This is a genomic window from Sphingomonas phyllosphaerae, from assembly GCF_036946485.1.
Classification (GTDB): Bacteria; Pseudomonadota; Alphaproteobacteria; order Sphingomonadales; family Sphingomonadaceae; genus Sphingomonas; species Sphingomonas phyllosphaerae_E.
Map to the genome: position 1 here is coordinate 954,341 of NZ_JAQIJA010000001.1, position 111,776 is coordinate 1,066,116.

110 protein-coding genes and 2 pseudogenes (2 of these 112 running past the window's edge) are annotated in these 111,776 nt (G+C 67.6%); 53 read left to right on the forward strand and 59 right to left on the reverse strand.

Translation table 11 applies throughout. The features are described from left to right. The 3 genes from PGN16_RS04655 to PGN16_RS04665 all read right to left on the reverse strand — a co-directional run. Positions 1-841, reverse strand: the 5' portion of a protein-coding gene (locus tag PGN16_RS04655; protein ID WP_335308226.1) for a DUF481 domain-containing protein. Its footprint begins 50 nt before the window's first position; only the first 841 of its 891 coding nucleotides appear in the window; it begins with the start codon at positions 839-841; the stop codon falls past the left edge of the window. A gap of 181 nt (positions 842-1,022) precedes the next feature. Then, entirely contained in the window at positions 1,023-1,523 is a 501-nt protein-coding gene (locus tag PGN16_RS04660; RefSeq protein WP_335308227.1) for an RNA pyrophosphohydrolase, read from the reverse strand. Positions 1,524-1,554: 31 nt separating this feature from the next. Continuing rightward, positions 1,555-2,547 (reverse strand): alpha/beta hydrolase, encoded by a 993-nt coding sequence (locus tag PGN16_RS04665; protein ID WP_335308228.1) that lies wholly within the window; start codon positions 2,545-2,547, stop codon positions 1,555-1,557. 42 nt (positions 2,548-2,589) lie between these two features. Between PGN16_RS04665 and PGN16_RS04670 the strand changes: the two genes are divergently transcribed. From PGN16_RS04670 to PGN16_RS04680, 3 genes are read left to right on the forward strand one after another with little or no spacing between them, the layout of a single operon-like run. Further along, positions 2,590-3,510, forward strand: a complete 921-nt coding sequence (locus PGN16_RS04670) for a histone deacetylase family protein (protein ID WP_335308229.1) — start codon at positions 2,590-2,592, stop codon at positions 3,508-3,510. Between the two features lie 9 nt (positions 3,511-3,519). Further along, positions 3,520-4,860 carry a cryptochrome/photolyase family protein gene (locus PGN16_RS04675; RefSeq protein ID WP_335308230.1) on the forward strand — a complete coding sequence of 447 codons (1,341 nt, stop codon included), beginning with the start codon at positions 3,520-3,522 and terminating at the stop codon, positions 4,858-4,860. Positions 4,861-4,872: 12 nt separating this feature from the next. After that, entirely contained in the window at positions 4,873-6,087 is a 1,215-nt protein-coding gene (locus PGN16_RS04680) for a cyclopropane-fatty-acyl-phospholipid synthase family protein (RefSeq protein WP_335308231.1), read from the forward strand. 3 nt (positions 6,088-6,090) lie between these two features. Here PGN16_RS04680 and PGN16_RS04685 read toward each other — a convergent pair whose 3' ends face one another. Together PGN16_RS04685 and purF are read right to left on the reverse strand one after the other, a co-directional pair. Next, the gene (locus PGN16_RS04685) at positions 6,091-6,798 is read right to left on the reverse strand and encodes an SDR family NAD(P)-dependent oxidoreductase (RefSeq protein WP_335308232.1); all 708 of its coding nucleotides are present in this window, start codon (positions 6,796-6,798) and stop codon (positions 6,091-6,093) included. A 5-nt stretch (positions 6,799-6,803) separates the two neighbouring features. Further along, positions 6,804-8,261 (reverse strand): amidophosphoribosyltransferase, encoded by a 1,458-nt coding sequence (purF, locus tag PGN16_RS04690; protein ID WP_335308233.1) that lies wholly within the window; start codon positions 8,259-8,261, stop codon positions 6,804-6,806. 131 nt (positions 8,262-8,392) lie between these two features. Here purF and hisI point away from each other — a divergent pair, with 131 nt between their 5' ends. The 4 genes from hisI to PGN16_RS04710 are packed head-to-tail and all read left to right on the forward strand — an operon-like array spanning position 8,393 to position 11,499. Continuing rightward, positions 8,393-8,758: a phosphoribosyl-AMP cyclohydrolase gene (hisI, locus tag PGN16_RS04695; RefSeq protein WP_335308234.1), complete on the forward strand. Its 366-nt coding sequence runs from the start codon at positions 8,393-8,395 to the stop codon at positions 8,756-8,758. Beyond that, on the forward strand, positions 8,755-9,240 hold the full coding sequence (locus PGN16_RS04700; RefSeq protein WP_335308235.1) for a hypothetical protein: 486 nt from the start codon (positions 8,755-8,757) through the stop codon (positions 9,238-9,240). The genes hisI and PGN16_RS04700 overlap by 4 nt, the downstream gene beginning before the upstream one ends. A 32-nt stretch (positions 9,241-9,272) precedes the next feature. Further along, positions 9,273-9,692 (forward strand): MerR family transcriptional regulator, encoded by a 420-nt coding sequence (locus PGN16_RS04705; RefSeq protein WP_335308236.1) that lies wholly within the window; start codon positions 9,273-9,275, stop codon positions 9,690-9,692. A gap of 4 nt (positions 9,693-9,696) precedes the next feature. Next, the gene (locus PGN16_RS04710) at positions 9,697-11,499 is read left to right on the forward strand and encodes an acyl-CoA dehydrogenase C-terminal domain-containing protein (protein ID WP_335308237.1); all 1,803 of its coding nucleotides are present in this window, start codon (positions 9,697-9,699) and stop codon (positions 11,497-11,499) included. 518 nt (positions 11,500-12,017) lie between these two features. Here PGN16_RS04710 and PGN16_RS04715 read toward each other — a convergent pair. Together PGN16_RS04715 and PGN16_RS04720 are read right to left on the reverse strand one after the other, a co-directional pair. Next, positions 12,018-12,263 carry a hypothetical protein gene (locus PGN16_RS04715; RefSeq protein WP_037489251.1) on the reverse strand — a complete coding sequence of 82 codons (246 nt, stop codon included), beginning with the start codon at positions 12,261-12,263 and terminating at the stop codon, positions 12,018-12,020. Between the two features lie 75 nt (positions 12,264-12,338). Next, on the reverse strand, positions 12,339-13,097 hold the full coding sequence (locus PGN16_RS04720; protein WP_335308238.1) for a metallophosphoesterase family protein: 759 nt from the start codon (positions 13,095-13,097) through the stop codon (positions 12,339-12,341). Between the two features lie 166 nt (positions 13,098-13,263). Between PGN16_RS04720 and galU the strand changes: the two genes are divergently transcribed. After that, complete coding sequence (galU, locus tag PGN16_RS04725) at positions 13,264-14,133, forward strand: UTP--glucose-1-phosphate uridylyltransferase GalU (protein WP_028965926.1); 870 nt, start codon at positions 13,264-13,266, stop codon at positions 14,131-14,133. Positions 14,134-14,136: 3 nt separating this feature from the next. On the opposite strand, the gene PGN16_RS04730 is transcribed toward galU, so the two are convergent. From PGN16_RS04730 to PGN16_RS04760, 7 genes are read right to left on the reverse strand one after another with little or no spacing between them, the layout of a single operon-like run. After that, a complete protein-coding gene (locus PGN16_RS04730) occupies positions 14,137-14,901 on the reverse strand; it encodes a HesA/MoeB/ThiF family protein (RefSeq protein WP_335308239.1) in 765 nt (254 codons plus the stop codon). After that, the gene (locus PGN16_RS04735; RefSeq protein WP_335308240.1) at positions 14,898-15,260 is read right to left on the reverse strand and encodes a hypothetical protein; all 363 of its coding nucleotides are present in this window, start codon (positions 15,258-15,260) and stop codon (positions 14,898-14,900) included. Before PGN16_RS04735 ends, PGN16_RS04730 begins: the two co-directional genes overlap by 4 nt. Then, complete coding sequence (dut, locus tag PGN16_RS04740; protein ID WP_335308241.1) at positions 15,257-15,706, reverse strand: dUTP diphosphatase; 450 nt, start codon at positions 15,704-15,706, stop codon at positions 15,257-15,259. The genes PGN16_RS04735 and dut overlap by 4 nt, the downstream gene beginning before the upstream one ends. After that, positions 15,696-16,874 (reverse strand): bifunctional phosphopantothenoylcysteine decarboxylase/phosphopantothenate--cysteine ligase CoaBC, encoded by a 1,179-nt coding sequence (gene coaBC, locus PGN16_RS04745; RefSeq protein WP_335308242.1) that lies wholly within the window; start codon positions 16,872-16,874, stop codon positions 15,696-15,698. Before coaBC ends, dut begins: the two co-directional genes overlap by 11 nt. After that, on the reverse strand, positions 16,871-17,917 hold the full coding sequence (locus tag PGN16_RS04750; RefSeq protein WP_335308243.1) for a hypothetical protein: 1,047 nt from the start codon (positions 17,915-17,917) through the stop codon (positions 16,871-16,873). Before PGN16_RS04750 ends, coaBC begins: the two co-directional genes overlap by 4 nt. Beyond that, complete coding sequence (ubiB, locus tag PGN16_RS04755) at positions 17,911-19,449, reverse strand: 2-polyprenylphenol 6-hydroxylase (RefSeq protein WP_335308244.1); 1,539 nt, start codon at positions 19,447-19,449, stop codon at positions 17,911-17,913. Before ubiB ends, PGN16_RS04750 begins: the two co-directional genes overlap by 7 nt. Next, positions 19,446-20,177 (reverse strand): class I SAM-dependent methyltransferase, encoded by a 732-nt coding sequence (locus PGN16_RS04760; RefSeq protein WP_335308245.1) that lies wholly within the window; start codon positions 20,175-20,177, stop codon positions 19,446-19,448. The genes ubiB and PGN16_RS04760 overlap by 4 nt, the downstream gene beginning before the upstream one ends. A gap of 46 nt (positions 20,178-20,223) precedes the next feature. Here PGN16_RS04760 and mutM point away from each other — a divergent pair, with 46 nt between their 5' ends. The 3 genes from mutM to dnaA all read left to right on the forward strand — a co-directional run bounded on the left by mutM (position 20,224) and on the right by dnaA (position 23,225). Continuing rightward, positions 20,224-21,039 carry a bifunctional DNA-formamidopyrimidine glycosylase/DNA-(apurinic or apyrimidinic site) lyase gene (mutM, locus tag PGN16_RS04765; RefSeq protein ID WP_335308246.1) on the forward strand — a complete coding sequence of 272 codons (816 nt, stop codon included), beginning with the start codon at positions 20,224-20,226 and terminating at the stop codon, positions 21,037-21,039. 97 nt (positions 21,040-21,136) lie between these two features. Beyond that, positions 21,137-21,400: a 30S ribosomal protein S20 gene (gene rpsT, locus PGN16_RS04770; RefSeq protein ID WP_335308247.1), complete on the forward strand. Its 264-nt coding sequence runs from the start codon at positions 21,137-21,139 to the stop codon at positions 21,398-21,400. 424 nt (positions 21,401-21,824) lie between these two features. Next, on the forward strand, positions 21,825-23,225 hold the full coding sequence (gene dnaA, locus PGN16_RS04775) for a chromosomal replication initiator protein DnaA (RefSeq protein ID WP_335308388.1): 1,401 nt from the start codon (positions 21,825-21,827) through the stop codon (positions 23,223-23,225). A gap of 166 nt (positions 23,226-23,391) precedes the next feature. Here the strand turns inward: dnaA and PGN16_RS04780 are convergent, their stop codons facing one another. From PGN16_RS04780 to secB, 4 genes are all read right to left on the reverse strand, one after another. Continuing rightward, the gene (locus PGN16_RS04780) at positions 23,392-23,676 is read right to left on the reverse strand and encodes a PspC domain-containing protein (RefSeq protein ID WP_335308248.1); all 285 of its coding nucleotides are present in this window, start codon (positions 23,674-23,676) and stop codon (positions 23,392-23,394) included. A 150-nt stretch (positions 23,677-23,826) separates the two neighbouring features. Continuing rightward, a complete protein-coding gene (trpS, locus tag PGN16_RS04785; protein WP_335308389.1) occupies positions 23,827-24,834 on the reverse strand; it encodes a tryptophan--tRNA ligase in 1,008 nt (335 codons plus the stop codon). 8 nt (positions 24,835-24,842) lie between these two features. Further along, a complete protein-coding gene (murJ, locus tag PGN16_RS04790; RefSeq protein WP_335308249.1) occupies positions 24,843-26,429 on the reverse strand; it encodes a murein biosynthesis integral membrane protein MurJ in 1,587 nt (528 codons plus the stop codon). Between the two features lie 27 nt (positions 26,430-26,456). After that, positions 26,457-26,960 (reverse strand): protein-export chaperone SecB, encoded by a 504-nt coding sequence (gene secB / locus PGN16_RS04795; protein ID WP_335308250.1) that lies wholly within the window; start codon positions 26,958-26,960, stop codon positions 26,457-26,459. 191 nt (positions 26,961-27,151) lie between these two features. Here secB and PGN16_RS04800 point away from each other — a divergent pair. From PGN16_RS04800 to PGN16_RS04810, 3 genes and pseudogenes are all read left to right on the forward strand, one after another. Beyond that, a pseudogene (locus PGN16_RS04800) lies at positions 27,152-27,797 on the forward strand (Tim44/TimA family putative adaptor protein). Between the two features lie 68 nt (positions 27,798-27,865). Further along, positions 27,866-29,122 (forward strand): murein transglycosylase A, encoded by a 1,257-nt coding sequence (gene mltA / locus PGN16_RS04805; RefSeq protein WP_335308390.1) that lies wholly within the window; start codon positions 27,866-27,868, stop codon positions 29,120-29,122. After that, positions 29,097-29,630 carry a Smr/MutS family protein gene (locus PGN16_RS04810; RefSeq protein WP_335308251.1) on the forward strand — a complete coding sequence of 178 codons (534 nt, stop codon included), beginning with the start codon at positions 29,097-29,099 and terminating at the stop codon, positions 29,628-29,630. The genes mltA and PGN16_RS04810 overlap by 26 nt, the downstream gene beginning before the upstream one ends. Here PGN16_RS04810 and dapE read toward each other — a convergent pair. Then, a complete protein-coding gene (dapE, locus tag PGN16_RS04815; RefSeq protein WP_335308252.1) occupies positions 29,613-30,746 on the reverse strand; it encodes a succinyl-diaminopimelate desuccinylase in 1,134 nt (377 codons plus the stop codon). The two genes, PGN16_RS04810 and dapE, sit on opposite strands and share 18 nt — an antisense overlap. A gap of 14 nt (positions 30,747-30,760) precedes the next feature. Here dapE and PGN16_RS04820 point away from each other — a divergent pair, with 14 nt between their 5' ends. Next, positions 30,761-31,192 carry a cupin domain-containing protein gene (locus PGN16_RS04820; protein WP_335308253.1) on the forward strand — a complete coding sequence of 144 codons (432 nt, stop codon included), beginning with the start codon at positions 30,761-30,763 and terminating at the stop codon, positions 31,190-31,192. Positions 31,193-31,194: 2 nt separating this feature from the next. Here the strand turns inward: PGN16_RS04820 and PGN16_RS04825 are convergent, their stop codons facing one another. Further along, a complete protein-coding gene (locus PGN16_RS04825) occupies positions 31,195-31,857 on the reverse strand; it encodes a glutathione S-transferase family protein (protein WP_335308254.1) in 663 nt (220 codons plus the stop codon). Positions 31,858-32,006: 149 nt separating this feature from the next. Between PGN16_RS04825 and PGN16_RS04830 the strand changes: the two genes are divergently transcribed. Further along, positions 32,007-32,174: a hypothetical protein gene (locus PGN16_RS04830; protein WP_335308255.1), complete on the forward strand. Its 168-nt coding sequence runs from the start codon at positions 32,007-32,009 to the stop codon at positions 32,172-32,174. 111 nt (positions 32,175-32,285) lie between these two features. Here PGN16_RS04830 and yihA read toward each other — a convergent pair whose 3' ends face one another. The 6 genes from yihA to PGN16_RS04860 all read right to left on the reverse strand — a co-directional run bounded on the left by yihA (position 32,286) and on the right by PGN16_RS04860 (position 35,762). Next, positions 32,286-32,936, reverse strand: coding sequence for a ribosome biogenesis GTP-binding protein YihA/YsxC (gene yihA, locus PGN16_RS04835; RefSeq protein WP_335308256.1), 651 nt, complete (start codon positions 32,934-32,936; stop codon positions 32,286-32,288). Further along, positions 32,933-34,636 carry a membrane protein insertase YidC gene (gene yidC / locus PGN16_RS04840; protein ID WP_335308257.1) on the reverse strand — a complete coding sequence of 568 codons (1,704 nt, stop codon included), beginning with the start codon at positions 34,634-34,636 and terminating at the stop codon, positions 32,933-32,935. Before yidC ends, yihA begins: the two co-directional genes overlap by 4 nt. Before the next feature lie 18 nt (positions 34,637-34,654). Continuing rightward, positions 34,655-34,867: a membrane protein insertion efficiency factor YidD gene (gene yidD / locus PGN16_RS04845; protein WP_184032497.1), complete on the reverse strand. Its 213-nt coding sequence runs from the start codon at positions 34,865-34,867 to the stop codon at positions 34,655-34,657. Then, positions 34,864-35,217: a ribonuclease P protein component gene (gene rnpA, locus PGN16_RS04850; protein WP_335308258.1), complete on the reverse strand. Its 354-nt coding sequence runs from the start codon at positions 35,215-35,217 to the stop codon at positions 34,864-34,866. Before rnpA ends, yidD begins: the two co-directional genes overlap by 4 nt. 47 nt (positions 35,218-35,264) lie before the next feature. Then, positions 35,265-35,399, reverse strand: coding sequence for a 50S ribosomal protein L34 (gene rpmH, locus PGN16_RS04855; protein WP_028056723.1), 135 nt, complete (start codon positions 35,397-35,399; stop codon positions 35,265-35,267). 87 nt (positions 35,400-35,486) lie between these two features. Then, positions 35,487-35,762 (reverse strand): hypothetical protein, encoded by a 276-nt coding sequence (locus tag PGN16_RS04860; protein ID WP_335308259.1) that lies wholly within the window; start codon positions 35,760-35,762, stop codon positions 35,487-35,489. Between the two features lie 100 nt (positions 35,763-35,862). Between PGN16_RS04860 and PGN16_RS04865 the strand changes: the two genes are divergently transcribed. Next, a complete protein-coding gene (locus tag PGN16_RS04865) occupies positions 35,863-37,371 on the forward strand; it encodes a YifB family Mg chelatase-like AAA ATPase (protein ID WP_335308260.1) in 1,509 nt (502 codons plus the stop codon). Between the two features lie 51 nt (positions 37,372-37,422). Beyond that, the gene (locus PGN16_RS04870; RefSeq protein ID WP_335308261.1) at positions 37,423-37,854 is read left to right on the forward strand and encodes a hypothetical protein; all 432 of its coding nucleotides are present in this window, start codon (positions 37,423-37,425) and stop codon (positions 37,852-37,854) included. A gap of 373 nt (positions 37,855-38,227) precedes the next feature. Here PGN16_RS04870 and PGN16_RS04875 read toward each other — a convergent pair whose 3' ends face one another. Next, positions 38,228-39,550 (reverse strand): dicarboxylate/amino acid:cation symporter, encoded by a 1,323-nt coding sequence (locus PGN16_RS04875; RefSeq protein WP_335308262.1) that lies wholly within the window; start codon positions 39,548-39,550, stop codon positions 38,228-38,230. Positions 39,551-39,622: 72 nt separating this feature from the next. Between PGN16_RS04875 and PGN16_RS04880 the strand changes: the two genes are divergently transcribed. Beyond that, entirely contained in the window at positions 39,623-40,879 is a 1,257-nt protein-coding gene (locus PGN16_RS04880) for a M24 family metallopeptidase (RefSeq protein WP_335308263.1), read from the forward strand. Between the two features lie 3 nt (positions 40,880-40,882). On the opposite strand, the gene PGN16_RS04885 is transcribed toward PGN16_RS04880, so the two are convergent. Then, a complete protein-coding gene (locus PGN16_RS04885; protein ID WP_335308264.1) occupies positions 40,883-41,599 on the reverse strand; it encodes a choice-of-anchor E domain-containing protein in 717 nt (238 codons plus the stop codon). A gap of 140 nt (positions 41,600-41,739) precedes the next feature. On the opposite strand from PGN16_RS04885, the gene alaS reads away from it, so the two are divergent. Next, positions 41,740-44,403, forward strand: a complete 2,664-nt coding sequence (gene alaS / locus PGN16_RS04890) for an alanine--tRNA ligase (RefSeq protein WP_335308265.1) — start codon at positions 41,740-41,742, stop codon at positions 44,401-44,403. Between the two features lie 257 nt (positions 44,404-44,660). Here the strand turns inward: alaS and PGN16_RS04895 are convergent, their stop codons facing one another. After that, the gene (locus PGN16_RS04895) at positions 44,661-45,332 is read right to left on the reverse strand and encodes a hypothetical protein (RefSeq protein WP_335308266.1); all 672 of its coding nucleotides are present in this window, start codon (positions 45,330-45,332) and stop codon (positions 44,661-44,663) included. Positions 45,333-45,492: 160 nt separating this feature from the next. Between PGN16_RS04895 and radA the strand changes: the two genes are divergently transcribed. The 7 genes from radA (at position 45,493) to PGN16_RS04930 (ending at position 52,835) form a co-directional block, all read left to right on the forward strand. Continuing rightward, positions 45,493-46,860, forward strand: a complete 1,368-nt coding sequence (radA, locus tag PGN16_RS04900) for a DNA repair protein RadA (RefSeq protein ID WP_335308267.1) — start codon at positions 45,493-45,495, stop codon at positions 46,858-46,860. Between the two features lie 150 nt (positions 46,861-47,010). Further along, entirely contained in the window at positions 47,011-47,565 is a 555-nt protein-coding gene (locus tag PGN16_RS04905) for a CvpA family protein (protein WP_335308268.1), read from the forward strand. Then, entirely contained in the window at positions 47,562-47,996 is a 435-nt protein-coding gene (locus PGN16_RS04910) for an iron-sulfur cluster assembly scaffold protein (RefSeq protein WP_335308269.1), read from the forward strand. The genes PGN16_RS04905 and PGN16_RS04910 overlap by 4 nt, the downstream gene beginning before the upstream one ends. Next, entirely contained in the window at positions 47,996-49,759 is a 1,764-nt protein-coding gene (locus PGN16_RS04915; protein ID WP_335308270.1) for a cation:proton antiporter domain-containing protein, read from the forward strand. Before PGN16_RS04910 ends, PGN16_RS04915 begins: the two co-directional genes overlap by 1 nt. Further along, positions 49,735-50,088 (forward strand): DUF423 domain-containing protein, encoded by a 354-nt coding sequence (locus tag PGN16_RS04920; protein ID WP_335308271.1) that lies wholly within the window; start codon positions 49,735-49,737, stop codon positions 50,086-50,088. Before PGN16_RS04915 ends, PGN16_RS04920 begins: the two co-directional genes overlap by 25 nt. Positions 50,089-50,293: 205 nt before the next feature. Next, entirely contained in the window at positions 50,294-52,417 is a 2,124-nt protein-coding gene (locus tag PGN16_RS04925; RefSeq protein ID WP_443019578.1) for a prolyl oligopeptidase family serine peptidase, read from the forward strand. 76 nt (positions 52,418-52,493) lie between these two features. Beyond that, positions 52,494-52,835: a hypothetical protein gene (locus PGN16_RS04930; RefSeq protein ID WP_335308272.1), complete on the forward strand. Its 342-nt coding sequence runs from the start codon at positions 52,494-52,496 to the stop codon at positions 52,833-52,835. A 134-nt stretch (positions 52,836-52,969) separates the two neighbouring features. Here PGN16_RS04930 and PGN16_RS04935 read toward each other — a convergent pair whose 3' ends face one another. From PGN16_RS04935 to PGN16_RS04945, 3 genes are all read right to left on the reverse strand, one after another. Then, the gene (locus PGN16_RS04935; RefSeq protein ID WP_335308273.1) at positions 52,970-54,604 is read right to left on the reverse strand and encodes an inorganic phosphate transporter; all 1,635 of its coding nucleotides are present in this window, start codon (positions 54,602-54,604) and stop codon (positions 52,970-52,972) included. A gap of 83 nt (positions 54,605-54,687) precedes the next feature. After that, positions 54,688-55,089, reverse strand: coding sequence for a GFA family protein (locus PGN16_RS04940; protein ID WP_335308274.1), 402 nt, complete (start codon positions 55,087-55,089; stop codon positions 54,688-54,690). A 97-nt stretch (positions 55,090-55,186) separates the two neighbouring features. Continuing rightward, entirely contained in the window at positions 55,187-55,510 is a 324-nt protein-coding gene (locus PGN16_RS04945; RefSeq protein ID WP_335308275.1) for a UrcA family protein, read from the reverse strand. Between the two features lie 197 nt (positions 55,511-55,707). Between PGN16_RS04945 and PGN16_RS04950 the strand changes: the two genes are divergently transcribed. The 3 genes from PGN16_RS04950 to PGN16_RS04960 all read left to right on the forward strand — a co-directional run bounded on the left by PGN16_RS04950 (position 55,708) and on the right by PGN16_RS04960 (position 60,082). Continuing rightward, positions 55,708-58,026 carry an ATP-dependent helicase gene (locus PGN16_RS04950; RefSeq protein ID WP_443019581.1) on the forward strand — a complete coding sequence of 773 codons (2,319 nt, stop codon included), beginning with the start codon at positions 55,708-55,710 and terminating at the stop codon, positions 58,024-58,026. Positions 58,027-58,077: 51 nt separating this feature from the next. After that, positions 58,078-58,572, forward strand: a complete 495-nt coding sequence (locus tag PGN16_RS04955; RefSeq protein WP_335308277.1) for a DUF5872 domain-containing protein — start codon at positions 58,078-58,080, stop codon at positions 58,570-58,572. A 235-nt stretch (positions 58,573-58,807) separates the two neighbouring features. Continuing rightward, positions 58,808-60,082 (forward strand): MFS transporter, encoded by a 1,275-nt coding sequence (locus PGN16_RS04960; RefSeq protein WP_335308392.1) that lies wholly within the window; start codon positions 58,808-58,810, stop codon positions 60,080-60,082. A 3-nt stretch (positions 60,083-60,085) separates the two neighbouring features. Here PGN16_RS04960 and rsmD read toward each other — a convergent pair whose 3' ends face one another. Both rsmD and PGN16_RS04970 read right to left on the reverse strand, forming a co-directional pair. Next, entirely contained in the window at positions 60,086-60,625 is a 540-nt protein-coding gene (rsmD, locus tag PGN16_RS04965) for a 16S rRNA (guanine(966)-N(2))-methyltransferase RsmD (RefSeq protein ID WP_335308278.1), read from the reverse strand. Then, positions 60,622-61,704, reverse strand: a complete 1,083-nt coding sequence (locus PGN16_RS04970; protein ID WP_335308279.1) for a pseudouridine synthase — start codon at positions 61,702-61,704, stop codon at positions 60,622-60,624. The genes rsmD and PGN16_RS04970 overlap by 4 nt, the downstream gene beginning before the upstream one ends. A 136-nt stretch (positions 61,705-61,840) precedes the next feature. Here PGN16_RS04970 and PGN16_RS04975 point away from each other — a divergent pair, with 136 nt between their 5' ends. Continuing rightward, a complete protein-coding gene (locus tag PGN16_RS04975) occupies positions 61,841-62,290 on the forward strand; it encodes a response regulator (RefSeq protein ID WP_335308280.1) in 450 nt (149 codons plus the stop codon). Positions 62,291-62,339: 49 nt separating this feature from the next. Further along, positions 62,340-63,674: an AmpG family muropeptide MFS transporter gene (locus tag PGN16_RS04980; RefSeq protein WP_335308281.1), complete on the forward strand. Its 1,335-nt coding sequence runs from the start codon at positions 62,340-62,342 to the stop codon at positions 63,672-63,674. On the opposite strand, the gene PGN16_RS04985 is transcribed toward PGN16_RS04980, so the two are convergent. The 10 genes and pseudogenes from PGN16_RS04985 to phhA form a co-directional block, all read right to left on the reverse strand. Continuing rightward, positions 63,671-64,108 carry a DUF6628 family protein gene (locus PGN16_RS04985; protein ID WP_335308282.1) on the reverse strand — a complete coding sequence of 146 codons (438 nt, stop codon included), beginning with the start codon at positions 64,106-64,108 and terminating at the stop codon, positions 63,671-63,673. The genes PGN16_RS04980 and PGN16_RS04985 overlap by 4 nt on opposite strands. 69 nt (positions 64,109-64,177) lie before the next feature. Then, entirely contained in the window at positions 64,178-65,524 is a 1,347-nt protein-coding gene (locus tag PGN16_RS04990; protein WP_335308283.1) for a bifunctional folylpolyglutamate synthase/dihydrofolate synthase, read from the reverse strand. A gap of 309 nt (positions 65,525-65,833) precedes the next feature. Continuing rightward, positions 65,834-66,700, reverse strand: a complete 867-nt coding sequence (accD, locus tag PGN16_RS04995) for an acetyl-CoA carboxylase, carboxyltransferase subunit beta (RefSeq protein WP_335308284.1) — start codon at positions 66,698-66,700, stop codon at positions 65,834-65,836. Beyond that, positions 66,697-67,497, reverse strand: coding sequence for a tryptophan synthase subunit alpha (gene trpA, locus PGN16_RS05000; RefSeq protein WP_335308285.1), 801 nt, complete (start codon positions 67,495-67,497; stop codon positions 66,697-66,699). The genes accD and trpA overlap by 4 nt, the downstream gene beginning before the upstream one ends. Beyond that, the gene (gene trpB / locus PGN16_RS05005; protein WP_335308286.1) at positions 67,494-68,723 is read right to left on the reverse strand and encodes a tryptophan synthase subunit beta; all 1,230 of its coding nucleotides are present in this window, start codon (positions 68,721-68,723) and stop codon (positions 67,494-67,496) included. Before trpB ends, trpA begins: the two co-directional genes overlap by 4 nt. Continuing rightward, a complete protein-coding gene (locus tag PGN16_RS05010; RefSeq protein WP_335308287.1) occupies positions 68,720-69,358 on the reverse strand; it encodes a phosphoribosylanthranilate isomerase in 639 nt (212 codons plus the stop codon). Before PGN16_RS05010 ends, trpB begins: the two co-directional genes overlap by 4 nt. Positions 69,359-69,400: 42 nt before the next feature. Further along, positions 69,401-70,076 (reverse strand): annotated as a pseudogene (pyrF, locus tag PGN16_RS05015) (orotidine-5'-phosphate decarboxylase). A gap of 363 nt (positions 70,077-70,439) precedes the next feature. Then, positions 70,440-71,738, reverse strand: a complete 1,299-nt coding sequence (gene hmgA / locus PGN16_RS05025; RefSeq protein WP_335308288.1) for a homogentisate 1,2-dioxygenase — start codon at positions 71,736-71,738, stop codon at positions 70,440-70,442. A gap of 141 nt (positions 71,739-71,879) precedes the next feature. Then, positions 71,880-72,938, reverse strand: coding sequence for a 4-hydroxyphenylpyruvate dioxygenase (hppD, locus tag PGN16_RS05030; protein WP_335308289.1), 1,059 nt, complete (start codon positions 72,936-72,938; stop codon positions 71,880-71,882). A 24-nt stretch (positions 72,939-72,962) separates the two neighbouring features. Beyond that, positions 72,963-73,814, reverse strand: a complete 852-nt coding sequence (gene phhA, locus PGN16_RS05035; protein WP_335308290.1) for a phenylalanine 4-monooxygenase — start codon at positions 73,812-73,814, stop codon at positions 72,963-72,965. Between the two features lie 95 nt (positions 73,815-73,909). On the opposite strand from phhA, the gene PGN16_RS05040 reads away from it, so the two are divergent. Further along, positions 73,910-74,380, forward strand: a complete 471-nt coding sequence (locus tag PGN16_RS05040) for an Lrp/AsnC family transcriptional regulator (protein WP_335308291.1) — start codon at positions 73,910-73,912, stop codon at positions 74,378-74,380. Positions 74,381-74,542: 162 nt separating this feature from the next. Here PGN16_RS05040 and trmFO read toward each other — a convergent pair whose 3' ends face one another. From trmFO to PGN16_RS05055, 3 genes are all read right to left on the reverse strand, one after another. After that, positions 74,543-75,853, reverse strand: a complete 1,311-nt coding sequence (trmFO, locus tag PGN16_RS05045) for a methylenetetrahydrofolate--tRNA-(uracil(54)-C(5))-methyltransferase (FADH(2)-oxidizing) TrmFO (RefSeq protein ID WP_335308292.1) — start codon at positions 75,851-75,853, stop codon at positions 74,543-74,545. A 39-nt stretch (positions 75,854-75,892) separates the two neighbouring features. Beyond that, positions 75,893-76,255 (reverse strand): hypothetical protein, encoded by a 363-nt coding sequence (locus PGN16_RS05050; protein WP_335308293.1) that lies wholly within the window; start codon positions 76,253-76,255, stop codon positions 75,893-75,895. A gap of 80 nt (positions 76,256-76,335) precedes the next feature. Beyond that, on the reverse strand, positions 76,336-77,919 hold the full coding sequence (locus PGN16_RS05055) for a Na+/H+ antiporter (RefSeq protein WP_335308294.1): 1,584 nt from the start codon (positions 77,917-77,919) through the stop codon (positions 76,336-76,338). Between the two features lie 159 nt (positions 77,920-78,078). Here PGN16_RS05055 and PGN16_RS05060 point away from each other — a divergent pair, with 159 nt between their 5' ends. The 4 genes from PGN16_RS05060 to PGN16_RS05075 all read left to right on the forward strand — a co-directional run bounded on the left by PGN16_RS05060 (position 78,079) and on the right by PGN16_RS05075 (position 81,226). Continuing rightward, complete coding sequence (locus PGN16_RS05060; RefSeq protein ID WP_335308295.1) at positions 78,079-79,251, forward strand: endo-1,4-beta-xylanase; 1,173 nt, start codon at positions 78,079-78,081, stop codon at positions 79,249-79,251. Positions 79,252-79,267: 16 nt separating this feature from the next. Then, entirely contained in the window at positions 79,268-79,870 is a 603-nt protein-coding gene (locus PGN16_RS05065; RefSeq protein ID WP_335308296.1) for a hypothetical protein, read from the forward strand. A 191-nt stretch (positions 79,871-80,061) separates the two neighbouring features. Next, entirely contained in the window at positions 80,062-80,370 is a 309-nt protein-coding gene (locus tag PGN16_RS05070; RefSeq protein WP_335308297.1) for a hypothetical protein, read from the forward strand. A 160-nt stretch (positions 80,371-80,530) separates the two neighbouring features. Continuing rightward, on the forward strand, positions 80,531-81,226 hold the full coding sequence (locus PGN16_RS05075) for a hypothetical protein (RefSeq protein ID WP_335308298.1): 696 nt from the start codon (positions 80,531-80,533) through the stop codon (positions 81,224-81,226). Between the two features lie 34 nt (positions 81,227-81,260). Here the strand turns inward: PGN16_RS05075 and PGN16_RS05080 are convergent, their stop codons facing one another. From PGN16_RS05080 to PGN16_RS05105, 6 genes are all read right to left on the reverse strand, one after another. After that, the gene (locus PGN16_RS05080) at positions 81,261-82,061 is read right to left on the reverse strand and encodes a phosphate/phosphite/phosphonate ABC transporter substrate-binding protein (RefSeq protein ID WP_335308299.1); all 801 of its coding nucleotides are present in this window, start codon (positions 82,059-82,061) and stop codon (positions 81,261-81,263) included. Then, complete coding sequence (locus PGN16_RS05085) at positions 82,058-82,939, reverse strand: fatty acid desaturase (protein WP_335308300.1); 882 nt, start codon at positions 82,937-82,939, stop codon at positions 82,058-82,060. The genes PGN16_RS05080 and PGN16_RS05085 overlap by 4 nt, the downstream gene beginning before the upstream one ends. Next, positions 82,936-83,568, reverse strand: a complete 633-nt coding sequence (locus PGN16_RS05090) for a peroxiredoxin (protein ID WP_335308301.1) — start codon at positions 83,566-83,568, stop codon at positions 82,936-82,938. The genes PGN16_RS05085 and PGN16_RS05090 overlap by 4 nt, the downstream gene beginning before the upstream one ends. 395 nt (positions 83,569-83,963) lie before the next feature. Next, positions 83,964-84,749, reverse strand: a complete 786-nt coding sequence (locus PGN16_RS05095; protein ID WP_335308302.1) for a MetQ/NlpA family ABC transporter substrate-binding protein — start codon at positions 84,747-84,749, stop codon at positions 83,964-83,966. A gap of 8 nt (positions 84,750-84,757) precedes the next feature. Beyond that, positions 84,758-85,423: a methionine ABC transporter permease gene (locus PGN16_RS05100; RefSeq protein WP_335308303.1), complete on the reverse strand. Its 666-nt coding sequence runs from the start codon at positions 85,421-85,423 to the stop codon at positions 84,758-84,760. Further along, positions 85,420-86,145, reverse strand: a complete 726-nt coding sequence (locus tag PGN16_RS05105) for a methionine ABC transporter ATP-binding protein (RefSeq protein ID WP_335308304.1) — start codon at positions 86,143-86,145, stop codon at positions 85,420-85,422. Before PGN16_RS05105 ends, PGN16_RS05100 begins: the two co-directional genes overlap by 4 nt. Positions 86,146-86,519: 374 nt before the next feature. Between PGN16_RS05105 and PGN16_RS05110 the strand changes: the two genes are divergently transcribed. After that, positions 86,520-87,266, forward strand: a complete 747-nt coding sequence (locus PGN16_RS05110; protein ID WP_335308305.1) for an SDR family NAD(P)-dependent oxidoreductase — start codon at positions 86,520-86,522, stop codon at positions 87,264-87,266. Between the two features lie 81 nt (positions 87,267-87,347). On the opposite strand, the gene PGN16_RS05115 is transcribed toward PGN16_RS05110, so the two are convergent. Further along, positions 87,348-89,591 carry a hypothetical protein gene (locus PGN16_RS05115; RefSeq protein WP_335308306.1) on the reverse strand — a complete coding sequence of 748 codons (2,244 nt, stop codon included), beginning with the start codon at positions 89,589-89,591 and terminating at the stop codon, positions 87,348-87,350. A gap of 532 nt (positions 89,592-90,123) precedes the next feature. Between PGN16_RS05115 and PGN16_RS05120 the strand changes: the two genes are divergently transcribed. The 10 genes from PGN16_RS05120 (at position 90,124) to PGN16_RS05165 (ending at position 99,389) form a co-directional block, all read left to right on the forward strand. Next, entirely contained in the window at positions 90,124-90,528 is a 405-nt protein-coding gene (locus PGN16_RS05120) for a hypothetical protein (protein ID WP_335308307.1), read from the forward strand. A gap of 106 nt (positions 90,529-90,634) precedes the next feature. Continuing rightward, entirely contained in the window at positions 90,635-93,271 is a 2,637-nt protein-coding gene (locus PGN16_RS05125) for a PAS domain S-box protein (protein ID WP_335308308.1), read from the forward strand. After that, positions 93,264-93,635: a response regulator gene (locus tag PGN16_RS05130; RefSeq protein ID WP_335308309.1), complete on the forward strand. Its 372-nt coding sequence runs from the start codon at positions 93,264-93,266 to the stop codon at positions 93,633-93,635. The genes PGN16_RS05125 and PGN16_RS05130 overlap by 8 nt, the downstream gene beginning before the upstream one ends. Positions 93,636-93,831: 196 nt before the next feature. Next, positions 93,832-94,302 (forward strand): hypothetical protein, encoded by a 471-nt coding sequence (locus PGN16_RS05135; protein WP_335308310.1) that lies wholly within the window; start codon positions 93,832-93,834, stop codon positions 94,300-94,302. Then, positions 94,299-95,294 carry a cytochrome c oxidase subunit II gene (locus tag PGN16_RS05140; protein WP_335308311.1) on the forward strand — a complete coding sequence of 332 codons (996 nt, stop codon included), beginning with the start codon at positions 94,299-94,301 and terminating at the stop codon, positions 95,292-95,294. The genes PGN16_RS05135 and PGN16_RS05140 overlap by 4 nt, the downstream gene beginning before the upstream one ends. After that, entirely contained in the window at positions 95,291-97,180 is a 1,890-nt protein-coding gene (locus PGN16_RS05145; RefSeq protein WP_335308312.1) for a cbb3-type cytochrome c oxidase subunit I, read from the forward strand. Before PGN16_RS05140 ends, PGN16_RS05145 begins: the two co-directional genes overlap by 4 nt. After that, the gene (locus tag PGN16_RS05150; RefSeq protein ID WP_335308313.1) at positions 97,177-97,803 is read left to right on the forward strand and encodes a cytochrome c oxidase subunit 3; all 627 of its coding nucleotides are present in this window, start codon (positions 97,177-97,179) and stop codon (positions 97,801-97,803) included. Before PGN16_RS05145 ends, PGN16_RS05150 begins: the two co-directional genes overlap by 4 nt. After that, entirely contained in the window at positions 97,800-98,111 is a 312-nt protein-coding gene (locus PGN16_RS05155; protein ID WP_335308314.1) for a hypothetical protein, read from the forward strand. Before PGN16_RS05150 ends, PGN16_RS05155 begins: the two co-directional genes overlap by 4 nt. Then, entirely contained in the window at positions 98,099-98,992 is an 894-nt protein-coding gene (locus PGN16_RS05160) for a cytochrome c oxidase assembly protein (protein ID WP_335308315.1), read from the forward strand. The genes PGN16_RS05155 and PGN16_RS05160 overlap by 13 nt, the downstream gene beginning before the upstream one ends. Further along, a complete protein-coding gene (locus PGN16_RS05165; RefSeq protein WP_335308316.1) occupies positions 98,982-99,389 on the forward strand; it encodes a c-type cytochrome in 408 nt (135 codons plus the stop codon). The genes PGN16_RS05160 and PGN16_RS05165 overlap by 11 nt, the downstream gene beginning before the upstream one ends. A gap of 41 nt (positions 99,390-99,430) precedes the next feature. On the opposite strand, the gene PGN16_RS05170 is transcribed toward PGN16_RS05165, so the two are convergent. After that, the gene (locus PGN16_RS05170; protein WP_335308317.1) at positions 99,431-100,735 is read right to left on the reverse strand and encodes an MFS transporter; all 1,305 of its coding nucleotides are present in this window, start codon (positions 100,733-100,735) and stop codon (positions 99,431-99,433) included. A gap of 64 nt (positions 100,736-100,799) precedes the next feature. On the opposite strand from PGN16_RS05170, the gene PGN16_RS05175 reads away from it, so the two are divergent. The 3 genes from PGN16_RS05175 to PGN16_RS05185 all read left to right on the forward strand — a co-directional run bounded on the left by PGN16_RS05175 (position 100,800) and on the right by PGN16_RS05185 (position 105,539). After that, entirely contained in the window at positions 100,800-101,942 is a 1,143-nt protein-coding gene (locus PGN16_RS05175; protein ID WP_335308318.1) for an ROK family protein, read from the forward strand. 90 nt (positions 101,943-102,032) lie between these two features. Then, the gene (locus tag PGN16_RS05180) at positions 102,033-104,516 is read left to right on the forward strand and encodes a TonB-dependent receptor (RefSeq protein ID WP_443019582.1); all 2,484 of its coding nucleotides are present in this window, start codon (positions 102,033-102,035) and stop codon (positions 104,514-104,516) included. A gap of 84 nt (positions 104,517-104,600) precedes the next feature. Then, on the forward strand, positions 104,601-105,539 hold the full coding sequence (locus tag PGN16_RS05185; protein ID WP_335308320.1) for a glycerophosphodiester phosphodiesterase family protein: 939 nt from the start codon (positions 104,601-104,603) through the stop codon (positions 105,537-105,539). Positions 105,540-106,093: 554 nt separating this feature from the next. Here the strand turns inward: PGN16_RS05185 and PGN16_RS05190 are convergent. Next, the gene (locus PGN16_RS05190) at positions 106,094-106,948 is read right to left on the reverse strand and encodes a manganese catalase family protein (protein WP_335308321.1); all 855 of its coding nucleotides are present in this window, start codon (positions 106,946-106,948) and stop codon (positions 106,094-106,096) included. A gap of 259 nt (positions 106,949-107,207) precedes the next feature. On the opposite strand from PGN16_RS05190, the gene PGN16_RS05195 reads away from it, so the two are divergent. After that, the gene (locus PGN16_RS05195; RefSeq protein ID WP_335308322.1) at positions 107,208-107,714 is read left to right on the forward strand and encodes a cupin domain-containing protein; all 507 of its coding nucleotides are present in this window, start codon (positions 107,208-107,210) and stop codon (positions 107,712-107,714) included. A 104-nt stretch (positions 107,715-107,818) separates the two neighbouring features. On the opposite strand, the gene PGN16_RS05200 is transcribed toward PGN16_RS05195, so the two are convergent. From PGN16_RS05200 to PGN16_RS05210, 3 genes are all read right to left on the reverse strand, one after another. Then, the gene (locus tag PGN16_RS05200) at positions 107,819-108,655 is read right to left on the reverse strand and encodes a hydroxypyruvate isomerase family protein (protein WP_335308323.1); all 837 of its coding nucleotides are present in this window, start codon (positions 108,653-108,655) and stop codon (positions 107,819-107,821) included. A gap of 70 nt (positions 108,656-108,725) precedes the next feature. Further along, complete coding sequence (locus PGN16_RS05205; protein ID WP_335308324.1) at positions 108,726-109,754, reverse strand: hypothetical protein; 1,029 nt, start codon at positions 109,752-109,754, stop codon at positions 108,726-108,728. An 87-nt stretch (positions 109,755-109,841) separates the two neighbouring features. After that, entirely contained in the window at positions 109,842-110,849 is a 1,008-nt protein-coding gene (locus tag PGN16_RS05210) for a zinc-dependent alcohol dehydrogenase family protein (RefSeq protein ID WP_335308325.1), read from the reverse strand. Between the two features lie 217 nt (positions 110,850-111,066). Here PGN16_RS05210 and PGN16_RS05215 point away from each other — a divergent pair, with 217 nt between their 5' ends. Next, positions 111,067-111,776, forward strand: the 5' portion of a protein-coding gene (locus PGN16_RS05215) for a peptidoglycan-binding protein (protein ID WP_335308326.1). Its footprint extends 112 nt past the window's final position; 710 of the gene's 822 nt are visible here — the first part of the coding sequence; the start codon lies at positions 111,067-111,069; the stop codon falls past the right edge of the window.

A 111,776-nucleotide genomic window follows, 5' to 3' on the forward strand; every position in this document is an offset into this window, starting at 1 on the left:
GTCCGACCGGCGGCTCGCTTTCATATTGCAGCGTGTACGACAGCCGCGCCGAAAGCGGGCCGAGCAGCTTCGCCTCGATCGCCGAGACGCTGCGGATCGTGCTGTTGTAGCGCTCCCAGTAACCCGACGCGCTCTGCGTCGCGATCAGCCCGCTGAACAACGTCCAGTTCAGCTCCACGCTGCCGCGCGCGGCAAGGCTGCCCTGCATCGTGCGGTCGGTGAAATCGGTTTGCCGGAACGCCGGTCCGACTTCGATGTCGAGCGTCAGGCCGTTGCGACGGATCACGCTGTAACCGGCACCGATCGATCCCGAATAACGGCTGTAATAGCCCAGGAAGCGATCCGATTCGTACTGGCCGTTGCCGTAGATGTACCCGCGGTCGTTGATCTTGTAGTTCGGCTGATAACCCAGCGCGTAGCGTTCGCGGCTGGTGACGCCACCGGTGCGCTGGAAATCGGCCTGCGCCATCACGCGGTGCCGCCAGCGCAGCCCCTCGCGCGTCAGATCGGCGACGCCGGTGAGCCCGGTGACGTCGGAATTGCCGGTCGAGACGAACCCGCCCGCCTCGACACGCCCACTCCATAGCTGAAAGGCGCTCGCCTGCCGCACCCGCTCGTTGCGTGCCCGCGCGCGCGCTTCCTTCCACTCGGTCGCGCGGCGCAGCACCAGATCGCGTGAACCCGGATCGCCGGCGCGGGCATATTTGACCAATGTATCGACGCCGCCCTCGTCGCCGGCCTGCATCGCCGCGTCGAGCATCGCGCGCATCTCCGGCGAGATTTCCGGCCCCGGTATCTTGCCGAGCGCCACGCCGACATCGTTGAGGACCGGTTCGGGCACCTCGAGCGGGGGGCGCGGTGATGAAGACGGGCTCCACCTCCAGTTCCGGGCGTTCGAGCATGGTCTGGCGACGCGCGCGGCGCGTGGCGGTCGCACGACGCCGCGCCGGCGCGATCGCCGGCTCAGGCGCGGCGGCAAGCCCCATCGTCGCGATCAGCACCGCCAGCATCGCCGGGACCGTTCAGCGTGCCGCGGCGACGCCGCCCGGCAGATGCGGGGCAAAGGCGGCGAGCACGTCGCGGTACAATTGCGCCTTGAACGGCACGATCAGGTGCGGAAGATCGACCGGCTCCGCCCAGCGCCACGCGCGGAATTCGGGGTGCGGTGTGTCGATGCGGATGTCCGCATCCTCGCCGTCGAAGCGGAACAGGAACCAGCGCTGCCGCTGCCCGCGATACTTGCCCTTCCACACCTTGCCGATCATCTCGGGCGGCAGGTCGTAGAACAATTCCTCGGGCGCCTCGGCGATCAGCGTCACCTTGTCCTCGGTCACGCCGGTCTCTTCCCACAATTCGCGGACCGCCGCTGCCTGCGCATCCTCGCCGGGATCAATCCCGCCCTGCGGCATTTGCCACGCCTCCAGCACGTTATCGAGCCGCTGTCCGACGAACACCTTGCCGTCGCGATTAAGGAGCATGACGCCCGCGCATGGGCGATAGGGCAGGGAGTCTGGCGCAGTCATGCCGGTCGCATAGGCCGCGGGCGGGGGCGCTTCAACCCGCCGACCCCGTCTTTGCGATATCGCGCGCCGCTGCCGCGACTGCGGCGGCGACAGCGGTCAGGAAGGTGGTGAGGTCGTGCTGGCTCGACGGGATCGCGCGGCGCAGCGTCGCAAAGCCATGGATGTTGCCGCGCGCCTCCTGATAGGTGACCGGCACCCCCGCGAGCGCGAGCGCCGCGGCATAGGCCCGCGCCTGATCGCGGAGCGGATCGAGCCCCGCCGCGACGATCACCGCCGGCGGCAACCCGTCGACTTGCCCGACCAGCGGCGAGAAGCGCGCATCTTCCGGGTCAGGACGATAATGGCCGCCGAACCACGCCATCGTCTCGCGCGCGAGCAGGTAACCCTCCGAGAAGGCGTCGAACGACGGATAGTGACGGGTGGCATCGGTGGCCGGGTAGATCGGGGCCTGTACGATCACCGGCACCGCGGCGGGCCGGTCGCGCAGCGCGACGCTGGTCACGATCGCCAGGTTGCCGCCTGCACTGTCACCGCTCAGCACCAGTCCGGTCACGTTGCGTTCTAGCACTGACGGGCTCTCCGCCAGCCATCGCGCCGCCGCCTCGGCATCGTCGGCGGCGGCCGGGAAGGGTGCTTCGGGAGCGAGGCGGTAATCGACCGAGATCACGGGCAGGTCGAGCTGGCGCGCCATTTCCGCGCACAGGCTTGCATGGCTGGCGACGCTGCCCACCACCCAGCCGCCGCCATGGAAGAAGACCACCGCCGGCCCCGGCGCGCGGGATGCCCGCGCGCCGAACAGCCGCGCGGGCAACGGCCCGGCCGGCCCGGGGATCGCGATGTCGCGCATGACCGCCAGTTCGCCGCGCGGCGGATCGGCGACGTCGCACATCGCCAGCATCGCGGCGCGCGCCTCCGCCACCGTCATCTGATGCGTGCGCGGACCGGGCAGATTGTTGAGATAGCCAAGGAAAGCGGCGACGTCCGGGCGAACGAACGTTGGCGAGGCGATGGTCGGTTCGGTCATCCACTACTCCTGCCCGGGCGGGCCGTTACCTATCTTAGGTCGATGATCGCCATCGTCCACCATCCCGATTACGTTACCGAGGCACCGGCGCGCAGCACCTATCGCTGGGGCAAGAACGGGGCGATCCGCGATCTGCTGCGCGCGGAGGGCGAGCGGATCGCGTGGCATGTGCCCGATCCGATGCCACGCGTCTGGCTGGAGGCGACCCACGATCCCGAATATGTCGATCAGGTGCTGTCGGCGCAGGTGCCCGCGATCAAGGAGCGCCGGATCGGCTTCCCGGTCACACCGGTGGTGGCGCGCCGTGCGGAGATGGTGCCCGTCGGCACCTATCTCGCCGCCTTGCTCGCGCTCGAACATGGCTTCGCCGCGAACACCGCGGGGGGCAGCCACCATGCGCTGTCGGACACCGGTGCGGGCTATTGCGTGTTCAACGATCTCGCCATCGCCGCGCACCGGCTGGTCGAGGAAGGGACGACCGCGCGCGTGCTGATCGTCGACGTCGACGTGCATCAGGGCGACGGGACCGCCGCGCTGACCGCCGGACATCCGCAGATCGCGACCTATTCGATCCACGCCGAGAAGAATTTTCCCGCACGCAAGGCGCGTTCGACGCTGGACGTGCCGCTGGCCGATGCGATCGGCGACGACCCCTATCTGGCGGTGCTGGAGCAGACGCTGGCGCCGATGATTGCCGAATGGCAGCCGACGCTGATCCTCTATCAGGGCGGGGTCGATCCGTTCGCGGGAGATCGGCTCGGCCGGCTGGCGCTGAGCGAGGAGGGGCTGGTGCGGCGCGACCGGCTCGTGGCGGGGCTGGCGATGGCTCACGGCGTCCCGCTCGCCTGCACCGTCGGCGGCGGTTATGGCGACGACGTGATGGCGATCGCTGCGCGCCATGTCCGGGTCATCTCGACGCTCGGCGAGGCGTTCGCCGGAACCCCGACGAGGCATCGTTCGTAGCGGGCAGCGATGACCACCTTGCTCTGGCTGCGGCAGGACCTGCGCCTTCACGATCAACCGGCGCTCGTCGCCGCCGTGCAGCAGGGCGCGGTGATCCCGATCTATGTCCTCGATGACGAGGCGCCGGGTCACTGGCGGATCGGCGGGGCGCAGCGCTGGTGGCTCCACCACAGCCTCGCCGCGCTCGACAAGGCGCTGCGGGAGCATGGCAGCCGCCTGATCCTGCGCCGCGGCGACGCCGTCGCGATCCTGAACGAACTGGCCGACGAGGTCGGAGTGGAGGCGATCCACGCGATCCGCCACTACGAACCCTGGTGGCGCAAGGCCGAGGGCGCGCTCGGCGAGCGTCTGAGACTTCACGACGGCAATCATCTCGCCCCGCCCGAGCAGGTGACGACCGGGTCGGGCGGGCAGTTCCGCATCTATTCGGCGTTCTGGAGGGGCTTGCAGGAGCATCTGCCCCCGGAGAAACCGCTGGCAGCGCCGGACGAGATCCCCGCCCCCAAACGCTGGCCGAAGAGCGATACGCTCGCCGACTGGCAGCTGCTGCCGACCAAGCCCGACTGGTCGGGCGGGTTCGACTGGACGCCGGGCGAGGACGAGGCGCGTCGCAAGATCGCCGACCTCGACCTCGATGGCTATGACGATCGTCGCAACCTGCCGGCGGAGGAAGGCACGTCGCGGCTGTCGCCGCACCTGCATTTCGGCGAAGTGTCGCCGCGCGCCGTCTGGCACGCCAGCGACGCACACGACGTCACCTTCCGCAAGGAACTGGCATGGCGCGACTTCACCGATGGCGTCGTGCTCGCCTCGCCCGATTATGGCGACAAGAACGGCCGCGACGCCTTCGACCGACTGCCGTGGCGCACCGGCAAGGCGGCCCTGGCCGACCTGCGCGCATGGCAGCGCGGGCGCACCGGCTATCCGATCGTCGATGCCGGGATGCGGCAGCTTTGGCAGAGCGGCTGGATGCACAATCGCGTGCGGATGATCACGGCCTCGTTCCTCATCAAGCATCTGCTGATCGACTGGCGCGAGGGCGAACGCTGGTTCTGGGATTGTCTGGTCGATGCCGACTACGGCAACAATGCCGTCAACTGGCAATGGGTCGCCGGCACCGGGATCGACGCCAATATGTTCGGCCGGATCATGGCCCCGCTGACCCAGTCCGAGAAGTTCGACGCCGGCGACTATATCCGCGAATGGGTGCCCGAGCTGAAGGACGTGCCCGATGCCGCGATCCACGATCCCGACGCGGCCGGCTGTCGACCGGACGCCTATCCGGCGAAGCTGATCGGCCATCGCGAGGCACGCGAACGCGCGCTGGCGGCCGGCAAGAAGGTGCGATAGGGCGCGTCCGCCATGGACGCGGCCACCTCTCATCTTTCACCTGCCCGAGGCCGTGCGCGGCTGTTCGCGCCGCTGTGGCATCGTGTCCTCGATCGGATCGACCGCGGATTGCTAGCCGGCGCGATCGAGGCGCACTTGCCCGATGGGACGCAGCGTCTGCTCGGCGGCCATGCCCCGGGGCCGGTCGCGGTGGTGCGGCTGGTGCGCTGGCGGGCGCTGCGCCGACTCGTCACGGCCGGGTCGATCGGCTGGTACGAGGGCTGGGCGGCCGGCGACTGGAGCAGCTCCGATCCGGTGCCGGTCTTCGATCTGTTCGTCCGCAACCGCGCCGCGCTCGGCAATGTCGCTCGCGCGAAGCATGTCGCGCGGCTGGCGGTGTGGCTGGGGCATCGGTTGCGGCGCAACGATCGCGGCGGCGCGCGCCGCAACATCGCTGCGCACTACGATCTGGGGAATGATTTCTACCGCGAATGGCTCGACGCGACGCTCACCTATTCGAGCGCGCTGGGCGTCGTGGAGGGCGCGCCGCTGGAGACGGCGCAGCAGCGCAAGCTCGACGCGATCCTCGCGCGCACGGAGACGGTCGCGGGACAGCGCATCCTGGAGATCGGCTGCGGCTGGGGCTCGTTCGCGGCCACCGCGGCGCGCGCCGGTGTCGCGGTGCACGGGCTGACGCTGTCGACCGAGCAACGCGATCATGTACTGGCGCAGCGGCTGCCGGGCGTCACGGTCGGTCTGACCGACTATCGCGACGTGTCGGGCACCTATGATGCGGTCGCCAGCATCGAGATGGTCGAGGCGGTCGGCCCCGAATATTGGCCCGCCTATCTGGCGACGATCGCACGCGTGCTGAAGCCGGGCGGTCGCGCGGCGCTGCAATTCATCACAATCGCCGACGACATTTGGGACGCGTACAACGGCAGCGCCGATTTCATCCAGCGCTACGTCTTCCCGGGAGGCTCGCTGCTGTCCGCCAGTCGTTTCCGCGCATTGGCCGAGGCGCACGGGCTGGCATGGCGGGACGAGCACCGTTTCGGAATCGACTACGCCGAAACCTTGCTGGACTGGCGCCGCCGCTTCGATCGCGCCGCGGTGGAGGGCCGCTTGCCGGCGCGTTTCGACGCGCGCTTCCAGCAACTGTGGCGCTATTACCTGATGTATTGCGAAGGCGGCTTCCGCGGCGCCGGGATCGACGTGATGCAGGTGACGCTGGTCAAGGCGGGGTAGATCTTACCCCACCCGCTCGCGATGGTTCGCCGGGAATCCCTCGATCGCCAGCGCCGCAATCCGCGCGGCGACCACCTCCGGCGGCTTCACCGATGCGGGATCCTCACCCGGATAGGCACGCGCGCGCATCTTCGTGCGCGTCGCACCCGGATCGAGCACCGCCACGCGGATCTTGCTCACCTCGACCGTTTCGTCGCCATAAGCCTCCAGCAGCGTCTCGAACGCCGCTTTTGATGCACCATAAGCGCCCCAATAAGCGCGCGGCGTGCGCCCAACCGACGACGTAACGCCGATTACGCGTGCCCCGGCGGAACGACGCAGCATCGGATCGAACGCCTGGATCAACGCCACCTGCGCCGAGACGTTGAGCGTCAGCACCTGCGCCAGTTCCTTGGCGTCGATCGCCGGCACCGCCGCCAACGATCCCAGCATTCCGGCGTTGAGGACCATCACGTCCAGCGCCTGCCAGCGCTCGCCGATCGCGGTCGCCAGCCGGGCGATCGAGTCGCTCTGCGCCAGATCGAGTGGTGCGATCGTCGCCGATCCGCCCGCGTCGAAGATCGTCTGCTCGAACTCCTCCAGGCCCTTCGCCGTCCGCGCGGTCAGCACGACATGCGCCCCCTCGGCGGCCAGCGCGATCGCCGTGGCCGCGCCGATCCCGCGGCTGGCGCCGGTCACCAGCGCGAGCTTGTCCTGTAGCGGCTTTGCCATGCGCGTCAGTTCACCCGCTCGTCGAGCATCGCCAACTGATCGACCGCGCTCGATTCGTCGTGATCGGTCAACGTCGTCGGATAGTCGCCGGTGAAGCAGGCGTCGCAATACCGCGGTCGCCCGCCGGCCCGCTGCGCCTCGCCGAGCGCCTTGTACAGTCCGTCGATCGAAACGAACGCCAGACTGTCGGCATGGATGAAGTCGGTCATCCCGCCCAGATCCAGCTTCGCCGCCAGCAGCTTGGCACGCTCGGGCGTGTCGACGCCGTAGAAGCAGCTGTGCCGCGTCGGCGGCGAGGCGATCCGCATGTGGACCTCCGCCGCGCCCGCCTCGCGCATCATCTGCACGATCTTGAGCGAGGTGGTGCCGCGCACGATCGAATCGTCGATCAGCACGACCTTCTTGCCCTGGATCAGCGCGCGATTGGCGTTGTGCTTCAGCTTGACGCCGAGATGCCGGACCTTGTCGCCGGGTTGGATGAAGGTGCGCCCGACATAATGCGAGCGGATGATGCCAAGCTCGAACGGGATCCCCGATTCCTGCGCGTAACCGATCGCCGCCGGGACACCCGAATCGGGCACCGGGATGACCAGATCGGCATCGACCGGTGCCTCGATCGCGAGCTGCGCACCGATATTCTTGCGCACCGAATAGATCGAATGATCGTCGACGATCGAATCAGGGCGCGAGAAATAGACCCATTCGAAGATGCACGGCCGCGCCGCGACCTGCTCGAACGGGCGGATCGAGCGCAGTTCGCCGTTCTGGACGATCACCAGCTCGCCCGGCTCGATCGAGCGTTCGAACGTCGCGCCGACGACGTCGAGCGCCACCGTCTCGCTGGCGAAAATATAGGTCTCGCCCAGCTTGCCCATCACCAGCGGCCGGATACCGAGCGGATCGCGGCACGCGATCATCCCGTCCGGGGTCATCACGATCAGCGCATAGGCGCCCTCGACCTGCTTCAGCGCGTCGATGAACTTGTCGAGCAACGTGCGATACTGGCTGGTCGCGACGAGGTGGATGATCGTCTCGGTATCGGAGGTCGACTGGAAGATCGAACCGCGCCGCACCAGCTCGCGCCGCAGCCGCATCGCATTGGAGATGTTGCCGTTATGCGCGATCGCGAACCCGCCCGATTGCAGTTCGGCGTACAGCGGCTGGACGTTGCGGAGCGCGGTCTCGCCGGTGGTCGAATAGCGGACGTGCCCGCAGGCCACGTCGCCGGCGAGCGAGCGGATGATGTCGTCACGATCGAAATTGCCGGCGACATGCCCCATCGCGCGATGGGTGTGGAAGACATGGCCGTCGAAGCTGGTGATGCCCGCGGCTTCCTGGCCGCGATGCTGGAGCGCATGGAGGCCGAGCGCGACGAGCGCGGCCGCGCCCTCCGAGCCGGAAGCACCGAAGATGCCGCATTCCTCATGCAGATGGTCGTCGTCGAACGGATGTGTGGTCAGCATAAGCGGTGGGAGGCTCGCGTTGTGCGGGGCCGCATATAGCGACCGTCGCGCAAATGTCATCAAGCGCGCGGGAGCGATCGGCGATATCGCGCGTTGTGGGCCACCCTTCGCTGTTCTACGCCTTGTCGGACATGACCGATCCACGAGAAATTGGCAGCGATTTCCTGCCCAAGTTCGATGCCGCCGGGCTGCTGACCGCGGTGGTGACCGACCGCGCGACCGGCGGGGTGCTGATGGTGGCGCACATGAACGCCGCGGCGATCGAGGCGACGCGCGCGAGCGGGGAGGCGACCTTCTTCTCGCGTAGCCGCGGGCGCCTCTGGAAAAAGGGCGAAACCTCCGGCAACGTGTTGCGGGTGGTCGAGATGCGGGTCGATTGCGATCAGGACGCGTTGTGGATCGTCGCCGACCCGGCCGGGCCGGCGTGCCACACCGGGGCGCCGAGCTGCTTCTATCGCCGGCTGACCGATTCGGGGCTGGAGCCCGTGGGCGGATGATTCGCGGCGCGGCGGCGTTGGCGTTGCTGTTGGCCGCCTGTTCGCCGACGCCCGATGCGCGCGAGGATGATACCGCCGGACGCGCGCTGGAGGCGGCGGCCCGGAGCGCCGGGATCGTCAGCGACGTTGCGGACGCCACCGGCGTCTATGCCGCGGGCGAGGACCGGCTGTGCCTGACCGGCGCGGCGCCGCGTCATCGGATCGGCGTGAGCGTCGACTTCGGCGAGGGGCAGCGTTGCATTGCGCATGGCACCGCGCAGGGGCGCGGGGACCTCACGGTCGATCTGGGGCAGGGCTGTAACTTTCTCGCCAGGCGGGACGGTGACCGACTGCTCTTCCCCGTCCGCACCCCGGCTGCGTGCGCGCGATCGTGTCAGGGCCGCGCGACGCTCGACGCGCTCGCGCTGGACCGGTTGAGCGAAGCGAGCGGCGAGGCGACGCGGTTGCGCGGGGCGGACGGTAAGTTGCTTTGCGCCGATTGACGTTCACGTAAAGGGAAGGTATGTCCAGCTCTATGAGCGCTTCTGCTGCCTATGCCGTTGTTTCCCCGCGGCCTGACCGCGAGAGCTTCACGATCACCGATCTGTCGGCGGAGTTCGGGGTTACCCCGCGCGCGCTGCGTTTCTACGAGGACGAAGGGCTGATCGCGCCCGAGCGGCGTGGACTGGTCCGCATCTACTCGCACCGCGATCGGGCGCGGCTGGCGTGGATCCTGCGCGGCAAGCGCGTCGGGTTCAGCCTCGCCGACATCCGCGAGATGATCGACCTCTACGATCTGGGTGACGGTCGTCAGACGCAGCGTGCGGTGGCGATCCAGCGCTGTCGCGACCGGATCGCGGCGCTGGAGCAGCAGAAGCACGATCTCGACGCGGCCATCAACGAGCTGACCGAATTCGTCGGCGTGCTCGACGGTGGCCCAAAAAAGAAAGAGTGAGACGATGCCGCAGTATACGCCGCCGATCCGCGACACCCGCTTCGTGCTCGAACATGTCGTCGGGCTCGATCGCTATGCCAACGTGCCCGGCTTCGCCGCCGCCACCCCCGACACGGTGGACGCGGTGCTGGAGGAAGGCGGGCGGTTCGTCGCCGAGGTGCTGTTCCCGCTCAACCAGTCGGGCGATCAGGAAGGCTGCACGCGGCACGAGGACGGCAGCGTGACGACGCCGAAGGGCTTCAAGGAAGCCTATGCGCGGTTCGTCGAATCGGGCTGGGGCACGCTCAGCGCGCCGGAGGCGTTCGGCGGGCAGGGGATGCCGCATGTCGTCTCGACCGCGTTTCAGGAATATATGATCTCCGCCAACATGGCCTTCGCCATGTATCCCGGCCTCGCGCACGGCGCGATCGCAGCGCTGGTCGTGAAGGGCAGCCCCGAGCAGCAGCAGAAGTATCTGCCGCGCATGGTGTCGGGCGAATGGGGCGGGACGATGAACCTGACCGAGCCGCAATGCGGCACCGATCTGGGGCTGATCCGCACCCGTGCGGAGCCGCAGGCCGATGGCAGCTACAGCATCACCGGCACCAAGATCTTCATCTCGGCGGGTGAGCACGACCTGACCGACAACATCATCCACCTCGTGCTCGCCAAGACGCCGGGCGCGCCGGACAGTTCGAAGGGCATTTCGCTGTTCGTGGTGCCCAAGGTGCTGGTCAACGATGACGGATCGCTGGGCGAGCGCAACGCGGTGTCGTGCGGTTCGATCGAGCACAAGATGGGCATCCATGGCAATTCGACCTGCGTCATGAACTATGACGGGGCGACCGGCTGGCTGGTCGGCGAGGAGATGAAGGGTCTCGCCGCGATGTTCATCATGATGAACGCGGCGCGGCTCGGTGTCGGCTTGCAGGGCCTCGGCGTCGCCGAGACCGCTTACCAGAACGCGGTGCAATATGCGCAGGATCGCCGTCAGGGCCGCGCGCTCACCGGTCCGGCCGAGCCGGGCGAGAAGGCCGACACCCTGTTCGTTCACCCCGATGTCCGCCGGATGCTGATGGACGCCAAGGCGTGGACGGAGGGGCTGCGCGCGCTGTGCCTGTGGGGCGCGCTCCAGGCCGATCTCGAGCATAATGCCGATGCCGAGGAGGATCGTCAGCTGGCGGGCGATTTGCTCGGCCTGCTCACCCCGGTCATCAAGGGCGTCGGCACCGATCGCGGCTATCAGATCGCGACCAACGCGCAGCAGGTCTATGGCGGGCACGGCTACATCCGCGAATGGGGGATGGAGCAATACGTCCGCGATGCGCGGATCGCGATGATCTACGAAGGCACCAACGGCGTGCAGGCGATGGACCTCGTCGGGCGCAAGCTCGCCCAGAACGGCGGCCGGGCGGTGCAGGCGTTCGGGCGGCTGGTGATGGAGGAGATCGCCGCGGGCAAGAACAACCCCGCGGTTGCCGATCTCGCACAGCGGCTGGAGAAGGCGGCGGGCGAGTTGCAGGCGGCGACGATGTGGTTCCTCGCCAATGGCATGAAGGACCCGAACAACGTTGGCGCGGGCGCGGTGCCGTACATGCACCTGGTCGGCGCGGTCGCGACCGGGCTGATGTGGCTGCGCATGGCGACCGCGGCGGCGAAGCTGAAGGAAGAGGGGCAGGGCGATGCCGCGTTCCTCGACGCCAAGCTGGTCACCGCGCGCTACTTCGCCGAGCGGGTGCTGCCCGAGGCGGGCGCGTTGCGCCGTCAGATCGAGGGCGGTGCCGAGGCGATCATGGCGCTGCCGCCGGAGATGTTCGCGGCGGCGTGATCGATTGCGGCGGGCTTTGCGCGAGAGGCGCGGCCCGCGCTTCCGTCATTGCCAGCGCGGCGACGCAATTCAGGGCGTCCTGATGCGTCACTGGGTTGCGTCGCTGCGCTCGCAACGACGTAAAGCCGATAGCGCCCAGAAGCACCCGCGCCCGCCCGGCTCGACACTCTACGACCACCGCCCAATTCGTCATCCCGGACTTGATCCGGGATCCCGCTTCTTCCTTCTTCGCTGCCGCTGAAAAGAAGCGGGGCCCCGGATCAAGGCTCTCCTGAGCCTGTCGAAGGGTCCGGGGCGACGATGAGGGGGGCGGAACCGTACAAGGGCGATCTGTCGTTCTGTAGCCCTTGGAGGGCGCATTTAACTGACACGTCTGCGGACTTGATCCGGGCCGGCTGCGTCTCTCGGGCCATCGGGCAGCCCGCAGGCTGAGCCCAAGACGACACCCACCAAGCCACAGACAAAAAAATAGCGGCCCGAAGGCCGCTATTCCTTACCCCCGAAGGAGGTAGGTCAGCTTAGTTGCTGTCCGAGCTGTCGTCTTCGTCAGCGACGACGACGATGCCGGCCACAACGGCCGCAGCCGCCAGAACCGCAACGATCACGCCACCACCGGCCAGCTCGTTCTTCTTGGCCGACGGGGCCGAAGCGCGAACCGACTTGGCGACCGACAGGCTCGCCGCCGAGTTGGCGGGCGCAGCCATCGCCGGAGCGACCGCCATCGTGGCGGCAGCAGCAGCGAGCATGTACTTCGCAATACGCATGATGAACTCCCTTTGCGTGCAGGGCATCTCATAGCTGCGCGGTTGGAAATTGCAAGCGCGGATTGCCGCGGTGCATCATGTGTTCAGGATCCATGTTTCACGATCCTCGATGCCCAGCGCGGTCAGCTTGCCCGACGCATAGGCGCCCGTATCCACGCCGATGCGGTTGGCGCGACGATCGACTTCCGGGGTGATGGTGTGCCCGTGGACGATCATCTTCGGATAAGCGCCGCGATATTCGAGGAAACTGTCGCGAATCCAACGCAGGTCGCTCGGCTTCTGCTCGTCGAGCGGGACGTCGGGCCGCACGCCGGCATGGACGAAGGCATAATCGCCCGAGACGATCATATCCTCGAAGCTTTCCAGAAAGGCACGGTGCGCGGGCGGGACCAGTTCCTCCATCCGCCCGGCGAGCTGCGGATAGTCGAGCGAATCATATTCCGCGCGCCCGACCCCATAGCTGAGCACCGTCTCCTTGCCGCCGACGCGGCAGAACATGCGCAACGCGTCCTTCGCGCCGCCCAGTGCGTGCAGGAACAACTCCTCGTGATTGCCTTTCAGGAAGCGTACCCGCGGCCGCTCCTGCGCCAAGGCCATCAAACGCGCGACCACGCCCGCCGAATCGGGACCACGATCGACCAGGTCGCCCAAGAAGATCAACGTCGTCTCGGCGGTTCCTCGCGCCGCATCGTCGGCGTCGATCATTACCAGCAACCGCTCCAGCTCGTCGCGGCACCCATGGATGTCGCCGATGGCATAGATGCGGCTGCCCGGCGCCGGCGCGAAGGCGGGTGTGGCGGCGACACGGGACGAACGAAGCAGCTTCTTGAGCATGGAGAACGCAAAGACCAGCGATGTCGGAATGGAGCGGGTGCTTAGGCCGATCGACCCGTCATCGCAAGCATGGCCCCACCTGCCGCGCGGGACGCGAACCGTTACGCTAACGAATTGCGATCCCGCCCGCCCCCCGGTAGAGAGCCGGCGCCAACAGGAGGACCGAATGACCATCAAGCCGGTACGCAAGGCGATTTTCCCCGTGGCGGGGCTCGGCACCCGTTTCCTGCCCGCCACCAAGGCGATGCCGAAGGAAATGCTGACGGTCGTCGACAAGCCGCTGATCCAATACGCGGTCGAGGAAGCGCTGGAGGCGGGGATCGAGCAGATCATCTTCGTCACCGGCCGTGGCAAGGGCGCGCTGGAGGATCATTTCGACATCTCGTTCGAACTCGAAACGACGATGCGGGCGCGCGGCAAGAGCCTGTCGGTGATCGAGAACATCCGTCAGCAGCCCGGCTCGCCGGTCTATGTCCGCCAGCAGGAGCCGCTCGGACTCGGCCACGCGGTATGGTGTGCGCGCGACATCGTCGGCGACGAGCCGTTCGCGGTGCTGCTCCCCGACGAGCTGATGGTCGGCACGCCGAACTTCATGGCGCAGATGGTGCAGGCCTATGACAAGGTCGGCGGCAACGTGATCGGCGCGCTTGAGGTCGCTCCCGAAGAGACCGACAAATACGGCATCATCTCGCCGGGCGCGCGCGACGGTGCGCTGACCGAGGTGACCGCCCTGGTCGAGAAGCCCGCCAAGGGCAGCGCCCCGTCGAACCTGATGATCCCGGGCCGCTACATCCTCCAGCCCGAGGTGATGAAGATTCTCGACGCGAAGGAAAAGGGCGCCGGCGGCGAAATCCAGCTGACCGACGCGATGGCCAAGCTGATCGGGCAGCAGCCGTTCCACGGATTCACGTTCAACGGCGAGCGGTTCGACTGCGGCGACAAGACCGGCTTCGTCACCGCCAATCTCGCGCTAGCGATGGCGCGTGGCGACATCGGTCCGGCGGTGCGCGCCTTCGCGGAAGCGCGGCTCGGCTGATCCTTACCCGCGTGTCGCGCCGCACGCGCGGCACGCGGGATCGGGCGGCAGCGCCAGCGTGCGGAAACGCAGCGACAGAAAGTCGAGCAGCATCAGTCGCCCGGCGCTGTCGTCGCCGAACGGCGCGATCTGGCGGATCGCCTCCAGTGCGGCCATGCTGCCGACGATCCCGGTCACCGGGCCGAGCACGCCTTCCTCGGCGCAGGTCAGCGCATCGCGCGCCGGTGCGTCGCCGACGAAGCATCGGTAGCAGGGCTTGTCCGCCTCCCAGCCGCGATAGACGCCGAGCTGCCCCTCGAATCGCCCCACGGCCGCCGACACCAGCGGAATGCGCCGCGCCAGCGCCGCGTCGGCCACCAGCAACCTTGTGTCGAAATTGTCGCAGCCGTCGACGATCACCGAAGGTGACTCTTCCAGCAACGCGCCGACGTTCGCCGCATCGACCCGGGCAACGACTGCGCGCGCGCTGACGTGCGGATTGAGCCGCGCGACCGCTTCCGCCGCCAGTTCGGCTTTCGGACGGCCGACATCGGCGGTCGTGAACAAGGTCTGGCGCTGAAGATTGCTGAGATCGACCCGATCGTCGTCGACGATCGTCAGCCGACCGATACCCGCCGCCGCGAGATACTGGATCACCGGCGACCCGATCCCACCCGCGCCGATCACCAGCACATGCGCGCGCGCAAGGCGCAGCTGCCCGCTGCCCCCGATCTCCTGCAGCACGATATGCCGCGCGTAACGGGTGAGTTCGTCGGGGCCGAGCGTCACGGCGGCGTCAGCGCGACGGTCGTGACGTACCAGGTGTCGGTAGCGATCGGCCGCGTCTTGTCGCGCGCGGCGCGCAGCACGATCCCGGCGGCGAACTGCTCGACCGAGGGGCACCCGATCGCGCGCGGAACGATCCGCCGCACCTGCCCGGCCTGGGTGACGAGCACGACCAGATCGAGCATCCGTTCTTCGGACGAAAGCACGCAACGCTCCGCCGCCACCTCGCGACGGACGAAGTCCGTAAGCTGCGCTGGCGGCGCGGCGGCGAGGCCGAGCTGCAAGCGCGGCAGCGGTGCCCAATCGGTCGGCGGATTGAGCGACGGCGCCTGTCCGAGCAGCAGGAGCGCGGCGAGTATCATCGTCCGGTCGACCCGAACCCGCCGCTTCCGCGATCGGTTTCGTCGAGCGTTTCGACCTCGATCATCGCAGCCGCGGTGACCACGGCCGGAACGAGTTGCGCGATTCGTTCGCCGCGTCGCACTTCGAAAGGTTCGGTGCCAAGATTGGCAAGGATCACCTTGATTTCGCCGCGATAATCCGCGTCGATCGTGCCCGGTGTGTTGAGACAGGTGACGCCGTGTCTCAGCGCGAGCCCCGACCGCGGTCGCACCTGCACCTCGAAACCCGTCGGGATCGCGATCGCAAACCCGGTCGCGACCGCAGCCCTCGCGCCGGGGTCCAGCGTCACATCCTCCGCCGCGACCACGTCCATGCCTGCCGCACCGGTCGTGGCGTAGGCGGGAAGCGGCAACCCCTCGCCATGCGGCAAGCGGCGCAGCGCCATCCTGATCGGTTCAGAGCGCATCGGCAATCCTGTCGGCAAGTCGTTCAGCTACGGCGATTTTTGGAAGGTGCTCCCAACTTTCGATGCCGTCGGCGGTGACGAGGTGGACGGTGTTGGACTCGCCACCCATGACATCGCCGGATACGTCGTTGGCGACGATCCAGTCGGCACCCTTGCGCCGCCGCTTGGCCTGCGCATGGTCGAGCACCTGCTCGGTTTCGGCCGCGAACCCGATCAGCAATCGCGGCCGACGCGGATCATGCGCCAGCGTGGCGAGAATGTCCACGTTGCGCGCGAGCCGCAGCGGGGCGGGCGCGTCGTCGCCTTTCTTGAGCTTCTGCGCGGCAACGTCCTCCGCGCGCCAGTCGGCGACCGCGGCCACCATCACCGCCGCGTCGGCGGGAAGCGCTTCCTCCACCGCCCTTGCCATTTCCGACGCTGTTTCAACATCAAAGCGCGCGACGTTCGCAGGCGTAGGCAGGTCGACGGGGCCGGCGATCAGCGTGACGCGCGCACCGCGCCGCGCCAAGGCCGCCGCAATCGCAAAGCCCTGTTTGCCTGACGAGCGGTTGGCGATGTAGCGCACCGGGTCGATCGGCTCATGCGTCGGCCCGGCGGTGACGACGACATGGCGTCCCTCGAGCGAGCGTAGCGCCGGGGCGAGCGCCGCGGTGATTCTCGCGACGATCGCCGGTATTTCCGGCAGACGGCCCGGGCCGAACTCGCCGCACGCCATCGCGCCCTCGTCGGGGTCGATCACCGTCACGCCGTCGCTGCGCAGTTGCGCGACGTTGCGCTGCGTCGCCGGATGCAGCCACATGCGGACGTTCATCGCCGGTGCGACCAGCACCGGCTTGTCGGTGGCGAGCAGCAACGTGGTCGCGAGATCGTCGGCGAGCCCCGCGGCCATCCGTGCGATCAGATCGGCGGTCGCGGGACAGACGACGACCAGATCGGCCTCGCGGCTCAACCGGATGTGGCCCATCTCGGCCTCGTCCTTCAGGTCCCACAACGTGGTGTGAATCTTGTTCTCGCTGAGCGCCGCCAGCGTCATCGCGGTGACGAAATGCGCGCCGCCATCGGTCAACACGCAGCGCACCTCATGGCCCGCGCCGCGCAGTGCCCTGATCAGCTCGCACGCCTTGTAAGCGGCGATCCCGCCACCGACGATCAACAGGATTCGGCTCATCGCGTTACTCTCGTCACCGTTATGCGTCGCCGGTCGAGCGCGGCCCGCCCCAGCGTGGCGAGCGCGGCGGGGGCGAGCGCCAGACCGGGGGCGACCAGCGCGATCGCCAGTGTCGCCGACCGCCACCCTAGCACGCCATCGAGGGCGACGCCCGTGATCAACAGGGCGAGCACGCGCAGCCCGAGTGGATCGGCCACGGTCGCCCAGCCGAAGCCGGCGAGCACCAGCAACGGCGCCGCGATCGCCGCCGGCACATCGGGGAAGGCCGCGCCGATCAGCCGCGCCAGCGCGCCACCGGGCACCAGCGGCACCGCCGGTGGCGGTGTCGTGCCGAGCGTATGAAGATGCAGCACGAAGGCGAGCGCCGCAACGCCGAACCCGCCTAGCCACAGCAGCGGTTCGCGCCGATCGCCGTCGAGCAGCGCGATCGCGCCCATGGCGGCGAGCGTCACCAGCGCCGCCGGGTCGATCAGCGCCGCCGCGCTCGCCACCGCCACCGCGCTGGTCACCCGTCCGCGCGCCCGCGTCACCAACGCGATCGCGGAGAGCAACGCCGCCGCAGCAGCATGCGGCGCGGCCAGCCACAAGGCGGCCGTCGCGACGATCCCGAAGCCGAGCAGGCTGACAATCAACAGCGCCCCCGCGCTGCGCGCCAGCAACGCGCCCAGCCGCAACCCGCCGATCCACAGCAACATCGTCAGCCCAGAAGCGGCCAGTACCGTCAGCATCCAGACCGGTTGTGCCGCCGCCACCACCGCGAGCGTCGACGGCAGCGCGCGTGCCGCGCGGGCATCGGGCTCGGTGCGGAGCAGATCGCGCGCCGCATCATAATAGTCACCGCCGTGCCGCAGCGTGGCGACGATCGCATCATGCAGGAATTCAGGCGGCGTGCCCGCGCTGGGAAGGAACAGTGCCGCAGCGAGCACCGTCACCAGCAGCCCCGCCAGCGTCGCGCGCGCCGGGACGCGCCCGATCCCGACCAGCCGGTCGGGGGTCACCAGCCAGCGCGCGGCCGATCCGGGTCGCCCCGGCGCGGCTACCATCCGCCCGCCAGCATCATGCCCACGACACCCGCCAGCACGCCCAGTGTACCGACCAGCGCGTAGCGCCACCCGCCACCGACGCGGACGCGCTCGATCTCGCGCAATGGCGGGCGCGGCGGGGCGCCGCCGGGGGCGGGGAAGCGCGCCTCGATCCGCCGCACCAGCTCGGGCAGCCGCGCGAGCGTCCGCACATCCGCGACCAACCGGTCGGCGATCGCCGCCTCCGGCCCCAGCTCGGTGCGGATCCAGTCCTCGACCAGCGGCGCGGCGGTCACCCAGAGGTTGATGTCGGGGTCGAGCCCGGTGGCGACCCCCTCGACCATCACCATCGTCTTCTGAAGCAGCAACAGGTGCGGCTGCGTCACCATGTCGAAGTCGCGGGTGATCCCGAACAGCCCGTCGAGCATCATCCCGATCGACATGTCCTTGACCGGCAGCCCGCGCATCGGCTCGCCGACCGCGCGCAAGGCGGTCGCGAATTCCTCGACGCTGTGGTGCGAGGGGACATATTGCGCCTCGAAATGAATCTCGGCGACGCGTCGGTAATTGCCCGTGATCAGGCCATAAAGGATCTCGGCGAGCCAGACGCGCGCGCGCCGATCGATCCGCCCCATGATCCCGAAGTCGATCGCGGCGACGCAATTGCCCTGCAGTGCGAACAGATTGCCCTGGTGCATGTCGGCATGGAAGAAACCGTCGGCGATCGCCTGCCGCAGAAAAGCGTGGACTAGCACGCGTGCCAGCTCGGGCAGGTCATAGCCCGCCTCGACCAGCGCCTTGCGGTTCGACAGCTTGATGCCGTCGATCCACTCGATCGTTAGCACCTTGCCGGTGGTGCGCGCCCAGTCGACCGCGGGAACGAAGAAGTTGGGCTCCGAGGTCATCGTCTCGGCCAGCTCCGACGCCGACGCCGCCTCGCGCGTGAAATTCAGCTCGCGCGCGGTCCAGCGTTTGAACGTCTCGATGACGAGGCGTGGCTGGAGCCGGGCGATCTCGCCGCCCATCGGTTCGATCTGCGCCGCGGCCCATTCGTAGGTCTCGATCGCGCGCGCGAAATCTTCCTCGACGCCGGGGCGCAGCACCTTGACCGCGACGCGCCGCCCGTCGGTGGTGACCGCACGGTGCACCTGCGCGATCGACGCCGCGCCGACCGGCACTTCCTCGATCTCGCTGAACAGCGACTCCAGCGGCCGCCCGAAGCTGCCGCGCATCGTCTGCGCGATCGTCGCGAACGGGACCGGCGGCACCGCGTCCTGCAACCGCAGCAGATCGGCGGCCGCCGCCTCGCCGACCAGATCGGGGCGGGTGGCGAGCGTCTGGCCGAACTTGATCGCGGCCGGCCCCAGCGCCTCGAACGCATCGGCGTAGCGCGGCACCTCGGGTACGCGCGCGCCAAGCCGCGCCACGCGCAGCAGCCGGCGCAGCCGCGGCGGCGTGTTGAGATCGCGCTCCAGCCCGCGCAGCGCGCCATGGCGCGCCAACGTCCGGCCCCATTTCAGGAGCCGCCAGGTGTGGACGAGCGAGGAGGTCAAATCTTCCAGCCGCTATGGATCGCGACCAGCCCACCCATGATCGGCTCGACCTTCGTCTGGACGAATCCGGCGTCGCCCACCATCCGCTCGAACGTCGGCATGTCCGGGAAGCGGCGGATCGACTCGATCAGATAGCGATAGCTGTCGGCGTCGTTGGCCAGCAGCTGCCCCAGCTTCGGCACCAGATGATGCGAATAGGCGTCGTAGACCTCGGCAAAGCCCGGCCAGACGTTGGTCGAGAATTCGAGGCAGAAGAACCGCCCGCCGCGTCGCAGCACGCGATGCGCCTCGCGCAATGCCTTCGGGATGTCGGTCACGTTCCGAATGCCGAATGCGATCGTGTAGGCGTCGAAGAACCGGTCCGGAAAGGTCAGCGTCTCGGCATTGGCCTCGGTCCACACCAGCCCGTCGATCCCGCGTTGCTGCGCGCGGCCGATCCCGACCTCCAGCATCTCCGGGTTGATGTCCGCGACCGTCACCGACGCGCCGCTTTCGGCCAGCCGGAAGGCGATGTCGCCGGTGCCGCCGGCCATGTCGAGGATCTGCTCGCCCGCACGCGGCTTCACGCGCCGCACGAAGCGGTCCTTCCACAGCCGGTGCATACCGCCGGACATGGCGTCGTTCATCAGGTCGTAGCGGCTGGCGACATTGGAGAAGACCCCGCGCACGCGGGCGGTCTTTTCGGTCGGGGTGACGTCTTCGTAGCCGAAGGAGACGGTTTCGCTCATGCGCGCCGCTCTAGCCGCCATGACAGCGAGCGGCTAGAGGGCAGACATGCCGGAATTGCCAGAGGTTGAAACCACCGTGCGGGGCCTGCGCCCGGTGCTGGACGGGCAGGTGCTGAGCCGTGTCGAGCCGCGTCGCGACAATCTGCGCCGCGCCTTTCCCGCCGATCTGCGTCAGCGGCTGACCGGCGCGCGGGTCACCGGGCTGCGACGGCGCGCCAAATATGGCGTGATCGACACCGATCGCGACGACTCGCTGATCTTCCATCTCGGCATGTCGGGACGGTGGCGCGTCGATCCGACCGAGTTGTTGCCGCACGACCATCTCGTGCTCGCGACCGAGGCGGGGCGCGTGCTGGCGCTCAACGATCCGCGGCGCTTCGGCTCGGTCGATCTGGTGCCGACCGCCGAGGTCGCGGACTTTCCGGCGTTCCGCCTGCTCGGCCCGGAGCCGCTTGGCGCGGATTTCACGCCCGAGCATCTGCGGCTTGCGCTGGCCGGGCGGCGCCTGTCGATCAAGCTCGCGCTGCTCGACCAGCGGATCGTCGCCGGGCTCGGCAACATCTATGTCTGCGAGGCGTTGTACGACGCGCGCATCGATCCGCATACGCCCGCTGGGTCGCTCGACGCGCCGGCGCTCGCGCGATTGGTCCCCGCCGTGCAACTGGTGCTGGAGGCGGCGATCGACGCGGGCGGATCGACGCTGCGCGACTATGCGCGGCCGGACGGCGAGCTTGGCTATTTCTCGAAGCAATTCGCGGTGTACGGTCGGGCCGGCGCGCCGTGCGCGTGTGGCGGTACGGTGGAGCGTTACGCCGAGGGCGGACGCTCCACCTTCTGGTGTCCGCGCTGCCAGCGGAGTTGACGCTGACGCGAGCGCGGGCTATGGGCCGCGCCTTACGAGGGTGCAGGGCTTACCCAGCGCCTTTTTCCATCGATTCGAAACTTATCAGAGGACGTTCATGGCGAACACGCCGCAAGCCAAGAAGCGCATCCGCCGCAACCAGCGCCGGGCCGAAATCAACGGTGCCCGTGTCGGTCGCATCCGTACCTTCGTGAAGAAGGTCGAGGCCGCGCTGGCAGCGGGTGACAAGGCCGCGGCGACCACCGCTCTGGCAGCGGCGCAGCCGGAGATGCAGCGCGGCGTGGCGAAGGGCGTCCTTCACCGCAACACCGCGTCGCGCAAGTTCTCGCGCCTGACCAAGCGGGTTGCCGCGCTGGCGTAACGCCTGCGTTTCATCGCGTATCGGAACGCCCGTCGGGACCATCCCGGCGGGCGTTTTTGCGTGTGCGCTCATCCGGCGTTGGAACAAACAGGCACTGTCTGGAAACGCTTGGAATCCCCGCGATTCGCGGACGTTGCACAAAGATGATCAGCCAGAAAACCGCGCGAGATCATGTACTTATGAGAAATATGACGCATTTGTGCCGCTGACGGCGAGTCAATCCGCTTTATTTCGGAATCGTACCCGTTCGCGGGCTTGATCGACTCACCCGCCTGTTCCTAATCCTCTCGAACCGCGCCGCCGTCCGTGCAGCGTGGCACAAGGACAATGTTCGGATGCCAACGCGCTAGGGGCCGCGGGCAGGGGGACGTTTGACTTTTTGGACGATGGCTCCGCGAAACCGGTGTTCGCGGCGACGGGAGAGATGTGCGTGACGCAGTCGGGTGGGATGGACGAAGGGTTGAGCGAGCTGGCGCGGGCATGGGCCCGGGTCCGCGCCAACCTGCGTCGTTCCGCCGGCGCGCGCGTGTTCGACCAGTGGCTCGCACCGATCGCGCTGGCTGAGGACGAGGACACGGTCGACGTTCGTCTGACGCTGCCGTCGGCATTTGCGACCAACTGGGTGAAGAGCCACTACGCCGATCGCCTGCTCCATGAATTCCGGGCGGTGTTGCCGGGCGTGCGCAGCGTCATGATCGACACGGTGGCGCGTGCGGCAGCGCCCGTGGTGCTGGCGGCACCGGCGGTCGTCGCGACCCCGGCCCCCGCCGCTGCTCCGGTAGCGGGCGCGGCGGCGGTCGAGCGGCCGGCGCTCGATCCGCGGCTGACCTTCGATCGTTTCGTGGTCGACGCGTCGAACATGGTCGCGCTCAACGCCGCACAGGCGCTGGCAGCGCCCGGTGAGGTGCGCTTCAGCCCACTGTTCCTTCATGGCGGCACCGGCCAGGGCAAGACCCACCTGATGAACGCGATCGCGCATCGCTTCCTCGCGGATCATCCGCAGGCGCGCGTGATGCTGATGTCGGCCGAGCGCTTCATGTTCGAATTCGTCGCGGCGATGCGCGCGCGCGATACGTTCGCGTTCAAGGCGAAGCTGCGCGGCTGCGACCTGCTGTTGATCGACGATCTGCAGTTCATCGCCGGCAAGGACGTGACGCAGGACGAATTCTTCCACACCGTCAACGAGATCATGGCGGCGGGCAAGCGGTTGGTAATCGCCGCCGACCGTGCGCCGCAGGCGCTCGACGGGATCGAGCCCCGCATCCTCGGCCGTCTTGGTTCGGGGCTGGTCGTCGACATCCGCCCGTCGTCCGCCGAGCTGCGCCGCGCCGTGCTCGCGCGGCGGGTTGCCGAGATGCCGGACGTTCGCGTCCCCGCCGAGGTGCTCGACTTGCTGGCCGAGCGGATCACGTCGAGCATCCGCGAGCTGGAGGGCGCGCTGACCCGCGTCACGGCCTATGCGATGCTGACCGGGCAGCCGATCGATCTCGCCTTCGCGACGCAGACGCTCGGCGACATGCTGCGCGGCCATCAACGCCGCGTCACGATCGACCAGATCCAGAAGCTGGTGTGCGAGCATTTCGAGTTGAAGCCGCTCGACCTGCTTTCGGCGCGCCGCGCGCGGGCGGTGGCGCGGCCGCGCCAGATCGCGATGTACCTCGCCAAGCGCCTAACGACCCGGTCGCTGCCCGAGATCGGCCGCAAGTTCGGTGGGCGCGATCACTCGACGGTGATCCATGCGGTGCGCCGGATCGAGGAACTCCGCGACAGCGATCGCGACGTCGATCAGGCGGTCCATGTGCTGCTGGGCCAGCTGGAAGCCTGACGCAGCTCGTCAGTCCGGGCTTGATCCGGAAACTTCATTCCGAGCGTAGCGAAGCAATCCAGGGCGTCTTGTTCGGGCTCTGGGTTGCTTCGCTATTCTCGCAAGGACGGAAGAACAATCCAGCGGTTGTCACCGCGTCTTCGGCGACGCCGCAGCAGCCGGGCGATCAGGCCGCCTTCCGATATTCCTCGTCCTCAACCTCGTTCGCCGCTGCCGCTGGCACCTCGGTCGCGGTCGCACGGGCGCGATTGGGGAAGAGCAACCGGCTGACCAGCACCAGCACGCCGAGCGCGGCATAGGTCAACAGCACCTTCTCGAGCGAGAAGAGCAACGCCACGGCAAAGCCGAGCCGCAACCACAGCGGGTTGAAGCCGAAATCCTCACCCAGCGCGGCGCAGATGCCGAACAAATTGTCGCGGGGGGCGGCGGGGGCAGTGATGGTATCGGTCATGTCTCGCTCCGTTGTTGCGGAACGATTTGCAAGGCCGATGCCAAATTCGAAAAGGCGCTGATTTTCGGGCTTTTCTGCCCGACCGACTATCGCGCCTTGGCGGAAAACCCCGATTGTTGGCGCGCAACATGGTGTCACGCGCCAATCGCGTCAGACCAATAGCCCCATCGCCTCCTGAGCGCGGCGCAGCGTAGGGGCGGCCAACGCCGCTGCCCGTTCCGCGCCGTTCCGCAGGATCGCGTCGATCGCACCACGATCGTTCAACAGGCGCAGCATCTCGTTACGGATCGGCCCGAGCTTGGCGACCGCCAGATCGGCGAGGTCGGGCTTGAATTGTCCGAAGCCCTTTCCGGCATAGTCCGCCAGCACCGCGTCCGGGGTACGATCCGCCAATGCCGCGAAGATCGTGAGCAAGTTGCGCGCCTCCGGCCGCCCTTCCAGCTCGGCGAGGCTCGCGGGAAGCAGGTCGGGGTCGGTCTTGGCCTTGCGGAATTTGTCGGCGATCACCTCGTCGCTGTCGACCAGCTTCACCACCGACTGTTCGGACGGGTTCGACTTGGACATCTTCGCGCCCGCATCGCGCAGCGACATGATCCGCGGCGCGGCCTTGCTGACCAGCGGTTCGGGCAGCGTGAACAGCTCGACCCCGAAGTCGGTGTTGAACTTGGTCGCGATGTCGCGGGTTAGCTCCAGATGCTGCTTCTGGTCCTCGCCGACCGGTACGTGCGTGGAGTTGTAGAGCAGCACATCGGCCGCCATCAGCACGGGATAATCGTACAGCCCGACAGAGGCGCCCTCGCGGTTCTTGCCCGCCTTGTCCTTGAACTGCGTCATGCGGTTCAGCCAGCCGACCCGCGCGACGTTGTTGAGCAGCCATGCCAGCTCGGCATGGGCGGGCACGCGCGCCTGGTTGAACACGATCGAGCGCGCCGGGTCGATCCCCGCCGCGATCAGCGTCGCGGTCATCTCGACGGTGTTGGCGGTCATCTCGGCGGGCGCGATGAACTCGGTCAGGCCGTGGAGGTCGGCGATGAAGTACATCGTCTCGCCGCCGGACGCCTGGATGTCGTCCTGCATCGCCACCCACTGCTTCACCGCGCCCAGATAATTGCCGAGGTGGAGGTTGCCGGTCGGCTTGATACCGGAAAGGACGCGCATGTTGGTCATCAGGTGGAGGCTCTGCGACGAAGAAGGGTTTTCAGATCGGCGAGGCGATACGCGCCGGTGACGACGCACGCCAGCGCATAAATGGCGACGCCCGCGCCGACGAGGACGGTGAGCGCCACGCCGCGCATGATGAAGCTGCCGGTCAGATAGGGCGCGACGAGCGGCGCCACCAGCAGCAGCGCCCCGCCCATCAGCAATGCCGCAAGCGCAAGGCGCGGAACCTTGCGCTTTACCTGCGGATCGAGCGCAAAATGCCCGCGGCGCACCAACACCACATAGAGCGACACGACGTTGATCGTGGAGGCGAGCGCGGTGGCGAGCGGCGGCCCGATTTGCCCCAGCTCCCAATGGGCGAGGGTCGGGATGAGGATCAGATTGCCGATGAGGTTGATCGCCACCGAATACAGCGCGAGCCGCACCGGCGTCCTCGTGTCGGCGCGCGCGTAGAAGCCGGGCGTGAGGACCTTGACCAGCACATAGCTCGGCAGTCCCAAAGAAAACGCTGACAACGCCTGTCCTGCGCGCACGGCATCATCGGCACTGAACGCGCCATGCTGGAAAAGTCCGCGAATGATCGCCTCGCCGGCAAAGACGAAGGCGGCGGTCGCTGGCAGTGTGAGGAACAGCGCCAGTTCCAGTCCGCGGTTCTGCGTCTCCATCGCCTCGACGTCGCGCCCGCTGCTCAACAGGCGCGAAATCACCGGCAGCAGCACGGTGCCCAAGCCGATGCCGATCAGCCCGAGCGGGAGTTGGTTGAGCCGATCGGCATAATAGATTGCCGAGATCGACCCGGCTGACAGGAACTTGCCCGCCAGCGCCGTGGAGATCGCAAGGTTGATTTGCGCGGCGCCGGCCCCGGTCGCCGCCGGCACGATCAGGCGCAGCATCTGCCGGACGTCATCGTCGATCCGCGGCATCCGCAACCGCAGGCTGACACCGGCCTGCCGACACGCCCACCACAGCCAGGCGAGTTGCAGCGCGCCCCCGACCGTCACCGACATCGCCTGTACGCGCGCCGTTTCGTAAGGATCGTGGCCATGGAAGAACACCAGTCCCCCGACCATCGCGATGTTAAGCAGGATCGGCGCCGCCGCATTGACCCAGAAGCGGTTCAGGGAGTTCAGGATGCCGCCAAGCAACGACACCAGTGAGATCAGCATCAGGTACGGAATGGTGAAACGCGACAGCTGAACGGCGAAGGCAAACTGCTCGGCCGTGGGATGCTGGCGCTGAAATCCGCCCGACAAGGCAAACGTCAGCGGCCACGCTGCCGCAAGCAGCAGCGCCGTCATCACCAGCAAAACCGGAAAAAGCAGCGCCAGCGCGCGTTCGGCGAAGTCGATCCCCGCCGCCGTCCCACCGCCTTCCTCGACCTTGCGATTGAACAGCGGGATGAAGGCGGCGGAGAACGCACCCTCTGCGAAGAGGGCGCGGAACATATTGGGCAGTCGGAAGGCGACGAGAAACGCGTCCGACGCGAAATTGGCCCCGACATAGCCGGCTTGAAGCTGGTCGCGTCCCAGCGCCAGCACGCGGCTGACCAGCGTGAGCCCGCCGATCGAGCCCAAGGCGCGGGCGAGGTTCATCCGCCGATCCTCACCCGCTCGCGCGGCTTACGCCTGGCCTGCGTCTTCGGCACCGAACGACACGCCCTGCGCCTGCGCCTGCTGCAGGAACAAAGCGTTGAAATCGATCGGCTCCAGCAGCAGCGGCGGGAAGCCGCCGTCGCGGATCGCATCGGCGACGACGCGGCGTGCGAACGGGAACAGCAGGCGCGGACCTTCGCCCAGCAGGAACGGTTGGACATGTTCCGCCGGCACGTTGCGCAGCCCGAACAGCCCGCCATAGGACAGTTCGGCGATGAACGCGGTCTTGCCGCCGGTGGTGGCGCGCACCTCGATCTTCAGCGTCACTTCATGGACTTCGTCGGCGACCTGCGCCGCGCCGATGTCGAACTGCACGTTGATCTCGGGCGCCTGCGGCTCCTGATAGATCGCCGGGGCGTTCGGGTTTTCGAACGACAGATCCTTCACATATTGCGAGATCAGCCCCGCGGCCGGCGCCGTGTCGGCACCGTTGGCCAGCGGTTCGCCACCGGCATTGTTGAATTCGTCCATCGTCCTACCCCTATCGTCAGGCCAGGCGCGCGCCGGTGCGGCGCCGCGCGGGAAAGTGTCGGGCGGTTAGCAGCGCCCCGCGATGGTGACAATCGTGGATGCGGGTCCGGGTGGATACAATGCCGGGGTTGGGCGATTTGATGTTCGGTGCCCACGCGCCTATGTACGCACACCAGCTTACTGGAGTTGCCGTGTTCTACGTTGTCCTGCTCGCTATGGTCGCCGGCTTTCTGGCGCTGCGACTCTATTCGGTTCTGGGCAAGCGCTCCGGCCATGAACAGCCGCTGCCCAAGCCCGCCGAGGAGCGGGTGGCATCGGTGGCGGTGCCGCGCGCGATCGAGCCCGCCGCCGAAATGCGCGAGCCCGCGACGCGGCCCTTCGATGCCGTGTCCGAGCCCGGGCTGCGTGCGATCGTCTCCGCCGAGCCGCAGTTCGACGTTACGCGGTTTCTGGAAGGCGCGAAGTCGGCCTATCGCATGATCCTCGAGGCGTTCTGGCGCGGGGGACGAGGCGGCGCTGCGCGATCTGGTAAGCGACGACGTCCATGCCGCTTTCGCCGAGGCGATCGAGACCCGCAACGCACAGGGGCAGGTGCTCGACAACCGGCTGATCGCGATCGAGCGCGCGACGATCGTGTCGGCGGGCGTCGCGAACGGTGAAGCGCGCGTCGCGGTGCGCTTCGATGCCGACATCGCCGCAGTGACGCGCGATGCCGACGGCAACGTCGTCGCGGGTTCGACCAGCGATGCGGTGCAGACCCACGACGTCTGGACGTTCGTTCGCACCGTCCGCGCGTCCGACCCGAACTGGATCCTCGCCGACACCGACGAAGCCTGAGCCGAAAACGATAAGGGGGTAGGGGGTTGCGGAGCAAAGCGACGCTCGCGGTGGCGGGCGCCCTTCTGATGGCCGGCTGCGTCGGGCCGGGCGGACGTTCGGTGCCGCCATCACCGGCCGCGCGCCCGGTAGCGGCGCGGCCGGTGCCGACGACTCTGCCTTCCCGGCCGCTGCCGGTGCGCCAGCCGGTCGCATCGGTGCCGCTGCCTCCAATCGCCGCCAATGTCGTACCGGGTGCCACCAGCGCGGCGATGGCGGGGCTCACCCCGGCGATCGATCTGGTAACTGTTCCGCTCGATCCCGCACAGGCGAGCGCTGCGCTCGCCGCATTCCGCATCTCGTGCCCCAGCCTCGTGCGCCGCACCGACACGTCGGGGATGACGATCGGCAGCGACTGGCAGGCCGCCTGCACCGAAGCGGCGCGCACCGATCCGTCCGCCGCGGCGGCATTCTTCCAACGCTGGTTCGAGGCGGTGCAGGTCGGCGACGGGCGTGCCTTCGCCACCGGCTATTACATTCCCGAAATCGCCGGCTCGCGCCGGCCGCGCGCCGGCTATGCGCCGATCTACGGGCGACCCAACGACCTGATCGAGGTCGACCTCGGCGCTTTCTCGCCGACCTGGACCGGCAAGAAGATCCGCGGGCGCGTCGACGGCATGGCGCTGGTCCCGTATTTCGACCGCACCGCGATCGAGGAGGGGGCGCTCAACGGCCGTGCACCGATCCTCGGCTATGCCGCCGATCCGGTCGAGCTGTTCTTCCTGCAGGTGCAGGGCTCGGGCTTCATCCGTCTCGACGAGGGCGGCGTGTTGCGCATCGGCTATGACACGCAGAACGGGCGCGATTACACCGGCATCGGCGCGCTGATGAAAAGCCGCGGGCTGCTCGGCCCCGGCCAGTCGTCGATGCAGGGGATCGTCGCGTGGCTCCACGCGCATCCCGACGAGGGCCGCGCGATCATGCGCGAGAACAAGAGCTACGTCTTCTTCCGCGAACTGACCGGCGCCCCGCAAGGCGCGCTCGGCCTTCCGGTCAGTGGTGGTGCGACCGTTGCCGCCGACCCGAAGTTCGTGCCGCTCGGCGCGCCGGTGCTCCTGTCGATGGACCGCACCGACGCCAATGGCATCTGGATCGCGCAGGACACCGGCGGCGCGATCAAGGGCAGCAACCGCTTCGACACCTTCTGGGGCGCGGGCGAGGAAGCGCGCGCGATCGCCGGCGGGATGAGTGCGCGCGGCACCGCCTTCGTACTGCTGCCGCGCGGCAGCTATGCGCGCTGGCGGGCAGGGCAGGCGGCGAGTGGCGGCGCGACGCCTCGGCCCTGACGAGGAGGCGCTGTGGGCGCGGGTGCGCGCGACCGTGCGCGCCATGCCGGGGCGCAAGGTCGCCGCACCGTCGCCCGAGCGGCTTCCGCTGCCCGCACCGATGAAGGGGATGACGGCGCCGAGCCTTCCCACGCCTCCTCCGTCGCACGCACGCCGCGAACCCGGGCACACGCTCGACGGTGGTTGGGACCGGCGGCTCGCGGGCGGGGTCGTGGCCCCGGACCGGACGATCGACCTGCACGGCCATACGCTGGCCAGCGCTCATGCGGCCTTGGAGATGGGATTGGGGCAGGCGGTCTCGCGCGGCGACCGCGTGATCCTGCTCGTCACCGGCAAGCCGCCGCGCCCCGAAAGCCAGCGCCCGCACGCGCGCGGTGCCATCCGCGCCGCGATCCCCGACTGGCTGCGCTTGTCCGCCTATGCCGGCGCGATCGCCGCCGTGCGCGGCGCGCACCCCCGCCACGGCGGGGCAGGGGCGCTCTATGTGGTGCTACGCCGCCGGCGCTGAAAAGGCGCGCTGGATGATTCGTTCGTAGATCGTGGTCAGTTGTTCGAGGTCGGCGATCGACACGGCTTCGTCGGCCTTGTGCATCGTCGCGTTGAGCAGCCCGAACTCGACCACCGGACAGAGCGCCCGCAGGAAGCGCGCGTCGGAGGTGCCGCCGGTGGTCGACAACTCCGGCGTCCGCCCGGTCACCTCGAGCACCGCCGCCGACACCATTGCCGACAGCGTACCGGGCTCGGTCAGGAACGCCTCGCCTGAAATCCGCGGCGTGACGATCGCCTCGGGCGCATGGCGGCGCGCGATCGCCGCGACCCGCTCGGCCAGCTCCTGCCCGCGCTGGAGATCGTTGAAGCGGATACTGATCCGCGCCGTCGCGCGTGCCGGGATGACGTTGGTCGCCGGATTGCCGACCGTGACATCGGTGATCTCGAGATTCGACGGCTGGAACCAGTCGCTTCCGTCGTCCAGCACCAAGGCGTCCAGCTCGGCGAGGATCGCCACCAGCCGCGGGATCGGATTGTCGGCGAGATGCGGGTAGGCGACATGCCCCTGCCGGCCCGGCACTTCGATCCAGATGTTGATCGATCCGCGCCGCCCGATCTTCACCATGTCGCCCAGCGCCGCGACCGACGTCGGCTCTCCCACCACGCACAGGTCGGGCAGCACGCCACGCTCGCGCATCCGCTCGATCAGCGAGACGGTGCCGAAGGTCGCCGGACCTTCCTCGTCGCCGGTGATGATGAGCGTCAGCCGCCCCGCGTCGACGGGTATGCGCGCCGCCGCAGCGATGAACGCCGCGACCGCGCCCTTCATATCGACCGCACCGCGCCCGACCAGCAAACCGTCCCGCAATTGCGGCGTAAAGGCGTCAGCGCGCCATCCGTCACCCGGCGGCACGACATCGACATGGCCGGCAAAGGCGAGATGCGGACCGCTCGTGCCGCGCGTGGCGAGTAGATTTTCGACCGGTCCGTCTGGGGTCTCGCCACTGACCCGCCGCTCGACCGCGAAGCCGAGCGGCACCAGCGCTGCCTCCAGCACGTCGAACACCGGCCCCCGCGCCGGGGTGACGCTTTCGGCACCGATCAACAGGCTGGCGAGTTGAACGACATCGATCAACAGGAGGGCTCCCTATGCCGAAACTGGACATCGCCGCCGTGCCGCCGGCCGTTGGCAGCGACTATCCGCCGCCATTCGCCGCCGCGGCATCTGGCCGGCTGGTGCGCGATCTGGCGGCGGCGGGGGGACTCGAGGATTTCGTCGCCACGCATGTCACCATCCCGCCCGGCGGCTGGTCGTCGCAGCGGCATTGGCACGAGGGCGAGGACGAGATCGTCGTCGTGCTGTCCGGCACCGCGACGCTGGTCGACGACGACGGCGCGCATCCGATGCACGCCGGGGAGGTCGCGGTGTTCCGCAAGGGTGACGGCAACGCGCATCACCTTCGCAACGACGGCGATGCGCCGTGCGTGCTGTTCGCGGTCAGCCTGCCCGAACGCTCGCCCGTTCACTATCCCGATATCGCGATGCGCTGGTCGCCCGACACCGGCTACGCAAGCGACTGACATCAGGTGACGGGCTGTTCGAACTTCTCGATCACCCATTCCTCTTCCTGCGCACCCGCGATCCAGTCCTGCATGAACGGATGCTGGAGCACCGCCATCACATAGGCGGCGGCGAAGCGCGGGGTCGGAAGCGAGTAGGTCGCGATCCGCGTGCAGACCGGCGCGAACATGATGTCCGCCGCGCCGAATTCCCCGAACAGGAACTCGCCGCCGCTGCCGAAGCGCGCGCGCGCCTGCGCCCACAACTCGAAGATCCGCGTCAGGTCCGCCCGCACGTCGTCGTCGGGAGTCATCGGGGGATAGACCTGCCGGACGTTCATCGTATGCTTGCGGCGCAGCGCGGCGAAGCTGGAGTGCATCTCCGCCGCCATCGACCGCGCCATCGCGCGCGCCGCCTCGTCTGCCGGCCAGAACAGGTCGCGCCCGACCTTATCGGCGAGATAGTCGACGATCGCCAGACTGTCCCACACCACGGCGTCGCCATCCCACAGGATCGGCACCTTGCCCGACGACGGCGCGAATTCGTCACCCTCGCGACGGCGATCCCATTCGTCGTCGTAGAGCGGGACGACCACTTCCTCGAAGGTGATCCCGGATTGCCGGCACGCGAGCCAGCCGCGCAGCGACCAGGAGGAATAGGCCTTGTTGCCGATGATGAGCTTCATGCGCCCCGGAGTAGGGGGCAAAGCCGCGCAGGGCAACGCCGCACCGGATTTTGGCGACCGCCGTGTTAACCGCCCTCGTCCATCGGCTGTCAGTCACCCGTCGGTACAACGGCTTCCAAGAGAAGGATCGTCAACGAAGGAGCATTGTCATGGTCAGCTTTTCCCCGACCGACGCGGCGCTGAGCGCCACCACGCCCGCGTTCGTCCAGGCGCCGACCTTCGTGTTTGCGGCGAACGCGCCGGCCCCGACCCGCTCGGAAGTGCTCCGTCAACAGATCGAAGCCGCCCGCACCGCCCGCCGCGCCTCGATCTGGTAAGAAGCCGCCACCACCCTGTCGTCGCCCCGGACTTGATCCGGGGCGCCGCTTATCCTTGCTGGTCGCAATAGCGGGATCCCGGATCAAGTCCGGGATGACGGTAGGGAAGGCTCAGCCGATCGCCTCGACAACGGCGGCGCGCAGTTCGGCAATCCCCATGCCGCCCTCGCTGGAGGTGACGATAATCCCCGGATGCGCGGCGGCACGCTTGCGCGCCTCCGCCTCGGTCGCGGCGACGGTCATCGCCAGATCGCTGGCCTTCACCTTGTCGGCCTTGGTCATCACCAGTCGGTAACTGACGGCAGCGCGATCGAGCATCTCGAGGATCTCGCGGTCGACGTCCTTGATCCCGTGGCGGCTGTCGATCAGCACCAGTGCGCGCTTCAGCACCTGCCGCCCACGCAGATAGTCGTTCACCAGGAACCGCCACTTCTTGACGATGTCCTTGGGCGCCTTCGCGAACCCATAGCCCGGCATGTCGACCAGCCGGAACGCGAGCGGATCACCGACGTCGAAGAAGTTCAGCTCCTGCGTCCGTCCGGGCGTCACCGAAGTACGCGCCAGCGCCTTGCGCCCGGTCAGCGCGTTGAGCAGCGACGACTTGCCGACGTTCGACCGCCCCGCGAACGCCACCTCCGGCACCTCGTCCGCCGGCAGGAAGTTCAGCGCAGGCGCCGACTTCAGGAACTCGATCGGCCCGGCGAAGCGCTTGCGCGCCGCCTCGATCGCCTCCTCGTCGAAACTGGGATTGATGTCGGTCACTTGGCGGGTGCGTTCTTCAGCTGCGGATGGCGGCTGTAGAGCCACTTCTGCTGCAGGATCGAGATGCAGTTGGTGGTGATCCAGTAGATCTGCAGCCCGACCGCGAACGGCGCCATCACGAACATCAGCACCCACGGCAGGATCGCGAACACCTGCTGCTGCGCCGGGTCCATCTGCGTCGGGTTGAGGCGGAACTGGAAGAACATCGAAATGCCCAGCAGCACCGGCACCACGCCGATCGCGAGGAAGTGCGGCAGCGTGATCGGAATATAGCCGAACAGGTTCAGGATCGTGGCGGGATCGGGTGCGGACAGATCCTTGATCCACAGTGCGAAATGCTGGTGACGCATCTCGATCGTCAGCATCAGCGCCTTGTAGAGCGCATAAAAGATCGGAATTTGGATCAGCGACGGGACGCAGCCGGCGAGCGGGTTGACCTTCTCCGACTTGTACAGCGCCATGATCTCCTGCTGCTGACGCTGCTTGTCGTCCTTGAAGCGCTCCTGGATCGCCTTCATCTTCGGCTGGAGCGCGCGCATCGCCGCCATGCTCGCGAACTGGCGCTGCGCGATCGGGAAGACCAGCAGGCGGATCGTCAGCGTCAGGATGATGATCGCGACGCCGAAATTGCCGACGATGTGGAACAGCCAGTCGAGATAATAGAAGATCGGCTTCTCGACCAAGCGGAACCAGCCCCAGTCGATCGCATAGTCGAGCTTCGTCACCGCGCCGGTGTCGGTGTAGCGGTCGAGCAGCTTCACTTCCTTGGCGCCCGCGAACAGCTTGGCGGTCTGCGTCAGCTGGCGACCCGGCGGCAGCAGCTGCGGCGCGGTGGTGAAATCAGCCTGATAGGCGTGGTTCGCCCCGGCACGGAACTGCCCGTCGAACGCGCGGCCCTGATCGGGGACGAGCGCCGCCAGCCAATATTTGTCGGTGAAGCCCAGCCAGCCGCCGGTCGTCGTGAAGCGCGTCGGCTCCTTGTCGACGTCCTTGAAGTTCGGATTGTAATGCGCCGCGCCGTTGTTGACCGACATCGGCCCGGTGTGGATCGTCCAGCTGTCCGGGTCCTTGGAGACGCCGACGCGGCTGACGAGGCCGTAGGCGGCGACCGGCACCGCCGCGCCGCCGCCATTGGCGACGGTCTGCTTGACGGTGAACAGATAATCGTTGTCGACCGCGATCTCGATCGCGAAGCGCTGCCCCTGCGGGTTGCTGGCGGTCAGCGTCACCGGCTTGCCCGGGGTCAGCACCGGGGACGAGGCGGTCCACACCGCGTCAGACGCGGGCGGGGTCAGCCCGTCGGCGCGCCAGCCGAAGCCGGCGAAATAGGCATCCTGCGTGCCCGCGGGCGAGAACAGCCGGATAGGCGGCGAATCCTTCGCGACCGATACCTTGTAGCGGGTCAGCACCAGATCATCGATCCGCGCGCCCTTCAGGTTGATCGAGCCCTTCAGCGCGGGCGTGTCGATCCGGACGCGCGGGCTTTCCGCCAGCACCACCTGGCGATCGCGGATCGCGACGGGCGAATCGGCGGTCGGGTCCGCGGCGGGATTGGGCAGCGGCTTGTTCTTGCCATCGACCATCTTGGTGGCGGGCGGGTTCGCCGTCGGGAAGACGCGGCTCTGGATCAGCGGCCATCCGAACAGGATCAGCGCCGCGATCACCGCGAACAGCACGAAGTTCTTGCTCTCGTCCTTCACCAGCGTCCCACGCTTTCCTTATGGCACCGGATCGTGCCCGTGCCCGCCCCAGGGATGGCACCGCGCAATCCGGCGTATTGCCAGCCAACTACCTTTGCCCGCGCCATAGCGGCGAAGCGCCTCGATTGCATAGGCTGAACATGACGGCTGAAACCGGCACGAGGGCGGCAGCAGGACCGACGGCCCCAGCTGCCACCCGCGCGCGAGCAGGATCAGCACGCGTGCGATCACCGCTTTGGCCGAGACCGGTTGCCGCCCGGCGAGACGCTGCGGCTCTTCGCCAGCGCCTTGGCCAGATGCGCGCGCAAGTCCGCATAGTCGGAAGTGAGCGCCGCCTCGCGCCCGATCAGCACGTGATCGGCGCCGGGCCAGCCATGTTCGGGCAGGATCTCGCGCGCCAGCGCGCGGAAGCGCCGCTTGATGCGATTGCGCACCACCGCATTGCCGACCTTCTTGGTGACGGTGATGCCGATCCGCATCGACCCGTCCTCGTCGCCACGCGGGTGCACCAGAAGCACGAAGCCGGGCATCGGCACCCGACGCCCGGCGTTCGCGGCCAGATAATCCGGCCGTCTGGTCATCCGCCCGACCGCGGCCGAAGCCACGGGCGGGCGGGGATCGGTCGTGCTTACGCCGACAGCTTCTTGCGACCGCGCGCGCGACGCGCCCGGATCACCGCCCGGCCGCCGACCGTGGCCATCCGCGCGCGGAAGCCGTGACGGCGGGCGCGCACCAGATTGCTCGGCTGAAAGGTCCGCTTCATCGTTCATGTCCCGAAATCGAATGTCGAAGGGCCGCCCAAGCGGACGGCCCGAAAGAAGGACGCCGTTAGGGGAGGCTGCCGCCAAAGTCAACGCGCCGCCGCACGATCGCGCGCGCGCCGCCGCAAGGCGCTGCGCCGACGAAGCGCCACATCCACCATCGCGCCGATTCGCGGCCAGCGGCGCTTGGCGCGGGCGAACCACAGCCGGCTGCGCGGCGAGTTGCGCAGGATCAGCACCAGCCCGGCCGCCATCGGGAACACGCCGCCCGGCCCCGGCAACGGCGCGATCACCGCCGCGAGTAACAGCAACAGCCCGCCGAGCAGCAATTGCGCATATCGCAGGGCCGGATGGCGGCGGGTCATGATGGGGCATGTGGCGCGGGTGTGTTGTAGTTGCAAGGCACTGCGGGGCCATTTCGCCGCGCCGCAAAGCCGCTATGAGGCGCGCGGGGACGGGGGGAACATGGTCGCGATCGTATCGACGGTAGCCTATCTGGGGCTGGAGGCGCGCAGCGTCGAGGTGCAGGTGCAGCTCATCCCCGGGCTGCCCGCCTTCAACGTCGTGGGGCTGGCCGACAAGGCGGTCGGCGAAAGCCGCGAGCGGGTGCGCGGCGCGATCGCGGCGATGGGCTTGTCGTTGCCTCCCAAACGGATCGCGGTGAACCTGTCGCCCGCCGATCTGCCCAAGGAAGGCTCGCATTTCGACCTGCCGATCGCGCTCGGGCTGCTCGCCGCGATGGGCGTGGTCGATGCCGAGGCGTTGGCCGACTATGTGGTCGTCGGCGAACTGGGTCTCGACGGGCGGCTTGCGCCGTCGCCGGGCGTCCTGCTCGCCGCGCTCCACGCCGCCGAGACGGGCAGGGGGCTGATCTGCCCCGCCGCGCAGGGCAGCGAGGCCGCATGGAGCGGCGGCATCGAGGTGATTGCCGCCCCCGATCTGCTCGCGCTGCTCAACCATCTGAAAGGTCACGGCCTGCTCGCCCTGCCGCAGCCCGGCGACGTGCAGGAGACGCGCACCGGCCCCGACCTGCGCCAAGTGAAGGGGCAGGAGGTCGCCAAGCGCGCCTTGGAAATCGCCGCGGCCGGCGCACACAATTTGCTGTTCGTCGGGCCGCCGGGCGCGGGCAAGTCGCTGATGGCGGCGTGCCTGCCCGGCATCCTGCCCCCGCTCGACCCGGCCGAGGCGCTGGAAGTGTCGATGGTCCAGTCGGTCGCCGGCACGCTGCCGGGCGGCACGCTGACCCGCACCCGCCCGTTCCGCGCGCCGCATCACTCCGCCAGCATGGCGGCGCTGACCGGCGGCGGGCTGAAGGTGAAGCCCGGCGAGGTCAGCCTCGCACACCACGGCGTGCTGTTCCTCGACGAGCTGCCCGAGTTCCAGCGCGCGGTCCTCGACTCACTCCGCCAGCCGCTGGAAAGCGGCACCGTCAGCGTCGCGCGCGCCAATGCCCACGTCACCTATCCGGCGCGCGTCCAGTTGATCGCGGCGATGAACCCGTGCCGCTGCGGTCACCTCGGCGACGCGTCGCTGGCGTGCGCGCGCGCCCCGAAATGCGCGGCCGACTATCAGGCGAAGGTCTCCGGCCCGCTGCTCGACCGGATCGACCTGCACGTCGAGGTCGCCGCGGTCAGCGCGGTCGACCTGACCCTGCCGCCGCCCACCGAGGGCTCGGCGGAAGTCGCGGCCCGCGTGGCGACGGCGCGCGCGCTACAGGTTGCGCGACTGGCGGAGAGTGGCCTGCGCACGAACGCCGAGCTTGATGGCGAAAGCCTCGAACGCTTCGCCGCACCCGACGCCGCGGGGCGCGAATTATTGGCGCAGGCGGCGGTGGCCATGAAGCTGTCGGCGCGCGGCTACACGCGCATCCTGCGGGTCAGCCGGACGATCGCAGATCTGGCCGGTTCCGAGCTGGTTACGCGAACTCATGTCGCAGAGGCTCTGAGCTATCGACGCCGACCTCCAGCGAACTGAAGGTGGCTTCCGCTCACTTGCAGACCATAATGGTAAGGCGCACGTTTCATCATGCATTTTAGCTATGATCCCGAAAGCGCTGTCGGCGCCTCCTCTGATGGTCGCTACACGATCTCCCGGCGAGGAGATCGCTACGGCACTTTCCTCGACATCGACTTCGGCGGCGAGCCCGTTCAGACGGTATGGGTGCGCGAGAACCAGCGTGACATTCTCCCCATCGATGGGCCACCATCGCAGGGAGAAAAGACGGTATTGGAGTGGGTGGTTGACAATAATGCGGGGACTGGGGCCGATAGACTGCTGACTCTCGCGGATCCAATTGGCGACGCGACGCTCGGCGAACTTCTACAGTCCTTCTTCGAAGCGTTTGAGGCGTGGCGCGTCAATGCCATGAGCAAGCCCGAGAGAAGGTGGCCGCGAAGGCTTGTGCGAATCGGCTGTCGCGGAAACCAGCGCATGTTGATGGAAAGGCAGTTCGGTTAACGATCGAAAATCCGCTATCACCGGTCGCCGCCGTTGCTCACCTGTGTAAACATGCTGCACGTGGCGCGTACGATCGCCGATCTTGCTGGGGCGACACGGTCGGTCGGATTCATCTCGCGGAGGCGCTGAGGTACCGGCGGTAACCGCCACGGAATTGAGTGGGGCTAGGATGGAGAAATGAGGAAGGATTGTTCGCGCGGAGGCGCGGAGGCGCAGAGAGGTTGTGGTTGTACGACGCGAAGCGTCAATCTCGACCCTTGCAATGCGGGAGCCGCCGATGGTGACCCGGACGACGGCCTGCCGCGCGGCCTCTCTGCGCCTCCGCGCCTCTGCGTGAACAACCCTTCTTCTTCTTCGCGGCCGCGCTCGACCCTCAAACTTCGCGGAAACTCTCCACCTCCCGCGTCGGCCCATCGCCCGAAGGCGCCGTTGCCCCGGCGATCACCGGTGACTCGCGCGGGTCGAGCCCGCCCTCCCATTTCGCGATCACCGCGCTCGCCACGGCATTGCCGATCACGTTGGTCGCGGTGCGCCCCATGTCGAGGAAATGGTCGATCGCCAGCACCAGCAACAGCCCCGCCTCGGGCAGGTTGAACATCGGCAGCGTCGCCGCGATCACGACGAGGCTGGCGCGCGGCACGCCCGCGATCCCCTTCGACGTCACCATCAGCACCAGCAGCATCGTCACCATCTGCCCCAGCGACATGTCGATGCCGTAGGCCTGCGCGATGAAGATCGACGCGAAGGTCATGTAGATCATCGACCCGTCGAGGTTGAACGAATAGCCGAGCGGCAGCACGAAGCTGGCGATCCGCGGCGGCACCCCGAACCGGTCGAGCGCCTCCAGCATCCGCGGGTACGCCGCTTCCGACGACGCGGTCGAGAAGGCCACCAGCAACGGCTCGCGCACATAGCGGATCAGCTCGCGGATGCGCGAACCGATGAACAGGAAGCCGATCCCCAGCAGCACCGCCCACAGCACCAGCAGCGTCAGGTAGAAGCTGCCCATGAAGTAGGCGAGCTGCCCGATCACCGCCGGCCCGCGTTCGGTCAGTGTCCCCGCCACCGCCGCGAACACCGCGACCGGCGCCACGCGCATCACGTAGTCGGTGACCTGCAACATGACGTGCACCAGCGCGTCGATCGCCTTGACCAGCGGCGCGGCCTTCTCACCGACCGCGGTGATCGCGACGCCGACGAACACCGACATGACCACGATCTGCAGGATCTCGTTCTTCGCCATCGCATCGACCATCGAGGCGGGGACGATATGCGTGAAGAAGTCCTTCAGGTTGAACGCGGCGGTCTCCAGCCCGCTCGACTGGCCGGCGGGCGGCAGCGCCAGCCCGATCCCGACGCCGGGCTGGAGCAGATTGACCATCACCAGCCCCAGCGTCAGCGACAACAGGCTGGCGGTGATGAACCACGCGAGGCTGCGCGCGCCGATCCGGCCGAGCGCGGCGGTATCGCCCATCTGCGCGATCCCCGACACCAAGGTCGCAAAGACGAGCGGCGCGATGATCATCTTGATCAGCCGCAGGAAGATGCTGGTCAGGATCGAGAAATAGCCCGCGATCTCGGTCGTGCGCGCCTGTGCGGCAGCGCTGCCGTCGTCGAGCCAGGTGTTGAGCGCCAGCCCGACGATCAGCCCGAGTACCAGCCCGGCAAGAATATAAAGGGTCAGCCGCTTGGCCATTCATCGCTCCCGTATGTGCGTATAGGGAAGGGGATTGCGGTCGCGCGGTCAAGCACCGTATCGTTCGCAACCATGTTCCCCACCTCCTTCCGCCCCTCCCGCCGGACGCTGCTCGGCGGCGGCGCCGCGTTGCTCGCCACGTCGATCGTTCGCGCCGCCGAGCCCGATCTCGCCGGCCTTTCGGACATGACCGGGCGCGCCGTGCCGATCGGGGTGGCGGAGCGCCGCGCGCGGCTGGCGCGCGCGCAGGCCTTGATGCGGGCCTCCGGGATCGGCGCGGTGCTGATCGAGCCGGGATCGAGCCTGATCTATTTCACCGGCGTCGTCTGGCACCGCAGCGAGCGGCTGACCGCGGCGGTGATCCCGGTCGAGGGCGATCCTTGCATCGTCACCCCCTTTTTCGAGGAGCCGTCGGTCCGACAGACGCTGGCGATCCCCGCCGAGGTGCGCGTCTGGCAGGAGGATGAGGACCCGCTGAAGGTCGTCGCCGGCTTCGTGCGCGACCGCAAGCTGACGGGCCGGACGATCGGGATCGAGGAAAGCGCGCGCTTCTTCGCCTTCGACGGCCTCGCCCGGGCGCTGCCCGACGCGAAGCTGGTCAGCGCCAATCCGGTCGTGCGCGGCTCCCGGATGATCAAGACGCCCGCCGAGATCGCGCTGATGCAACTCGCCACCGACGTGACGATCGCCGCTTATCGCTGGACCCACCCGCGCGTCGAGGCGGGGATGACGGGCGCGCAGATCGGTGCGCTGATGAACGCGGCGACCAGGAAGCTCGGCGGCGATCCCGAATTCGCGCTGGCGCTGATCGGCCCCGCCGCGGCGCTCCCGCACGGCAGCCGCGACGTGATCCGCGTCGCCGACGGACAGGTCGTGCTGATGGACTGCGGCTGCACCGTACAGGGCTATCAGTCCGACGTGTCGCGCACCTGGGTGCACGGCACGGCGACCGCCGAGCAGCGCACGGTGTGGGAGCAGGTGAAGGCGGCGCAGGCGCTCGCCTTCCGCAGCGCGCGGATTGGCGCGGCGGCGGGATCGATCGACGACATCGTGCGCGGCTATTACCAGAAGCTCGGCTACGGCCCCGGCTATCGCCTGCCCGGGCTGTCGCATCGCACCGGCCATGGCATCGGCCTGGACGGGCACGAACCGGTCAACCTCGTCCATGGCGAGATGACGCCGCTGGCCGCCGGCATGTGCTTCTCGGACGAGCCGGGCCTTTATCTGCCCGGCAAGTTCGGCGTCCGTCTCGAGGATTGCTTTCACATGACGGCAGGCGGTCCGGCGTGGTTCAGCACCCCGCCGGCCTCGCTCGACCACCCGGTCTGAGCGTCAGGCGGGCGCCAGCGTCCGGCGGCGACGGCGCAGCGCCGCCCCCGTGGTCGCGAAACCGGCGATCATCAGCGCCCACGTCCCCGGCTCCGGCACCGCGGGCGTGTAATCATAGGTCAGCGTGTAGTTCGCCTGACCGCAGAAATCCTCGCCGGGCGCGCTGGGGGCACCGCCGACGACGACACACCCGCCCGGCAGTTGATTGACGGTCCCGCCCATCGGCACGCCGGTGAAGCTGGTATCGCCTGAGCCGACGTTCTGGCCCAGGTCGTACCCGTTGAACGTCACGCGCCGGTTCACGAACTGCGCCGGATCGAACAGATAGGTCGCGGTGCCGAAAGCGGTGACCTGAAAGAAGCCGAAATCGTTGGTGCCGTCGCTCCGGTCGAGCGGCACGACGCTGCTGCCCGATCCGGTAAGCGCGATCAGCGGATTGCCCAGCGCGGCATTGTCCGATCCCAGCCGCCAATTACCCGCGATCGTCCACGACAGGGGTGCCGCGGAGGCAGAGCCCGCCGGCGCGCTCACCACCCAGCCGCGCGTCTTGGCGAGGTCGACCGTCAGCGTCACCGTATTCAGCGTGCCCGTCCGGCTGTCGAAGCCGTCGAAGCCGCGCAACGCGCCCTGTTCGCTATCGGTCTGGATCAGCGTCGCCGCCGATGCGCCGTTCGCGATGGTGGCCGCGCAGATCGCGGCAAGCTTCAGTAAATGCTTCATTCAGCTTACCCCCGATTCGTCGGCGGGCGGCTTTGCATACATAGGTAAAGGTGACAATCGCGCCGGCGGTCGCACGCGACGAACCGTTGCGCGCACCGGGGGCCTAGGCAGCGCGGCCTTGGCGGATTAAGTCGAGCGCCATGACCGCTACCAACGACATTCGCCGCTCGTTCCTCGACTATTTCGGCTCGGCCGGGCACCAGATCGTGCCTTCGGCGCCGCTGGTGCCGCAGAACGATCCGACGCTGATGTTCGTCAATGCCGGGATGGTGCCGTTCAAGAACGTCTTCACCGGGCTCGAAACTCGCCCGTACAGCACCGCCACCTCGTCGCAGAAATGCGTCCGCGCCGGCGGCAAGCACAACGATCTCGACAATGTCGGTTACACCGCGCGTCACCACACGTTCTTCGAGATGCTGGGCAATTTCAGCTTCGGCGACTATTTTAAGGAACAGGCGATCACCCACGCCTGGACGCTGTTGACCAAGGAATGGGGGCTGCCCGCCGACAAGCTGACCGCCACCGTCTTCCACACCGACGATCAGGCGTTCGATCTGTGGAAGAAGATCGCCGGGCTTCCCGACCATCGCATCATCCGTATCCCCACCAAGGACAATTTCTGGGCAATGGGTTCGGACGGGCCGTGCGGACCGTGTTCGGAAATCTTCTACGACCACGGCGAGCATATCCCCGGCGGTCCCCCGGGCAGCCCGGACGAGGACGGCGACCGCTTCGTCGAGATATGGAACCTCGTGTTCATGCAGCATGTGCAGGAGGCCGATGCGATCGTCGGTGACCTGCCGCGTCCGTCGATCGACACCGGCATGGGGCTGGAGCGGATCGCCGCGGTGCTGCAGGGCGTGCACGACAATTACGATACCGACACGTTCAAGGCGCTGATCGCCGCCTCGGGCGCGCTGACCCACACCCACACCATCGGCGACAATCAGGCGAGCCACCGCGTCATCGCCGATCACCTGCGCTGCTCGGGCTTCCTCGTCGCCGACGGCGTGCTGCCCGCCAACGAAGGGCGCGGCTACGTCCTGCGCCGGATCATGCGTCGCGCGATGCGGCATGCGCATCTGCTGGGTGCGAAGGAGCCGTTGATGCACCGGCTTGTCCCGGCGCTGGTCGCCGAGATGGGCGCGGCCTATCCCGAGCTGGTCCGTGCGCAGCCGCTGATCGAGGCGACGTTGCGGCAGGAGGAAACGCGCTTCCGCCAGACGCTCGACAAGGGGCTGCGGCTGCTCGACGATGCGGCCGCGGGGATGAAGCCGGGCGATACGCTGTCGGGCGACACCGCCTTCCGCCTCTACGACACCTACGGCTTCCCCTACGACCTGACCGAAGATGCCTTGCGCGCGCAGGACTTCAAGGTCGACCGTGCCGGTTTCGACGCCGCGATGGCCGAACAGAAGCGCGCCGCGCGCGCCGCGTGGAAGGGCTCGGGCGCGAAGGCGTCGGACGATCTGTGGTTCGATCTGGTCGAGGAAGTCGGCGCGACCGAATTCACCGGCTACAGCAGTGACGTCGGCGAAGGCGTGGTGCTCGCGTTGGTCAAGGATGGCGCACGCGTCGATCATGCCGGCGTCGGCGACAGGGTCGACGTGATCGTCAACCAAACGCCCTTCTACGGTGAAAGCGGCGGTCAGGTCGGCGATGCCGGGATCATCAGCAGCGACAGTGGCTTGCGCGCCGATGTTGCGGAGACGTCGAAGCAACTCGGCAAGCTGTTCGTCCACCATGCGACGATCGCCTCGGGCGAACTGAAGGTCGGCGACACCGTCAAGCTGGCGATCGACGTCGCACGCCGCGCCGCGATCCGCGCCAACCACTCGGCGACGCACCTGCTGCACGAGGCGCTGCGCCAGAAGATCGGCACGCATGTCGCGCAAAAGGGCTCGCTGGTCGCGCCCGAGCGGCTGCGCTTCGACGTCTCGCACAATAGCGCGATGACCGCCGAGGAACTCGCCGAGGCCGAGCGCGCGGTCAACGCGCAGATCCGCCGCAACGGCACCGTCGAGACGCGGTTGATGACTCCCGACGAGGCGATCGCCGAGGGCGCGATGGCGCTGTTCGGTGAAAAGTACGGCGATGAGGTGCGCGTCGTGTCGATGGGCAGCGAGGACGACGGCAAGACCTATTCGATCGAATTGTGCGGCGGCACCCACGTCCGCGCGCTCGGCGACATCGGCGTGTTCAAGATCGTCGGTGAGAGCGCGGTGTCGTCGGGCGTGCGCCGCGTCGAGGCGCTGACCGGCGAGGCGGCGCGGCAATGGCTGAACGCCCGCGACGAGAAGCTGCGCGAAGCCGCGGCGACGCTCAAGGCCTCGCCCGACGAAGTGCCGGCGCGCGTCGCGGCGCTGGTCGAGGATCGTCGCCGGCTGGAGCGTGAACTCGCCGAGGCGAAGAAGGCGCTGGCGCTCGGTGGCGGCAGCGGCGGTGCGCCGGCCGGGCCGGAGACGGTCGGCGGGGTCGGCTTCGTCGGTCAGGTGCTCGACGGCTTCGAGGCCAAGGGGCTGCGCGGCGCCGTCGACGATGCCAAGGCGCGCGTCGGCTCAGGCGTCGCGGCGCTGGTCGCGGTCAATGATGGCCGCGCCTCGATCGCGGTCGGCGTCACCGCCGATCTGGCCGGTGAGGTCAGCGCGGTCGATCTGCTGCGGCAGGCGGTGGCCGTGCTCGGCGGGCAGGGCGGCGGTGGTCGCCCCGACATGGCGCAGGGCGGTGGCCCCGATGGCGACAAGGCCGCCGACGCGATCGCCGCGATCCGCGCTGCACTCGAGGCACGGACGGTCGCCGCCTGAGGCTACGTCGCCGACTAAGAGGACGTCGCCCCGGACGTAATCCGGGGTCGCGCTTTCACCGTCATTGCGAGCGTAGCGAAGCAATCCAGGGCGTCCTGATCCGGCCCTGGATTGCTTCGCTACGCTCGCAATGACGCCTCAGCAACCGGCGTCATCCTTCCACCCGCACCCGAAAAACGAAACGCCGCCCGTGCCTGACCGCACGGACGGCGTTTCGCCGAGAAAGCGGCGGAGCCGAAACCCCGCCGCCTCCTAACTCACCGCGCCTTGCGCTTGGACTTGGCCGGCGCTGCGGTCTGGGTCGTCGCCGCCGCGGTATCGGCGGTCGGCGTGGTCGCATCAGCCGTGGCGCCCGTCGGCGCGCTCGCACCGGCGGCCGGCGCCGCCGCCGACATCGCCGCCTTCAGTTGCGCGGCGGTCATCCCGAGCAGGATGCCCTGCGGCCCCGGACCAAAGCCGGTGACCGGCAGCACCGCATCGCCATCGGCGGTCGTCAGCGTCACGCCGCTGGCATCGACCGACTTGATGGTGCCAAGCTGCGTGCCGCCGGTGCCATAGACGGTCGCGCCCGGCACCAGCTTCGACTTGAACTCGGCCGACGCCTGCGCCTGCTGCTGGCCGGCGGCTGCCTCGAGCTGCGCCTTGGTCATCGCCAGCACCGGGCCCTGTGCGCCCTTGCCGAGCGACGTCAGCGGGATCGCTGCCTTGACGGTGCCGGTGTTGACGACCGCATTGGTGCCATCGGTCGATTCGACGGTGCCGACCACGCCGCCGGACGTGTCGTAAACGGTCGCGCCGGTGGTGACCGCAGCGCCCGCGGCCGGCGCGGTCTGAGCGGCGGCCGGTGCCTGGGCCGGGGCCGCCTGTGCAAGGGCCGCACCGGGGATCAGCGCGGCAGAAGCCAGGGCGAGAACGGCGAAATGCTTCACGAGGAACTCCTTTACTCGTTGGCAAAAAATCTGGGTCGGGAGCAAACGGTCGTTCCCGAACAGGGTTCCGAATCTGTAACAATCCGCCTTGCCCTGCGATGAACGTCTTGTTCACCTTTGGGATGTTCCCTGATCGTTCCTGATGCGCTAGGGACAAACAATGGCGAAGGTTCAAAAGAGATTTGTCTGCCAATCCTGCGGCTCGGTCAGTCATCGCTGGCAGGGGCAATGCGCGGATTGTTCGGAATGGAACACGCTGGTGGAGGAGGCGCCGCTCAACGCCACGCCGTTTCAGGCGAAGCACAATCTGCAGGGCGGCGGGCGGATGATTGCGATGACCGCGCTCGATGCGCAGGCGGTGCTCCCCGATCGTCTGCCGTTCGGCATCGCCGAATTCGATCGCGCCCTGGGCGGCGGTCTGGTGGCTGGCTCGGCGACGCTCATCGGCGGCGATCCGGGGATCGGCAAGTCGACCTTGTTGCTGCAGGCGGCGGCGGCGCTGGCGCGCGCCGGGCATGACGTGGCCTATGTCTCGGGTGAGGAGGCGGCCGATCAGGTCCGGTTGCGTGCACAACGACTGGGGCTTGGCGACGCACCGGTAAGGCTCGCGGCGGCAACATCCACACGCGACATCCTGACCACGATCGGGCAGGGCACGCCGCCGCGATTGCTGGTGATCGACTCGATCCAGACGATGCACTCCGATCTGATCGAGGGAGCGCCCGGCACCGTCAGCCAGGTGCGCGCCACCGCGCAGGAACTGATCCGCTTCGCCAAGGAGCGCGGCACCGCGGTGGTGCTGGTCGGCCACGTCACCAAGGACGGCACGATCGCCGGCCCGCGCGTGCTCGAACATATGGTAGACACCGTGCTCAGCTTCGAGGGTGAGCGCAGCCATCAATATCGCATCCTGCGCAGTCTGAAGAACCGTTTCGGGGGCACCGACGAAATCGGGGTGTTCGCGATGGCGGGCGATGGTCTTGTAGAAGTATCAAATCCTTCCGCGCTGTTTCTCACGCAGCGTGATGAAGGCGTGACCGGCGCGACCGTGTTCCCGGCGCTGGAGGGCACGCGCCCGGTGCTGGTCGAAATTCAGGCGCTGGTCGTGCGCGTGGCCAGCGGGGCGACCCCCCGCCGCTCGGTCGTCGGGTGGGATTCGGCGCGCCTTGCGATGATCCTTGCGGTGCTGGAGGCGCGATGCGGGCTCAGCTTCTCGACCTGCGAAGTCTATCTCAACATCGCGGGCGGCTACCGCATCCAGGACCCCGCCGCCGATCTCGCCGTCGCCGCCGCGCTGGTGTCGGCGCTCAGCGAACGCCCCGTGCCCGCGGATGCGGTAGCCTTCGGGGAGATCGCCTTGTCGGGGGAGTTGCGCCCGGTTTCCCACGCACCGCTGCGGCTCAAGGAAGCTGCCAAGCTCGGCTTCGATCGCGCGCTGCTGCCGTCGGCGGTCGACAAGGCGGCGATGCGCCAGTCGGCGTTCCGCACGCTCGGGCATTTCGTCGATCATCTGCTCGGCCGCGGCTGATCGCTGTCCTACATGCTCCAACATATGCCAGGCTGGCCGTTCCGGGAGAACCGCGCAGAGCGCCCCATCGCGCATAGGGACGCGTTTTGCGGCACCTTCGCCAACATCCAGCCCTAGCCGGAGGGCGGATCGCGCCATAAGGAGGGCTGCATGAACCTCGAACCGTTCGATATCGTCGTTCTCGTGCTCGTCGCGCTGACGGCGATCGGCGGCGCGCGGCGCGGGTTCGTCGGCGAGGTGCTGGCGCTGTTCGCCTGGGTCGCGATGATCTTCGCGCTCAAGATCTTCCACCTGCCGCTGGCCAAGGCGCTGGCGGGGTCGATCGCCAGCGTGTCGGGCGCGGCGGTGCTGGCGTTCGTGCTGCTGACCGGCGGCACTTATCTCGTCAGCCGTTTGATCATTAACGCGATTTCGTCACGCACCCGCACCTCGGTGCTTGGGCCGATCGACCGCGCTTTGGGCTTCGGATTCGGCGCGCTGAAGGGATTGATCCTGGCCAGCCTCGCCTTCCTGTTCTTCATCCTGATGCTGGACCTGACCGGCGGCGGACCGTCGCACCGACCGGCGTGGCTCAAGAATGCGCGCACCTTCCCGCTGATGGTGGCGACCAGCGGTGCGGTTGCCGATTTCGTCGACCGGCGGCGCAAGGGGCAGCCGGTGTTCGGGCCGCGCACCCCCACCCGCAACAGCGACGGATCTTCATGAGCCTCGATCTTTACACCCCGGATATCAGTGCGCTGGCGATCGGCAATCCGTTCCCCGATCGCCTGCCCGACGCGCATGGCTCGGCCGAGCGGCGCTCGCCGATCTGCGGCAGCCGCGTGACGATAGACGTGCGGCTCGGCGAGGACGGGCGGGTCGCGGCGCTGGGGACGCAGGTCCGCGCCTGCCTGCTCGGTCAGGCGTCCTCGACGCTGCTCGCGCGGCACGCGATCGGTCGCTCGGTCGAGGAACTGGCCGACGCGCGCGATGCGCTGACGCACTGGCTGGCCGGCGGGGGCGAGCTTCCCGCGTGGCCGGGGCTCGATCTCTTCACGCCGGGGCTGAAACTGACCGCGCGCCATCCCTCGATCCGCCTCGCGTTCGAAGCCGCCGCCGACGCCGCGGCCCAGGCCCGCCAAGCGCGAGGGGGCTGATGGAACACGCCGATCTTTCGATGATCCGCGACGGCACGATCCTGCTCGGCGCCGGGCTGGTGTTCGTGCTGCTGTTCCGACGCCTCGGGCTGGGTGCGACCCTGGGCTTCCTCGTCGCCGGCGCGGTGGTTGGGCCGCACCTGCTCGGGCTCGTCGGCGATGCGGAGGCGAAGCTGGGGTTCGCCGAACTCGGCATCACCTTGCTGTTGTTCATCGTCGGGCTGGAATTGAGCCCGCAGCGCCTGTGGCGGTTGAAGGAGGACATCTTCGGCCTCGGGCTGATCCAGGTCGTGGCGTGCGGCGTCGCGCTGGCGGCGATCCTGGCGCTGGCGGCGCGCTTTTCGCTGGCGGCGGCGCTGGCGGTCGGGATGCCGCTGGCGCTGTCGTCGACCGCGCAGGTGCTGCCGATGCTGCAATCCTCCGGCCGGCTGCGTACGCCTTTCGGAGAGCGTGCCTTTTCGATCCTGCTGTTCCAGGATCTGTCGATCATCCCGATGATCACGATCATCGCCGCGATGAGCCGCAACCCTGCCGCGACCAGCGGGCCGGAGGGGTGGGTCCTCGGGCTCTACACGGTGCTGGCGATCGTCGGGCTGGTCGCCGCCGGCCGCTTCGTGCTGCGTCCGTTGTTCCGCCTGATCGGCCATCTGGGCGAGCGCGAGATGTTCGTTTTCGCCGCGCTGTTCACCGTGATCGCCGCTGCGGCGGTGATGGAACGGCTCGGCCTGTCGACCGCGCTCGGGGCGTTCGTCGCCGGGGTGATGCTGGCCGACAGCCCGTACCGCCACGAACTGGAGGCCGATGTCGAGCCGTTCCGCGCGATCCTGCTCGGGCTCTTCTTCCTCGCGGTCGGCATGATGCTCAACCTTGAGGCGATCGCCGATCGCCCGATCTTCGTGATCGCGATGGCCGCCGCGCTGATCGCGACCAAGGCGGGGATCATCACCGCGCTGGGGCTCGTCTTTCGCATGGGCTGGCGGCAGGCGCTGGCGCTCGGGCTGTTGCTCAGCCAGGGGGGTGAATTCGGGTTTGTGTTGCTCGCCCAGGCACAACAGGCCCTTCTGATCGCCCCGGACGCTGCGAGCCTGTTCGGCGCGATCATCACCTTGTCGATGGCGACGACGCCCTTCCTGATGATGTTCACGCGCCGCTTCCGCGAGGCGCCGATCGCCGCACAGACCGACCGCGACGGGCCGCGGGCGGATGGCGCGAACGCGATCATCGTGGGCTATGGCCGGTTCGGGCAGACCGTCGGGCAGATGCTGATGGCGCAGAACATCCCGGTCACGCTGATCGACACAGATATCGAGATGATCGACATCGCCGGGGAATTGGGATCGAAGGTCTATTATGGCGACGGTACGCGGCTCGATCTGCTGCGTCAGGCCGGCGCGAGCGAGGCCGAACTGATCCTGTTCTGCATGGACGGCGATCAACTCTCGCTCGAGCAACTCGAGGCGATCCATGAGGCGTTCCCGGACGCAGCACTGTACGTCCGCGCCTTCGATCGCCGGGCGCTCATCAGGCTCAAGAACGGTCCGGCGTGCGCCGTGGTGCGCGAGGTGCTGGAATCGGCCGTGAAGATGGCGCGGTTGGCGATGAACGGCCTCGGCATCGCGCCGGGCGAGATCGATCGTGCCGAGCAGATGTACCGCGCCAGCGACAAGGAGCGGCTACGCATCCAGATCGAGGCCGCCGATCCGCTGACGGCACGAGCGATGATTGCGGAGCATCATCCATGGGGCGGGGGAGAACGGCCGTGAACGCAATTTTGCTGTTGGCGGCGCTTTCCGGTGCGATCGCGGTCGGTGCCGGGGCGTTCGGCGCGCATGGTGCTTCGGGCGCCGCGGTCGAATGGTTGAAGACCGGCGCGCACTACCAACTCGTCCATGCAGTGGCGGCGCTGGTCGCGCTGCGCTTCGAGGCGCGCGGCCCCGCGTGGCTGTTCCTCGCCGGCGGTGCCGTATTCGCGGGGAGCTTGTATCTGATGGCGCTCGATTTTCCGCGGTGGCTCGGCGCGGTCACGCCGATCGGCGGCACGCTGCTGATCGGCGGCTGGCTGTGGCTGGCGTGGATCGGCGCACGCGGCTGAGGCATCAGCGGGCCCTGGCAGCCTGGCACAGATCAGTCCGACCGCAGCCCCCCGGTCATGCGCTCCCGAATCACGACATGCGCCAGGCGGTGGCGAACCACATCGAAATGAACGGCATGAGGGCCGGCAGCAACAGCGTGCTAGTCGACATCGACGCGCGGCCGGCGGGCTTGTTCCCGCCGGATTGGTATCGCACAATACCTTCATGACGAACGGAGCGAGCAGGATGAAGCGCGAGCGGATCGGTTGGTTGCTGGCGGGTGCGGCCTTGACGATGGCGGCGGCCGCCGCCTGGGCGCAGCGCACGACGGACGCTGATCCCTATATCTGGCTCGAGGACAAGGACGGCGCGCGTGCGCAGGCGTGGGTCGCCGCCGAGAATGCACGCACGCTCCCGCGCCTTCAGCATGACCCCCGCTATCCCGAATTCTATGCCGAAGCGCTGGCGATCGCGGCGGCCAAGGACCGCATCCCGATGCCCCAGCAGGTAATGGGACGAATCCTCAACTTCTGGCGCGATGCCGATCATCCGCAGGGCATTCTGCGCTGGACGACGAGCGAGGACTATGCGGCCCCGGCACCGGCATGGCGCACGCTGCTCGACATCGACGCACTGAGCAAGGCCGAGGGCCACAAGTGGGTCTACAAGGGCATGACCTGCCTTGCGCCCGAAGAACGGCGTTGCCTGATCGCACTATCCGAAGGCGGAGAGGATGCGATTACCTATCGCGAATTCGACCTCGCGGCCGGGCAGTTCGTGGCGAACGGCTTCGTGCTGCCGACCTCGAAGCAGGGGGCGGTATGGCTCGACAGCGATACGCTGCTGGTCAGTCGCGACTGGGGCGCGGGCACGATGACTGCGTCTAGCTACCCGTTCGTCGTGAAGAAGGTAACGCGCGGACAGCCGTTGTCGCAGGCGGTCGAAGTCTTCCGGGGCGCGCCCGACGACCAGCTTGGTACCTATGCCAGCGTAATCACCGATGGCGCGGGCAATCGCGCGGTGTTCATCGAGCGGCAGAAGACCTTCTTCGGCGCCGAGCGGCTGTTGTGGACGCCGGCCGGCGTGACGAAGCTCGATTTGCCGGCGCGCACCGCGCCCGCGGCGATGATCGATGGCCGGGTGGTCTTCACGACCAGTGAGCCGTGGGGCGCGATCCCCACCGGCGGTGTGGCCTCCGTATCGCTCAAGGAACTGGAAGCTGGCCGGATCGCGCCATCGCTGATCTTCGCGCCGACCGCCCGGCAGGCGGTGAGCGGCGTCGACGCCACCCGCCATCACCTGATCCTCGACTATACCGACAATGTTCGCGGTCGCATCAGCGTCTTCACTCCCACGGCGAGCGGCTGGCGCGCGCAGCCGATGGCGCTGCCCGACAACGCCAGCTTCGGGATCGTCGGAACCAGCGATCGCAACGACGATGCGTTTCTGGTGACGACCGGCTTCCTTACGCCGACGACGCTGGCCCGCTTCGTCGCCGGCAGCGCTGCAGCGCCTGCGCAGGTCAAGGCGTTGCCCGCGAAGTTCAACGCCGCCGGTCTGGTTGCCGATCAATATGAGGCCACGTCGCGGGATGGCACGAAGGTGCCGTATTTCATCGTCCATCGCCGCGACGCGCCGCGTAATGGCAGCACGCCGACGATCATGACGGCTTATGGCGGCTTCGAATTGCCGATGCTGCCAAGCTATTCCGCGATCACCGGCAAACTGTGGCTGGAGCGCGGCGGTGCCTATGTCCTTGCCAACATTCGCGGCGGGGGCGAATTCGGCCCAGCATGGCACGATGCGGGGCGGAAGACGAAGCGGCAGGTGATCTACGACGATTTCGCAGCGGTCGCCAGGGATCTGATCGCGCGGCGCTTCACGAGTGCGGCGAAGCTCGGCATCTACGGCGGATCGAATGGTGGGCTGCTGATGGGAGTCGAGTTCAACCAGCATCCCGACCTATGGAAAGCGGTGACGATCCAGGTCCCGCTGCTCGACATGCTGCGCTACGAAAAGATCGCCGCCGGCGCTTCCTGGGTCGACGAATACGGCTCGGTATCGGTGCCCGAGGAACGCGCGTTCCTGCGCCTTATATCACCCTATCACAACATCAAGCGCGGGGTGGCCTATCCCGAGCCGTATATCTGGACGACCACCAAGGACGATCGCGTCGGCCCGCAACATGCGCGGAAATTCGCGGCGCGGCTCAAGGAGTATGGCCTGCCCTATCTGTTTTACGAGGACACCGCCGGCGGCCATTCGGGTGACGCCGATATCGAGCAGGGCGCACGATTGCAGGCGCTGCAGATGACGTACTTCGCGCAAAAATTGCTGGATGCGCGCTGACCGTCCCGTGCAGGAACGCAGCGTTTCTCTCCGTTAATCTTGCTGCGGTGCGGCACGATCGGCTATGGGGCGCGCGATGAGTGCCGAAACCGACAGCCGGCCTGCGCCGGTGGTGCCCGATACCGTTCCCGTCGTCTTCGAGGCGATCGTCAAATTGCAGGCGATCGCCGCGATGTACAATCGTGGAAGCGTCACGCTGGCTCCGCATATCCTCTACACCAAGCATGGCGAAATTTATCTCGACGCCCTGACTTTGGAGCGAGACGGTCAGCCGCCGAAAGAGCCCAAGATCGGGGCCTTCAAATTGGCCGGGCTCACTGCGCTGCGCATCACCCCGCGTCGGTTCAAGCCCAGCGAATTGTTCGTGCCGGGTGAGGAACGATATGCCGGCGTGACACTGCTTTCGGTCGAGACCTGAGAGGCGGATCTTGCTCGCGTCGTCCCGCGGTTGATCTATGTGCCGAACCGAACTTCGGCACATAGGGATCGGCGCGCGGAGCATCAGCTGCAAGAAGTAATCCGGCTGACGTTGGTGCCCGGCACCGCCGGCGACTACAGCCCGGCGGTCCTGACGATCGTCAGCAGCAACCAGTAAAGCCCCCCTGCGAGCAGCATCGCCACCGGCAGCGTCATCAACCAGGCTGCGGCAAGCTGGATCAGGGTACGGCGTTGCAGACCATGTCCGCTTGCCACCGACGCGCCCGCGATCCCCGATGAGAGGATGTGCGTCGTCGAGACCGGCAAGCCGAACCGATCCGCGGCAAGGATCGTCCCGGCGGCGACGAGTTCGGCCGATGCGCCCATGCCATAGGTCATGTGCTGCTTGCCGATCCGCTCGCCGACGGTGACGACGATCCGCTTCCAGCCGACCATCGTGCCGAGCCCGAGCGCCAGCGCCACCGCGACCTTCACCCACAGCGGGATGAAGCGCGTGCCGCGCTCCAGCGCCGTGCGATAATCGGTGAGCACCGCCTTTTCGCCTTCGTTGAACCCGTTATCCTCCGCCGCCGCGATCATCCGGGTCGTGTCCATCACGAGGTACATGTCGTTGCGGATGTTGGGAGCCGCGCTGGCCGGAACCTGGCTGAGCGAGCCATAGCTGGCGACGCGACGGGCGAGATCGTCCGATACGGCAATCGTCGCGCCATAGGTTCGACCGTTCAGCACGTCGCGCTTCTTCAGCGACGTGCGCAACACCTCGCGCGCCTTGCCGAAATCGACCGGCGTCGCTCCATGCTGGGCCAATGTTGCGCGCGCATCGGCGGCACTCTGGACGAAAGCGGGCGTCTCGCTCGCGGGCAGCGTGCGATTCAGCGCATAGGCGGTCGGCGCGCAACCGATCAGGATGAGCATGATAAGGCCCATGCCCTTCTGACCGTCGTTCGATCCGTGGCTGAACGACACCGCCGTGCAGGTAAAGATCAGCAGCGCGCGGATGCCGCGAGGAGGAGGCGCGTCGCCCTCCGGCGGGGTCATCAACTGCGGATTGCGCGCCACGAGCCGGATCGTCAGCAGAAGCAGCGCCGCCGCGCAAAAGCCGATCAGTGGCGCCATCCACAGGCCGGTCAGCACCTTGGTCGCCTGGCTCCAATCGACGCCCGATGTCCCGCCGCTGTCGCTGGTCAGCAACTGATTGGCGAGACCCACGCCGAGTACCGAGCCGATCAGCGTGTGGCTGGAGCTGTTGGGCAAGCCCACGTACCAGGTCGCCAGATTCCACAGGACCGCCGCGAAGAGCAGCGCGAAGATCATGGCGAACCCCGCACCCGACCCGACGTTCAGGATCAGGTCGACCGGCAGCAGGGTGATGATCGAATAGGCGACCGCCCCGGACGATAGCATGACGCCCAGGAAGTTGAAGAAGCCCGACCAGATCACCGCGAAATGCGCCGGAAGCGCATTGGTGTAGATGACGGTCGCCACCGCATTGGCGGTGTCGTGGAAGCCGTTGACGAACTCGAATCCCAACGCGATCAGCAGGGCAAGGCCGAGAAAGGCGAACACGCCCAGGGCGAGTTGCTCACCCACCTGCTGCGTGTCGATCAGGATGCTGATGCCGGCATAGCCGAATCCCAGAGCGACGGCGGCCAGAAAGGCATATCGCGCAAATGGATGAACCGGACCGTCGAACGACCGCGATACTGCGGCAGGTGACGAAGGCGACGCCTCAAGGACATTGGATGCCATGACGAGTCGCGCTGTCGGCGTGAAGCGTGACAGTTTGATGACCGATGGCCAATCCCGGTCAGTCGCTCAACGAATAAAGTAGATCAGTCCACGCCGGGGTAATTCGCGAACGCTGGCAGCGCGTCGACCCGGTCAAGCCATGCCAAACGTTCCTTGCACATGATCTGCGCGCCCGGCGGGTGCTCCTGCGGATCGTTCAGCGTACCGGTCTGAATGTCGACGAGCCCGGGCAGCACTGTCGGATTGCGATAGAAGAGGCCGGTGCCACACTGCGCGCAAAATTCACGAACGCCATGTTCGGATGAGCCGTAACGCTGCACTTCGCCGCTGACGGTGACCTGATCGTCGCGAAATGCCATCCAGCCGACCATCGGCGCTCCCGACCAGCGCCGGCAATCGGTGCAATGGCAAAGCGCGTGGTGGGCTGATGCTCCATCGGCGGTATAGCGGACCGCGCCGCAATGGCATTGGCCGGTGATCGGCATGGCACCTCTCCTGCGTTGCTATTATGTTCTTGATTGCATGGCCGGGGTGCCGTGACAAGGGCCGGGCTTCGTCTTCAACGTCCGGCCCTTGTCGAAGTCAGCGAGCGGTAACGGCCGCCAGTTCGACTCCGCGTGTGCGCGTGAGTGCCGCCAGCCGAACCTGCGCGTCCTTGCGCATCTCGCTATGACAACGCAGCACGTCCAGCCGGTCACGGAGGTTCATACCGGAGCCGCAGATCATCGCAGCAGCGTAGTCGACGCGGCGCCGGAATTGTCGCTGCCCGGCGTCGGTGGTCAGGTCGAGATCGTGTACAGCGACCCGCGCGGTCAGCGCGACGCGGTTCGCATCGGCCGCAGCGACGGACGGTAAAAGGGCGAGCGTCAGCGAGGCCGCAAGCGCGGCAAAATCAAAGCGGTTCATCGACGTTACTCCTGGCGTGGGTCGGCGGCCGCTCCATGCGTCGCCTCTGCACCGAAGCGGGCGACTTGCCGGCACGGCCTGCTGGCGACGCGATCACGCCTAGGCGCCCTGCTTTACGGCGGTGCGTCTGCCCCGCGACGCTTCGATGACTGTAACGAATCGCCGTTTCGCTTGCCCGCGGCGTCTGCGTTCCCTACCTGTTCGGCGTGACCGACCTTTCCGCCGCTACGCAGGACCCGCCCTACCTGGCCGGGCTCAACCCCCCGCAACGCGAGGCGGTGCTGACGACTGACGGCCCGGTGCTGGTGCTGGCCGGCGCCGGCACCGGCAAGACCGCCGCGCTGACGGCGCGTTTGGCGCATCTGCTGTGGACGCGGCGCGCCTATCCCTCTGAAATCCTGTCGGTAACCTTCACCAACAAGGCCGCGCGCGAGATGCGCGAGCGTGTGGGGCGGCTGGTCGGCGACGCGGTCGAGGGGATGCCGTGGCTCGGCACGTTCCATGCGATCGGCGCGAAGATGTTGCGGCGTCATGCCGAACTGGTGGGATTACAGAGCAATTTCACGATCCTCGACACCGACGATCAGTTGCGGTTGCTCAAGCAACTCGTGCTGGCCGCCGATATCGACGAAAAGCGTTTCCCCGCACGTTCGCTCGCCGGGTTGATCGACGAGTGGAAGAACAAGGGCTTAGTGCCCGCGGACGTCGATGCAGGCGAGAGCGAGCGGTACGCGAACGGGCGCGGCGGCGAGCTGTACCAGCAATATCAGGACCGATTGAAGGCGGTGAACGCCTGCGACTTCGGTGACCTGTTGTTGCACGTTCTGACGATCCTGAAGCGCGATCGGAGCGTGCTGGAGCAGTATCAGCAGCGCTTCCGTTACATCATGGTCGACGAATATCAGGACACCAACTCGGTTCAGTACCTCTGGCTGCGGCTTCTGGCGCAGGAGCGGCGCAACATCTGCTGCGTCGGTGACGACGATCAGTCGATCTATTCGTGGCGTGGTGCGCAGGTCGAGAACATCCTGAAGTTCGAAAAGGACTTCCCGGGCGCCAAGGTGATCCGGCTGGAGCAGAATTATCGGTCGACCCCGCATATCCTGGGTGCCGCATCCGGGGTGATCGCCAACAACGGCGGGCGGCTCGGCAAGGAATTGTGGACCGAGCTGGACGCGGGCGAGAAGGTCCGCGTGCTCGGCGTGTGGGACGGCCCGGAGGAAGCGCGGCGGGTCGGCGACGAAATCGAGGCGGCGCAGCGATCGGGCAAGAGCCTCGACGATGTCGCGATCCTCGTCCGCGCGCAGCATCAGACCCGCGAGTTCGAGGATCGCTTCATCGCGATCGGATTGCCGTATCGGATCGTCGGCGGCTTCCGCTTCTACGAACGCGCCGAAATCCGCGATGCGCTGGCCTATCTGCGCGTCGTCAATCAGCCCGCCGACGATCTGGCCTTCGAGCGGATCGTCAACACGCCGAAGCGCGGGCTCGGCGACAAGGCGATCGCCAAGCTGCATCAGCTCGCGCGTGCCGAAGGACTGCCGCTGTCGATCGCGGCGGCGCGTATCCTCGACACCGATGAACTGACACCGCAGGCGCGCAAGGCGCTGGGTCGGTTCGTCGGTGATGTGGCGCGGTGGCGCGATATGGCGCGCGACCTGCCGCATCCCGAGCTGGCGCGGCAAATCCTCGATGAGAGCGGCTATACCGCCATGTATCAGGCGGAGAAATCGACCGAGGCGGCGGGACGGCTGGAAAATCTGACCGAGCTGGTGCGCGCGATGGAGGAATATGAAAACCTCGGCGCGTTCCTGGAGCACGTCAGCCTCGTCATGGACAATGAGGCGACGCGCGACGATCCCAAGGTGACGATCATGACGATCCACGCCGCCAAGGGGCTGGAGTTCGACACGGTCTTCCTGGCCGGCTGGGAAGAGGGATTGTTCCCGTCGCAGCGCGCGCTGGACGAAGGCGGGACGCGCTCGCTGGAGGAGGAGCGGCGGCTGGCCTATGTCGCGATCACGCGGGCACGGCGGCTGGCGACGATCCTGCACGCCGCCAACCGCCGGATCTACGGCCAGTGGACCAGCTCGATCCCGTCGCGATTCGTCGGCGAGCTGCCCCCCCAGCATGTCGAGAGCGAGACGAGCATGTCGGGGGGTGAGAGCCTGTGGCGCGCGAACTGGTCCGAGCGCGCCGATCCCTTTGCCGACGTGGCGCGGGGAACGGGGCGCGGGCCGGGGTGGCAGCGGGCGGCGGGAACGCTGGGCGCCAAGCCGGGCGGCGAATGGTCGAGCCGCACCTTCACCCGCGAGCCGGTGCGGGTGGTCGAAAGTCGTGCCTCCGCGGTGAGCCTCGGCAACAAGGGGCGGGGCGACCTTGCCGTCGGGCAGCGCGTGTTCCATCAGAAATTCGGCTATGGCGCGATCGCGGAGATCGAGGGCAACAAGCTGGAGATCGATTTCGAACAGGCCGGGCGCAAGCGGGTGATGGACAGCTTCGTCTCCGCGAGCTGAGCCTGCGTCTTTTCGACGCGAGACGGGTTTGTCGGAGAGGAGGTGCAGCCGATGTCCGAAACCGCCGAGAAGTCCGATCCCGCTTTATGGGAGAAGGTGAAGGAAGAGGTCACCGCCGGGTCGAAAGGCGGGAAGAGCGGCCAGTGGTCGGCGCGCAAGGCGCAGATGGCGGTAGCCGAATACAAGAAGCGTGGCGGCGGCTATAAGGGCGGCAAGGGCGCCGACAATTCACTCCATCAATGGACCGAGGAGGAGTGGGGCACCAAGTCGGGCAAGCAGAGCGGCAAGACCGGCGAGCGGTATCTGCCCAAGAAGGCTCGCGAAGCGCTCAGCGACGGGGAATATGCCCGGACGACCGCCAAGAAGCGCGCCGACACGCGCAAGGGACGGCAATTCTCCGCGCAGCCCGGCGACGTCGCACACAAGACCGCGGAAGCACGCGACCATCGCACCCGCGACGCGCTATATGCCGAGGCACAGCAGCGCGGCATCGCCGGCCGTTCCAAGATGAACAAGGCGCAACTGCGCGACGCGCTCGCGCATTGAAAAATCGGGGCGGCCGCCAGCGACCGCCCCGTAGTTCAGGGAATAGCCGGGCGAGGGGGGGAAGCCCGGCGATATGCGATGCGCTCCGAAGGGCGATCTCGCACATTGGTCCTGTAACCCGTCAACATTGCTGCCATGTGTCTTCGAAATCGGATTTCGTGACTGCAACGACATATTTTTGTGCGTTGACGTGAGGCGACCGGCGCGCGGAAAGGAGCGATGGCCGTTTCCCCCTTTGCCCGCCGATGCGCCGGGCGCCTCGCATCGTCGCATCCTGCTCGCCAGCCTCGTCGGCACATCGGTCGAGTTCTATGACTTCTATATCTATGCGACGGCCGCTTCATTGGTGTTCGGGCCGCTGTTCTTCCCGGCTGGCGACCCCTCGGCGCAACTGCTGGCCGCTTATGCCAGCCTTGCGGTGGCGTTCTTCGCGCGGCCGGTCGGGGCATGGGCGTTCGGTCATTACGGCGATCGGATCGGGCGAAAGTCGACGCTGGTCGTCAGCCTGATGCTGATGGGCGGGTCGACGCTCGCGATCGCTTTCCTGCCGACCTACGCGCAGGCGGGCTATCTGGCGCCGGTGCTGCTTTGCCTGTTGCGCTTCGGACAAGGTTTCGGATTGGGAGGCGAGTGGGGCGGCGCAGCGTTGCTGGCGGTCGAGAACGCACCGCCGGGATGGCGCGGACGCTATGGCATGGTGCCGCAATTGGGTGCGCCGGTCGGGTTCATCGCCGCCAACGGGCTGTTCCTGCTATTGGGGTTGGCGATGAGCGCGGAGGATTTCGCTGCCTGGGGCTGGCGCATTCCGTTCGTGCTGTCGATCGTTCTGGTCGGGCTTGGCCTGTGGGTAAGGCTGAAGATCACCGAGACGCCGGCCTTTGCGCAGGTGCTGGAGGAAGGCCCGCCGCCCGCCGTGCCGATGGGCGAACTGCTCCGCGATCACTGGCGCGCGGCGCTTGGCGGGACGGCTGGCGCGATCGCGTGCTTCGCCGTCTATTATATCGCGACCGCCTTCGCTCTTGGCTATGCCACCACCCGGCTGGGGATCGCGCGGCCGACGATCCTGTCCATGCAACTCGGGGCGATCCTGTTCATGGCCGTGGGGATCGTTCTGTCGGGCATTTGGGCCGATCGGCGCGATGCGCGGCATGTGCTGACCTGGGGTTGCGTGTTCGCGGTGGTGGCGGGCTTCGTATTGGCACCGGGGCTGGGATCGGGATCGCCGCCGTTGATCTTCGCAAGTCTGGCGGTGGCGCTGTTCGCGATGGGTTTCGTCTATGGACCGTTGGGCGCCTGGCTGCCGGGGCTGTTCCCGGCGCGGGTGCGCTACACGGGCGTCAGCCTGGCGTTCAACATGGCGGGGATCATCGGTGGCGGGCTGACCCCGGTCGCGGCCGAGACGCTCGCGCGGCACGGCGGGCTGTCGCTGGTCGGCGGCTATCTGGCGGCGATGTCGTTGGTGAGCCTGATCGCGCTCCTGGCGATGCGGCCACGCGTGGCGATCGCCTGACGATCAGCCGAGCCGCAACACCATCAAGCGCGCGCGACCGTGCGTGCGATCGGCGTCGACGACGAAGCCGGGCGGCACCTCGCCCTCGCCCTTGGCGGTTTCGATCGAAACCCAAGTCGCCGGGCCGATCCAGCCGAGCCGCGCGAGCTTGTCTGCAGCGACCGCGCCCGCGCCTGTTGCGTAAGGCGGGTCCATCATCACGATGTCGAGCGGTGCGCGCGCCGGGCCGATGGCCATGACCGATGCCGGGCGGATGTCCGCGCCGGTCGCGCCCAATTTCGCGACATTGGCACGCAATGCGTCGAGTGCGGCCTTGTCCTGCTCGATGAACAGGCAGGTGGTGGCGCCGCGCGACAGCGCCTCCAGCCCGAGTGCGCCCGATCCTGCAAAGAGATCCGCGACGGCAAGCCCGTCGAAACTACCGACCCGGCTCGTCAGCATCGAGAACAGCGCCTCCCGCGTGCGATCCGCGGTGGGACGTGTCGCATCCCCCTTCGGCGCGACGAGCGGGCGACCGCGCCACTGACCGGCGATGATCCTCACTTGCGCCCCCGCGGTCCGCCGGAGCGTGGTCGTGCACCGGGCTTGGGTTTCGGCTTGGCCCAGCCCGGCTGGCGCTTGATGCGGGCGGGGCGCTGCGGCGTGGCCGCCTGCTCTTCGATGGCGGGTGTGGCAGGCTTTGGCGTGGCGCGCGGCGCGGCGGTCGGCGCGGGTGCGGGTGCGGGTGCGGGGCGGGGCGACGGGCGCGCCGACTTCGCGGGCGAACCCGCAACAGGGCGTGGCGGAGCGGCCGGTCGCGCTGCACGGGCGGAGGTTGGCTGGCGCGGTGACGGCGACCGACGGCTACCCGGCACCGCGACATCGGCGACCGGCGGGCGCTGGCGTGCCGCGGCCTTCAAGGTCTGGCGGAAAGCGATCAGGTCAGCGACACGCACCTCGCCGATGTCGCCGACCGGAAGGTCGCCGAGGATGAACGGGCCGTAACGCGTCCGGATCAGCCGGCTGACGCGCAGCCCGAGATGTTCGAGCACGCGGCGCACCTCGCGGTTCTTGCCCTCGCTCAGCGTCATCTCGATCCAGACGTTCGCGCCGGTGCGGCGCTCGAGATTGGCGTCGATCGGGCCATAGCGGATGCCGTCGATCTCGATCCCGTGGATGAGGTCCTCGAGTTGCGCCTGGCTGATCTGGCCATAAGCGCGGGCGCGGTAGCTGCGTTCGACCCCGGTCGCGGGCAGTTCGAGCTGGCGCTTCAGCTCGCCGTCGGTGGTGAGGAGCAGCAACCCCTCGGTGTTGAGATCGAGCCGGCCGACGGGGACGAGCCGCGGCAGGTCCTTCGGCAGTCGGTCGTAGATGGTGGCGCGGCCTGCCGGATCGCGCTCCGCGGTCAGCACGCCGGTCGGCTTGTGGAACAGGAAGAGCCGGGTCGGTTCGGCCGCGGCGACCGGCTGACCATCGACGGTGACCCCGTCGAGCGACGGAAGGATCGTGGCGGGCGTATCCAGCGTGACGCCGTCCTTCGCGACGCGTCCTTCGGCGATCATCCGCTCGACCTCGCGCCGGGAGGCGACGCCGGCGCGGGCGAGCAGCTTGGCGATGCGGTGCGGGGAACGTTCGTCGGCCATCCGGGTCGCTTACGGTCTGCGCTCGCCTGCAACAAGGACCGTGATCGTTCGTCTGCGGGCACGCACGGAAAGATGCGGGACATAATTTGCGTCAGCCGTGTTGAGCGAGGAAGACGATACCGGGGCGAAACAAGCGATGTTGTTCGGGCGCAAACAGCGATCCATCGAGAAGCTGCTGGTGGTGGAGGATGAACCGCTGGTCGCGTTCGATACCGAGCGTCTGCTCAACGAACAGGGCTTCGATGTGGTCGCGACCGTCGACCGCGTCGCGGACGCGGTGCGGTTGATCGAGGGCGGCGCGGCGATCGATCTGGTGCTGGTCGATGTCAGGCTCGCCGATGGCAGCGGGCTGGATGTGGCACGCGCAGCGTCGGCGCGCGGCATTCCGGCGCTGTTCGTCACCGGGAGTTGTCCCGCCGATGCGGAGGGCGTCGCGGTCGGCTGCCTCGCCAAGCCTTATACGTCGCGCGACCTTTTGGGTTCGATCGACGCGATCGAGTCGGCGGCGGAGGGCAAGAAGCCGCCACGTGTGCCGGGCGGATTGCGGTTGTTCGGTGGTGGATCGTCGATGAGCGGGCTTACCTGACCGAGATTTCGCGCTAAGCCCGTCGCCAGGCTTAGCGAAGGCGATGTGGATGGCGGCGCGAACGGACGGACGGACCTGGGTGGACGGTGTCCGCCCGTATCTGGAGCGAGGGCCGCTCGCCGCCTTCGCGCTGGGTGTTTCCTCGGGCTTTCCCTACGCGATGATCGCGGCGACGCTGACCACACGGCTGGCGCAGAGCGGGATCGACAAGAAGACGGTCACGGCCTTCAGCCTCGCGTTTCTTGTCTATAATATCAAATTCCTGTGGGCGTGGGTGGTCGATGGTGTGCGGCTGCCGGTGCTCGGCGCGCTGGGTCAGCGGGTGTCGTGGTTGCTGGTGGCGGGGGTGCTGGTGATCGCCGCCGTGGCCAATTTGGCGCTGGTCGATCCACGCGCGAGCATCGGGGCGACGGTGACCGCCGCGATCCTGGTGGCGGTGGCCGGATCGACCTTCGACGTCGTGATCGACGCTTATCGCATCGAAATCCTGGAGCCGCGCCAACTCGGGGTCGGATCGGGGATGAGCCAGTATGGCTGGCGTATCGGGTCGGCGGGCGCGGCGTCGTTAGCGTTGTTCGTGGCGGCGCGGCACGGCTGGACGGCAGCCTATCTCGCGACCGCGGTGCTCGCCTTGCCGGCGATGGTGGCAGGTTTGATCGTCGGGGAGCCGCGCCGGCACCGCGACGTCGAGCCTCGCCGCGGGATGGGGAACACGCTGGCGGCGATCTGGCGGCCGTTCGTGCAGTTCTTTGCGCGTCCGGGCGCGATCGTGGTGCTGGTGTTCATCCTGATCCACAAGATCGGGGACACGCTGGGGCAGCTCGTGCTGCGCCTGTTGCTCAATGATACCGGATTCACCAACGACGAAATCGCCTTGTACGACGTCGGGGTCGGTTTCTGGGCGTATCTGATCGGCATCTTCGCCGGCGGTGTCATCTATGCGCGATTGGGGCTGAAGCGGTCGGTGCTGATCAGCCTGGTGCTGATGGCGGTGTCCAACGCCAGCTTCGCGGCGCTGGCGGCGGCGGGGCACAGCAACCCCGGACTGGCGGGCGCGATGACGTTCGAGAATATCGCGTCGGGGATCGGCGGGGTGACGGTGGTCGCCTATTTCTCGGCGCTGTGCGACCTGCGCTTCACCGCCGCGCAATATGCGCTGATCTCTGCGGCGGCGAGCGTGGTCGGACGGATCGTGACCGGCGCGAGCGCAGGGGCGCTGGTCGAGCGGGTGGGGTATGTCAATTTCTACCTGCTGACCGTGGTGCTGGCGCTGCCGGGCGTGGCGCTGTTCTGGTGGATGAGCCGTTCGGGGCTGGTCGACCGCTCGGTGGGCAGCGCCGGCACCGAGGGGCCGGGCGACGCGCGCGACGGCGCCGCCGCCTAGACGCAGACCGGCCGGCCTTCGTCGGCGAAGGCGGCGGCGAGGGCGGCGGCGCTGGCCAGGGCGCCGTCGACATGGCGCTGACCCAGCAGATCCTGCATCAACAGCCGCGCGCTGTCGGTGCGCGGCTCGACGCGTGCGAGGATCGCCAGCAACACCTGCTCCGATGCGGTCATCCGCGCGCAGCAGCATGGCGCGATCGCGATCGGGACGGTCGCATTACCGGCGAGATCGGCCATCAACGCGCGCATCAGCAACAGCGGGCGGCGAAAGGCCTCTCCGAAGCTGGTGAAGAAATTATGCGCGGCGCGCGCGTCCGACAGGCCGTTGGCGCCCATCCGGCGCATCGCGAAGAGCACGACCCGCGCATTGGGACAATCGGGCAGCGCGTGCGGCAGGGCGTTGGTGGTGAGAACGGGGGCGGGAAGCTGGGTCATGAACAAGCGACTCCTCTTGCCCGCGCAAGGTCGCCTGTCCGCTATTGCAAGTCAATCGCAGATTTTGCGTCAGTCCGGCGCTTCGTCGTTGGCGCTCAGCACTTCGCCGGCCAGATAGAGCGAGCCGGCGATCAGCATCGCCTCGGGCTGAGTCGGCCGTGCCGCGATCAGCGTGAGGGCGGACGGGATGTCCGGCGCGGTCTCGCAGCGGGGAACGCCGAGCCGGGCCGCGACGGCGAGCAGGCCCCCGGGCGCGTGGCAGGCGTGTCCGGGAACGGGGACGGCGACGAGGTCGCCGATCGCATGGGCGAAGGGTGTGAGAAATCCCGTCGCGTCCTTGTTGGCGAGCATCCCCAGGACGACCGTCAGCGGACGATCGGCAGCATGGTCGGTCAGCCGCGCAAGTGAGGCGGCGATCGCCTGACCGGCGGAGGGATTGTGTCCGCCGTCGAGCCAGACCGGCACCGGACCCAGACCAAAGGTGAGTGGCCCCGACGAGAGCCGTTGCAGGCGGGCCGGCCAGCGAGTCGCAGTGGCGGCGACGCCGATCGCCGATGCCGGTACGGACACCGTCGATTGATGGCGGAGCATCGCGACCGCGAGCGCCAGGTTGGCGCTCTGATGCGCGCCCGGCAATGCGGGCAGCGGCAGGTCGAGCGCCCCCACGGCATCGCTATAGTGGAGGCGGTCGCCGGCAACCGTGAAGCGCCACGCCTCGTCCAGCGCATACCATGGTGCGCCGCATGTCGCGGCAGCGCGGGCGATCGGCGCGGCGATGCCGGGGGGATAGTGCATGGTGACCAGCGGCGCGCCGGCTTTGGCGATGCCGGCCTTCTCCGCGGCGATCTTTTCGAGCGAATCGCCGAGGAACGCCTGATGGTCGATCCCCAGCGCAGCGATACCGCAGGCGATGGGCGCGGGCAGGACGTTGGTGGCGTCGAGCCGCCCGCCGAGCCCGACCTCGATCACGCAGGCGTCGGCCGGCGTCCGTGCGAAGGCGAGGAAGGCGGCGGCAGTGGTGATCTCGAAGAAGCTGGCGCCGATCCCGTCAGCCTGGTCGAGCACCTCGGCAAGTAGTGCCGCGAGCGCCGCATCGTCGATCAGCCGGCCCGTTATCCTGATCCGTTCGTTGAAGCGGACCAGATGCGGGCTGGTGTAGACGTGGACGCGGTGCCCGGCGGCCTCCAGCGCGCCGCGCAGGAAGGCGCAGGTCGAGCCCTTGCCGTTGGTGCCCGCGACATGGAAGATCGGCGGCAACGCGTGGTGCGGGTCGCCGAGCCGCGCGAGCAACCGGGTGATCCGGTCGAGCCCGAGCACGTCCGCGCCCGGCGACAACGACCAGAGCCGGTCGAGTTGCGCCTGAACGGCGGCGTCGCGGGAGACGGCGTGATCGGCCGTTGTCGGGATTTGATCCATCCGGCTCTACCTACCGTGTTGATGCATTTCGCAGCGTGACATTCATTTCGCTGCATGTATTTTAGATAGTGAAGACGTGGCGCCGACGATACCGTTCGTCATTGCGAGCGTAGCGAAGCAATCCAGGGCGTCCTGGTCCGGCTCTGGATTGCTTCGCTGCGCTCGCAATGACGGACCGAGTTGACCTCGTCACGCTGTAGGTCGTTATGATCTCGCCACGGACGGACCTGATAACTTCCCGTCTGGTGGGACTTCTTCGGATCGTTGAGCTTTTCGTTCGCGTCCCCCACCCCTGAAGGGCAGGGGCAATCAGGCAGCCTTTCGTTCGCCGCAGAGATAGCCGATCACGGTCGCGAGCTTCGCGCGCAGTTCGCGGCGGTGGACGACCATGTCGATCATGCCGTGCTCCAGATAATATTCGCTGGTCTGGAAGTCTTCGGGCAGCTTCTCACGGATCGTGCTTTCGATCACGCGGCGGCCGGTGAAGGCGAGCGTCGCCTTGGGCTCGGCGATGTGGACGTCGCCGAGCATCGCATAGGCCGCCATCACCCCGCCCGAGGTCGGATCGGTCAGCACGACGATATAGGGCAGACCGGCATCGTGGAGCATCTGGATCGCGACGGTGCTGCGCGGCATCTGCATCAGGCTGAGGATGCCTTCCTGCATCCGCGCGCCGCCCGAGGCGGTGAAGACGATGAAGGGCGCGCGGTCCTTCACCGCGGTCTCGACGCCCTGGATGAACGCCTCGCCGACCGCCTGACCCATCGAGCCGCCCATGAAGGCGAAATCCTGCACGCCGATCACGACGCGGTGGCCGTCGATCGTGCCGCGCGCGTTGACGAACGCGTCCTGCTCGCCGGTGCTGGCGCGTGCCGCCTTGAGCCGATCGGCGTAGCGCTTCGAGTCGCGGAACTTGAGCGGGTCCTCGGGCGAGCGCGGCGCGGGCAGCACGTCGATGCTGGCCGGGTCGAGCAGGTGCGCGAACCGCTCGCTCGGGCCGATCCGTTCGTGATGGTCGCAGGTCGGGCAGACGTAGAGGTTTTCCTCCAGCTCCTTGGTGAAGACCATCGTCCCGCAGCCCTTGCACTTGTGCCAGAGGTGATCGGGGGTCTGCGCCTTGGCGCCGCCCGGGACGATCCCGGACAAGGCGTTGCGGACGTTGCTGAGCCAGCTCATGCGGAAACCTTTCGTGCGTCGGCAAGCGCGGCCGACAGCGTCTTGATATAGGCGGCGACCGGCGCGGGTGCAGCGGGGCCGTGTTCGGCGATGATCTCGACGATCGCCGAGCCGACGACGACGCCGTCCGCGACACGGCCGATCGCACGCGCCTGTTCGGGAGTGCGGACGCCGAAGCCGACCGCGACTGGCAGATCCGTGGCGTGCTTCAGCCGCGCGACCGCCTCCTCGATCGACGCCTGTTGCGCCTGCTGCTTGCCGGTGATGCCGGCGACCGAGACGTAGTAGACGAAGCCGCTCGCGCCGTTGAGCACCTCTTTGATGCGGTTGTCGCGGGTGGTTGGGGTGGCGAGGCGGATAAAGTTGATGCCCATTGCGCGCAGTTCCGGGCCGAGCGCATCGTCTTCTTCGGGGGGCAGGTCGACGCAGATCACGCCGTCGACTCCGGCATCGCGAAGCGCGGTGGCGAACCACTCCGGCCCGCGTCGCAGCATCGGATTGGCATAGCCCATCAGCACCAGCGGGGTGAGCGGGTGGCGGTCGCGAAAGTCCTTTGCGATGCGCAGGATATCGGCGGTCGTCACCCCGCCGTCGAGCGCGCGGATGTTCGCCGCCTGGATCGCGGGTCCGTCGGCCATCGGATCGGTGAACGGCATCCCCAGCTCGATCACGTCCGCGCCGCCCTCGACCAGCGCGTCGAGAATCGCGGGCGTCCCGGCGACCGAGGGATCGCCCGCAGTGACGAAGCAGATCAGCGCGGGACGGTCGGCGATGAAGGCATCGGCAAGGCGGGTCAAATCTGCACTCCCAGCGCTTCGGCGACGGTGAAGATGTCCTTGTCGCCGCGCCCGCACAGATTGGCGAGGATGATCGAATCCTGCGGCATGTCCTTGGCCTTGCGCGCGACCGCGGCGATCGCGTGCGAGGGTTCGAGCGCGGGGATGATCCCCTCGGTGCGGCACAGCAGCTGGAAGGCGTCGAGCGCCTCACGGTCGGTGACGGCGGTATAATCGACGCGGCCGCTGTCCTTCAGCCACGCATGTTCCGGGCCGATGCCGGGATAGTCGAGCCCGGCCGAGATCGAATGCGCTTCGGCGATCTGGCCGTCGTCGTCCTGCAACAGATAGGTCTTGTTGCCGTGGAGCACGCCCGGGAAGCCGCCGGCGAGGCTGGCGGCGTGCTTGGCCTCCAGCCCTTCGCCCGCCGCCTCGACACCGAGCATCTTCACATCGGCATCGTCGAGGAACGGGTGGAACAGCCCGATCGCGTTCGATCCGCCGCCGATCGCGGCGACGAGCAGGTCGGGGAGGCGGCCGGTGCGGTCGAGCAATTGCGCGCGCGCCTCGCGGCCGATCACGCTCTGGAAGTCGCGGACCAGCTCCGGATAGGGGTGCGGGCCGGCGGCGGTGCCGATGATGTAGAAGGTGTCGTGAACGTTGGCGACCCAGTCGCGCAGCGCCTCGTTCATCGCATCCTTGAGCGTGCGCGCGCCGCTTTCGACCGCGCGCACCTCGGCACCGAGCAGCTTCATGCGGAACACGTTCGGCTGCTGCCGCTCGACGTCCTTCGCGCCCATGTAGATCACGCACGGCAGCCCGAAGCGCGCGCAGACCGTCGCGGTGGCGACGCCGTGCTGACCCGCGCCGGTTTCGGCGATGATCCGCGTCTTGCCCATGCGGATCGCGAGCAGGATCTGGCCGATGCAATTGTTGATCTTGTGCGCGCCGGTATGGTTCAGCTCGTCGCGCTTGAACCAGACCTGTGCGCCCATCCCCTCGGGCGCGCTGTCGCGCAGCGTGTCGGTCAGTCGCTCGGCGTAATAAAGCGGCGAGGGGCGACCGACATAATGTTCGAGCAAATCGTCGAACTGCGCGGCGAAGGCCGGGTCCTGCTTGGCGGCGCGATATTCGCGCTCGAGGTCGAGGATCAGCGGCATCAGCGTTTCGGAGACATAGCGGCCGCCATAGGGGCCGAAATGCCCGCGCTCGTCCGGCTGCGCGCGGAAGGAATTGGGTGCGTTCATGATGCGGAAACCCGTTGCAGGAAGGCGGCGATCTTGTCCACGTCCTTGACGCCCGGCGCGGACTCGACGCCCGACGAAACGTCGACCAAGGGCGCCCGGGTCCGGGCGATCGCCTCGGCGACGTTGGCGGGGTCGAGCCCGCCGGACAGCGCCCAGGGGAGCGGGTGGCGGAAGCCGTCGAGCAATTGCCAGTCGAAGCGGACGCCCATGCCGCCGGGAAGGGTCGCGCCCTCGGGGGTCTTGGCGTCGTAGAGGAGGCGGTCGGCGGCGTCGGCGTAGTGCGCGGCGGTGGCGAGGTCGGCGCGGGTCTTCACCGCGATCGCCGCCCATGTCTCGCGCCCCGACAGGCGACGCAGCGCGGCGACGCGGGCGGGCGTGGTCTTGTGGAGCTGGATCGCATCGAGCTTGCCGGCGGCGACGGTCGCGGCGAGCAATTCGTCATCGGGGTCGACGAACACCCCGACCTTGCGGACGTGCGCGGGAACGCGCGCCGCCAGCCCGGTGAGGCGGTCGAGCGACAGGTGGCGCGGCGAGGGCGGGAAGACGACGAAGCCGACGTGGCTCGCGCCGCCCTTTAGCGCGGCGTCGAGCGTGTCGGGCGTGGACAGGCCGCAGATTTTGGCGGTGACGGGCATCGCGCGGCTTTAGGCGCTTGCCCGCACCCTGCCAATATCGCGTTAGAGCGTGGCGGCGATGGCGCGGGCGGCGGCGTCGGGATCCTCGGCCTGCGTGATCGGGCGGCCGATCACCAGCATCGATGCGCCATGGTCGACCGCAATCCGCGGGGGTGACGACGCGCTTCTGGTCGCCGACCTCGCCATCCGCCGGGCGGACGCCGGGGACGACGAAATAGCCCTTCGGCCAGGCGGCGTGCGCGGCCTTCACCTCCGCGCCCGAGCAGACGATGCCGTCGAGCCCCGCTTCGCGCGCCAGTTCGGCGAGGCGCAGGACGTGGTCGTGCGCGCTGCCGGCGACGCCGGTCGCGACGAGATCGTCCTCGTCGAGACTGGTGAGCATCGTCACCGCGACGACCTTGGTCGAGGGATGCGCGGCGGCCTTGGCATCCTCCAGCATCGCGCGGCCGCCGCTGGCGTGGACGGTCAGGACGGCCGGGGCGAGCCCGGCGAGCGACTGTACCGCCTTGGCGACGGTATTGGGGATGTCGTGCAGCTTGAGGTCGAGGAAGACGGGCAGGCCGATCTCCTCCATCGCGCGGACGCCGGCTGGACCGTGGGCGCAGAAGAATTCCAGCCCGAGCTTGATGCCGCCGACATGATGGCGGACCTTTTGCGCCAGCGTGCGGGCGCGATCGAGATCAGGGGTGTCGAGCGCGACGAAGATTCGGTTGGCCATTACTCGGCTCCGGTGGTGGGGGGCCGCGGGCGGCGTAACGGGGGCGGGCGTTTCGATGCCGCGGACAGCGGCGAGTGCGCTCTCCGTCGCGCGTTCCGCCGCCGCCAATCGCTGGCGCAGACGGAAACGCACCCAATGCTGGTAGATCAGCGTCGGCAGGAAGCCGAGCAGGAAGGTCACCAACAGCAGCAGCGGCAGGTTCACCTCCGCGACCAGCCCGCCGAACAGCTGGATGGTGACATTGGTCCAGTTGCCGAACGTGAACACCGCGGCGACGAACGCCAGCAGCGACCAGAACAGGATCTTGAGGAACTGCATCGGCGGTACGCTAGCAGGGTCGGCGGTATTTTCCAGTCCGGCCGGTCAGCGCGGGAGTGTCGCCTTGGGAAAGCCGCGCCATACGTCGTCGTAGTCGAGCTGCATTGTTGGCGAAGTTTGCGCCCAGGCGGTGGTGCGCACGACGTGGCGGGTTTCAAACATGAAGGCCATCGTCCCGTCGATTTTCACCGGTTTCAAGTCGCTTGCGACCGCTTTCTCATAGCTGGTCTGATCAGGGCCATGGCCGTTCATCTGGTTGTGGAGGCTGGCGCCGCCGGGGACGAAACCACCGCCTTCCTTGGCGTCATAGGCGCCCGCGATCAGCCCCATGAATTCGCTCATGACGTTGCGGTGGAACCATGGCGGACGGAACGTCCCCTCGGCGACCATCCAGCGCGGCGGGAAGATCACGAAGTCGCAATTGGCGGTGCCGGGCGTGTCGCTGGGGGAGGTCAGGACGGTGAAGATCGATGGATCGGGATGGTCGAACGAGACGGTGTTGATGGTATTAAAACGCGTGAGATCATAGCGATAGGGAGCGAGGTTTCCATGCCATGCCACCACGTCGAACGGCGAATGATCGAGCGTGGTCTGCCAGAGCGCGCCCTGAAACTTCTGGACGACGGTGCAGGGTTCGTCGCGATCCTCGAACCACGCCGCCGGCGTCTCGAAGTCGCGCGGGTTGGCGAGGCCGTTGGCGCCGATCGGGCCGAGATCGGGCAGGCGAAAGGGCGTGCCGTAGTTCTCGCAGACGTAGCCGCGCGCGCGCCGGTTGTTGTCGAGATGGACGCGGAAGCGTACACCGCGCGGGATCACCGCGATCTGGAGCGGGGCGACGTCGAGCCTCCCCAATTCGGTGTCGATCGTCAGCGCGCCCTCCTGCGGCACGATCAGCAACTCGCCATCCGCCGAAAAGAAGGCCCGATCCATGTCGGCGGTCGCGGCATAGAGGTGGATCGCGACGCCGGTCTGCTCGGCGACGCTGCCGTTGCCGCCGTAGGTGACGAGGCCGTCGAGCCAGTCGGTCGCGGGGTCGGGCCAGGGGAGAGGGTCCCAGCGCATCCGGTTCGGGGACGGCGGGGTGTCGAAAGGGGCGGCGCGCAGGTTCGGTGCGCCCTCGTAGCGGGTGAAGGCAGGATGCTGCGCGGTCGGGCGGAGGCGGTAGAGCCAGCTGCGACGGTTTTCGTGACGCGGGGCGGTGAAGGCGGTGCCGGAGAGCTGTTCGGTGTAGAGGCCGAAGGGGACGTGCTGCGGGGAGTTGCGGCCGATCGGGAGCGCGCCGGGGACCGCCTCGGTCGACACATGGTTGCCGAAGCCTGGGTGGTAGCGGGGCGTGTCGGTCATGGCTGTCTCTCCTGTATCGACCCGTCGGATCGCCTGCCTTCTTCCGTCATCCCGGACTTGATCCGGGATCCCGCTTTTTCTCCACGGTTCAAGAAGAAGCGGGGCCCCGGATCAAGTCCGGGGCGACGGGGGGGGGGGGCGTCAGGCGTCGACCTTGACCACGCCGCGCCGGATCTGGTCCAGCTCGATGCTCTCGAACAGCGCCTGGAAGTTGCCGTTGCCGAAGCCCTGATTGCCCTTGCGCTGGATGACCTCGAAGAAGATCGGGCCGACCATGTTCTCGGTGAAGATCTGGAGCAGGATGCCCTCGTCGCCGACGTTGCCGTCGATCAGGATGCGGTTGCGCTTCAGCCGCTCGAGATCCTCGCCATGGCCGGGGACGCGCTTGTCGACCAGCTCGTAATAAGTCTCGATCGTGTCCTGCAACCGCACGCCGCGCGCGCGGAGCTTTTCGACCGTCTCGTAGATATTGTCGGTGGTCAGCGCGAGGTGCTGGATGCCTTCGCCATTGTACTCGCGGATGAATTCCTCGATCTGCGAGGTCTCGTCCTTGCTCTCGTTGAGCGGGATTCGGATCGCCAGATCTGGGGCGATCATCGCCTGGCTGAACAGACCCGTCGCCTTGCCCTTGATGTCGAAGAACTTCTGCTCCTCGAAGCCGAAGAGGCGGCCGTAGAAGCTCGACCACGTCCGCATCTCGCCACGCCGGACGTTGTGGGTAAGGTGGTCGAGGATATCGAGCCCGACATTGTTCTGCTCGGCGGCCTCGCGCCAGCCGGGGACTTCCTCCCAATCGGCGTAGAGGTCGGCACCGGCCTTGACGAGATAGAGGTAGCTGCCGCCGATACCCTCGATCGGGAAGCTGCCTTCGCCGAGCGTCCCGGTCGCAGCGTCGACTGCGGTTGCACCCTCGGCGAGCGCATGGTCATAGGCGGCCTGCGGATCGGCGACGCGGAACGCCATGCCGCTGGCCGAGGGGCCGTGGAGCGCGCGGAAGTCGGCGGCCTGACCGGCCGGCTCGCGGTTGAGGAGCAGGTTGATGCGGCCCTGTACGTAGCGGGTCACCTGCTTGCTCGGGTGACGGTGCGCGGCGACGAAGCCCATCTGCTCGAACTGGCTGGCGAGCGTGTCGGGATCGGGCGAGGTGAATTCGCAGAACTCGAAGCCGGCGAGGCCGAGCGGGTTGGCGGGATCGGTCATGGTCGGGCCTTTCAGGTGAACGGGTTAGCGGCGGGCGTGCGCTTGCGTGCCGCGCGTGTAGACGCGGTCGTCGGGCAGGATCGTCTCCGGGTCGTGATCCGGCTGGCCTTCCAGCTCGGCATAAAGCGGGGCAAAATCGGTGTTGAGCGTCTGGTCGAGCAGGTCCTCGAAACTGTCGATGACGAAATAGCTCTGCTGGAAATCGTCGATCCGGTAGCGGGTGCGCATCACACGCTTCAGGTCAAACGCGATGCGGTTGGGCGAGGCGTCGTCGAGCGCGAAGATCGATTCGGACCGCGAGGACACGATGCCGGCGCCGTAGAGCGCGAGGCCGTCGCCGGCGCGCACCAGCCCGAATTCGACGGTGTACCAGTAGAGCCGGGAGAGGCGATCGATCGCACCCATGGCCGCGGCGCGCTGCCCGCCTTGGCCATAGGCCTGCATGTAATCGGCAAACACCGGGTTCGCGAGCAAGGGTACGTGGCCGAAAACGTCGTGGAAGACGTCGGGCTCCTGAAGATAGTCGAGCTGGTCGGGACGGCGGATGAAATTGCCCGAAACGAAGCGGCGGTTGGCGAGATGGTCGAAGAACACGTCGTCGGGGACGAGACCGGGGACGGCAACGACCTGCCAGCCGGTCGCCTTCATCAGCCGTTCGGAGAGTTCGTCGAAGTCGGGGATGCCGGGTTTCGACAGGCGGAGCACGTCGAGGCCGGCAGTGAATTCGGGGGTGACGCGGCCGGGGAGCATCGCGATCTGGCGCGCGAACAACGTGTCCCAGGTGGCGTGTTCCTCGGCCGTGTACGCGTCCCAGCCTTGCGGGATCGTCCAGTCGGCGGCGGCTCCTTCGGGCCGGATCAGCGCTGCGTCTGCCATGGCGGCACGATCGCATATGGGCGCGATCAATGCTTATCAGAATGGTGCCGTACAAGGCTATTCGTGAAACGGATGAAGCATTAGGATCGGGTTCTATGAACCAGACCGATCAACTCGACGCCATCGACCGTCGCATCGTTTCGGCGCTGCAGGAGGATGGCACGCTGAGCAATGCCGATCTGGCGCAAAGCGTGGGGGCCTCGTCGGCGTCGTGCTGGCGCCGGGTGAAGGCGCTGGAGGCGGCGGGGGTGCTGACGCGCACGGTGCGGCTGGTCGATCCGGCGGCGGTCGGGCGCGGAGTCAACGTCCTGTGCAACGTGCGGATGCGCAGCCATGCGATCGAGGCGCGGCAGGCGTTCGAGGCGTTCGTCGATGGGCGGCCGGAGATCGTCGAGAGCTTCTCGATGTCGGGGGAATGGGATTATCTGCTGCGGATCGTCGTGGCGGATGTCAGCGACTACAACCACTTCCTGATGCAGGTGATGCTGGGGCATCCTTCGGTGGCGGGGGCGTCATCGCATTTCGCGCTCTCGATGACGAAATATACGACGGCGATACCGGTTTAGGTTTCCGTGTCCGGAAAGTCGCCAACATCCAAAAGCTGCCGTTCGCCCTGAGGAGCCGTTGAGCTTGTCAAAACGGCGTCTCGAAGGGCGGTGCTTCGAGACGAGGCTTCGACAAGCTCAGCCTCTCCTCAGCACGAACGGAGGGGCGTGTGGCGGAGTGATTTAGGCCGCCAGCCACTCCGCCAGCGCCGAACGGGCACGGTCGGTGTACATCTTCTTCCGGTCGGCTTTCTTGGTCCGGCCGGGGATCGGCGGGAAGAGCCCGAAGTTGACGTTCATCGGCTGATAGCTGTCCGCCTCCGCGCCGCCGGTGATGTGCGACAACAGCGCGCCGAGCGCGGTTTCGACCGGGGGCGGGGCGAGCGTCTCGCCGCGCAGCTCGGCGATCGCGAAGCGGCCGGCGAGCAGGCCGATCGATGCGCTCTCGATATAGCCCTCGCAGCCGGTGATCTGCCCGGCGAAGCGGATGTTCGGGCGCGAGCGGAGCCGCAGCGTTTCGTCGAGCAGCTCGGGCGAGCGCAGGAAGGTGTTGCGGTGCAGCCCGCCGAGCCGCGCGAACTCGGCGTTCTCGAGGCCGGGGATGGTGCGGAACAGCCGGACCTGCTCGGCATGCTTGAGCTTGGTCTGGAAGCCGACGATGTTCCACAGCGTGCCGAGCGCATTGTCCTGCCTGAGCTGGACGCAGGCATAGGGCCAGCGGCCGGTGCGCGGATCGTCGAGGCCGACGCCTTTCATCGGGCCGAAGCGCAAGGTCTGGGGGCCGCGTTCCGCCATCACCTCGATCGGCATACAGCCTTCGAAATAGGGGACGTTTTCCCACTCGCGGTATTCGGTCTTCTCGCCGTCGATCAGCGCGGCGACGAAGGCGTGATACTGGTCCTTGTCGAGCGGGCAGTTGATATAGTCTGTGCCCTCGCCCTTGTTCCAGCGCGACTGGAACCACGCCGTCTCCATGTCGATCGAGTCGCGGTGGACGATCGGCGCGATCGCGTCGAAGAAGGCGAGCGAGTCGCGGCCGGTCTCGGCGGCGATCCGCTCGGACAGGCCGGGCGCGGTGAGCGGGCCGGTGGCGATGATCGCGGGGGTACCGGGGAGCGTGTCGATCCGCTCGCGGACCACCGCGATGTTCGGGTGTGCGGCCACCGCGGCGGTGACGCCGGCCGAGAAGCCGTCGCGGTCGACTGCCAGCGCGGAGCCGGCGGGCACACGGTGGCGATCGCCTTCGCGCAGGATCAACGAGCCGAGCGCGCGCAGCTCCTGATGGAGCAGGCCGACCGCGTTGCTCTCCGCATCGTCGCTGCGAAAGCTGTTCGAGCAGACCAGCTCGGCGAGGTCGTCGGTGTGGTGCGCGGGCGTGGTGTCGCCGCCGCCGCGCATCTCCGAGAGGCGGACCTTGAAGCCGGCCTCGGCCAATTGCCACGCGGCTTCCGACCCGGCGAGCCCGCCGCCCACGATATGAATGTCGTACGTCATGCGGCGCGGATAGCGGGTGTGGCGGGTCTTGTCAGGGGCTCAGGCCTGATAGCGCAAGGTGTTGGCGAAACCTTCGTTCGCCTTGGTCATCTTCGCGATCTTGCGCAGGCAGGCGCGCACGTACCGCTCGAAATGCTGATCGTCGTAGATGCCGGTGGTGCGATATTCGTCCTGGCCGAGCAGCGCCTTGATGGTGGCGGCGAAGGCGTGCTGATCATCGATGTGATCGCTGGCACGCAGCGTGCGGCAGGCCCATTCCTCGGCGGCGGCCTTGTCATAGTCGCGTTGCGCCTCGTAGCCGCGCCGGTCGGCCGCCGCCTGATCGAGCCGCGCCGCGGCCACCCGGCGATCCAGCCAGGTGCGGACGATGTCGGGCTGCCATGGTCCAGATGCTTCGTTCATCCGCGATCCTCCGTTCGGCGCGGCTGTAGAGCCGCCAGCCGGCCGACGCCAGCAGGTGCCGGCGCGGCATCGGCGCACCGTCAGCCCTTGGCGGCGATGGCGCCCAATTCCTCCAAGTCGAGGTCGTGTTCGAGATCGTGGAGCGTCTCGTCGTCGATCCGGCCGGTCCGGTGCAGCCGGACCAGTTCGGCGCGACCCGCCTCCACCGCGGCGATGATGACGTTGAAATGGCGCGCGATCGCCTCGTTGCGCTCCGCATCGGTTCCGCGGAAGTTCTCGCCCGCGGTGGCGCGGGTGCGATACCGGTGCAGGAGCTGCGGGTGGATCAGCTCGCCCCGCTCGTCATGCGCGTGGCGCTCGACCGCGGCGAGTTGCGCGCGGAACATCTCGCGCTCCGCAGCCATCAGGTCGAGCGGCGGCAAGGCGGCTGGATCCTCGGGCGGGCGAGCGCGGCGGATGATCCAGCCGAGCGACGTGCCCTGCACCAGCACGGTGACCAGGATCACGGCGAACGCGGTGACGAGCATCAGGTCGCGCGCCGGCATCGTCTCCGGCAACGACAGCGCGACCGCGAGCGTCACCACCCCGCGCATCCCCGCCCAGCTCATCACCAGCGCCGCGCGCGCACCGAGCGGGCGCGCCGAGGTCCAGCCCGCGCGGCGCATCGCCGCGACGATCGCATCCGCGCCGAAGATCCACACGAACCGCGCGACGATCACCGCCGCGACGATCAGCAGCACCGGTTCGGCCATGGTGTCGACGATGCGCGCGGGATCGCCGACGCGGTCGAGCAGCCCGCGCAACGACAGGCCGATCAGCGTGAAGACCGCGGCTTCCAGAAGGAACACCAACACCTGCCAGAAGGCGAGCGCGCGGATGCGCACGCTCGCGCTGAACACCACATGCTGGTACCAGCCGCAGATCAGCCCGGCGGTGACCACCGCGATCACGCCCGAGACGTGGACCAGCTCGCCCGCGATATAGGCGCTCCAGCAGACGAGCATCGTCGCCGCGATCATCAGCGTGTCGTCGCCCAGCCGCCGCAGCAGCGACACCCACAGCCCGGCGATGACCGCGCCCACCGCGATGCCGCCGAGCACCAGCAACACGAAGGTGCCGGTCGCCGCGCCGATGCTGAAGGTGCCGGTCAGCACCGCGGCCACGGCGAAGCGGAAGAGCACCAGCCCGGCGGCATCGTTTAGCAGGCTCTCGCCCTCCAGCAGGGTCGACAGGCGTCGCGGAAGGCGGACGTGCTGCAACACGGCGCGCGCCGAGACCGCATCGGGGGGCGACAGGATCGCGCCGAGCGCGACGCAGGCCGCCCAGGGCAGCGCGGGAAGCAGCAGCTTCGTGACCAGCGCGACGACCGCGGTGGTGAAGAACACCGCCCCGACGGCGAGCGACAGGATGCCGGCCATATGACGGCGAAACGGCGCGATCGCGGTGAACCACGCCCCGTCCATGAGGAGCGGCGGCAGGAACAGGACGAGCACCAGTTCGGGATCGATCGTGATCCCCGGCAAGCCCGGCACGAACGCGACCGCGCCGCCCCCAACGATCAGCGCCGCGGCGGGCGGCAGCGACAGGCGGCGCGCGACATAGTGCAGCCCGACGATCACGAGGAACATCGCGATGATCAGCTCGAACCCCGCCGCTGCATGCATGTCCCTGCTCCCCGCCGATCTGGCGGGAAAAAGCGCAAAAGGCGAGCGAGATCAACATGAACGTGCTTGTCGACGCCAACGGGCGGCGTAGGCGGATTTCCGTGGCTGTCGGCGCGGCGACATCGTTCACGCTGCCACGGAAAAGATCGAGGTATTCGAATGGGTGAGGAAATTACGCGGCGGGCCAGCCTGGCGGGCGCGCTGGCGCTGCCGTTCGCGCCGCTGGCCAAGGTCGCATCAGGCGCGCCGGGACTTGATGCGATCGCGCGGCGCGGCGGCCGCCGCTTCGGATCGGCGCTGTCGGCGCGGGCGAGGGGCGCTTCGGCCGACAACCCGGCCTATGCCGCGCTGCTGCGCGCCGAGTGCGGGTTGCTCGTCGCCGAGAATGAAATGAAATGGCAGCATCTTCGTCCGGCGCCCGGCGCGTTCGACTTCGCCGCTTTCGACCGGATCGTCGCCTGGGGCGTGGAGCAACGCATGGCGGTGCGCGGTCACAACCTGCTCTGGCAGCGGCGCAAATGGATGCCGGCGTGGCTTGAGAAATATGACTTCGGCGCGCGTCCGGCCCGAACGGCCGGCGACATTCTCGTCGATCATATCGCGACCGTGACGCAACGTTACGGCAAGCGGATCGTCAGTTACGACGTCGTGAACGAAGCAGTGACGCCGGAGACCGGCGCGCTGGAAGAAACCGCCTTGAGCCAGGCGCTCGGCGGAACCGAGGCGACACTGGATCTTGCGTTTCGCACCGCACACGAACACGCGCCGCACGCGGAGCTTGTCTATAACGATTATATGAGCTGGGAGCCCGGCAACGCGGCGCATCGCGCCGGGGTGCTGCGCCTGCTGGAAGGATTTCGGCGGCGCGGGGTGCCGGTCCATGCGCTGGGCGTCCAGTCGCATATCATCACCGCCGGCACGGACACGAGCGGCAGCGCGCGTGCCTATGAACGCGAGTGGCGGCACTTTCTGGATGCGGTGACCGGCATGGGATACCGCTTGCTCATCACCGAATTCGACGTGCGCGACAACGGACTGCCGGTCGATCCGGTCGCGCGCGACCGGGGCGTCGCCGATTATGCGCGGCGCTATCTGGACGTCATGCTCGATTATCCGCAACTGCGCGACGTGGTCGCCTGGGGGTTGTGCGACCGCTTTAGCTGGATCGGTCCGTTCGAGCCGCGCCCGGACCGCGCCGACCGTCGTCCCTGTCCGTATGACGCCGATTATCGCGCCAAGCCGCTGCGTGCGGCGATCGCGCAGGCGCTGACGGCGGCCAAGGCGACCGACGGAACGACGCCACCCGCCACACTAAACTCCGCGCCGATTTAGCGTTATGGCCGCGACCATGCGCACCATATTCCCTGCCTCGCTGTCCTCGCTCGCGGCGTTCGCGGCCGTCGTCGCGAGCCCACCCGCCGCTGCCGCCGGCTATGCCACCCGCGAGATCGGCGCCTGGGTCGTGTCCGTCAGCAGCGACCAGAAGGGCTGTTTTCTCACCCGCACCTATCCCGAGCCGCGCGGCACCACGTTGCAATTCGGGCTGGATGTCGACGGCAGCAACCGGCTGACGTTGCTCAATCCCAATTGGTCGATCCGCGCGCGCGAGCAGCTCCGGCTGGATTTCCGCCTCTCACGCTCCGCCTTTCCCCGCCATGTCGCGATCGGCATCACGACCGGGGGCCAGCGCGGCTTCGTCACCGACTTCGGTGCGGCGTTCCCGCGCGACTTTGCCGCGTCCGCCTATCTGAAGGTGCGCCGCGGTGACGTTCCCGTGGAAGAATTGACGCTCGAAGGCAGCGGTGCGGCGGTCGCCGAGTTGCGCCGCTGCGTCGATCGGCAGCGCGCCCCGGCCGCCGGCAAGGCGGTGCGGGATGACGGTGGCCGCATCCCGCTCGATCCGTTCGCGCGTGGCCAGCACGCGATTCGAGAAAGTAACGAGACCGAGTGATCCTGTTCAGCGATGGTTAATGCATAAGTATTCGCAGCAACCATCGACAACAAAATGCAGTCTACCACGAACTTTCGGGCGGATCACTCCTCGGTTCGGCGTGCCGAAGCGTCGTCCTGTCGCCTCTTCTATTGCCGCTGCGTTACAATCTAGGCTCCCTCGCCGGGCTAGAGATTATTTGGAAGATTGTGATGCTTACCTCCTTTGCCAAACTCTCCCCCGCGATCGCGATCCTGCTGATCGCTCCGACGCTCGGCGGCTGCGCCACCAAGAAATATGTGCGCGAGCAGATCGAACCCGTCAGCGCGCGCGTGAGCACGCTGGAGACGCAGTTGCAGGCCACCGACGGCACCGCCAAGCAGGCACTCGCCGAGGCACAGGCCGCGTCGGGCCAGGCGCAGCAGCAAGGGCAGCGCCTCGATCAGTTGAACGGTCGCGTCGACGGTGTCGAACAGCGCCTTCAGCAGCAGGAGCAGCGCGGCAAGCGTCCGCGCCACTAATCTGCCTCATCCCGTCGCTGCGACCGGCGTGCCGTGACGGCAGCGCCGGTGCGCGGCGACAGATCGACGAGCGCCCGGTGCATCCCGATCGCCGTGTGATCGTTGACGAACATCCAGCGGTCGCCCCACCGGGCGGCCGCTTCCGGCTTCTGGCGGCACGATGATCATATTACAGCTATTTGCCGGGCTCGCATTGGTCGCGGCCGGCGCGCCGACGGCAACCCGTCCGAAGGCGCAGGGTGTGGCGACGGCGAAAGTGCCGGAAGCGACCTCGGAGGCGGTCCTGTCGCCTTCGGCCGACGCGCTTCGCGTGGCGGACTGGATTGCCGCATCGCACGACAATCACGCGCTGCCCTATGCCGTCATCGACAAGCGGGATGCGTCGCTCATCCTGTTCGATGGAAAGGGCAAGTTGCTTGCGCAGGTGCCGGTGCTGCTCGGCATCGCGCCGGGTGACGACGCCACGCCCGGTGTCGGCAGCAAGAAGCTCGGCGAGATCGGCCCGGCCGAAAAGACCACCCCGGCGGGGCGGTTCCTCGCGAAATTCGGCTATGCCGCCGGACGCCAGCGCGTGCTGTGGGTCGATTACACCAACAGCGTCGCGATCCACTCGATCCCCGGCGACGCTGCCCGATCGGAGAATCGCCGCGCGCGGATGCTGTCGCCCGAGGCCGACGACAACCGCATCACGTTCGGCTGCATCAACGTCCCTCGCGCCTTCTATGCCACGAACCTGCGCCCGATGTTCGAGAAGAAGGGCGGCTATGTCTACATCCTGCCCGATACCCGATCGCTCGAAGACGTCTTTCCTCGGCTGAGGGTTCATGCGCTGGTATCGGGAAGGGGAGCCGTTTAGCCCCCGGCTCGGGCGCTGTGCGCCGGGAATGGCGTCAGACCAGGTGCGGATAGCCTCGGGTCGCCGCCTTGCGGGCCAGTGCCAGCAGCGTGGCGTAGCGATGCCCGCCTGAGGGCACGATGTCCGACAGGAACAGCGCGTCGCGCGCGCTGTCCAGCCGGGGATCGTTCGCCACCGCCGTCAGCGCCGCCCGGAGCGCAGCGACCGTCGCCATCGGCGTGGCGCGCGCGGTGACGAAGGGCAGCGTCGGAGACGGTCGGGTGACGGCGATCGTCCGCAGTCCGGCCAGCGCCTCCGGCTCGAAACGTGCCAGCGCAGCATAGGTGACGGCATCGATCGCCGCGATGTCGGCGGCGGCGGTGCGAACGGCCAGCGCGCTCTGTCGATGCGAGCCGGTCGTCACGACCGCGCTGAAGAACGGCGAGGCGTCCGCCACGTCCGCAAGCGCGTCGCGGAACAGGTTCGTGCCCGTGTTCGACAGCGGTGCGTTGATCGCGGCGATCCGGCCGCGGAAGGCCGCGAGATCGCTCGCCCTTTCGGTATCGCGCACGACAAGGTGGCTGAGGTGCCGGCCGGGCGTGCAGCCGGGCACGGCGTAGCGCGGCACCGCGACGACGCGCAGATCGAGCGTGTCGTCGGCAACCAGCGGGTAACCGCAGCATTGCGCCAGCAGCAGGTCCGGCGCGCGCCAGACGTCCTCCACCGGTAGATCCTGGTCGAGCGTGGCCGGTGCGTCGATGTCGCGCTCGCGCAATGCGGCCCCGAGCGCGGCCCAGATCGCATCGTTCGCCCAGCGCTGTGCCGGGTGATCGTACATGGCGAGCGACGCGATCATCGGCGTTTGTCCGCGTCGGGGTGCACGAGCACGTCGTGTCGGCGCAGTGCGTAGCGGCGCACGATCGCACCGTAGCTGCGGTGCGCCGCGCCGGCCTCCGCCGCCAGGCGGTTCCGATGCCGGCGCTGATGCACGGGCAGGCGGTACCAGGCGAGATCGGGCCGATCGTGATGCGCGGTGTGCAGGTGATTGTTGAGATAGAGCAGCCCCAGCAGCCCGCCGCGCTCGACGGTCGCCGCGCGGCTTGGGCCGGGAATGTCGGCGCGATGCTCGGCAAACGACCGCAGCAGCGTCAGCGACAATGCGGGATAGACGACGAGCAGGAGGTACCTCATCGTGCCGAAGCCGGTCGCCTCCAGCCATGCGATCAACACGGCGGCGCCGACGAGGTGCAGCGACCAGTCGCGCGCCACGGCACCGGGCCGCGTGCGCAGCCGCTGCGCTTCGGCAGCCGCCAGCGTCAGGATCGCGAGCGCCGGCCCGAACAGCAGCCGGCCCAGCAGCGTCGACTGGATCGCGGCCGCCCACCGCTTCGCGCCGCCCCCTGCGACGTAGCGCGATTCCGGATCGTGGCGCGGATCGGTGATATGCGGGCTCCGATGGTGCGCAATGTGGCTGTCGCGATAGAGGGAGTAGGGCAACCATAGCGAGAGCGGCACGCTGCCGATCGCGGCGTTGATCGTCGCCGAGCGCGTGGGATGGCCATGGATCGTTTCGTGCTGGAGCGAGCCGTGCCACGCCACCAGCCACGCGCCGGCCATGACGACCACCGGCAGCGGGAGCGCGGCGTGGAAAGCGGTCAGCGCCAGCCAGCCGCCGTAGATGACGGCGGCGAGCGCCACCGTCGGCCATTCGATCCCACGCCGCGCGCGGTTCATGCAGGCTGCCTGACGGTACGCAGGTACGGCAACGGCGCGTCCCAGCCGGCCGGAAACAGCGCGCGCGCCGCCTCGTCATCGACCGAGGGGACGATGATGACGTCGTCGCCGTGCTTCCAGTCGGCAGGCGTCGCCACCTTGTGCCGGTCGGTCAGTTGCAAGCTGTCGACCGTGCGCAGGATTTCGGCGAAGTTGCGTCCGGTCGAGGCCGGGTAGGTCAGCGTCAGGCGCAGCTTCCGCGCCGGATCGATGACCAGCACGGTCCGCACCGTCGTGGTGTCGGACGCGCCGGGATGGATCAGGTCGAGCGCGAGCGATACGGAACGGTCGTGATCGGCGATCAACGGGAAGTTGAGCGCATGGCCTTGGCTTTTCTCGATATCGTCGGCCCAGCGGGCGTGGCTGTCGAGCGGATCGACCGAGAGCCCCGCGACCTTGACGCCGCGACGGTCGAACTCGGGTTTCAGCGCCGCGACGGCCCCAAGCTCGGTGGTGCAGACCGGCGTGAAATCGCGCGGATGCGAGAACAGCACCACCCAGCTTTCGCCAGCCCATTCGTAGAAATGGAACGGGCCGATCGTGGAATCTTGTGTGAAATCAGGAACGACATCGCCGAGTTTGAGAGACATGTGGCACCTCCTGCACCATCATCCACCAATTCGATGGGAATTGAATGCAGCAAATCTCACGTCAAGGAAAGCGTGTCTTCATCCTGGCAAGGGCGGGGCGTGGAGATGTTCGCCCGCCGCGTCGCCCGGTTTGACCGACACGTCGCGGCGAAGCCGCTCCCCTGATTTCGAACGGTCCTAGGGCCGATCGAAATCAGGGGAGCGGAGCTTGCCAGCTTGCTGGCTAGCACAGCTTGGGTGGGGGGGTGAGCGAGCCAAAGGCTCGCGCGCTCGCTTGCGCGAGCGCCACCCCTCACCCAGCTCCGACCAAGACTTTGCTGCGCAAAGCCTAAGTCTGCGCAACCCTCTCCCCTCTGCGAGGGGCGAGGGCAGGCAACTATGAATGTCGATCGCCCCTAGAACGCCGGCAGCACCGCGCCCTTGTAGGTTCGTTCGATGAACGCGCGGGTCTGTGCGCTGTGTAGCGCCGCTACCAGCTTGCGGACGCGCGGATCGTCGGCGGTGCCGGGCCGGCCCACGACGAAGTTGACGTAAGGCGAATTCCGGTCCTCGATCGCCAGCGCGTCGCGGGTCGGGTTGAGCTTCGCGTCCAGCGCGTAATTGGTGTTGATGAGCGCGAGATCGACCTCGCCCAGTACACGCGGCAGCGTTGCCGGTTCGAGCTCGCGGAACTGCAGTTTGCGCGGGTTCGCCACGATGTCGCCGAGGGTGGCGAGCGGATTGGCGGGGTCCTTCAGGCGGATCAGCCCGGCCTTTTGCAGGACCAGCAGCGCGCGGCCGCCGTTGCTGGGCTCGTTGGGGATCGCGACGCTGGCCCCGGCGGGAACGTCCTCGATCGACTTCCACCGCCGCGAATAGGCGCCCAGCGGCTCGACGTGGACACCCGCGACCGGCACCAGCTTCGTGCCGCGCTCCTTGTTGAACTGCTGGAGATAGGGACCGGTCTGGAAATAGTTGACGTCGATCTGACTCTGATCGACCTGCAGGTTCGGCTGCACGTAGTCGTTGAAGACCCGCACATCGAGGTCGACGCCTTCCTTCGCGAGCAACGGTTTGACCTGCGCCAGGATCTCGGCGTGGGGCACGGCGGTCGCGGCGACGGTCAGGCGGTGCGGATCGCTTTTGCTGCCGCAGGCGGCGAGCAACAAAGCGGCGGCAAGCAAGGTGCGGCGGGGAAGCATCGGGATCCTCAACGATGGTCCAGCCGGCGCGCGAGCCAGTCGCCGCCGAGCTGGAGGAGTTGGACGAGCACGACCATCAGCACGACGGTGACGAGCATCACATCGGTCTGGAAGCGCTGATAACCGTAGCGGATGGCGAGGTCGCCCAGCCCGCCTGCGCCGACGACCCCGGCCATGGCGGTGAACGAGACGAGCGCGACCGCCGTGACGGTGGCGCCCGAGACGAGGCCGGGCAGCGCCTCGGGCAGCAGCGCGCGGGTGACGATCTGGCGGCGGCTCGCGCCCATCGCCTGCGCCGCCTCGATCGTCGCGCGCGGCACCTCGCGCAGCGCCTGTTCGACGAGCCGCGCATAGAAAGGCGCGGCACCCACGACGAGCGGCAGGATCGCGCCCGCCACTCCCAAGGAGGTGCCGACTAATGCGAGCGTCACCGGGATCAGCACGATCAGCAGGATGACGAACGGCACCGACCGCAGCACGTTGACGACCGCGCCCAGCAGGCGGTTGAGCCAGCGCGCCTCCGCGATCTGCCCGCGGCCAGTGACGAACAGCAAAACGCCGAGCGGCACGCCGACGAGGATCGTCAGCGCCAGCGACGCGCCCAGCATCACCAGCGTGTCGCGCGTCGCCACGGCGATGTCGCCCCAGACGACGTTGGCGAACCAGCCGCTCATGCCGCTTCCCCGAGCAAAGCGCGGGTGGCGGCATGATCGCCGTCCAGCACCAGGTCGAGCGGTCCGCTGTCCACCACGCGACCGCGATCGAGCACCGCGACATGGCTGCATACCGCGCGCACCACCGACATTTCGTGGGTGATGAGCACGATCGTCAGCCCGAGTTCGCGGTTGAGGTCGCCGAGCAGCGAGAGCACCGAGCGCGTGGTTTCGGGATCGAGCGCGCTGGTCGCTTCGTCGCACAGCAGCACATCCGGGCGGGTCGCCAGCGCGCGGGCGATCCCGACGCGTTGCCGCTGACCGCCCGACAGCCGTGCGGGATAGCTCGCCGCCTTGTCCGCAAGCCCGACGCGGTCGAGCAGCGCCGTGACCCGCGCGTCGCGCTCGGCACGCGGCACGCCCGCCAGTTCGAGCGGCAACGCGACGTTGGCGGCGACGGTGCGATTGGCAAGCAGCCCGAACGACTGGAAGATCATGCCGACGCGCCGCCGCAACGCACGCAGGCCAGACTGGTCGAGTGTGCCGAGATCGATGCCGTCGACCTGCACCGTCCCCGCGCTGGGCTGGTCGAGCCCGTTGAGCAGCCGCAGCAGCGTCGACTTGCCGGCACCCGACCGGCCGATCACGCCGAAGATCGCGCCGCGCGGCACATCGAGCGACACGTCGTCCAGCGCACGCGTGCCGTCCGGAAAGTCCTTGCTGACGCCGTTGAGCGCGATCATGCCGTCCCCATCGCCTCGACCGCGCGGCATGTCTTTCCGAGCGTCACGAGACGTGGCCCGAATTGTTGCGGATGTTCGTGAAGGAGGGCGGGATCGGTCATGGGGTTCCTGATGCTGCCCGTGCTTGCTAGCCGCCGGGCGCGGGCAACGGGATGCAATTCACCTTTGAACGCTGCTAGCCCAGCTTGATCCATGTGGGACCGTTCGGGCGCGAAACCCGGACGCGTGTGCCCGATTGGGCCGCGTCGCGATCGCAGGCCGATCGAAGCAGCCGGCCGCCCGTCCGAACCGCAGAGGTTCGTCACGCTTGAACCGCGCGCGATTGGCGGCAACATCGACGGCACGGAGTCGCCAAGGCAAAAGGAACATCGACCATGAAGACAGCGATCGTCACCGGCGCGACATCGGGGATCGGCCGCGCGGCCACGAAAGCGCTGGTCGATGCGGGTTGGCAGGTGATCGCGACCGGACGCCGCGCGGACCGGCTGGCGGCGCTGACCGAGGAACATGGCGAGCGCGTGCACGCCGCCACGTTCGACATTCGCGACGATGCGGCGCGCGACGCCGCCCTCGACGCGCTACCCGAGCCGTTCCGCGGCATCGATCTGCTGATCAACAATGCCGGCCTCGCGCTGGGCACCGTTCCGGCGCAGAAGGCCGATCTCGGACAATGGCGGACGATGATCGATACGAACGTCATCGCGCTGGTCGCCATTACGCACCGGCTGCTGCCGACGCTCATCGCGCGCAAGGGCGCGATCGTGAACATCGGATCGGTGGCCGGCAGCTACCCGTACACCGGCGGGAACGTCTACGGCGGCACCAAGGCGTTCGTGGAACAGTTTTCGCTGAACCTCCGCTCGGACCTTCACGGCACCGGCGTTCGCGTCAGCACCATCGAGCCGGGCATGGTGGAGACGGAATTCACGCTGGTACGCACCGGCGGCGACCAGAAGGCATCGGACACGCTTTACGGCGGCTCTTCGCCGATGACCGCCGAGGACATCGCCGCCACCATCCTGTGGATCGCGTCGTTGCCGCCGCATCTGAACATCAACCGGCTGGAGTTGATGCCGGTAAGCCAGTCATTCGCCGGATTTCAGGTGGCGCGGGACGGGTGAGCCTTAACGTCGTGCCGGCGCTCTGGGGACTGGCCGATGCCGGTCGTGCCGCCGGTGACGATGATTGGCTTGCCCCGCCGATCATTCGCTCCATTGCAGGATCAGGCGGCCGCTGGCGGGCACGCGAAAGTCGAGGCGATCCTTGTCGGCGTGATGCGGGCGCAGCCGGTCGCCGTGCGCGCTGGTCAGCGTCGCCGCCGGCAGCCGCTTCCGCTTGAGCCGCACCAGCGACAGGTCGGCATGGCATGTCTCGCCGCCGTCGAGCACCAGCGTCAGCGCGCGGTCGCCGGTACGCTCGATCGCGCGGACGAACAGGTTGCAGAACAGCCGGAACGGCGCGCCCTCGACAGGGTGGAAGGCGCGCGACGCAAAGACCATCGCCGCGCCCGCGCCATAGATTTCCTGCCCGACCTGTCCGGCCTGTTGTCCGTCGCCGTACAGGTCCTCGAGCGGAAAGGAGAGTTTGGGGTTGATGATCCCGCTCTGATGCGGCGGACCGGCGATGGCTTTCTCGGGGAGCGCATCGGGATAGTAATACCACGCGCGGTCGAGCGCATATTTGCAATATTCGCCGATCAGCATCCGCGCGGCAGGCTCCAGATCCGGGCCGCTGTCGGCAAGATACGCGTCGAACGCGGTGAAGCTGTCGAAACATTCATAGATCGCCATGTACGGCGCGTCATGCAGGCAGGTCGCGCCGAGGAAGGTGCGGTAATGCCGCGCGTGGCCGATCTCCGATTCCCATAATTCGCAATTGTGGAAGAAGCTGGCGAGATAGACGTAGCTTTGCGCGCGGTAGCGTTCCTCGTTGGTGATCCGCCACAGCCGCAGACACGCCGCCGCGCCCCAGGCGGTCAGGTTCGCCTGATATTCGAGGTTGAAGCGCATCCCGACCGCGGCATCGATCGCCGCGCGCGCCTCGTCGAGATAGGTCTGGTCGTCGGTAAGCTGATAACAGAACAGCATCAGTTGCGCGTAGATGCCGCCGACGTCGGTCTGGCCGAAACGATCGTCGTTGCGCGCCTGCGTCTTCACCGAGAAGTCGCGGACATCGTACATGATCGGCCACGCATAATTGAAATGGCGCGCGGCGCGGATCGCATAGTCGATCGACTTCATCAGCAGGTCGCGGCACGTCGCATCGCCGTCCAGCGCCATCCGCGCCATATTGAGCATCGGATGATAGAGATACCAGCTATCGACCGCGTCGGCGTCCTTGTCGGCGCCGACGTTGGGCAGATAGCGCCGCACCACCTTCAGTTTTTCGTCGTAGAAGCGCGGCAATCCGCGCCGCAATTCCTCTTCGAGCGGCGGCGGTTCGCCGCGCCAGCGTCCGTAATCGTGGAGCGCGGCGAGCACCGACATCTGCACCATCACGTCGGGATATTCGCCCTCCGGGTAGGGCATGACATAGGTGTGGCCATAATGGCGGACGGTCGCCTGCGGCGCGTCCGCCAGATCGGCGATCGTGCGGTCGGCGCGATCGATCCAGTCGCGATAGTCGACGTGCGGCAGCGGCAATGCTTTGTACGCGAGCCCGAGCATCTGGAGGAACTGGCGCGCCATCTCCAGCTCATCGTCCGCGGCACCATCGCGGAACACGATGATCGGGTTGCTGAGCATCACCATCTCGCCCGCAGGCAGCGGGTGCGTCGGGGGCGTGCCACTTTGCGGGGGAGTGGGGAGCAGATAGCCCAGCTCCGGCCATTCTCCGCCGACCGCCGCGTCGGGCACGGTGTGCGTCGCGCGATAATAATCGTTCAGCCGCGTCAGGTTCTGCAGGTACAAGGTGCTGCCGAACGCCGGATCGTCGCAGCGGAAGTAGATCAGCCCGCCGTTCACGCCGCGCTGCGCCGCCTCGACGGTGCCGGTCGCACCGGTCGGATCGTCGTCGGCGTCGAGCACGTACAGGTCGCGCGGGTGGAAGGGGATCAGCAGCGGCGCGGCCGGGGTCAGCCACACCGCCAACTGCATCCCATGCAGGTCGGCCTCGCTGGTGCGCAGCGCGATGAGGTATCGGCCGATCGTGCCTTCCGCCTCCAGCCGCAGCGCCTCGCCGGGCTCGGGCGCGAGCTTGCGAACGGTGACGCTGCCGCCGGGAACATAGGCCGCGCGCACCGCCAGCCCGCCCTTGCCGGCGCGCCGCACCAGCGCCCAGATCGAGTCCTCGCCGCGACAGACCTCGACGGTCAGATCGCCGAGCCGAAGAAGCGCGATCCGCGCCATGCCACCGTTCCGCAACTCGCCGCGCAGCGCCAGCACATAGGCGCTGACGCCCGACACATCGTTGGCCAATGGCGCGGCCGGTGATGTTCGCGTCACCATCGGCCTTCCTCGCTGGCGCGGCATGAGGCGAGGGCGACACCCTTCGCGGGCGTCGGTGCGGCAACCTCGCTGCCGATCGGGTCGATTACGACATCTCGCCTGCAAGGCTTCGATGTTGCATCCATGACGGGTCCTCACTTAGATCACTGATCTGTCGTGTAGCGCTGGCCAAGTGTTTCCGCTTCTTAACGAAGCGCCGCTTCAACAGTTCAGTCCTTGCAGATGGACAGTTCGTCACCGGCCGCCGTCGCGGCACCTTTTTGATAAACATCGGTCAAGGCGGGCGCTCAACAACCTGCCGTGGATGAACGCGCGTCGCCTGCCGGCCGCGGACAATCGGTCTATCGCGACGGTAGCGCGGCGCGATCAAGCAGTGTCGCTCGCGAATTGGTCCGATCAATCGCGCGCCGGCTTGGCTCGTGGAAAGTTTTTGATCCCGATCAAGGCTCCTATCCTTTGTTGTGACCGCCGCGATCTTTGACGTGTGATATTCCCTGAGGTTAATGACAGGGCATTGATCATGGAGCGTAAGTTGGCGGGGTGCGTCGTTCTTGTGGTCGAGGATGAGTATTTCATCGCGACCGATACGGCGGATGCGCTCAAGGAGGCGGGTGCCATCGTGCTGGGACCGTGCCCCGGCCCCGCCGAGGCGATGCGCATCCTCAGCGAGTTCAGGCCGTCACATGCCGTTCTCGACCTGAATCTGGACGGGTCCGGTGCGCGGTTCGAGGTCGCGCGCGCGCTGAAGGATCAGCATATCCAGAGCGTCATCGTGACGGGGTACGATCCCTCGATCGTTCCGGCCGATTTGGCGGACACGCTTTGTCTGCAGAAGCCGGTGCTTTACCATGAGGTGGTCGAGGCCGTCGCCGCCCAGTCCGGCCGCTATGCCACGCCGCGAGCATGGGGCTGGACGGCGGACCACGCCGTCCGCTGACAGACGTGATCCTTTCCCGCCTTTCACACGAATCCCGGCGCCGCCGATGGGTGCTGTCCTCACCCGGCCATCGACAGCATGGCAGCCATGGGAGCGAGGCAGCTTGATGACCGGGCAAGAGGCACAGGCGCCGCCGCGCTGGCCGTTCGCCGAAACGGCGATGGCGAAACGGATCCGCGATTTCGACTGGTCGGCAACCGCGCTCGGGCCGATCGCAGGCTGGCCGCAGCATTTGAGGACGGTCGTCGACTTCATGTTCGACACGCCGGGGATGGCGAGCCTCGTCTGGGGCGAGAAGGCGATCCACCTCTACAACGACCGCTTCACCGAGCTGCTCCGCGAGCACCATGTGCAGCCGTTGGGGCGATCCGCGTATGAGACCTTCGCACGGTCGCGCGGTGCCTTCGCTGCCGATGTCGCTGCCGGCATGGCGGGGCAGTCGGCCCGGCTTCCGGCGCAGCGTTACCCGGTGCTGCGGAACGGCCGATTGGAGGACGCGTGGTTCGATGTCGACTATGCGCCGGTGCGCGACGAGCACGGAGCGGTCGCCGGCGTCCTGTGGACCCTGAAGGAAACCACCACCCAGGTTCTGGCGGCGCGCGCCCTGCGTGAAAGCGAGGCGCGACACCGGTTGCTGATCGGTAGCTGGGCGCAGGCGGTGTGGGAAACCGATCGCGACGGCGTCGTCGTCGCCGACAGCCCGAGCTGGCGCGCCTTCACCGGCCAGACACTGGAGGAGTGGCTCGGCTATGGCTGGCTGGATGCCATCCACCCTGACGACCGCGCCTATGCCGAGCGTCAGTGGCGCGACGCGATCGCCGCGCGCGGCCTTGTCGATGCGGAGTTCCGCTTGCGCGCGCCCGATGGCGGCTGGCGCTGGACGAACGTGCGCGCAGCCCCCGTCCTCGACGCTGACGATGGCATCGCGAAATGGGTCGGGATCAACATCGACATCGATGCGCGCAAACGTGCCGAAACGGCGCTTCGCGAAAGCGAGGCCAAATATCGGTCGCTGTTCGAGTCGATGGACGACGCCTATGCCGTTGTCGACGTGCTGCGCGACGCGGATGGTCGGTGGAGCGACTTCCGCTTTGTCGAGGTCAATCCCGCGTTTCTCGAGCACACGGGTATGCCCTGGCCGATCGGCAAGACGGCGACCGAATTGCTGGGCACGCCGAACCCGCATTGGACCAGGCTATATGGTCAGGTGCTGGAAACCGGGCGCTCGATCCGCGTCGATGAGAGTGAGCCGACGCTCGACCGCATCTTCGATCTGAACATCTTTCCGCTCGTGCGGGAGCGCCATCGCGTCGCGGTATTGTTCACCAACGTGACCGAACAGCGTCGGGCGGCGGCGGCAATGCGAGAGAGCGAGGAGGTCCGGCGCGTCGCGCTCGACAGCGGCCGGATGGGCGCGTGGAAGTGGGACACGCGCGCCGGGACGGTGCGGACCGACGCCACGGTGCAGGCGCTGTGGGGCGTGTCCGCGCCGGAGCAGCCGCATCCCGTCTCGGTCTACGCCGACCTCATGTTCTCCGAGGGCGCCGACTGGCTCGCCGACGTCGCGGCAAAGGACATCGCGCCGGGCGAGGACTTTCAGGTGCAGGTCCAGATCGCCACAGGCCCGACGGCAGGGCGCTGGGTCGAGATCCGCGGGCGGGCCGAGCGCGAAAGGCCGTGGATCATCAACGGCGTCAGCTTCGACATCACCCCGCGCCGTCAGGTCGAGGAGCGCGTCCGCGCCAGCGAGCAACGCCTGCGCCTGCTGGTCGAGGGCATCCCCCAACTGGTTTGGCGTTCCGCGGACGACGGCCGCTGGACCTGGTCGAGCCTGCAGTGGCAATCGCTGACCGGGCAGAGTCTCGCCGCCAGTCTCGACCGGGGATGGCTGGACGCCGTTCATCCCGACGATCGGGACGCCACGGTGCGCGCCTGGCACGAAGCCGCCACCACCGGCGGCATCGATGTCGAGTTCAGGGTCCGGCGCGCCGTCGACGGTGCCTATCTTTGGCACCATACGCGCTCGATGCCGGTCCGTGACGACGCCGGGCGCATCGTGGAATGGCTCGGCACCACCACCGACGTGCAGCAGCGGAAGGAACTGCAAGAGCGCCAGACGGTGCTGGTCGACGAGCTTCAGCACCGTACCCGCAATCTCATCGGCGTCGTCCGGTCCATGTCGGACAAGACCGCACGAACCAGCGCCGACCTGCGCGATTTCCGCGCGCGGTTCGGCGCTCGTCTCGACGCGCTCGCGCGCGTGCAGGGGCTGCTCTCCCGCCTCGACGATGTCGATCGCGTCTCCTTCGACGAATTGCTTCGGACCGAACTGTCGGCGATGAGCGGTAGCCTCGATCGCGTCCGGCTGGAGGGTCCGATGGGCGTGCGGCTGCGGTCGTCGACGGTGCAGACGCTTGCGATGGCGTTGCACGAGCTGGCGACGAACGCCGTCAAATACGGGGCCTTTCGGCAAGCGGGCGGTCAACTTGCGGTGATCTGGTCCCTCGATTCGCACGGGGAGGGCGGGAAGCCGTGGCTTCACGTCGACTGGCGGGAGAGTGGGGTCGCGATGCCGCCAGACGGCGCCGCGCCGACCGGGTCCGGGCAGGGGCGGGACCTGATCGAGCGCGCGCTGCCCTATCAGCTCCGCGCCCGAACGTCGTACCGGCTGGGACCGGACGGCGTCCATTGCACGATCTCGCTACCCGTTTCCGCGAGCACGGAGGTGCCCACCCATGCCTGAACGGACGCTAGACGGTTGCCGCATCCTGGTGGTCGAGGACGAATATCTGTTGGCCGACGACCTGCGGACCGGGCTCGACGATGCCGGTGCGCTGGTGCTCGGTCCGGTCGCGACTGTCGACGATGCGCTGACACTGGTCGGTGCCGAACCACGCATCGATGGTGCGGTGCTCGACGTCAATCTCGGCGGAGAGCCGGCCTATGCCGTCGCGGACCTGTTGATCGAGCGCCACGTGCCGCTCGTTTTCACGACCGGCTACGACGGCACCTCGCTCCCAAGCCGCTTCGCCGATATTGCGCGATGCGAAAAGCCCACGACCATCAAGCTGATCACGCAAGCGATCGGGCGCGTGATCCACGATTGAGGCACCCCGGTGCTCCGGTGGAAGCATCATCAGGCCAGCCGATATCAACGCGCGGCGCGACGCCGCGAGCGATCGGGCTTGCTTGTTGCCCTCCGGGCGGCACTGCCCTTCCGGTAATTCGCCTTAATCCAGCACAATGCAGCTATCCTCGATTTCTATAACATTTCGTGTCTGACGATGGACACAAGGGAGCGGGATGCGGATCCAGCGGGGTCATGGGACGACCGGCTTCGTGTGCGCGCTGGCGCTGGCGGGATGCCAGCGCGAGGCCCGCGACATCGGGCCGTCGCTTCCGCAAACCGCCCCGAACAGCGCCGCCGATCCCCGCATCGGCTATTATCAGGACAACGTCTTCCAGGTCGCTCAAGGCGGCCGGTACTTCAGCTGGTATGGCTGCACCGCGTGCCATGACGAAAGCGCCTCCGGGAGCCGCAACCTTGCCGACGGCCGCTGGCGGTACGGCGCCGAATTCGATCAGGTCTATGCCTCGGTCGCGCGGCGGCACGGGGCGCTGAACTACGCCGCGCGCGTGCCCCCCGAGCAGCTATGGCAACTGACCGCCTATGTCCGCGACCTGTCGCTGCATACACCGGAGAAGCGCCGTCGGCTCGGCGTCGATCAGGTCGGCGAGCCGCAAGGGCGCGTCTGGGCGGGGGCGGTGCGGTGAGCGCGCGTCTTCTGGTCGCGTATCTGCTGCTGATCGGATGCGCCGGCACGCAGAGCACGCTCGATCCCGGCGGCGATCAGGCGGGTGCGCTGTTCTCGCTCTTCGCGTTGACGATGTGGGTGTGCGGCGCGATCTATACCGTCGTCGCGGCCGGGCTTGGCTGGGCGCTATGGCAAGCATGGCGACGGCGCGGCGTCGATGCACGGGGCGACGGAGACGTCACCCACCGCACCGACCGCAGACTGACGCGCCTGCTGCCCTTCGTGGCGGGGACCATCGTCCTCGGGCTCACGGTGCTGATCACCGCCAGCTTCTTCGCCGATCGCGCGCTGTTCGCGACGCGCGCCGCGCCCGCGCTGGAGGTGCGCGTCACCGGCCATCAATGGTGGTGGCGCGTCGAGTACCGCGACCCGGCGAGCGGCGGGTGGATCGAAACCGCCAACGAGCTTCATCTGCCGCAGGGGCAGACGGTGCGGCTCGCGCTCGGCGCGGCGGATGTGATCCACAGTTTCTGGGTGCCGAACGTCGCCGGCAAGCTCGACATGATCCCCGGTCGAACCAACCTGCTGGACATCACCGCGCGGCGTGCCGGCTGGTATCGCGGGCAATGCGCGGAGTTCTGCGGAATGCAGCACGCGCATATGGCGTTGGCCGTGAAGGTGGAGCCGCCCGCAGCGTTCCGCGCCTGGCTCGCCGCGCAGGCGGCCCCGGCCGGCGCGGCGGCGGGACGCGGCGCCATGGTGTTCGCGACCGCCTGCGCCGCCTGTCACGCGATCCGGGGCACCGGCGCGGGCGGTCGCGCCGGGCCCGACCTGACCCATGTCGCGGGGCGCCGCACGCTTGCCGCGGGCACGCTGACGATGACGCGCGGCAATCTTCAGGGCTGGATCACGCAACCGCAGGCGATCAAGCCCGGCACGTCGATGCCCGCCGTCCCGCTCACGCCCGCCGACGCCGATGCGGTCGCCGGCTATCTGGCAGGCTTGCAATGACCCCCGACATCGACCGTCGCGATCGTCTCTCGCTCACCTGGCGAGACCCGCCGGGCTGGTGGGGGTTCCTCACCACCGTCGATCACAAGCGGATCGCGGCGCGCTATATCGTCACGGCGCTGCTGCTGCTGTTCCTGGCCGGGATGCTCGCGCTCGACATGCGCTGGCAATTGTCGTGGGCGGAGAACAGGCGGATGGGGCCGCAGCTCTATAACGAGAGCTTCTCGCTCCACGGCTCGACCATGTTGTTCCTCGTCTCGGTGCCCGCGATGGAGGCCATGGCGCTGTGGCTGGTGCCGTTGATGCTGGGGCAGCGCAACATGGCCTTCCCGCGGCTCGGCGCGTTCAGTTACTGGCTGTATCTCGGCGGCGTGCTGACGCTTTGGGTGGCACATGCGCTCGATATCACGCCGGACCTGGGCTGGTTCGAATATCCGCCTTTGTCCGGGCCGAACTACGCGCCCGGGCACCGCGCCGACATCTGGGCGCAGATGATCACCTTCACCGAGGTGGCCGCGCTGTGCGCCTCGGTCAACGTCGCCGCCACGATCCTGAAGATGCGGCCACCGGGGATGACGCTGGCGCGGATGCCGGTGTTCCTGTGGGCGATGCTGGTGGCGTCGCTGATGACGATCCTGTCGATGCCCGCGATCATGCTGGTGACGAGCATGTTGATCGCCGACCGGCTCGTCTCCACGCACTTCTTCGCGCCCGCCGCGCACGGGGACGTGCTGTTGTTCCAGCACCTGTTCTGGTTCTTCGGCCATCCCGAGGTGTACATCATCTTCATCCCCGCGACCGGCTTCGTCTCGTCGATCGTCGAGACGTTCGCGCGGCGGCGATTGTTCGGGCATCATGTGCTGGTGCTCGCGATCCTGGCGATCGGCTGCCTCGCCTTCGGCCTGTGGGTGCATCACATGTTTGCGGTGGGGCTGCCGCGGCTGGGCAATGATTTCTACACCGCGGCGAGCATGGCCATCGCGGTGCCGGCGGGGCTTCAGATCTTCTGCTGGGTGGCGACGATCGCCACGGGGCGACCGTGGCTGGCGACGCCGATGCTGTGGGTGCTGGGCTTCGTCGTCACCTTCGTGCTGGGCGGTCTGTCGGGGGTGATGACCGCCTCGGCCGCGCTCGACCTGCAGCTTACCGACAGCTATTTCGTCGTCGCGCATTTCCACTACGTTCTGGTGGGCGGGGCGATGTTCCCGCTCTTCGGCGCGTTCTGCTATTGGTATCCCAAGGCGACCGGGCGGCTGATGTCGGAGCGCTGGGGGCGGATCGCCTTCTTCCTGATCGTCGGCGGGTTCAACCTCGGCTTCGCGCCGATGCATTTGCTCGGGCTGCTGGGGATGCCGAGGCGCGTCTACACCTATCCCGCCGGCATGGGCTGGGAAGGGCTCAACCGGGTCGCCACGCTCGGCAGCGCGATCGCGATGACGGGCGGGCTGGTGTTCGTCACCAATGCACTGCTGAGCTACTGGCGTGGCGCGCGCGCAGGTGCCGATCCATGGGGCTCGTCGACGCTCGAATGGGCAGGGGAGTCGCCGTCGCCGCCGTGGAACCTCCCCTACACGCCGGTGGTCGACAGCCTGACACCGCTGTGGAACGCGCCGGTGCTGCGCGTCATGGACGGTATAGCGGTCGAGCGGCGCGAGGTGCTCGTCACCTCGGTCGTCGATGCTGCGCCCCTGTACCGACAGAAGAGCGCGTCGCCATCGATCTGGCCCTTCGTTGCGGCGCTGGCGGTGACGGCGATGTTCCTCGGCAGCATCTTCACGCCCTGGGCGATCGTGGCGGGCGCGCTGCCGATCGCGGCGGCGCTGACCGGCTGGTTCTGGCCGCAGCGGGCGCGCGCCACGACCGGCCCGCTGCGGGTGCGGTCATGAACGCGGAGAGCGCCCGCGAGGTGGAGATCGTCGGCGATCTTTCCGACCTGCCGGCCAGTGCGAGCGGGGCGCGTCACCTCGTCTGGTGGGGCAATATCGGCTTCATGCTGATCGAAGGGACCGGCTTCGCGCTGGCCGTTTCGGCCTACCTCTACCTGATGACGCAGCAGGCGCCGGCCTGGCCGCCGCCCGGCACGCGTCCGCCCGACCTGAGCTGGGGCGTGGTCTTCACGCTCGGGCTGGTGCTGAGCGAGCTGCCCAATCTCTGGGTGCGGCGCCGGGCGCTGGCCAAGGACGCGCGCGGTGTGCGGATCGGCGTGGCCGTGATGGCGGTGGTCGGCCTGTTGTTGCTGATCCCGCGCGGCTATGAGTTCGCGCACCTCAACACGCGCTGGGACCGCGATGCCTATGGCTCGGTGGTGTGGATGCTGATGGTGCTCCACACCAGCCATGTCGTCACCGACTGGGGCGACACCGCGGTACAGGCCGCGTGGCTGTTCACTCACGAAATCGGCGACGATCAGTTCGCGGACGTCGAGGACAATGCCAATTACTGGACCTTCGTGGTGCTGACCTGGCTCCCGATCGGAACGATCGTCTATGGGCTGTCGCGGCTATGGTGAGCCCGCGCAGCCGGAGCTGGACGGCGCTGGTGCTGCCGCCGGTCGCCTGGTTCGGCTTCGAGCAGGGGCTTTCCGCGCTGCTGCACGCCCGTTGCAACCTTGCTGGATGGGGACTTGCGTGGGGCGCGGCGAGCCTGATCGTCTGCGCGCTCGCCGCCTGGCTCGCCTGGCCCCTGGCGCGGCGCGGCGGCGACCTGCTCGCGACGCTGTGGCTGGCGCGACTGGCGCTGGCGCTCGCGGGTATCTTCGCGCTGGCGATCGCCTTTCAGACGCTCGCCATCCTGCTGGTGCCGCCATGCGTCGGCTGAGCCGTGCCTTGCCGCTTCCGTTGCTGGCCTTCGCCGCACCGGCTCTCGCACATTCGGGCGGTGCGGCCGACCATCATGCGCCGCCGGGGTGGACGCTCGACCCGTGGATCGTCGCACCACTTGCGCTTGCGGCGTTGCTGTTCGCACGCGGCTGGCGGCGGCTGCACGCGCGGTCGGGGCAGGGGAGCGGTGCGCTGCGTCGGCGTGGCCTGCTCTATGCGGCGGGGCTGCTGGTGCTCGCCGCTGCGCTCGTGTCGCCGCTCCATGAGGCGGGGGAACGCTCCTTCGCGGCGCATATGTTCGAGCATGAGCTGCTGATGTTGGTCGGCGCACCGCTGCTGGTGCTGGCCGAGCCGCTGGCGGTGATGCTCTGGGCCTTTCCGTCGAAGACGCGGCGCACCCTTGCCGCGGTGGTGCCGGTGATCGCCGCGCCGTGGCGTCGGCTCACCGGGGCGGTCACGGCCACCGTGCTGCAGGCCGTGGCGCTTTGGCTATGGCATGCCCCAGCGCTGTTCGATCGGGCGCTGGCGAGCGAGGGGTGGCATGTCGCGCAGCATCTCTCCTTCCTCGTCACCGCGTTGCTGTTCTGGACGGCGATGCTGCACCGGCGCACGGCGGCGGGGATCGCCGCCTTGTGCCTCGTCGCGACCGCGATCGTGTCGGGTGCGCTGGGGGCGCTGATGGCCTTCGCGACCAGCCCCTGGTATGCAGGCTATGCCAGCCTCGGCATGGCACCGTTCGGCCTGACCCCGGCGGAGGACCAGCAGCTCGCGGGGCTGCTGATGTGGGTGCCGGGCGGATTAGTCCACGCCGGTGCCGCGCTGCTGCTGATGCGGCGGCTGCTCGCCGACCCGCGCGAGGGAATATTTCATGCCCGCTAGCCTCAAATGGCTCGCCGGGCTGTTCGCCGCCAGTGTGGTGGCAGCGATCGTCGCAGGTGGAGCGATGTTCGCACAGAGCCGCACGCGCACGCGGATCATGGCGGAACAGGTGAGCGGCGGCAGCAGTGCCGCGGGCCGGGTCGCGATTGCCGCTTATGGATGCGGAAGCTGCCACGTCATTCCGGGTATCGCCGGTGCGAATGGCCAGGTCGGGCCGCCGTTGACGAAGATCGCGGTACGCGCGTCGATTGCGGGGAAGTTACCGAACGATCCCGCAGCGATGACGCGCTGGCTGGAGCACCCGCAGGCAGTGGTGCCCGGTAACGATATGCCCGAACAGGGCGTCACCCGTCGCGATGCGCGCGACATGACCGCGTATTTGTACACGCTGAAATGAGGAGGGAGCCGGCGATCCGCCTCGCCGGTGGCCATGCCTGCCTATGACGACGTGCGGCGGAATGCGGGGTTCGGTCCAGTAAGAAGGAGCAGGGCGGCGCAGCATCCAACGAAGGGCAGCAACGTCGCGGTCAGCGGAAGCAGATCCACGCGTGGGAAGATCGAACTTGCGAATTGCACGGGCCCGAGCGTCACCACGCCGGCCCAGAGCAAGTTTCCCAGCGCCGCAGCGCCCTTCAGCACGGCCAGGAACAAGCCCACCGGCGTGGCCTCCCCCTCCGCTCCACCCGCCACCGCGCGTTGCACCGTCTCGGTGAGCAATGCCCAGATGGCAAGGTTCATGCCCGCCAGTCCCGCTCCGAAGACCGCGATCAGGACCGTGCCCACCGTTCCGATCGAGGCGATCGTCAGACCCGCCATCCCGATCAGCGCGATCCCATAGGCCATGATCGCGATGGCTCGCGACGACCGATGGCGCGCGACGGCCATCCAGCCGGGCAACGCGACCGACTGGGCCAGCGTCAACGTCAGCAGCGCCGGGCCGGCCCAGCCGGCATCGGCGTGCACCGCCTGACCGTAGAACGGCAAGGCGCGCTGGAAGATCGAAACCAGCCCTGCCTGTAGGGCGATGAGCAGCAACAGCCGGCGGAACGGTGGGTGACGCCAGTAGGTACCGATGGGGCGTATGGATCGACGCCGCGGATGACCATGGGGGGGCGTGGCGAGGTGGCGGGTGGCAACCAGCGCCAGCAGCAGCGTCCCGATGTAGAGCGCACCGCCCGCCAGTGCGCCCGCCGCCAGCGAGCGGTGCTGGATTTCGGTGGTCGCGAGCGACAGGCTCGATCCCGACACGAGCGCCAGCAGCGCAACGCCCGATGCGCTGAACAGCAGACGCAGACCCGATACACGCGCGGCATCGCCAGGTGCATGGGCGACGCGGATCAGCAGCGTGTTATGCCCGACATCGCATAGCGAATAGCCGATCCGGCAGATGATGATCGCGGCGGTGATCGCCCAAGGCGCGCTGAGGGTGAAGATCAGCCAGAAGCCGACACCGCAGAGCGGCGCGCCGACGATCATGAGCCTCGCCAGTTCGCTCGCGTGGCCACGTCGATCGCTCCAGCGGGCGACGATCAGGTCGAACGCCGCATCCCACAACAGCGCCGCGGCCAGGATCAGTCCGGCGGCGATGGCATCGAAGCCGGCGATCGACACGAGGAAGAAGAGCATGATGCTCTCGAAGCTGTTCCACACCACGCTCTTGCCGAGATTGCCGGCGCTATAGCCCCATTGCACCGACAATGCGGAGGAGCGTGACACCGACAGGGGGGAGCGGGTAGCGGCCATAAGAGGGGAACCTAGCGGAACTGACTTTCATTTATTTGACGCAACGGAAATATATCGATCCGCCATGTCGCGCATCCACCGGCCGCAGATTGTGTTGAACGAACCGGAGCGCCGCTTGCTGATGCAGTTGCGGATCGAGAACGCCGCGTCGCGAACCCGCCTTGCCGAGTTGCTGGGAACGAATGGCGCGACGATGACGCGGCTGACCCAGTCGTTGCTCGCGCTGGATCTGATCGAGGAGCGGGAAACGCAGGAGGCGCCTTCCCGTGGTCGGCCGACCGTGCCGTTGCGCGTGGCGGGCGGCGGTGGTTGGGCGATCGGGGCGACCCCGCATCCCGGCTGGCTGGAACTGGTGATCGTCGATTTCCGTGGAACGCCGCTGGTCCATGATGCGACGCCCTTCGACAGTCCCGACCCACGGGTGTTCGCGCAGACCGTCGAGCGGCGGCTGCAGGCGCTGGCCGCCACGCACGGCTTCATGCAGGGCAAGTTCCTGGGCATGGGGGTGGCGGTGCCCGGCTATGCGCTGCCCGGCGACCGCAGCCGCCGCGTCGTCGTCGACCGGATCGCGGGCTGGAACGACGTTCCGCTGGCCGAGCTGATCGGGGACGTGCTTGGTATGCCGGTGTGGACGGAAAACGACGCCAGCGCCGCCGCGCTCGCGGAATATTATCAGGATGGCGTCATCGGACGGTACCGGTCGGTGCTGACGCTGTTCCTCGGCCACGGCATCGGCGGTGGCCTGATCGCCGAGCGCGACCTGTTCCTGGGCGAACACGGCAATTCCGGGGAGATCGGCCGGCTTTTTCCCGCTCAGCGCGAGCGGCCGTCGGGCATCGATCTGATCCGGGTGCTGCGCGAGGCGGGCATCGCGATCGACTCACTGGCCGAGATCGAGGCGCTGCTCGATACGCAGGCGTCGTTGATCGCCACGTGGATCGCGCGGGTGGTGGAGCAATTGTATCTGGCGGTGATGAGCGGGATCGTTTGGCTCGATCCGGGCGCGGTGATCATTTCGGGCGCGCTGCCGTTGCCGATCATCGGCAGGATCGCCTCGGGCCTGACCGAGCAGCTGCACGCCCGCCGCGACGGATACCGGTCGACACTGCCCGCGGTTCGCGCCTCCGCGATCGGCAGCCGCGCAGTAGTGGTCGGCGCGGCGATGATCCCGATCCATGCGATTACGGCTCGCTCGTCGATGATTTAATTTCATGTAAGAAAATAAAGTTGTCATCAACGGCACGCATCGGCCCCGCATCCGAACGACCAGGGGGCCAGGATGAAGACCAAATTGCTGATGAGTGCGGCCTTGTGCGCTGTGCCGATGATCGTGTCGCCCGTGATGGCGCAGACGCAGAGCGCCCCAGCGGCCGCGACCGACACGACGACGGAGGAAGCGGTGCCGTCCGACATCATCGTCACCGGATCGGCGCGGCAGCAGCGCCGGTTCGACGTGTCCTATGCCGTCAACTCGCTGTCGCAGGCCGACATTCAGAAGCTGGCGCCCAAGAGCACCACGGACCTGATCGGCACGCTGCCGGGGATCCATGCCGAGGCGACCGGCGGCGAGGTGCAGAACATCACCCGCGTGCGCGGCATCCCGACCGACCGTGGCTTCCTCTATTACCAGCAGGACGGGCTGCCATTGTTCCAGGAGCTGGACGGCTGGTTCTTCAACCAGGGCGACGGCATGAACCGGCTGGACCTGATGACCGACCGGATCGAGGTGGTGCGCGGTGGACCGGCGCCGATCTACGCCAGCACCGCCGCGGCGATCGCCAATGTCATCACCGTGACGGGCACCGACACGACACGCGGCAAGGTGCAGGCGACGATCGGCGACACCGGCTATTACCGGCTCGACGCCTATCAGGCGGGGCCGCTGAGCCAGGACACCTATTATGCGGTCGGCGGGTTCCTGCGCTATCACGACGGCTATCGCAATTCCGGCTTCCCCAGCGACAAGGGCGGGCAGATCCGCGCCAATATCAAGCATGATTTCGACAACGGCTGGATCAAGCTGTCGGGGCAATATACCGACGACCACAACCTGTTCTATCTGTCGATCCCGACCAACGATCCGCGCGATCCCTCGGTCAGCCTGAACCGCTACATCGACTATTTCACCGGCACGCTGAACACGCCGGCGCTGCGATCGGTGAACATCAAATATCGCGACGGTGCGGGTGTGATCCAGAACCGGCGCGGCGATCTGGCCAACGGACGCCACATGCGCTTCGGGAATGTCGCGCTCGATTACGAAGGCGACTTCGGCGACTGGCATGTCGCCGCCAAGGGCGGGGTGACCGCGGGTAAGGTCGATTTCGACGCTTTCTATTCAACGTCCAATCCCGTCGACGCGACCACCTTCGCCAGCAACTATCGCGCCGCCGCCACGACCGCGTTCGGCAGCGGGGTTACGCGGCTCGGCTACAGCGTCGCCGGTACCGGCGGTCAAACCGCCTATGATCCTGCAACCGATTCCGGGCTGGTGATGCAGGCGCAATATCGCTCGATCTCCACCGACTTCCATGCGGTGCAGGGCGACCTGTCGGTGACGCGGAAGTTCGAGAGCGGGCTCGGCACGCATGACGTGCGGGTCGGCGTCTATGGCTCGCTATGGGGCCAGACGATGTTCACCGCCTATCAGAATTACCTGATCCAGGTGCGATCACGCCCCGCGGTGCTGGATCTTGCCGCCTATTCGTCGAGCGGAGCGGTGCTGGGGTACGTCACCGACAATGGCGCGCTCAACGATGCCGCCTCGCTCAACGCGGGCAGCGTCGACGGGCAAGTGCTGTCGCTGTACGGCACCGATAGCTGGGACATCACCGACCGGCTGCGGCTCGACGGCGGCTTCCGCCACGAATGGTATAGCTACAGCGGCTACGGGCGGCCGACTGCGGCCTATAATCTCGGCGATCCGACGACGCTGGCCGATAACACGACGCGCGGCTTCACCGGTGCGACCAGCACGCTCAAGCTGAAGCAGACGGCGACGAACTGGACGGTCGGCGCCAATTACGACGTCACCGGCCAGACCGGCGTCTATCTGCGTGCCTCGCAACTGGAGGTGCCCGCCAATACCACCATCGCCTTCTCCTACCCCACCCCCGCGGTCGTCGCGACCAAGGCCAAATTGTACGAGGCGGGCGCGAAGTTCGCGGTGGGTGGCTCGTACCTTTACATCACCGGCTTCTACACCAAGTTCGATCCGCTGAACGCCAGCTTCGCGGGCTTCAACCCTGCGACCGGCCGCGCCGACGTTACGACCAACTTCATCGGCACCGCCGAGACGAAGGGGATGGAGGCGGACGGCCGCCTGCGCCTGCCCGGGCCCTTCTCGCTGGCCGGCTCGGCAACCTTCCAGAAGCCGCGTTACCTGAATTTCAGCAGCAACACCGGCCTGGACGGCAGCCGCGCGAACGGCAAGCAGATCATCCGCGAGCCCAAGCTGTTCCTGAACATTCGTCCCACGGCCGACTTCGAGATCGGGGCGGCGCAGGTCAGCATCTTTGGCCGCTATGACTATGTCGGGCGGCGCTACACGGACTTCTTCAACTCGACCGCGCTGCCCGCCTACGGCTCCTTCGGCCTCGGCGGGACGGTGACGAGCGGCGCGTGGCAGGTCCAGGTGGTCGGCGACAACATCACGAACGCGCACGGCTTTACGGAGGGCAACACCGCAGGGGATCGGTTCGGGCAGGGGGTGCCGACCGCGATCTTCGGGCGCCCGCTGTTCGGGCGCAACTTTCGCCTGATCGTCAGCCGCAAGTGGTGAGGCGTCGCTGATCGCCAAGACGCAGCGCTGGCGGGATGGCCTGATGAGTGTCCCGCCGCTTTCCCGAACAGACGGACCTTTCATATGAACCGCTCGCTTCTTGCCGCCGCCGCGGCTTGCTTTGTTTGCTCCGCCGCGCAGGCTGCGCCCGCCGACACATTACGGCGCATTCGTGATCCGAACGGCGGGCTGATCGTGATCGCGCATCGGGGCTGCCATGAGGGCGCGCCGGTGCGCGGGCTTGGCCCCACGCCCGAAAATTCGGCCGCCGCGCTGCTGCAATGCGCGACGCTGGGCGCCGACGTGATGGAAACCGATGTCCGCCGCAGCCGCGACGGCACTCTCGTCATCATGCATGACGACAGCGTCGATCGGACCACCAACGGCACCTGCAAGGTCGCCGACCTGACGCTTGCACAGTTGAAGGCGCTGCGGCTGCGGCAGGACGAGGGCGGGACGGGCGCGGCCCTGACCGACCAGACGGGCCCGACACTCGACGAGCTTCTGGCGCTGGCGAAGGACCGGATCGTCCTCAACCTGGACGTGAAGGACGCGATCTATGCTGAGGTGGTCGATGCGGTGCGCCGTGCCGGGGCGCAGGACCGGGTGATCGTCAAGACTTTCGCCGGGCGCGCTTCGGTGCCGCTCGCCGCGGTCGCGCCCTATGACGAGGTGCCGTTCGTCGCCATCCCGCTCGCCGAGGCGCCCGACGCGGCGAATGTTCCGGCGATCGTCGACCGGCAGTCCGCCGGAAGTATCAAGCCGCTCGCCGTCGAATTGCCGGTGCTGCCGCTCGCGACGTTGCCGGCGGTGCTGGCGCGGACGAAGGCGCATGGCGTACCGGTGTGGATCAATACGTTGTTCAGGGGCTTCGTGACCGGCATGGGCGGCGATCCCGAGGCACGCCGCGATCCCGCATCGGTCTGGGGACGCCTTGCGGACATGGACGTCCGGCTTTTCCAGACCGATGCAGTGGAGGCGCTGCTCCGTTACCGTAGCGAGCGACAGCGCCGGCGCAGGTGATCGCCCGGCGCGATCCTGCCGCACCCTTTCACCGTCACTCTACCCCCGATTGACGCGCAGTAGTTTATTGCTCGATCCTCCAACCGTGCTGCACCGCTCGCCGCCGATCATTGCCGGTCGACAGCGGCGGTTGATGCTCGTCATCGATCCGGCCTGAGTTGGTCACCGGCATCTTCGGCGGCGTGGAGCGCAGCGCCTCATTCCCGGCCATGTCCACTATGCCGTCTTTGATGGGAGAGTTGTTCGGCCTCGGCGCGGGCATCCATCATGAGGATAGGCGCTGGTCGCAGAAGGACGGTCGTCGTGCACGGGGTTACGCGGACCGTTCAGTCGGGGAGAGCCATGTACATGATGTTGCCGATCGCGTGGCTCACGGCGGCGTCCGATCGTTGCCGGTGGATGGGGCAGGCTGAAGGTTGATGGCGAAATGCGCATCGATCAGACCGAAGCGCCGCTGGAACGACGCGCCGTGGTCTGAAGCTCATCACCTTCCACGTCGGAGCGGCGGGCGAGGGGCGGGGCGTCACCCAGGGTGTGCCCCGCCTGCTGAACGCTCAGCCGATCTGCTGCCCCTGGGCGGCGCTGTCTGGTCGCGCCGGCCCCAGGATGGGCTCTTCGCCGAGTGGCCGGTTCGGGAAGACCGTGAACTCGCCGCGACCATCGACCGACGGTCCGCTGGTCCAGCGTCCTTCGGGCACCGTGCCGTCGGCGGCGGTGGCGTAGAAATTGTAGTTGTTCTCCTGATCCTCCAGCTCCTGCGGGAAGGAATTGGGGATCGGGAGGTTCGCCGAAGGGCCGCCAAGCTCTTCGAGGACGGCCAGCCACTGCTGCTGATGCATCGTATCGCGCGCAATCATGTAGTGGAGCATCTTTTTCATGCCGTCATCGTCGGTGGCGTTGAACAGCCGTACCGCGAGCACGCGGCCGGTGCTCTCCGCCGCGACGTTGCAGTACATGTCCGCCGCGACATTGCCGCTGGCATAGATGTGGCTCATGTTGAAGGGAACACCATCCGAATCCATCGGCATCGCCGCGAGACCGCCCGACAACAGGTTCTTGTGGATCAGCCCTTCGATCGACGCTTTCGCACTACCGCCGCCCATGACGGCGCCGACGATCGCATCGGTCGCGCCTTCTTCCTGCGCCGACGAAGGCGCTGTTTCGAGGTTCAGCGCCACGGCGGTCGCCAGCATCTCGATGTGACCGATTTCCTCGGTCGCCGTGTGCAACAGCATGTCGCGATATTTGGTGGTGGGCGCGCGGTTACCCCACGCCTGGAAGAAATATTGCATACAGACGCGGATTTCACCTTCCACGCCGCCGATCGCCTGCTGAAGCATCCGCGCAAAGGCTGGATTGGGCTTGTCGACCACGACGGGGTATTGCAGCCGCTTGTCATGATAATACATAGATCAGCTTCCCGCTTTTGAGCGTCAATGGGTGCCGGGCTGAACGTGTCGGCGATGCCAAAGTATTCTCGGGCGTTGTTGGAAACTGTATGATGTCGCTCAACTTTGCGAGCTATGTAGATGTCTCTCGCCTAACGATATAGAGGAGGAGCGGGAGTAATCTGATCTGGGTCGATGATCTTCGCTAGGCTGAAATGTCGTCCATTGTGCTTTGCCGATGTCGATGCAAGGATAGTGCGTTGGGAGAGGCAGGCGACGGATGCGGATGATCAGGGGAAAACAGGCGATCGCGTTGGCGGTCACGCTCGTAGCGGCGACGCTGCCGACCTATGCGGCCGGGCAGGTCGCCGCCTCTACGCCGGCCGACCGCGATTTCGCCAGCGCCAGCGAGGTCCGCGCGCAGGCCGCGGCGATGCTCGCGGAAATGAAGCCCGAACAGGGATTCGCGTGGCGGCCGCTGGTCAAGGACAGCGCGCATGTCGTTGCGGTCGAAATCTGGAAAAAGCCGGGACGACCGGCGGTTCATCCGGCGGAGGCCGAATATGCGATCGTGCTGGAAGGCGCGGGCACGCTGGTTTCGGGTGGCACATTGGTCGCGCCCGCCACGCGCCGCGAGGGGCTGGTCGAGGGCGAGCGGATCGAGGGCGGAACGACGCGCCCGCTGCGTGCCGGTGACGTGCTGCTGATCCCGGCCGGCGTGCCGCATTGGTTCGGGATTACGGGCGAGCGGCTCGTGCTGCTCGGCACCAAGTTGGCGACGCGCTGACGGCACCTTAACGACGGTGGCGTTCGAGCCAAGCGACAGGATCACGACCGGCGTACCGGGCTGCTTGTTCGCCTAACGGCTGCGTGCCGCCGTGCGGCCGGAGCCTAGACGGTGCAGGTCTTGACGGCCTGCGCCAATGCGGTCAGCGGGTCGCCTACGGGCACGAACTCGTGCGCGAAATAACCCTGGAAGTTCAGGTCGGCGACGCTGCGCGCGACCGCCTGCCAATTGACCTCCTGCGTGTCGTCGAGATTGTGCCGCCCGGGCACCCCGCCGGTATGGAAATGCCCGATCCATTGAATGTTCTTCCTGATCGTCGCGATCAGGTCGCCTTCCATGATCTGCATGTGATAGATGTCGTAGAGCAACTTGACGTGCGGCGACGCGACTTCCTGCGCGACCCGCACACCCCAGGCGGTGTGATCGGCCATGTAATCGGCGTGGTCGACCTTGCTGTTCAGCAGCTCGATACAGATCGTGACGTCATTGTCTTCGGCGATCCGCTTGATGCGGTTCAGCCCGGCGACGGCGTTGGCCGCGCCTTCCTCGTCGGACATGCCACGGCGATTGCCGGAGAAAGCGATGACGTTCGGCACGCCGGCCTTCGCGGCCTGCGGAATGCCGACGCGGAACGCCTTCTCGATCGCGTCGTGATTTTCGCGACGATTGAGCCCGTTGGGGATCGTCATGATGTCCGCGGCATAACCCATCGTGCAGCGAAGCCCATGCCGGCGCGGCGTCTCATATTCGCCGGGCTGCAGCAGGTCGATCCCCTGCAAGCCCATGCGCGCGGCGGCGGCGCACAGATCGTCGAGCGGAATGTTCTGGTAGCACCACCGGCTGACCGACTGTTTCAGGCGACCCGCCCGCGTGGGGGCCGCCCCCAAACCGGCGGCCGCGGAAAGAGCGAGGGAGGAAGCGAGCACGTTGCGCCGGGTCATCATGCGATCCTGATACGTCAGAAGCCGGTCGAGGCAAAGTGGGCGCGACAGGCGGGGGGACGAAAGCGCGTTACAGCGCCGACGGGTCGATCGTTATCTGGCCCCGCCTGGCGGTGCCCATCCGCTTGCCCGAGCCGATCAGGTCCCACACCTGCTTGGGTGTGGGCATCGTCGCGAAGGAGGAAAGCGCCACCACGCCACCGTCGACGTCCACCAGCGTCACCGAATAGCCACCGGTCTTGTCGATCTGGCCCATGAGCGACGGAGAGACATTCACCACCCGGCCCGCATCATGGAGCGCCAGCGCATAGCCGGATTGCTCTTCGCCCGCGCGATAGACGCCATATTCGGGCGTTCCCGCGCCGTCACGGCACCAGGTGGAGCGCGGCCGCGGTGACGAGTCCGCTTCCTCCTTTTCCTTTCGCGCAAGAGCGCCGCCGAGCAGGGACACGAGCAGGTCGGAGCCGTTCGGCTTGATCTGCTTCGCCTTCTTGAAGGTCAGCGGCGCGGCACAAGTCTTGATCGGCTGGATGTCTGTTGCGGGTGCCGGCGTGGGAGCGGGCCAGCGGATCGCCTTGATCACGTCCAGCAATGCCGCATCGAGCTGTTGCGAGGTGAGGGTCCGCGCCGTCATGCGAAGGGTGACGATCCATTCCCCAACAGGGACGACAGCGAGGGCGGTACTGCGGAACGGGCCGCCAGCGATGGCGTAATCCTGTCGTAGTGCGGTCGCGGGGCCGGTGCCGGACGCGGCGAAGCTGACGGGATCGATGGTGGCTGGCGCGGCGCTGCGGTAGATGTCGCGGTTCTCGAGCGTGGCGCGCGATCGATCGAACCAGATGCCCACATCCGCGATCGCCGGGTGGAAGATGTAGATCGTCGCGGTGACACTGCCATCGGCGACCGCGAATTGCGCCGCCACGTCATGCTCGCTTTGGGTCGCATCGGTCAGCGCGGTACGTGAAAGCCCGGCGAGTTGCGGTGACAGGATGATGCCGGTTTCCGCATGTTTCCACCCCTTGTCAGCGGGAACCGCGAGATCCCTGGCCGACGAAGATGCCGCGCCGGTCAGCGCCAGGACGAACAGCAACCACTTCATTCTCGCATCCCCTTTGATGAGAGAATGAGCGATCGGGCGGGTCAGGACAAGCTTGGTGCGGAGGCGCGCGGCGCTATTCGGCGGCGATCACCATTCGACGCCGATCTTGCCGAAGTGCGACGCTCCCATTTCGTAGCGGAAGGCGTCGGCAAGATCGTCGAGCGCGAACCGACGATCGATCACCGGACGCAGCTTGCCCTGTTCGATCGCGCGCACGAAATCCTGCTGCTCGGCACGGCTGCCGACGATCAATCCCTGCAACCGCGCCTGCTTGCTCATCAGCGCCGCGGTCGGCACCTCGCCGCTGGCGCCTGTCAGGACGCCGATCAGCGAGATATGCCCGCCCACCCGCACCGCCTCGATCGATTGCGCCAGCGTACCGGGGCCGCCGACTTCGACGACGTGATCGACACCGCGCCCGTCGCTCCATGCACGGATCGCCTTCCCCCAATCGGGCTGCGTGCGATAGTTGACGACATGATCCGCGCCGAGCGCACGGGCACGCTCCAGCTTCTCGTCCGACGAGGAGGTGATCGCCACACGCGCGCCCATCAGCTTGGCGATCTGCAACGCCCAGATCGAAACCCCGCCGGTGCCGAGCAGCAATACGCTGTCCCCGGCCTTCAGCTTGCCGTCGACCACCAGCGCGCGCCACGCGGTAAGCCCGGCAGTGGTGATCGTCGCGGCCTCGACGTGGTCCAGTCCGTCGGGTGCGCGGGTGAAGGCGGTGGCGGGGCGCACCGCATATTCCTGCGCGAAGCCGTCGATGCCGTCGCCGGGTGTCCGCTGGAAGTCGCCGATCGTCGGCGCCCCGTTCTGCCAATCCGGGAAGAAGCAGGATACGACATGATCGCCCGGCGCGAACTCACTGACCTCCGCGCCGACCGCTTCGACCACCCCGGCGCCATCGGCCAACGGGATCAAGCCATCGGCCGCGCCCATGCGCCCGGTGACCACGCCCAGATCGTGGAAGTTGAGCGAGCTGCCGTGCAGCTTCACGCGGATCTCGCCGGGTCCCGGTGCGCCCGGGTCGGGGCGCTCTTCCAGCCGTAGTGTATCGAGCGCCGCCGGCGCGTGAACGACCATTGCCTTCATTCGAGCATCTCCCTCACGATGCGCAAACGCGGCATCGTTGCAGTTTATCCCGGCGCGTTCGTCACGCCGTCCCATGCCCGGCGGCAGAGGTCCGGTGACAACCTGTGGTCGCTCCGAGAGAGTAACCTAAACAGATTATTGACAATAAATCCGTCGGGGCGCCTATACCTGCGTCAAACACAAGGTCGCTGTGCTGCATTCATCGAGGGGGAATTCGATGATCACCAGTGATAAGCTCGCATCCCTGTATCCGCGCGCGCCGAAAGATCGGCTGGATAGCTTCGCCAAGGACGGGCCTGCCGTGCTCAAGCAGGCCGGCATCCTCGACACGCCCAACCGACTGCAGTTCTTCCTTGCGCAGCTTGGCCACGAGTCCAGTGGTCTGACGGTCGTCGAGGAGAACCTGAACTATTCGGCAAGGCGGCTGATGGAAGTTTTTCCCAGGCGCTTTCCAACCGCGGAGGCGGCCGCCACCTGTGCGGGCAACCCCCAGGCGTTCGGCTGTCAGGTCTATGGCGGGCGGTTGGGCAATGCGAAGCCGCCCAGCTTGGACGGTTATCTGTTCCGAGGGCGCGGCTACATTCAACTGACCGGACGTGCCAACTACACGATCGTGGGGGAGAAGGCGGGGATCAAGGACCTGCCCGCGCACCCGGAGCGCGCCGCGACGCCCGCGAACGCACTGGCGCTCGCCGCGGCATTCTGGACATTGAAGGACATCAACGAAACCGCCGATGCCGACGACTTCCTCGACTGCACCCGTCGCGTCAACGGCGGGCTGATCGGGATGGCGGAGCGACGGGCGTGGCTGGACAAGGTGCGACGGGTGCTCGCCGATCCGCCCGCAACGCAGCCGGACGCCGCCACGGTGCTCGCAGTCCAGAAGCGGCTGGTGAAGCTCGGCTATACGGAGGTGGGCGCGCCGGA

Excerpts from the sequence above, each read along its gene's own strand:
- PGN16_RS04975 (WP_335308280.1), top strand. The coding sequence starts at position 61,841 with ATGTTGTTCGGGCGCAAACAGCGATCCATCGAGAAGCTGCTGGTGGTG.
- PGN16_RS04875 (WP_335308262.1), bottom strand. The coding sequence starts at position 39,550 with ATGGCCAAGCGGCTGACCCTTTATATTCTTGCCGGGCTGGTACTCGGG.
- mutM (WP_335308246.1), top strand. The coding sequence starts at position 20,224 with ATGCCGGAATTGCCAGAGGTTGAAACCACCGTGCGGGGCCTGCGCCCG.
- PGN16_RS04830 (WP_335308255.1), top strand. The coding sequence starts at position 32,007 with ATGGTCAGCTTTTCCCCGACCGACGCGGCGCTGAGCGCCACCACGCCC.
- PGN16_RS04680 (WP_335308231.1), top strand. The coding sequence starts at position 4,873 with ATGGACGCGGCCACCTCTCATCTTTCACCTGCCCGAGGCCGTGCGCGG.
- coaBC (WP_335308242.1), bottom strand. The coding sequence starts at position 16,874 with ATGAGCCGAATCCTGTTGATCGTCGGTGGCGGGATCGCCGCTTACAAG.
- PGN16_RS04760 (WP_335308245.1), bottom strand. The coding sequence starts at position 20,177 with ATGAGCGAAACCGTCTCCTTCGGCTACGAAGACGTCACCCCGACCGAA.
- alaS (WP_335308265.1), top strand. The coding sequence starts at position 41,740 with ATGACCGCTACCAACGACATTCGCCGCTCGTTCCTCGACTATTTCGGC.
- PGN16_RS04715 (WP_037489251.1), bottom strand. The coding sequence starts at position 12,263 with ATGCGTATTGCGAAGTACATGCTCGCTGCTGCTGCCGCCACGATGGCG.
- PGN16_RS04735 (WP_335308240.1), bottom strand. The coding sequence starts at position 15,260 with ATGATACTCGCCGCGCTCCTGCTGCTCGGACAGGCGCCGTCGCTCAAT.
- PGN16_RS04935 (WP_335308273.1), bottom strand. The coding sequence starts at position 54,604 with ATGGCATCCAATGTCCTTGAGGCGTCGCCTTCGTCACCTGCCGCAGTA.
- PGN16_RS05175 (WP_335308318.1), top strand. The coding sequence starts at position 100,800 with ATGTCGCGCATCCACCGGCCGCAGATTGTGTTGAACGAACCGGAGCGC.
- rnpA (WP_335308258.1), bottom strand. The coding sequence starts at position 35,217 with ATGACCAGACGGCCGGATTATCTGGCCGCGAACGCCGGGCGTCGGGTG.
- PGN16_RS05085 (WP_335308300.1), bottom strand. The coding sequence starts at position 82,939 with ATGAACCGCGCGCGGCGTGGGATCGAATGGCCGACGGTGGCGCTCGCC.
- rpmH (WP_028056723.1), bottom strand. The coding sequence starts at position 35,399 with ATGAAGCGGACCTTTCAGCCGAGCAATCTGGTGCGCGCCCGCCGTCAC.
- rpsT (WP_335308247.1), top strand. The coding sequence starts at position 21,137 with ATGGCGAACACGCCGCAAGCCAAGAAGCGCATCCGCCGCAACCAGCGC.
- secB (WP_335308250.1), bottom strand. The coding sequence starts at position 26,960 with ATGGACGAATTCAACAATGCCGGTGGCGAACCGCTGGCCAACGGTGCC.
- PGN16_RS04865 (WP_335308260.1), top strand. The coding sequence starts at position 35,863 with ATGGTCGCGATCGTATCGACGGTAGCCTATCTGGGGCTGGAGGCGCGC.
- PGN16_RS04905 (WP_335308268.1), top strand. The coding sequence starts at position 47,011 with ATGAACCTCGAACCGTTCGATATCGTCGTTCTCGTGCTCGTCGCGCTG.
- PGN16_RS05080 (WP_335308299.1), bottom strand. The coding sequence starts at position 82,061 with ATGATCGCGTCGCTCGCCATGTACGATCACCCGGCACAGCGCTGGGCG.
- PGN16_RS05170 (WP_335308317.1), bottom strand. The coding sequence starts at position 100,735 with ATGGCCGCTACCCGCTCCCCCCTGTCGGTGTCACGCTCCTCCGCATTG.
- PGN16_RS04980 (WP_335308281.1), top strand. The coding sequence starts at position 62,340 with ATGGCGGCGCGAACGGACGGACGGACCTGGGTGGACGGTGTCCGCCCG.
- PGN16_RS05090 (WP_335308301.1), bottom strand. The coding sequence starts at position 83,568 with ATGTCTCTCAAACTCGGCGATGTCGTTCCTGATTTCACACAAGATTCC.
- hppD (WP_335308289.1), bottom strand. The coding sequence starts at position 72,938 with ATGACCGATCCCGCCAACCCGCTCGGCCTCGCCGGCTTCGAGTTCTGC.
- PGN16_RS05040 (WP_335308291.1), top strand. The coding sequence starts at position 73,910 with ATGAACCAGACCGATCAACTCGACGCCATCGACCGTCGCATCGTTTCG.
- PGN16_RS04870 (WP_335308261.1), top strand. The coding sequence starts at position 37,423 with ATGCATTTTAGCTATGATCCCGAAAGCGCTGTCGGCGCCTCCTCTGAT.
- radA (WP_335308267.1), top strand. The coding sequence starts at position 45,493 with ATGGCGAAGGTTCAAAAGAGATTTGTCTGCCAATCCTGCGGCTCGGTC.
- PGN16_RS04700 (WP_335308235.1), top strand. The coding sequence starts at position 8,755 with ATGATTCGCGGCGCGGCGGCGTTGGCGTTGCTGTTGGCCGCCTGTTCG.
- hmgA (WP_335308288.1), bottom strand. The coding sequence starts at position 71,738 with ATGACCGACACGCCCCGCTACCACCCAGGCTTCGGCAACCATGTGTCG.
- PGN16_RS04880 (WP_335308263.1), top strand. The coding sequence starts at position 39,623 with ATGTTCCCCACCTCCTTCCGCCCCTCCCGCCGGACGCTGCTCGGCGGC.
- PGN16_RS05160 (WP_335308315.1), top strand. The coding sequence starts at position 98,099 with ATGCGTCGGCTGAGCCGTGCCTTGCCGCTTCCGTTGCTGGCCTTCGCC.
- PGN16_RS04970 (WP_335308279.1), bottom strand. The coding sequence starts at position 61,704 with ATGGCCGACGAACGTTCCCCGCACCGCATCGCCAAGCTGCTCGCCCGC.
- PGN16_RS04985 (WP_335308282.1), bottom strand. The coding sequence starts at position 64,108 with ATGACCCAGCTTCCCGCCCCCGTTCTCACCACCAACGCCCTGCCGCAC.
- PGN16_RS04945 (WP_335308275.1), bottom strand. The coding sequence starts at position 55,510 with ATGAACCGCTTTGATTTTGCCGCGCTTGCGGCCTCGCTGACGCTCGCC.
- PGN16_RS05190 (WP_335308321.1), bottom strand. The coding sequence starts at position 106,948 with ATGTATTATCATGACAAGCGGCTGCAATACCCCGTCGTGGTCGACAAG.
- PGN16_RS04820 (WP_335308253.1), top strand. The coding sequence starts at position 30,761 with ATGCCGAAACTGGACATCGCCGCCGTGCCGCCGGCCGTTGGCAGCGAC.
- PGN16_RS04720 (WP_335308238.1), bottom strand. The coding sequence starts at position 13,097 with ATGCTCAAGAAGCTGCTTCGTTCGTCCCGTGTCGCCGCCACACCCGCC.
- murJ (WP_335308249.1), bottom strand. The coding sequence starts at position 26,429 with ATGAACCTCGCCCGCGCCTTGGGCTCGATCGGCGGGCTCACGCTGGTC.
- PGN16_RS05210 (WP_335308325.1), bottom strand. The coding sequence starts at position 110,849 with ATGAAGGCAATGGTCGTTCACGCGCCGGCGGCGCTCGATACACTACGG.
- PGN16_RS05185 (WP_335308320.1), top strand. The coding sequence starts at position 104,601 with ATGAACCGCTCGCTTCTTGCCGCCGCCGCGGCTTGCTTTGTTTGCTCC.
- PGN16_RS04920 (WP_335308271.1), top strand. The coding sequence starts at position 49,735 with ATGGGGCGGGGGAGAACGGCCGTGAACGCAATTTTGCTGTTGGCGGCG.
- PGN16_RS04670 (WP_335308229.1), top strand. The coding sequence starts at position 2,590 with ATGATCGCCATCGTCCACCATCCCGATTACGTTACCGAGGCACCGGCG.
- PGN16_RS05145 (WP_335308312.1), top strand. The coding sequence starts at position 95,291 with ATGACCCCCGACATCGACCGTCGCGATCGTCTCTCGCTCACCTGGCGA.
- PGN16_RS05075 (WP_335308298.1), top strand. The coding sequence starts at position 80,531 with ATGATCATATTACAGCTATTTGCCGGGCTCGCATTGGTCGCGGCCGGC.
- PGN16_RS04825 (WP_335308254.1), bottom strand. The coding sequence starts at position 31,857 with ATGAAGCTCATCATCGGCAACAAGGCCTATTCCTCCTGGTCGCTGCGC.
- trpS (WP_335308389.1), bottom strand. The coding sequence starts at position 24,834 with ATGCGCGTCCTTTCCGGTATCAAGCCGACCGGCAACCTCCACCTCGGC.
- PGN16_RS04940 (WP_335308274.1), bottom strand. The coding sequence starts at position 55,089 with ATGCCGATCACCGGCCAATGCCATTGCGGCGCGGTCCGCTATACCGCC.
- PGN16_RS04750 (WP_335308243.1), bottom strand. The coding sequence starts at position 17,917 with ATGGTAGCCGCGCCGGGGCGACCCGGATCGGCCGCGCGCTGGCTGGTG.
- galU (WP_028965926.1), top strand. The coding sequence starts at position 13,264 with ATGACCATCAAGCCGGTACGCAAGGCGATTTTCCCCGTGGCGGGGCTC.
- PGN16_RS05050 (WP_335308293.1), bottom strand. The coding sequence starts at position 76,255 with ATGAACGAAGCATCTGGACCATGGCAGCCCGACATCGTCCGCACCTGG.
- dut (WP_335308241.1), bottom strand. The coding sequence starts at position 15,706 with ATGCGCTCTGAACCGATCAGGATGGCGCTGCGCCGCTTGCCGCATGGC.
- PGN16_RS05110 (WP_335308305.1), top strand. The coding sequence starts at position 86,520 with ATGAAGACAGCGATCGTCACCGGCGCGACATCGGGGATCGGCCGCGCG.
- PGN16_RS05105 (WP_335308304.1), bottom strand. The coding sequence starts at position 86,145 with ATGATCGCGCTCAACGGCGTCAGCAAGGACTTTCCGGACGGCACGCGT.
- PGN16_RS04955 (WP_335308277.1), top strand. The coding sequence starts at position 58,078 with ATGTCCGAAACCGCCGAGAAGTCCGATCCCGCTTTATGGGAGAAGGTG.
- PGN16_RS05125 (WP_335308308.1), top strand. The coding sequence starts at position 90,635 with ATGACCGGGCAAGAGGCACAGGCGCCGCCGCGCTGGCCGTTCGCCGAA.
- PGN16_RS05200 (WP_335308323.1), bottom strand. The coding sequence starts at position 108,655 with ATGACCCGGCGCAACGTGCTCGCTTCCTCCCTCGCTCTTTCCGCGGCC.
- phhA (WP_335308290.1), bottom strand. The coding sequence starts at position 73,814 with ATGGCAGACGCAGCGCTGATCCGGCCCGAAGGAGCCGCCGCCGACTGG.
- PGN16_RS05195 (WP_335308322.1), top strand. The coding sequence starts at position 107,208 with ATGCGGATGATCAGGGGAAAACAGGCGATCGCGTTGGCGGTCACGCTC.
- PGN16_RS04780 (WP_335308248.1), bottom strand. The coding sequence starts at position 23,676 with ATGACCGATACCATCACTGCCCCCGCCGCCCCCCGCGACAATTTGTTC.
- dnaA (WP_335308388.1), top strand. The coding sequence starts at position 21,825 with ATGTGCGTGACGCAGTCGGGTGGGATGGACGAAGGGTTGAGCGAGCTG.
- PGN16_RS04990 (WP_335308283.1), bottom strand. The coding sequence starts at position 65,524 with ATGGATCAAATCCCGACAACGGCCGATCACGCCGTCTCCCGCGACGCC.
- PGN16_RS04675 (WP_335308230.1), top strand. The coding sequence starts at position 3,520 with ATGACCACCTTGCTCTGGCTGCGGCAGGACCTGCGCCTTCACGATCAA.
- PGN16_RS05065 (WP_335308296.1), top strand. The coding sequence starts at position 79,268 with ATGCGCACCATATTCCCTGCCTCGCTGTCCTCGCTCGCGGCGTTCGCG.
- PGN16_RS04660 (WP_335308227.1), bottom strand. The coding sequence starts at position 1,523 with ATGACTGCGCCAGACTCCCTGCCCTATCGCCCATGCGCGGGCGTCATG.
- PGN16_RS05115 (WP_335308306.1), bottom strand. The coding sequence starts at position 89,591 with ATGGTGACGCGAACATCACCGGCCGCGCCATTGGCCAACGATGTGTCG.
- PGN16_RS05165 (WP_335308316.1), top strand. The coding sequence starts at position 98,982 with ATGCCCGCTAGCCTCAAATGGCTCGCCGGGCTGTTCGCCGCCAGTGTG.
- PGN16_RS05100 (WP_335308303.1), bottom strand. The coding sequence starts at position 85,423 with ATGAGCGGCTGGTTCGCCAACGTCGTCTGGGGCGACATCGCCGTGGCG.
- PGN16_RS05055 (WP_335308294.1), bottom strand. The coding sequence starts at position 77,919 with ATGCATGCAGCGGCGGGGTTCGAGCTGATCATCGCGATGTTCCTCGTG.
- PGN16_RS05060 (WP_335308295.1), top strand. The coding sequence starts at position 78,079 with ATGGGTGAGGAAATTACGCGGCGGGCCAGCCTGGCGGGCGCGCTGGCG.
- PGN16_RS05130 (WP_335308309.1), top strand. The coding sequence starts at position 93,264 with ATGCCTGAACGGACGCTAGACGGTTGCCGCATCCTGGTGGTCGAGGAC.
- PGN16_RS05010 (WP_335308287.1), bottom strand. The coding sequence starts at position 69,358 with ATGCCCGTCACCGCCAAAATCTGCGGCCTGTCCACGCCCGACACGCTC.
- PGN16_RS04930 (WP_335308272.1), top strand. The coding sequence starts at position 52,494 with ATGAGTGCCGAAACCGACAGCCGGCCTGCGCCGGTGGTGCCCGATACC.
- PGN16_RS05180 (WP_443019582.1), top strand. The coding sequence starts at position 102,033 with ATGAGTGCGGCCTTGTGCGCTGTGCCGATGATCGTGTCGCCCGTGATG.
- trmFO (WP_335308292.1), bottom strand. The coding sequence starts at position 75,853 with ATGACGTACGACATTCATATCGTGGGCGGCGGGCTCGCCGGGTCGGAA.
- PGN16_RS04910 (WP_335308269.1), top strand. The coding sequence starts at position 47,562 with ATGAGCCTCGATCTTTACACCCCGGATATCAGTGCGCTGGCGATCGGC.
- PGN16_RS04705 (WP_335308236.1), top strand. The coding sequence starts at position 9,273 with ATGAGCGCTTCTGCTGCCTATGCCGTTGTTTCCCCGCGGCCTGACCGC.
- purF (WP_335308233.1), bottom strand. The coding sequence starts at position 8,261 with ATGCTGACCACACATCCGTTCGACGACGACCATCTGCATGAGGAATGC.
- PGN16_RS04685 (WP_335308232.1), bottom strand. The coding sequence starts at position 6,798 with ATGGCAAAGCCGCTACAGGACAAGCTCGCGCTGGTGACCGGCGCCAGC.
- PGN16_RS05135 (WP_335308310.1), top strand. The coding sequence starts at position 93,832 with ATGCGGATCCAGCGGGGTCATGGGACGACCGGCTTCGTGTGCGCGCTG.
- PGN16_RS04915 (WP_335308270.1), top strand. The coding sequence starts at position 47,996 with ATGGAACACGCCGATCTTTCGATGATCCGCGACGGCACGATCCTGCTC.
- PGN16_RS05205 (WP_335308324.1), bottom strand. The coding sequence starts at position 109,754 with ATGAAGTGGTTGCTGTTCGTCCTGGCGCTGACCGGCGCGGCATCTTCG.
- PGN16_RS05150 (WP_335308313.1), top strand. The coding sequence starts at position 97,177 with ATGAACGCGGAGAGCGCCCGCGAGGTGGAGATCGTCGGCGATCTTTCC.
- mltA (WP_335308390.1), top strand. The coding sequence starts at position 27,866 with ATGGCCGGCTGCGTCGGGCCGGGCGGACGTTCGGTGCCGCCATCACCG.
- accD (WP_335308284.1), bottom strand. The coding sequence starts at position 66,700 with ATGAGCTGGCTCAGCAACGTCCGCAACGCCTTGTCCGGGATCGTCCCG.
- trpB (WP_335308286.1), bottom strand. The coding sequence starts at position 68,723 with ATGAACGCACCCAATTCCTTCCGCGCGCAGCCGGACGAGCGCGGGCAT.
- PGN16_RS04710 (WP_335308237.1), top strand. The coding sequence starts at position 9,697 with ATGCCGCAGTATACGCCGCCGATCCGCGACACCCGCTTCGTGCTCGAA.
- PGN16_RS04860 (WP_335308259.1), bottom strand. The coding sequence starts at position 35,762 with ATGACCCGCCGCCATCCGGCCCTGCGATATGCGCAATTGCTGCTCGGC.
- PGN16_RS05095 (WP_335308302.1), bottom strand. The coding sequence starts at position 84,749 with ATGCTTCCCCGCCGCACCTTGCTTGCCGCCGCTTTGTTGCTCGCCGCC.
- PGN16_RS04885 (WP_335308264.1), bottom strand. The coding sequence starts at position 41,599 with ATGAAGCATTTACTGAAGCTTGCCGCGATCTGCGCGGCCACCATCGCG.
- PGN16_RS05070 (WP_335308297.1), top strand. The coding sequence starts at position 80,062 with ATGCTTACCTCCTTTGCCAAACTCTCCCCCGCGATCGCGATCCTGCTG.
- PGN16_RS04665 (WP_335308228.1), bottom strand. The coding sequence starts at position 2,547 with ATGACCGAACCGACCATCGCCTCGCCAACGTTCGTTCGCCCGGACGTC.
- hisI (WP_335308234.1), top strand. The coding sequence starts at position 8,393 with ATGACCGATCCACGAGAAATTGGCAGCGATTTCCTGCCCAAGTTCGAT.
- PGN16_RS04925 (WP_443019578.1), top strand. The coding sequence starts at position 50,294 with ATGACGAACGGAGCGAGCAGGATGAAGCGCGAGCGGATCGGTTGGTTG.